This is a genomic window from Candidatus Babeliales bacterium (assembly GCA_036260945.1).
Taxonomy (GTDB): Bacteria; Babelota; Babeliae; order Babelales; family JACPOV01; genus JACPOV01.
This window is the reverse complement of the sequence record DATALT010000002.1, coordinates 1-115,343: the sequence shown is the minus strand read 5'-3', so window position 1 is coordinate 115,343 and position 115,343 is coordinate 1. Positions and strand designations below refer to the sequence as shown.

Here is a 115,343-nt window from a genome sequence, read left to right as displayed (position 1 = left end):
CTGAATCGCAAGATTGGGCGAACATGCTTTTGCGCATGTATTTAAGATTTTGCGAGCGAGAAGGTTTCGATGCCGAAGTTCTGGATATGCAACCGGGAGAAGCTGCAGGAATAAAATCCGCGACCTTGTTTATTAAAGGGAAGCATGCATATGGACTCTTTAAAGCAGAGCAAGGAATCCATCGCCTCGTGCGCATATCTCCTTATGATGCAAATAAACGTCGCCACACTTCGTTTGCTGGCGTAAGCGCGACACCTGAAGTTCCTGAAGTTGCTATTGAAATCGATCCAGGCGATTTGCGAATCGATACATTTCGCGCAGGGGGTGCGGGTGGCCAACACGTCAACAAAACTGAGTCGGCAGTGCGCATCACCCACATTCCGACTAATACGGTCGTCGCTTGCCAAACTCAGCGGTCTCAAGGCCAGAATAAAGAAACTGCGATGAAGATGCTGAAAGCAAAATTAGCGCAAAAACAAAAAGAAGAACAAGAAGCAAAAGCTGCATCGGTAGAAAAAAAGAAAATTGAATGGGGCTCACAAATCAGATCGTATGTATTACATCCCTATAAGATGGTTAAAGATCATCGCACCGATCTTGAATCACCCCAACCAGATTTAGTACTGGATGGCGATATCATGGAATTTATTGAAAAATATTTGCTGTTTGCAGCTACATAACTAAAAAGGGGAGTTTTTTTCTCCCCTTCTTTCCACTCTTTAACAATAACTACGTTATTTTTGATACCCCTGAATAACTTGTTTCATCAGATCGATCGTTTGTTTTTGATTTTTTTCTGCATATTCAAGCACTTTTTCGATACTTTTTGTCATAGAAACAATTAAATCGGTACCTTGAGCGCTCGTATTAGAATGATCATACGATCTTTGTTCTATAACCGATGCAGGTACAACGCGCTCATTAACTTCTCTTGCAGGGATGTAGAGCGGTTCTTGGGTTGCTTGCATTACAGGATTTTCCATAGTCCGCTTTTCCGCTTGCACTGCTAAGCGCTCTTTAGCAGACGCGGGCAATGTTGGCATCTTTGCAGCTATTGGTTTTTCCATGCGATGTTCTATGCGTGCCGGTTGAATATCATAAGAATCGTTTTGTGAAAGATTTTTTTCAGATGGACAGCCTGCAACATTCTTAATTTGCATTTGCGCATCATCGATAAGTTGACCATAAAAAGCTTTTTTGCTCGCCGTCATTGCCATTTTTTGCTGCTGATATTCCTGATAAGCTGCTCGCTGCGCTTCTTTTTTTGCTTGAGCCATTTGGTTTCTCTGTTCTGCAACCATGCGCTCTTGCTCTCTTCGCGCTGCGAGTCTTTGCTCTCTTGCCATTCTTAATTCTTGCTCTGCTTTAATCCGCTCAGCTCGTTGCATGTCTTTTTGCATTTGCCTCTCTGCTGCAACCTTTACTTTTTCTTGATCGCGCGCCAAGCGTGCCATTAAGTAAGGATTTTCAGAAACATTATTTTTCATTTTTCTTGCTTGAACAATTTGCATCGCACGTTCTCGCGAACTTCCAATCATTGCGTTATGTGTTAGTGAAGCCAAGCCTTCTTCTTGCCATATATTTTCATTGTCTTGTTTTTTGTTTTTCAATTCTAATTGCGTTAGCTCTTCTTTTCGTGCTCGCTCTACTTCTTTTTGCATAAAGGCAAATTGGCGCTCACGCTCTTTATCAAGCTGTGCTAAATGCTTCGTTTGTCTGTCAGCTTCCATTTTCTCTTGTTTACACAATGCTGCAATTCTATTTTCCTCTTGCATCTTTTTTTGCTCAGCAGCTTTTTGAGCAAATTTTATTTGATTTTGATGCTCTTTTTCGATCTGCGCCAATCGCTGTGTTTCAGCCCGCGCTTCCATCTCTTCTTTCTTGCGCATAGCAATCATGCGATTTTCCTCTCGCAGTCTTTCGCGTTCGGCAGCTTTTTGGGCAAGTTTCATTTGATTTTGATGCTCTTTTTCCATCTGCGCTAATCGTTTTGTTTCAGTCCGCGCTTCCATCTCTTGTTGCTTGCGCATCATAATCATGCGATTCTCTTCTTGCATTCTTTCGCGCTCAGCAGTTTTTTGAGCAAGTTTCATTTGATTTTGATGCTCTTTTTCCATCTGCGCTAACCGCTGTGTTTCAGCCCTGGCTTCCATCTCTTGTTGCTTGCCCATAGAGATTATGCGCTTTTCTTCTTGCTTTTTTGTTTGATCAATTTCTTCCGAATGAACTGATAGGTTTCTTTCGTGCATTCTGCGAGAATTTGCTGCAAGCGCTCGTTTTTCTTTGCGCTTTCGAATCATTGCTTGCGCGCGTTCGCGACTTGTAGATTTATTAGTATGAATTGCTAAATCAGTTTTAGCCTCAAACGGTTCCGGCGCCAACTGTACATTATTCATTTCTACTTGCGCGCAATTATCAGTCTGGTACGCCCGACTTTGAACAACTATTTGCTCATTTGCTATATCATCTTGCAATAACGCCAAACGTTGTTGCTCTTTTTTGAGCGATTCAAGTTCATATGCAGATTTTTCAGCAAGCTCTATTTTTTCTTGTTCATGACGCATTGCGGCAATTCGTTGCTCATCTTGGATGCGCCTTTTTTCCACCTCGAACTCGGCCATCATTTTGGCTTGCTCTTTCTCATATTCCAACTTTGCAAGCCTTTTCTCTTCATTGAGCTTTGCCTGCATCTCCTCTTTTTGTGCTAACAATAATTCATTGTGCTTTTTTTGGGCAAGTACTGCTAAGCGTTTATCTTCCCTTGCACGATCTTGATCTGCTTGCTTTTGCGCAAGCATAATTGCACGCGCCCGTTCTTGTTCTAATTTTGTTAAGCGAGCCGTCTCTTTTTCTCGCTCTCGCATTTCTTGCTTCTGCATGACAAGCATTTTCTGTTCGTGATCCTTACGGAGTACCTGTAAGCGCTTTTCTTCTTCAATTTTTTCACGCTCAATTTCTTTTTGTGCCATCATCATCTGGCGCTGATGTTCTTTTTGCGCTTGCGCCACTCGTTGTTGTTCAATCCGCGCTTGTTTTTGGGCTTCTTTTTCTAAAAGAGCCAATCTTCTTTCTTCCTGTTGCCGCTCTCGCTCTGCTATTTTTCGTGCTGCAAATTCGACTTTTTCTTGCTCACGGCGCAATGCAGCAAGTTTTTGCTCTTCATTGATACGATTTTTTTCATTTTCAAGTTGCGCAAGCATCTTCTGCTTTTCTTTTTCTCGCGCGAGCATCGCTAATTGCTTTTCTTGCTCAACTTTTCTTTTCAGTTCTTCTTTTTGTGCTAATAACAATTCTTTTTGTTTTCTGCGTTCATTATCAGCAAGGCGTTTTTCTTCTACTCTTCTCTCGCGCTCCGCTTGCTTTTGACTTAAAGCATTGACGCGCTGCTGTTCTTTTTCTAACTGTGCTAAACGCACCGCTTCATTCTGACGATCACGCATTGCCTGAAACTGCACCTCGATCATCTTTTTCTCATGCTCTTTGCGTAGAGCAATCACACGATTTTCTTCTTCAATTCTTATTCTCTCTGCTTCTTTTTGTGCCAAGAAGGCAGCCTTTTGTTTTTCAATTTCCAGCTGCGCCAATCGTTTCTCTTCTTGGAGTTTGGCACGCATCTCTTCTTTTTGTGCTAACAAAATCTCATTGTGTTTTTTTTGTGCGAGCTCGGCTAAACGTTTTTCTTCAATTCTCCGCTGCTGATCTGCTTGCTTTTGCGCAAGCAGCATTGCATGCTCACGCTCTTTTTCTAATTTTGCTAAAAGAGCAGTTTCTCTTTCTCTTTCGCGCATCTCTTTTTGCTGCATTGCTATCAATTGCTTTTCATGTTCTTTGCGCAATGCAAGCGCACGACTCTCTTCCTCAATTCTTATTCGTTCCGCTTCTTTCTCAGCTAAAAGCGCCGCGCGCTCTCTTTCTACTTCTAACTGCGCTAGACGTTTTTCTTCTTCAAGTTTTGCACGCATCTCTTCTTTTTGCGCTAATAAAATCTCCTGCTGCTTTTTTTTGGCCAACTGCGCTAAGCGCTTTTCTTCGATTCTGCGCTGTTGATCTGCCTGTCTTTGCGCAAGCATCATTGCCTGCTCACGCTCTTCCTCTAATTTTGCCAAGCGTGCCGTTTCTTTTTCCCGCTCTCGCATTTCCTGTTGCTGCATTGCTATCAAATGTTTTTCATGCTCTTTGCGCAACGCAAGCACACGATTCTCTTCCTCAATTCTTATTCGTTCCGCTTCTTTTTGGGCTAAAAGCGCTGCTCGCTCTCTTTCTACTTGAAGCTTAGCCAATCGTTTCTCTTCTTGAATTTTTGCACGCATTTCTTCTTTTTGTGCTAACAAAATCTCCTGTTGCTTTTTTTGGGCCAACTGCGCTAAGCGCTTTTCTTCAATTCTACGTTCTTGCTCCGCTTGCTTTTGTGCAAGCATCATTGCCTGCAAACGCTCTTCTTCTAATTTTGCTAAGCGAGCTGTCTCTTTTTCACGCTCACGCATTTCTTGCTGCTGCATTGCTATCAATTGTTTTTCGTGCTCTTTTCGCAATAAAATCACACGATTCTCTTCTTCAATTCTTATTCGTTCCGCTTCTTTTTCAGCTAAGAGCTCTGCTCGCTCTCGCTCTACTTCCAACTGCGCTAAACGTTTTTCTTCTTCAAGCTTTGCGCGCATCTCTTCTTTTTGCGCTAATAAAATTTCCTGCTGCTTTTTTTTGGCGAGATCGGCTAAGCGTTTCTCTTCGATTTTTCGTTTTTGCTCAGCCTGCTTTTTTGCAATCATCACCGCATGTGCGCGCTCTTGTTCTAATTTTGCTAAGCGTGCCATTTCTTTTTCGCGCTCCCGCAGTTCTTTTTGCTGCATTGCTATCAAATGCTTCTCATGCTCTTTGCGCAGTGCAATCACACGATTTTCTTCCTCAATTCTTATTCGCTCGGCTTCTTTTTGTGCCAAGAGAACAGCTTTTTCTTTCTCTACTTGAAGCTGTGCCAATCGTTTCTCTTCTTGCAGTCTTACGCGCATCTCTTCTTTTTGCGCTAACAATATCTCCTGTTGCTTTTTTTGGGCGAGATCAGCTAAGCGTTTCTCTTCGTTTTTTCGTTCTTGAGCCGCTTGCTTTTGCGCAAGAAGTGTCGCTTGTACGCGTTCTCGCTCTATTTGTGCACAACGCGCTTCTTCTTTTTGGCGTTCACGCAATTCTTGTTCTTGCAAGGCTAGCATTTTTTTCTCGTGGTCTTTGCGCATCGCAAGGACTCGCTGTTGTTCTTCTAAGCGAATCCGCTCAGCTTCTTTTTGAGCAACAACAAGTTCTTTTTCTCTTTCGTATTTCAGTTGCGCTAACCTTTTTTCTTCAGCCTTTTTTTCTTGCATCTGTTGCTGCTGCGCCATAACCATTTCTCGTTGACGATCTTTTTCCAGTTGAGCAATTTTTGCCGCTTCCTTCTGTTTTTCTCGCGCTTCTTGCTGCTGCATCGCAAGAATTTTCTTCTCATGTTCTTTGCGTAGAGCAAGAATCCGATTTTCCTCTTGGATTCGTAAACGCTCCGCCTCTTTCTGAGCTAAAAGCATCGCTTTTTCTTTGTCTTGCTTGAGTTGCGCTAATCGCTTATCTTCTTGCGCTCTTTTGCGGATTGCTTCGTTTCGCGCAAGCAGCACTTTGTTTGCAATTTGCGCTTCTCGTTGAGCTTGCAGTTTTTCTTCTCTCTCTTTTTGCTCTCGGGCTGCAATAAGTTTTCTTTCCTGCTCCATCTTAAGAGCCATAATTCGTTTTTCTTCTTCTTGCTTTTCACGAACCATTTCTCTCTGAGTCATTAAAATAATTTGTTCATCACGCTTTTTTCGTTCAGCTATTTTTATCTCTTGCTGTTTTCGCGAAGCTTCCAATTGCTTTTGTATCTTCTCCGCTTCCTGCTTTGCCAAAAGCTCTTTTTGTTCTTTCTCTTTTTTAGCAGCTAATGCCTGTTTTTGTTCGAAAGATTTGTTATGTTCCAATGTTTTTTTTGCAAGTAGGCGAATTCGTTCTTGTTCACGTTCAAAGCGCGCTAATCGTTGTTCTTCTTCCTGCTTGCGGCGCATTTCTTCTTTTTGTTGAGCGAGTATGGCTTCCTTTTTTTGTTGCTCGATTCGAGCGCACGCTCGTTGCTCTGCTTCTCGCGCTTGCTGTTGCTTTTTAATAGCAAGGGCTACCGCCTGCTCACGCTCTTTATTAAGTTGAGCGGCCATACGTGCATCTTCTTGTTTTCGACGCTCTTGCTGTTGTTTTTCCGCCAGCATTCGCTTTTCATCTTCTTTTTGTTTTGCTAAAAGCTGGCGTTTTTCTTCTAAGATCTTTTGCTGTGCTAATTTATTAATTTTTTCTTTTCGACGTTCTAGCTCCGCCAGTTCTCGTTTTTGCTGATCTCTTTTTTTTGCTTCTTCTTGTTGTTGCATCATCAATTGTTGTTGACGCTCCTGCTTAGCAAGCGCCAACCGTTTTTTCTCAGCTTCCTTTTCAGAGGCCTCACGCTTGAGAGCAATTGCCAACGCATCATCACTTTTGGCTGCCACTTGAGCATAGATCGGCGCCTGCAACAATATTGCCAGCAATAGAGCTCCATAACTCATCAACAATAGTTTTTTCATAAACAAATCCCCTTTTTATCGCACATCGTACCATTGAATTATCTTCAATGTTTCACAATGCAAGGGATTTATTCAATAGTTTTAAATTTAAATGCTATTGTAAGTATATTATGGAATTTAATGCTCCATACCATCAATCAGATTGATAAAGAAGAAAGGCACACGGGTTTACACATGCTAAGTTTTAAATCACCTACATTAATGTTTTTGCAAGTTCTGTAATAGAATTCGCTGCAAAAACACCAGACCAGAACGGTTCCCACTCTTCTCGATCCTTTACCATGAATGAAAGGCATCCGCCAATAATCAATCCAATGGAATAGGTAAATGGCATTAATAAACCACCCAAAACGAGCATAGGATTCAATTTACATTTTTTAAGAATCAATCCAAAAATTCCACCGATAATCAAAACAAACCAATTAAAATGTGAAACATTAATTAATAGTGCGCGCGCTTGAGCTCGCTGTGCCACTAAAGGTTCTCCACCTAAACCAAATTTATGCACGAGAAGCCACATAATTACACCAGCAGCTATTGAGCTTACGATAAGGCCAAGAATTTGAAACCAACGCAAAGTCGAACGATTTATGCCGGCCATTTGCCCCATTTTTCTGCCAAAAAGAACATCGGTTGCAACACCGCCACAAAGTTCTACGAACGTTGCTATTACCGTTACACGTAATGGATCAACACCAAAGAGGAATAATGCTGGCACCATAACGAATGTCGCAAAACGGCCCAACTGCGCCAAACCAATTTTTCCTGCAATGACGACGATTTGATACGCGCAAACAAATGATAGAATAATTAAATAAAATTGTGAGAGCACTGAAAAATGCATGGCGCTCAAATAACCGATCACTAATATTAAGGTGAGCATCGCTTGAATCATATGCGCTCGTTCTTGCAACGGTGCAAAAAGCTCCATGTCCATCGATTTACGCGGGCCGCCATCTTTCAATTTTCTAAACCATCCGCGCAACATTTTTGGCAAATCAAAAAAACTTTGCACAGCACCCACCGCCACCAATCCACTGCCAAACGCGAGTAAGAAATCCGGCCCGGAAATAGTTGGGAAAAATAAATTGTTAATGGGTTCCATCAAACCAATACGAGCTATTGCCCCCACGATTAATGGTATTGCAATAACATGCCCTGTAATAAAACCGATAGCTAATAGCATCGGCAGTACATCAAACCGTAACTGAATAAGTGGAATCGTCACGGGCCCTAATGCATACTGCTTTGTTAACGTGATGCCAGAAGCCAAAACGGCTTTGAAAAGCCACGTACCGCCATGAAGCGCGGTAAATATAAAAGTGGCGCATGCACCAATTGCAAGCTCCAATGCTTTTCGCGCCTGATTTTGCGCAGCAATCATTTTGTATACCAACTGGCCAATTGGAAAAGGCAACTCATCTTTCACAATTAAGTTATGTTCAAGCAAATCGGCAATTAATAAGCCAAAGCTTCCGCCCGCCAATGAAAGCCCTGCCACAAGCGCGACAAAATAAATCGGGCTTTCCATCCAACCACCAAAAAAAGATTGATCAAGAAAATAAAGGGTTGGAAATGAAAACGAAAGAGCCGTTGCTAAAATACCGCCAATTGATCCGCCGGCGGTTACCAATGCCAATCCATCCGAATACCGCTTGCCGCGCAAACCGATCAGATGAACTAAAAATGTTCCAATCAGCACCAAGGTTGGCGCAATCCAGGGGCCAATTGGAGTGGCAAGCGCAATATAGCTCATCACACCCGTTGAAAATATAGATAGACAAATAGTAATTATAACAAGGCCAATATTCATAGGTGCCCTCTTTTTGATATAGAAAGTACCCCTGAAATCTAACATATATGGGTAAAAGCGCTACTCTCGATTTTTGGCAAAATCCACTAAATTTGATAGTATAGTAGAATCTTTATTACTTAATGGGTTATGGGGGATTTATGAAATCACTACTATTTTTTTTCGTATGGTCGATGAGCGGCGTCATGGTGAATTTTAATGCTACAGCCGAACAATCAACGCGTGACCTTATGGTTTATGCTAAAATGATGTGCATGGAACTTAAGCATGAAGAAATCAATGAAGCATTCATGGTCAATCAACCAAAACCTGATAAAGCTGAGCTGTTTATTTTCTTTCAAAAAATAGGCCTAGTAAATCCAGATGGCACGTTTAACGATTGCGCTTGCTCTTCAATAATAAATTTTGATCGAAATAAAATTAATTAGGGAAAAATATGAATAACAGATTTTTATTGGTTGCATTATTAGCATTATCTGTTTTGCCCCACTCTGGCTCCGCGCAAGAGAATCCAGATGATGACATTACAATGTCGGCAGATCAGCAAAAAATATTCAACGTACTGATTGGTATAAATCAAACATGTATTGGAAGAATTTCTGATGTACCACAAATCACCCTCAATCGCGTTATGGACGCAGTTAAAGAAGCAACCCAGCAAGATTTATTATTACCTCTTCTTCATATTTACCGTTTATGCGTTGATTCACTTGTGAAAGATCAACAAGATGTTACAATCTCGCCAGATCCAATCTTCCTTCCGAACGATCTTTGGGCTACAATGATAGAAGAAGGTTTTCATCGCGGTTTATGGACGCGTGATGGCATAGCCACTGCGCAGGTACGCGATATCTTCTTGGCTTGCTACATTCCTTGTGGATTACAACATTATGCAATTGTCGACCTTTCCCAAAAAAATGGCCAACTCTCACTGATTGAAAACAACTAAAGGATGATCATGAAAAAACTTTTAATTCTTTCCCTTATTTTTGCAACACAGCAAATCTATGGCGCAGCAACAAAGCTTCAAAATGGAAAGCGAATCGATCTTGCGCGTTTTGATGTGGTATGCTCAATCTTGGAAAAACTACAAGCTGAACATCCTGAAATCTTGCAAGAGCTTTATTCACTTGTTAAAGAAACACGCAGCAAAACAAAATGTTTTATTACTCCGGAACTTGCTGAAAAATTGATGCTCGTTTTGAGTGAAGTTGCAGATAATGAATTTGTTCTTTGGAGTAATAAGGGAGTTATTTACCCTGATGTGCGACATCTTATTAAAGCTGCCTGCAAAGCAAATGGTGGCTCAATCGAAGTACGAACACCGATTACTAAATCTTAATCCTAACAGTTAGATAAACCATGCTCTTAATTGTTCTCATGTACGCCCTTTTTGCAGGAACCTTCTCGTTAGGAAAAATACTTGCTTGCTATTCGCAACCAATTTTCTTGGTTGGCATTCGCATGTTTTTAGCAGGAAGTTTTCTGATGGCTTACGAGTTCATGCAGCATGGATCAAATTGGCGCTTTGATAGAAAACATATTTGGTATTATGTTCAAATTATTTTATTCACGACTTATATCCCGTATAGTCTTCGCTTTTGGGCGCTGCGAAGTGAAATGACCGCTTCCAAAGCATGCCTTCTTTATAACTTATCACCATTTATGACCTATATTTTTTCATACTTTTTGTATTCAGAAAAAGTAACGATCAAAAAAGTCATCGGGCTCATAATAGGATTTATTGGTTTCTTACCCACCGTATTACCAGCAATAAAATCTGAACATGGCCAAGCTGCATTTCTCTCGATGCCTGAAATTGCGATACTATGTTCTGTTGCCTGTTTGAGCTACGGATGGATCATGATTCATCGCCTCGTTAAGTTTCATAACTATGAGGCGACAACAATTAATAGCATGAGCATGTTCTGCGGTGGATTACTTGCACTCATTACTTCATGGCTTTTTGAATCGAGCGAAGCGGCAATCGAAGTGGGCCACGTCGGTACATTTCTTCTGATTCTAGCGGTAGTTATTATCGTCAGCAATTTGCTTTGCCATAATTTGTATGTAACGCTCCTAAAAACCTATAGCCCGACATTTTTATCGTTCGCAAGCTTTCTTTCCCCGCTCTTTGCAGCACTTTATGGTTGGCTTTTTTTGAGCGAGCCAACGCCTTGGACATTCTGGGCGACAGCAATTTGTGTGCTAACCGGGCTTGCAATATTCTATCACGATGAACTCTATGGCAGTGCATCAATAAGCAAACCTGCGCTTACGCAAGAATCGGTAATCTAGTATTCTTATAATGAATTGAGAAACCCGTTTATTCTCTGTTCATATTCATGCGGTTTATCAGTAAAGATTCTTGCATGCCCTGATCCAGAAACAACCCACAAATCTTTTGGTGCGGTGATTTCTTGATAAATTCTATGAGCATTCTCAATCGGCACCGTTTCATCGTTTACTGAATGAATCATGAGCACCGGAATTTTAAGTTGACGCGCAGAAACAACTGAATCGACTTCGGTTAAACTGAAGTTGCGCAATCGTTCTAAAAATTTTCTGCCGACGATACTAAAAGGAAAATGAGGCAATTTATAGCGATGCGTTAGCATGCGATGTACTTGCTCATCCAATCTCGCAAAAGGTGCATCAAGAATAATTGCATCGCACATATTCGATTCAACTGCGGCGCAGAGCAACGTTACCGCTCCCATCGAAACGCCAATACCTATGATAGGAAGCTTTTGCGTGTTTTCACTATTGTTTAGAAATTGCAGTGCTGCAATAACATCATTTTTTTCATAATAACCAATGCTCGAATGATCGCCTTTACTTTCTCCGTGAGCACGATAATCAAAAAGAAGAATGTTATCGTTTGGAAACATCAGGGCAAAACGATGCATTCTTTCTTTGGCCATGCGATATCCGTGGCAAACAAGAATGTTTCTCTTTGCGTGCGGCCGATTAATCATCAATCCTGAAATTTTAATTGCATCGTCTGTATAAAATGAAACCGGCTCTGCTTGAAAAACATTGAGAAGCACATCTTTAAAAAGAGCGTGCTCTTCTTTTCTGCGCTCAGGATACCCTGGGCGACTTGTGTGCCGATACATCATGAGGCAAAGGAAGCCACAAAGCAATAAAGTTACGCCAAGTAAAAAAATAGGAAAGTATCGGAGAAATTTAAAAACCTTATTTCGATTCATAGCACCCTCTCAGGCACTATTATACTAATTCAATACTATCGCCCGCTAGAAAATGCATATGCAGATGGGGAACATGCTGAAATTTTCCACTATTAATCGCCAATTTAAACGAAGAATTGCCGATCTTTTCAGAGAGCGTACGCACCATATCAAACATTTTACCAGCAAGGTCTTTATCATTGAGCGAGAGAACATTTGGGATGTGTTTTTTTGGAATAATCAAATAATGAGTTGGTGCTTTAGGATAAAGATCTTTTAAAACAACCAAATCCTCAGTTTCTGCAATAAAGCTTGATGGGATTTCTTTTGAAATAATTTTACAAAAAATGCACGAACCTAATGCCATAAAAAAACCTTGAGAATTAATGTTTAATGCCGTAATACTCTTCAATTTTGGCGCGCAATAATGCTTGTCGATTTTTTCTGCCTTTTTTAACTGACTCTAGCATTAGCATACTTTTTTGAACGTCATTTTGAGGGCCCGTTAAAGTATTTATTACTTTGGCCCCAATCGCTACTTTATCAAAAAGAGGAAGCGCATCAACCAGTTCTTTTGATTCGTAAAGAAGCTGTACCGCAGTGTCTCCACCAAACAGCGCTGATGCTTTACTAGCAACTCCTGCGCCCGCCGTTTTAATTCCTGTGGTTATCGCAGTTGCTTTTGCAGCGACGACAGTTCCAGGAAATAAAACTGGTGCACATACTAAAAAAACACCCGCTGCCCCAATGACAATAACTACACCGATCGCTACTTTAGTTTCCGTATTCATCCTTTCTGTTTGATTTTGAGGGGGATGAGAACGCGATGCCGGAAGTTCGTCCATTATAGAATTGAATTCAGCCTTAAAATTGTTTAGCGGGCCAAAGCCAGCAACCGATGCATAAAAATCTGAAACTTTTTCGCAATTATATGGCAGCTGATTTTTTTCGCGAAAATTATAAGCATTTTGAGAAACACATTTAATGAGCCCTTCTTCCGCTTTTTTAATTTCGCTGCATCGATCATTAAAACGTTCTACTAATTGCTGCGATTCGGTTGGGTGCACGAAGCCAAGTGCAATATATCCTATATTGCATCCAGCTCTAGCGATTTCGATCCCATAGCGACTATTATCGATTGTCTCGATGGCTTGATCTATGCTAATTTCTACGCTAGAAAATAATTGAAAGCTTGCTGAGCACAATAACCAAAATGTGCGTAATTTATACTTATCTATTATTTTTGCTGAATGCATGCGTAACCTTGTCTAATGCCTCTTGCCCCGCGACCGCTGCATAAAAATCACTTAACACCTCACATGCTCGAGGCAAGCCATTGTGCTCTTTTTCACCTTTTTTATTTTTCACCAAACAACAATTTAATTCATCTTCAGCACCTAAGAGTTCTAAATTCTTTGCAACTAATCGCTGGGAAAGTTTGGTTTCAGGACTTGGCGAAACAGATTCTTGAACGAAACTGAAAAATTGATAACCAGCTCTTATTATCGTAACGGTTCCAACCACCGCTCCTATAAATTTCGCTGCGGTTTCTGCATCTTGTTTTATATCCCGCAATATTTTATTTCGTTCTTTTTGAGTTTCTACTACCTCTTTCATTTCTGCCGAGCATTGCTCATTATTTTGTGCAAAACTTTTATTAGCTTCTGTTAAGTTTTTTGAGATCTCCATTTGCTCTTGCAGCATTTTATTTTGACAGTCGAGTTGAATTTTTGCCTGCTGACCTTTACCATGCTCTTCCACATAATTCAACCCTTTCTTTACTAATCGCACTGGAGCCTCAGCTACGTGAGAAGCTAGCTCGCCAACCTTCTGTGAAAAGCTTTTCTCATCTTCAACTGAACATATTGAAGAATTTCCAATCGTTATCAATATAGCAAGCAAAATTAATTTCATAAGTAGCTCCTAGTTATTAATAATAGGATGAATAGATTCAACCTGATTATAAAGCTCCCTAGTCTCCTTGGCTAAGCTCTCCCAATACACTAATAATATTTTTAACGTAATAACTTCGAACTCAGCTCTAATTAAGTAAAATTTAAACAATGAATATTCTTTATCAAATTGATTTCCCAAAAAATTGTTTTTAATGATATTTAACTGATATTTATTGCTCAGATCGAAAAAGCTATCTTTAAACTGATTAATTTCTATGCGAAAATTCTCGAGAATGTCATTTCCTATGAGGTCTTTTGCCGAGTTTGATATTAATTGATTTTTCTTTTTTTCAGCGATTACTAACCCTAGCTGTTTGATTTTGTTAAGTATTACATCAATTAATAACTCTTGATCTTCAATTCGTTTGCTAAGGTCACTCAATTCTTTATTTTTCTTTTTAAGTTCTATTAGTGTTTTATCTTCTTCGGCATAAATTGAAACAATGAATAATCCCATAAACATCGCTGTCATACATTTTTTCATCTAAACCTCTTTGTTACTTATTAGGTGACTATTTTCGAAACATAATAGAGCTATCTCTTTGATTAAGATTTCCCATTTCTCAAGAACGTCTTTTAGCGAGTCTCTTTCTAAATAAAAAAGGACCATATAGAATCTTAACATCGCGGTATCTTTATCGAATTTATTGCAGCAAATCAAACTCTCTCTATCTATTTGAATGTTACTACCTTTAAAACCAATTAGATTAAACATGAATTGAGCTATTTTTTTATCTAATAAAGCCGCAATTTCCATATCTGAAAAAGCTTTTTCTGGTTTTTGCAGTTTTAATTCTTCTTTTTTTTCTACGTACACGGTACTATCAATTCACTTATTTTTTTTCTATCGAGCAAATCAATGCCTCTTTTTCAACAATTCGTTTATTTAGCTCCTCAAACTCCTGCTCTTTTTTCTTTTCCAAACTGTGTTTATTATCTTTTCCATCAATGGCGAGAGCCAACATTCCCACACGCATCGCCATTATATATTTTTTGATCATAAAAAACTCCCAGTTGGCTTTTTCTCGAATGAGGAACAACAATTAAATCAGATCGATCAATATAATATAAAAAAAGCTAAGGAATTACTACCGCTGGATCGCGATATTCGAACAGAGAAAATATATTGAAACTGGATTATTTTGAAGACTGCGCCTTTTAGGGCTAAAAAGACTGGTGCCGGAAGTCGGACTCGAACCGACATGGTGTTACCACCGCGGGATTTTGAGTCCCGTGCGTCTACCAATTCCGCCATCCCGGCACACGCAATAAGAGTACCTAAAAAAACCCAGCTGGTCAACGCGAAAACGCGCTAATAACAAGGGTACTTCAGGAAATAATCATAGAAAGATCGAATAGTGGAATATAAATTGCCACAATAAGCGCTAGAACCAGAAATGCCAAAACCATCATGAGGACTGGCTGAAAAAGAGCCGTGATCAGCGATAATTGTCGATTCACCTTCTCTTGATAAAGCTCTGCGCCTTTTATTAATAATAGACCGAGATTACTTGATTGTTCCCCAACGGAAACCAAACCACAAATTTCGGGCGAAAACAGTCCGCAATCTTCTAGGGCCTGACTGAGCGATTTCCCATGATTTACGTTTTTCTCAACACTCATGAGCTCGTGCGCAATCCATCGGTTTTTTACTGCACTGCGCGCAATTTCAAGCGCATAAGCAATCCGCACTTTTCCGGAAACCAAGAGACCCACCGCATAAAGATAGGAAGCTGCATTATTTTGGCGCACCAATGGACCGATAAATGGTATATAAAATATAATTTTACTGCTTTGGGGAATGCGACGTATTAAATAACGAAGAATTAATACAAAAAATATAAAAGAGCAAAAAATGAGCGCACCACCAAAACTCGTGAGCATAGAACTGATCGCGATCATAATGCGCGTTATTTGTGGCAGTTCATGCCCGGCACTCATAAATAATGAACTGATAGTTGGCACGATACCAATCATGATAAAAATAACGATGAGAATAAACGTCCCGAAGGTAATCAAGGGCACCAAAGCCGCGCTGCGCAATTTTTTATAAAAGGCATCGCGAGATTCTGCATAAGCGGCAATCATCTCAAGCGCTTGCCCCAACTTGCCCGATTCGTGGCCAGCTTTAATCATTTGGATTGAAACGTAATCAAAAATCCCAGCAGATTCAAGAGCACTGGCAATTGGGGTGCCGTGCTGCACCTCTATGCTGATATCTTCAAGCAATTCACGAAACGAGCTATGCGCCGTTTGTAATGCAAGCAAACCGATTGCGCGGTCGATGTAAACGCCAGAGCCGACAAGAATCGCTAACTGTCTAAAAAAGTTAATTTTTATCGCTATGGTAATGCGCTGAGTAAACGATTGCTTCTTAAATCGCGCGTTCATTAAACCAATATCTTTATGCAATAGCTGTGTATCAAGATCTCGCAAACTTCGCGCTCTTAAAACACCCCGCAAAACACGGCCATCAAGCGCTACGCCAGTCCATTTAAAATACGGCATGTTGCTCTCCTTGCTCCAACCCTAATTTTTTATACACTTCTTGCAGCGTCCATGTTCCTTCAAGTGAAAGCTTTTTTTTCCTGCTGGTAAAACCGGAAACGAGACTCACTTGATTCTTGGCCAAACCCAGTTGTGCTGCTACCAATCGGATAAGTTCTTCATTGGCTTTTCCTTTTTCAGGCGGGTTTTTTAGATAGCATTTGAGCGCGCCAGATTTATCCCTTATTAAACGCTGAGTTCCTGATGCGGGTATCACTTTGATCTCAATAATAAATGCCATAAAACTCCATCTTGAAAGAACCCCATAATATGGGTAAAATCATATAAGACTCTTGCATTAAATAGCAAATCATTTATCCTTGTTGCATGTTGAAATATGGCTCGCATGCACGATGGAGAGATGGCTGAGTGGTCTAAAGCGCTTGCCTGCTAAGCAAGAGCTCCAGAAATGGGGCGCGAGGGTTCGAATCCCTCTCTCTCCGCCAGTCTTCGCTTATCCATGGCTTCGGCCCTTGGCAAGCTTCGCCTGGTACAGCTAGCTTCATCTACAAGCAGACATGTTTCTTGAAATTAACGAAAAAATTAGGCGCCTATAGCTCAACTGGACAGAGCGTCAGACTACGGATCTGAAGGTTAGAGGTTCGACTCCTCTTAGGCGCACCAGTCTTCGCTTATCAAAGGCTTTCGCCTTTGCAAGCTACGACTGGCGCGGCCATTCTAGTGGCTGATAAAATTTGAAATTATTGTGGGGAGAGATGGCAGAGCGGTCTAATGCGGCGGTCTTGAAAACCGTTATCCTGAGAGATCGGGATCGAGGGTTCGAATCCCTCTCTCTCCTCCATTCTACGTTTATCCTGGCCCTCAGGCTCAGCAAACTACGAATGACAGACCAGTTTTCGCCAAGTAGGCGCAGCGACTTGTTCATCCAAGTTTTATCTGATGTTCTCTACGTTAATCAAAAATAAAAACATCATCACATCTTTTCTTCAATAAAATAATTTATCTAATGGCTCCCCAGAATATTATCGTTGAACTTCATACCAATCTTTCTAAACACATCGACCCAGAATATCGCGAGCAGGCAAGGCGCTTTTCTAAAGAAGAAATTCGACTTCTTGGCGTGCGAGTTCCTGTTGTCCGCAGAATTTCTGCAGCTCATTTTTCAGAAATTAAAAACCTTGATAAGAAAGAAGTTTTTCAAATCTGCGAACAGCTACTAAAAAAAGAACAAGAATTTCAAACGATCGCTTTTGATTGGCTCAACAAAATAAGAAAAAAATTTGAGCCATCAGATTTTGAATTTTTCCAACACTGCCTTGAAAACTATGTATCAAACTGGGCAGCGTGCGACGATTTTTGCACGCACGCCCTGGGTTTCTTTCTTTATAAATTCCCGCAATTTTTACCACAATTAAAATCATGGGCAAATTCTGAAAATAGATGGATGCGCCGCGCAAGCGCCGTTTCTCTCATTTATTCATTACGTAAGGATTTTTATTTAGAAGATGCTTTTGGTTTGGCACAAATTTTACTCGAAGATAAAGATGATTTGGTGCAAAAAGGATATGGCTGGATGCTGAAAGAAGCAACTAAAACGCAACAAACAGATATCTTTAACTTTGTTATGAACCACAAAGCCAAAATGCCGCGAACAGCGCTCCGCTATGCTATTGAAAAACTCCCCGCCTCAATGAAGCAAGAAGCGATGAAATAAATCGCTCATCTCGATTAACCTTACCCAAAACTATTTAATTCTTCTTAATTCTTTCTCTATAGTGATCCCAAAAAAGGAAACTCTATGAAGCGATTTATTTTACTATTAGTTACCACTTTTTTTGCGGCCAACGCGTCGGCATATTTAAAATTTTCAGTTTTAGATTCACAACAACAATCAACTGAAATAACTCTTTCTGAGCAGGATTCGAAGTTATTAATTAAATTTTCGCAAGTTATAGAAAATTTAGTAGGCGACATTGATTCCAAAATGCAATCATATTCAATCCCGTTACCTTTTTCTAAGCGACAACTTGACCTTATTTTAAGTTTCCTCAAATTTGAAAATGAAAAAGATGAAAAGCTTGTACATCGTGCTTCCCAATTGCCTCTTGAAACTATTGAATCTCTTTTGATCAATTCTGATTACTTGGACATTGACTCCCTTCAAACCATTTTCGAAAAAGCTTTAGCAAGAAAGATTACAAGCCCGGCAGAATTAGATAAATTCTTGCAAGACGCTGCATATTTAAAAAAATTACGACTCCCGGACACACTAAGAAGCAGCATTGCACAAGCAGTCACGCAAAACGCATGGGAAAACATGTTTCCCATGTTATCGTTTCTGAAAATAGAAAATAAGATTATTAGCAATGCAGGCAGTGAAATCTTAAACCTTGCACCAATGGGTAATAAACTTTGCGCAATGTTAGCGGATGCGGAAATTAGAATTTTGAATTTACTTACAGGAAAATCATCTTCACTCACCACCAATCAATCAGATCTATCGGCCCTCGTGTGCAAAAATCCTTTTGCTTATTCAAGCGACGAATCAGGAACAATAACCATTTGGGATTTAGAAAAATTAATAAAACTCGGGGAGTTGAAAAAACATTCCTGGGCCGTTTTAGCTTTAGCGCTGAATGATGACGGCACATTTCTCTTTTCTTCAGGTAAAGATCACGCTATTAATAAATGGGATACTCAAACGGGAAAATTAATCGCCACTATTCTTGAGACCCCGCAAGAAGAAGCTTGGGCATTAGCCGCAAACGATCCAATTTTATTTATAGGATTATCCAATGGGACGATCAAAGCTTATGATTTTATTAATGACGCACTCGCTTATGAATTAAAAGAGCATACTAAAAGAATTTCCAAACTCGTCCTTGATCAAAGCAAAAAAATTCTTTTTTCTGCTGATGCAGGTGGCACAATTTGCGCATCGGATCTTGAAAAAAAAGAATTGCTTTTTAGATCTGCTAGTGATAAAGAAATTAATACGATGGCGCATGGAGCTGATGGCTATCTTTTTTCTGGCGGGCAAGATGGAGCAATTCGACTTTGGGACGATAAAACAGGCCAATTGCTCTTCACCATCGCAGGCGCGACGCCGCGAACAATTTCAGGATTAGTACTTCAAGATAATAACGGATTAATTTCAGGTTCCTTTGATAAAACAATCCGGCGCTGGAATCTTGAGCCTCTAAAAAAAATCATACATTCCCTACGTACTAATTTGACTTTAGAGCAAGCACTCTTGCTTGCCGCCCCTGGGCCAATCGATTTTAAAAAGTACCCGCACCTCTTAAAATCATTTAAGGATTTGGACGAAGAAATTCAATATCTGGCGATTGAATCAAAACATGTGTTGCCCCCAAATCTTTCGTGGAGTGCGCCGGTTTTGACCGGTTATCAATTTTTAAAATCATTATTTGGCAATAAATAGCCAATTTGAATCCCATACAGCTATGCGAAGAGCTTTTTTACAAGAACCACAAAACGTGTTAGCATTTTATCAAGTTTAATATATAGATCCTAGGGACTTTTTTATGATTAACTATCTTTCACATCTTACGATTTTAGTAAAAAATCAAGATGAAGCGCTTAAATTTTACACCGAAAAAATTGGTTTTGAAAAACATACCGATGCGCAATTTGGGCAAATGCGCTGGTTAACGTTGAATCCAAAGGGAAGCCAGAATTTAGAGTTTGCTTTAATGCTTCCTGAATCACAAGAAGATTTAGCACTTGTTGGCAAACAAGGTGGTTCATTCCCACTCGCTTGCATGATTACCGATAATTGCAAAAAAGACTACGAAGAAATGAAATCTCGCGGCGTCGAATTCATTATGGAACCAACGACCGAAGAGTGGGGAACGCAAGCGGTTTTTAAAGATCTTTATGGAAATATGTTTAATATGGTCGAATTACCAAAATAATGGATTTATCTTTTTTCATTAAAGGAATTATTATTGGAGCAGCAATCGCATTCCCGGTAGGCCCTATTGGGATTTTGTGCTTGCGAAGATTGTTGATTCAAGGCCCACTTATGGGAATAGCTTCAGGATTTGGCGCAGCCACTGCAGATGTTGTTTTTGCAGTTGCTGCACTTTTGAGTCTTGGCTTTTTATCAGCTCATCTAACTCAATTTGCATTCGCAATACGACTTGTCAGCAGCATACTTTTATCAATTCTAGGAATTGTTATCCTATCATCTAAACCGCCGCAAGCAATGCAATCGAAAAGCCCACTCAATATTTTAGAATCCTATATAACGACATTTTTCCTCACACTCGCGAATCCCATTATTATTCTTACGCTCATTTTTCTCTTTGCAGCAGTTGGCATTGATCATGAACTCGATCGCACGAGCGAACTTATTTTGACTGCAAGTGGCGTATTTATTGGATCCACTCTTTGGTGGATTGTACTCGGCATCCTTGCTGCTTACTTTCAGCCCAAAATTAAGGCATCTACCTTCAGGCGGATTAATCAGTTTTCAGGAATTGGTATTATGAGCTTTGGGATTCTTTCACTCATAAAACTTATTTTGAAGTAAGATCTTGTGAAAATAAATTACTCATATCGACAAGTTGATATTTGGTATTTTTACCAAATGTCTTTTTTACCGCCACTATATTGGCGTCTTTTAATGCCCACCATTCAATTCTTGTATTTTTCGTATTCAAAAGTTTTGTTCCAATTAAATTTTCAATATCTGCCATTTTGAATTTATTTGCAGACCCATCACTCAATATATTTTTGCCTACATCAAAAAGAAAATATCTCTTTTGAAACGAACTATCCACAATTGCTGCAATAAAATAACAATCATCATTTTTTTCAATATCTGGCAATTCTTTATAATCTTGTTTGGTCTCATCGAGGCTTTTAAGTTTCGCAGCAATAGATAAACTAATATCAACTTCATTAATAACAGCTTTACTTGTAGCAGTAATGATAAGCATAATGATAATACTATGAATTTTACTCATATCTTTTCCCTTTCTATTATCAGTTAAGTATGCATGGAATAAAAGCGCATCTCTATTCTTTTAAGAATTTTTATTCTCACGCAAATCATTTTCTGTTTGAAATAACAACTTGCTCAATTTATTGGTATTGTTTATACTACAACTATTATGCAATTATTTTCTGCGGGGGAACGGTATGTTAAAGAAAATCGCTATTTTCGCGGCTCTATTATTTTTGATCGCGCTCGGAGCGATTCTATGGCATCGAAGAACTATTCAACAACTTCAGAATCATCTTCAGGTTACAACTGAATCTCCTCTACAGATAAGAACTGAATCAATAGGCGATGGACAATTCGAATCAGAAATTATTCGCGGCGATGCTTCTATTGGATTTTGTTCTGTAGCATGCGAAAATCCCCCCATTTGCCTCCCCACAAAAGGAACCATACCAGTATGGCTTCACGGTTTTCTTTTACGCACCGGCCCTGGCCTTTTTGAAGTAGGAAGCGATACTTTCAAATATTGGTTTGATGGCTTTGCGCTTTTGCAGTCGTTCAAATTTGATAAAGGAACAGTTCAATATGCCAGCAAATTCTTAAAAAGCGATTTTTATAAAGGCGCAATGAAAAGTGGTAAGCTTCCGATCCAAGAAGAAAAGAAATCCTCTTTCTTTTCCAAAATGGGAGCATTGCTTGCAAAGCGAGAGCCGTATGATAACGGCAACATTAATATTATGAAAATCGGCAACCAGTTTGTTGCACTCACCGAATCAACATTTCCTGTAGCATTTAATCCATCAACACTGGAAACATATCAATTCGCTGACTTTGATGACGATTTAGATGGCCATGTAGTAACGCCGCATCCGATTATCGATCCGCAAACTGGCAATTCATTTAATGTGATGACCCAATTTGGCACAACGAGTTATTATCACGTCTATTATATTCAACCAAACAGCACGAAGCGCACAATAATCGCTTCAGTGGAAGCCAAACAACCTTCGTATATACATGGGCTTTCGGTCACACAAAATTACATCGTGCTCACGCTTACGCCATTTGTGGTTAACCCACCCGATTTACTTTTTTCGATTAAACCGTTTCTTGATTATTTCTCCTGGAAACCAGAACTTGGCACAACATTTATTGTTATAGATCGAGCAACAGGGCGCACTCTCGATTCAATAAAAACAGAACCTTTCTTTGTTCTGAATCAGATAAATGCTTTTGAAAAAAATAATGAGCTCAATCTTGATATGATTATTTATCCTGATGCGCAAATCATGAAAGCGACAACGATTGAGAACTTAAGAAATCGCCCCGAATCGTTTGGCGAACGATCGCAACTTATTCGTTTTAGTATCAACTTAAAAAACAAGAATGTCGCAAAAAATATTCTTTCGCAAAATTCAGTTGAATTGCCGCGCATAAACCCACTCTTTAAAACGAAACATTATCGTTATATCTATGCCATGGGAGCTGGATTTTCAAGTATTCAGAAAGTAGATACCGAGAGTGAACGCATCATTGAATGGAAAGCGAACGGCTGCTGCCCAACCGAACCGGTATTCATTCCCCGCCCTCACGAAAAGAAAGAAGATGACGGTGTGCTTATAACGCAAGTGCTTGATACGATCAATTGCAAATCATTTATATTGATACTCGATGCGCATAATTTGCATGAAATAGGGCGCGCTGTACTGCCGAGTATAGTACCGTTTAGTTTACACGGCCTCTATACCGAGGCTTAATATTTTGAAAGGATTTTATGATCTTTAATAAAGCATTTATATTTTTTGCATGCGTTTTGCCTTTTTCAATTCAAGCATCTATCGATTGGCGTCCTATTGTAGACCATATCGCGCATACGCACGTAAGCGATTCGAGTTTTAATAAACAGCACGATATATGGATAGATTCGCATCTTTATACTATTCGCGTCAAACAAGAACCGCTCGTGCAATGCTCAATTAATGATACCTACGTTAATGTTCTTGAAAAGACGGTTGAAATTTTAGAAGGCGGGATTGTAATCGAACGAATGACCATACAAAATAATGTGGTAAAAAATTATTCGCGCCATTCAGTATTCAGTAAATTCGCTTACGGAATTGTTTGGGGTCTCTGCGCTCGCTTTGCATTGCAATTCTTTTTTAACGATAACACCATTAGCCCAGAAGCAAAGGGCTGGATTGCTGGCGCCTACGGCTTTGGAGCTGCATTATCACTTGATTAATATAATCTTTTTGAATTTATAAAAGAGAGGGGAATTTAAAACCCTCTCTTTTTTTATTGCTTTTTTTTAAACGATTGCACTAACGTATTAAAGATTTAACAAAAAAAGGAGTTACTATGCTATTGGATTGGGTTGTAATTTTTCTGATTCTTGCGATTCTTGCGGCTGTCTTTGGATTTGGTGGTTTTGCAGCCGATTTTGCCGGCATTGCAAAAATCCTCTTTGGTCTTTTCATCATCCTCTTTGTATTCTCGCTTCTCTATCGAATGATGTACGGCCGCCCACCTCAAGGAATGTAATTAACGATTGATTGTGATCGTTACGAGAATCACTTAAAAGATTCTTGGCTTGAAAGTCTTAGATGAGAATAAAAAAAGAAGCAGAACAATTATGCATCGTTCTGCTTCTTTTAGTTTTTTTACGCAGAATGTATAATCCTGCATTCATAAACAATGTTAAAAATTAACGGGCAATTACTTATTATTTTGCCAGTCGTTTTTGTTACCTTTATCCCATTGCTTATTTTGGTCGTGGCCTTGTTTCTTTTGTTGATCTTGGTTAGAAACATTACCTTGGTGACCTTGAGAAGATCCGTGTTTCTCTTTTTGACCTTGGTGTTTTGGATCTTGTACGTTACCTTTTTTGTCATTCCAATTATTATTGTTACTCATTGTATTTCCTTTTTTAGTGAAAACGTAATCATTTTTTTAAGCTAATTTTTTAGCGGTACGGATTTCTGCCGTATGCGCCTTTACCTTTAGCTTTAACCGCTTTTTTGGTGCCTTTACGTGCTGAGGCTTTTTTAGCAGTTTTCTTTTTACCGTGGTGAGCCTTTTTTCGTTTGTCAGTATGTCCCAACAACAAATCTAAAAGACTGAACTCGTGTTTTTTATGAGTCGATTTTTTTTTGTGTGCCATAAGAATATCTCCTTTGTTAAACTATAGTTCTCAAGAGTTCTTTGTTATAAATTACCGTTTCAATCATTTTTTATATTTCTAATAATCTTAATAAGAACTATTTTAAGCTTAACAATTATATACTTTTTCAATCAACACTATTACTAAATGAAATGTATAAAAATTGGCAAAGTGGCAAAAAGAGGCTATTTAAGAGGCAAATGTGCACTAAAAAAATGGCCCACCGATAAAAGTGGGCCATAGATAATCGACAAATGTTATACTAAATTACTCGTCGCGCTTGCTGCCAAGTATTCTCAGTAAGAAAAGGAAGAGATTCAGAAAATCAAGGTACATAGTTAATGCACCAATTAAAGCAGCTTTATGTTCAACGTCCCCTTGGCCAACCAAAGCATATCCCATTTGCTTGATCTTTTGACTATCGTACGCTGCAAGCAACGTAAAGAGGCCAACGCCAATGAGCGAGATAATGTAATCCAATTGAGCGCTTTTTAGAAAAAAGTTAATCACCATGGCAATAATCATACCAAAAAGTGCCATGCGGCCAACCGAGCCGATAGAGGTCAAATCACTTTGAGTAAAGTAACCGTAGAGCGCCATCACGGCGAATGTCGCAGCTGCTACGCCAAATGCTAAGTAGATTGAAGTTGCTGTATAGATATAGAAAATGGAAGCAAGCGTAGCGCCGGTCAGAACCGAATAACCAATAAATGCAGCGATCGCCATTGGCAAGCTCATGCGCATAACCCAGCCACTCAATGCAATTACGAGTGCAAATTGAGCTATAATCAGTCCAAAGAAAAGAATCTGATTGCCAAATATAGCTCTAAATAATGTTGGCGATTGGAATATCGCATAAGAAGTGCCCGCAGTCAGTGCAAGCCCTGCTGCCATCCAACCATATACTTTGTACATGAAATCGGTTATCGAACCGCTCATAGAATAATTACGTTGAAACATAGTTTCCTCCTTATCAAAAATTTCCATGTAACGATTTCATTCTACGAAAAAAAGGCATTCTAAGCAACAGCCCTACCTGGAAGATGCGAGAAATACGGCCAAAAATCTACTGTTTAAGCAAAGTGGACATAAGACGCCAGGATCTTGTTTGCCAAGTAGGCGAATGATATAATCAAAAAACATTCTAAAAAATCATTTTTACTAAGGGATAATCATATGCCAGTTTTGATAACAAAAGATAATTTTGAACAAGAAATAACCCAAGCTAAATTGCCTATTATTATTGATGTTTTTGCAACATGGTGCGGGCCTTGCCAATATATGGCCCCAATCTTTGAGCAGCTAGAGAAGGAGCTTGGCGCTTCCTATAAATTCACAAAGCTGAATGTCGACGAATCACGAGAGCTTGCTATACAATATGGCGTCACCTCAATTCCAACCTTTGTTTTTATAAAAGATGGCCAAATTAAAGGCAAAGAAACGGGCAGCATGAGCAAAGACGATTTGATAAAGAAAATAAATACCTATTTCAAATAGTCGCAAAAAATAAGAGTAATACAGGGTATGCACGGAAAAGCATACCCTATTTACCATATTAAATAATTTCTAATTGAAAAAATATTGATATTGGATCCTTAATTCCCACGCACGCCGTTTCAAATATTGATCGTTATGCTATACTTTCAACTATGGGTAGAAATTCATTTACCCGATAATGGAGGTTATCATGAACTATAGACGAAATTTGTTAATTTTACCGTTGGTTGCTTTATCAATTAAAAGTATTGCATCCGGAGATCCTTTTATATTCACCTTGCAGGAAGAAGCTAGCTCGCTCACTAATACGCTTGATAAAGGGCCGTTATCCGAGGGCGAGAAGATAATTGATGCAATTAGCAATAAAACGTTTACTCTTTTTGCTAAGTCGCCTCAAAACTTTTCAACAGAATCTAACGATGATATTGAGATACTTTATTTATCCGAGGATGTTGAAAAGAATCCACAATATTTGGAAGTTAAACAGTACACAGTATCTAAAGTTATTAAATCGATAACACCAATAAATGGAATAGCCGCATTTGAAGCGCGCAAAACTTCACTAGAAGCAAAGGAAAATTCTGACAAGAATATTTGTGTAACATTATACGGATTGCCTTATCGGATAGATAAAATAAATACTCAGGGCGACCATATTTATGGCAAATACAAACGAAATCATTCTTGGTTCAAAGATCACGTTATCACGCAGAATGCACTAAAAAAAGCTACTCCTGGTCAACGTGCAGTATTTGATAATGTGGACGATTATGAATGGCGTCCTGATAATCTCAAATACGCTGCAAAAATCGGCATAAGCGGATTGGCGACAGTGATGCTCGGTTATTTCTTAATTAAGACAATTTTCTAAGATATCGATTAGATTTAACTACTCCGGGGAAGATCACTCTTGATCTTCCCTTTTCTTTTGCAAAAACCACTTTATCTGTAAAACTTCGCGCGTAAAAAACTATTGCATTCCGCCTCAATCAGAAAGTATCGTCAGAATAATCCAAACTCATTAAAGGAGAATCTTCATGGCCGCTACTTTTCATAAAAAAGGATATGATAACGCAGTCCGTCTGATTAAAGCCGGAGAAATTTCTACATTTGATGCTGATTGGAACGAAGAAAAACCAACGCAAGATGAAGTTGTTCGCTTTATCAATACACATTTTATGAGCGAATATGGATTATGGTTTTTAGGAACCGATAGCAAATTCCCTGCAGACGCCAAAGAACATTATGTTTATCCCTATGGCGATTTAAAAACAGTTCAGCGCTGCGCATTAGTGGATACGATGGAAAAAGCAAAAAAGAGTAACGACGCTCAAATCGCAAACGCTGCAAAAGAGTTACTTGCAATAGTTGATAAGAATAAATAACGCTCAGCACACAGAGCCGATATTCTGGACTTCCGTACAATCATTTTGTCATCTTATTAATGGGATAACAAAAATCTTGTAATGGGGCCGCTCTATGCTCAAACGACTTTTATTGTTTCTAGGAGCGTTAATAGTATTCTCATATTGGGGTAGAATAAAAACGAACGATCCAATTTCTCATGGTTATCTTCCGCGTATTAGCGAGGGACAAATTGTCTCGTTAGTAAACAAATCAGAGTGTGAAAAATATACGATCGTTTTAATCGAGCGAACACCGGGTGGAACTGAATTATTGCAACCTCAAAATGATGTCATTCATATCTATTTAAGACCGCTGCACCAGAACGCTCAATACACAATAGGCCTGCTCAATTATGTTGAAAAAATTCCAACGATTACTTCCACTGGTGAAATGACATCATCCGATCTGGTCAATAAAAGAAAAGATCAGTTCAATTGCCGGCAAAAAGCTTTTCAAGAAAATATTAAAATCCCGTATTGGATTAAAGGCGAACCTTATTTCTTGCATTCCGCTCAAATTCCCGAGAAAGGAATAGCAGCCGCTACTTATAAAAAAGAAAATTGGTTTTCCACTCAATGGGTTAAGCAATGCGCTACTAATCAACCACCCGCGAATTACGAACCTGTATTTGAAATTGAATGGAAAACGTTTCAAAGAAGAAGAATTCTTATGGCGTTCTCATTTTCTGCTGCTGTTGGTGCTTATTTGTTTTATAAAAAAACAATTGATTCTCTTTTTTCTTAATGAGGTTCGTAAATGGAGATTAAATACATATTTTCAATCATTATCATTACTTCATGCTGCCATGTTATATTCTCGGCTCCGTATCAAATTTCTCTCCAAGCCGGAAAACCCGCGCTAACGTTGAGCGAAGGCGATGTATTTGTTGATTCTCATGAAAAAAAACGTTACGAAATAGTTTCAATCGAAGATTGCCAAAGCCAAGAGGGAACCCGATTTTTAGTGTGTCGATTAATAGATTCCAATCTTTCTCTCCATAAGAAATATACACAAATAGAACAAGGCCCCAATACCATTACTTCAATTAAACCTGTAGATTCCATTGAAGCGTTCATGAGCAGATATATAGAACTCAATCTCCGAAAAAATTACACGGCGGAAAAATTTATCATAAAGGGGGTTCCTTATACATTGACTGAAGTTAAATTAGACGAAAAAACTCTGGATCGAACGAGGCCCGGAGATGAGGATAAGAAAAAAGAAGAAATAAAGGAAATACAAAGCAAAAGACTATTTCCAAAAGATAAGTTCATTCGCGCAGATTACTTGCGTACTAGATTCTTCTATGATGATCGCGTCATACAGTTCGCTTCTAATAATCCACCATCCAATTATGAAACGGTAAGTGAACGATACGATCGCAATTATCGTTGGAAGCGCATAATTCCGACAGTACTTGCAGTAACGGTTATTGCTACTGCTGCATATTCTTTTTTTAGAAAAATAAAACGAACAATAGATTAAAATTACTTTTGTCGTGGACGCCAGGGAAACATGGCATTTGTTCTTTTTGCATAAGCGAGAAACTCGGGATTATGAGCAAACGATTTTTCTGCGAGCGGCACTCCTGAAATAAAACGTAAAAGAAAGGTGATAGTTAATGGGCTGATAATTGCGCTCCATCCTAAGTAAACAGGAAGGGTAATAAAGAAAATTGCCCACCACATCACGCTTTCGCCAAAATAGTTCGGATGCCGGGTATAACGCCAAAGCCCTTCTTGCATAATAGATCCCTTATTTTTCGGGCTGCGCAAAAATTCTGCCAATTGATAATCACCAATCGCCTCCCAAAACATACCGAACGCCCAAATGCCTACCGAAATGCAATCGAACCACTGTAGCGAAACAAGTGGAGCGCTATTTAGCAGCATGATCGGATACCCTATCACAAGCATCAAAAATCCTTGAAGCATAAAGACATATAAAAAAGCAAAAAACATTTGATGCGTGCCCCAATTTTTTCGCCATTGGGCGTAGCGTTCATCTTCACCTTTATTACGCGAACGTTTGAAAATATAATAGGTAATGCGAGTAGCCCAAAAAAATACGAGCATTGAAATAAGAAATGCGCGCCCGGAGCGAGCATGCGTAGAAAGAATAACAAGTGAGCACATCGCAAGTGTAATCATCGCACATGAACTTATTTTGTACAAGTGCGCATATTTTTTAGATAATAAGAAAAATAGACACAAAAAAAGAGCCGCTAAAAAAAGAAAGGCACCTTGCAAAGAAAGCTTTGTAGAAGTAACGGCTATTATGAGAAATCCAATGCCCCAACCATTATCTGCAATGCTATTATTGTTTTCTTGTTGAGCAATTAACCACAGAAAACTCATGTAGAGAAATACAAAAATACATTGAATCTGAAAGATCCACATAGTGCAAACCTCGGCAACTCGTGAAAACTTATTGATTTAGATTCTTCACCGAACGCCAATTGAGCAAACGTCCTTCAACCAGTGTTTGATCTTGCTCACCAGTATAAACGACAATCCCATTCGATTGCATTGCATGGCTAACCTTGTACCAATGCGTCAATTTTTTAAACGCCTGAGGCGAATAACTTTCGTTCGCGACAATTTCCATAGGCAAAACGCCGGTTGATTTATTTACAAGGCATTCCACTTCGTGGCCTGCCTTATCTTTCCAGAATGATATATTTCCTTTTTTACCAGCACTAAATGCTTGCTTATATAAATCAGAAATAACGAACGATTCGATAATTGCTTCGCGTAATGGATGTTGTTTTAATTGTTCAGGTGTCGAAATACGTAAAAGAGAACAGGTAATCGCCGGTTCAATAAAATAAAGTTTTGGGCTTTTAATAATTCGTTTTCCGTATGCTTGCTCGTGAGGCGGCAGTAAGAAAATAAGTTGCGTAAGTTCAAGTAATTCAATCCATGCTTTTGCGGTATGAATAGTAATTTCGCACGCGCGGCGAAGTGATGAATAATTTACTGGTTGTCCGAGTGATTGTTCAGCGCAAAGTTCCATAAAACGATAAAAAATCGTATCGTTATGCAAACTTTTTGCCACACGAACATCTTGCTCAGTATAATTTCGAACGTACGTTGTATACCATTCAGGAATATCCCCTTCACGCTGCGCAGCAGGAAATCCCCCGCGGAGAATCGCGTCATCTACAGATTGTGGAAGCACTTGAGAGATTTCACGTTCAGTAATTGAAAGTGGCCAAAGTGTATATGTTTTTGATCGAGAACCAAAAAGCTCCTCGACCAAAGTCGAATGATGGCGCAGCAAACTGGTTGTTACTATAATTTTTTTGCCTTCAGGAAGCTCGTAACTTCTTATTGCATCGATAATCGCAGGTGCGTACTCGCAATCATCAACAATCATTCCCTCACCCTTTGCAAGCGCATCACGAATAAAAAAATCAGGATTTTTGACCGCTTGTTGGCGCGACTGCAATTCTCGTAACGAAAAATATGCAAAATGAGGTGCTACCGTTTTGACCAAGGTTGTTTTTCCAACAAAACGCGGCCCTTTAATACAAAATACTGAATAGTTCGGCAAATCAATTTTTAACGTAGATTCTATGGTTCTTTTAAACACGGCATTCTCCTTTGGCATTTTGTATAGCCTAGTAATCTTTATGCCGAATATTCAATAATTTGTTTATGGCAGTCTGTAACAAGTTACAAGATGAACGACCGAATCAAAAAAGAGCAAAAAAAATTAGTTTACGCTTAAAAAACGTTTGATCAGTTGGTCTAAAACTCGTGGTACGCACTAAAGTGAACACGCGTAGCCTCTTCTCCTTTACGACGATCAAGCTTAAAGCCCCAATCAACTTTAATTGGCGTTGGGCGCAAGACGCGCAAACCTAAACCAACAGCGTGTCTGTAACTAAAATGATTGTTTCTCAAATTAGCAGGGGAAATTTGCGCTGCATCAAGCGTATCCCAGCCAGCACCACCATCATAGAAAATGCCGCCTTTCATAGAAAAATCTGCAGAAATTGGGAAAATCAATTCCGCATTAATCCAGAACGCTTTTGTCGCACCTAACGGATTAGATTTTCCGGCCAGTCCCGGAACAACCCATTGCGGCCCAATCTCGCCAAATTCAAACCCACGCACCGATGCCGGACCACCAATATTATACAACTCTCGATACGGAACGGTTCTGTGTTTAAATGGCGCAATAAGCCCGAGGTGTCCATGCAAACAGAATACCAAACTGCGTTCGTCAATAAGCGGCGTGTACCAACTCACATCAAAGTCCGCTTTAAAGAATCCAAATCCGTGAAGTGGTGTATCAGGTGCGTGTGTCGTACGACTCGGAAAGACCGTTTTTGTTAACACTTGCCATTGATATCCGTTACTTGGATGAACCGGATGATTACGAATATCTTTGGTTATATTTAATGCATAACCAATGAAGGTACCACTTTGAAAACGACGATTAATTATCCCTTGCAGCTCATCTTTCTGTGCTTGGTTGATAAAGTTACTACGTTGATCAACCGCAGTATTGGTATAACGCACATCCTCAACGATAAGTCTATTTATCCAAAGTGAATCAAACGCACGATGAGAAACAAATCCAAGATTAAATGCACCACCAACAATATTTTCATGAATAGATGATTTTTCCAAAAAGAAGAAATCGCTGTATGAAGTTCGTTTTGTAAAAATATCAATACCGGCATGAATTGGTCGATCGAAAAGCCACGGTTGAGTTAAATTAAAATTGAAGTTAACTTCTCGTTTTGCATATTCTCCGCTGAGCGCAAACTGAATACCTTTACCAAATAAGTTCGTATCTGAAAGCGCAGCGCGTAACGATAACGATTCGATAGGTGATGAAACGTCGCGCGGTGAACCACCAAAACCTAAGTTCATTTCGGCGCGGCCCGTTTTAACTTCTTTTACCATTAAATCAAGCGATGCTCTATCGTTCCCTAAACGATTAATTTTCCAGTTCACACCATTTCGTTGATCAAAATAACCGAGCAGTTCAACGCGTTGTTTGGAATCGTCCATCCCTTTGGTTGTGAGAATTCCGCCTTCTTGAAGTACTAATTGTCGACGAATAATTTTATCTTCAGTTTTTTCATTACCACGAATATTGATACTATCGAGCGTAACTTGAGAACCAAGTTCCGTATAAAATGCAATGCTGACCGTTTTTGTTTCTTCATTCGGCTTGACTGATGGCTCAATATCAGCATAAATATAGCCAAAATCACCCCAAAGCAATCGAAGCCCTTCAATCGTCTCCCGAATTTTTTCTTTCGAATAAAGATCGCATTCTTTAATTGGCAAACGTGATTTTAAAAATTCTTCAGAAATGAGATCGTTTCCGGGAACGGAGATATCGGATATGGTATATTGATCGCCTTCTTGAATGCAATAGGTAACCATAACCTCTTCTTGCGCGGCATCCGCTTGCACCTGCGCGCTAATAACGCGGGCATTCAAAAATCCGTTACTTTGATAATAGTTTTCGATAACTTGCTTATCCGCTTCGATCATATCGGGCTGATAACTTCCCGCGCGATCCATAAATCCAAGAATCCAATCTTCGCGTGTATAAATTAAACTGCGTAGTTTTTTATCAGTAACCGATTCGTTACCTGAAAAGAAAATTCGTTTAACAAGCGTTTTATTATTTTCTTGTATGGTAAAAATAACACGCGCAGCTCCATCCACCGGTTGCAATTGCGCAGTTACTTGAGCATTATGATAATCTTTATCTCGATATAATTTTTTAATAATCGCAATGTACCGAGGCAGATCCATTTCATCAACGCTCGTTATTTTAGAAAAATTAATTTTCTTTTCTATTTCTTTGAGCGTTAAGTGCTTATTACCTTGATATTCAACCCCTGCTAGCTTCATTTTTTCTTGTACAACGATAAAAAGATCTACTTCATGGCTACCAACCGGCTCACCATAAAGTTGCACGTTCTTAAAATAATTAAGATCGTTAACATTTTTAATAAGGGTGTTGGTTTTTCGAGGATCGAATCGCTGCCCTTCATGATAAGGAATGCGGCTGAGGATCGCTTGTGAGGGAACAGAGGAATTTCCTTCAACCGTAATCGATCTAATGATACGATCGGCCAGCGGTACTTGCACCGGTGCAGCCACTGCATCAGTTATTTCATCTTCATCTTCGTAGTCATCTGCAGATTCATTTTCCGCATTCTGATTATCGGATAATTCATCTTGATTTGCTGGCGCAGATTGCATCGCAGCCAAGGAAAATGGAAGGTTTCCACCACCGATAAATAAAATAATGAAGAGCCACAAAACACTCGCTCGTCGTGCAGACATCATGTATACGCTCCTGATTTGATTGAAGGCGGACCTTTAAAAAGATCGTTTTTATAGAATACCTTTTTTTCTTAAATTGACCAGAGGAGCTGTTTTTTTCTACACTAAATTTCGTTAAGTGCCGATGGACCTTTCAAACGAATGAAAAATAGTATGATACAGCTTTATTCAACTCTTTCGACTCGAAAAGAAACTATAAGCCCGCTGCTACAAGGCAAAATTAAACTTTATGTGTGCGGCATCACGCCGTACGACAATCCGCATATCGGTCACGGAAGAGTTTTTGTCACGTTTGATCTTATGTATCGCCTTTTAAAAATAATCGGCCTGGATGTTACGTATTGCAGAAATTTTACCGACATCGATGATAAACTCCTCAAAAAAGCTGAAGCTGAGTTTGGCGATCAATTGCGCTATGAGGAAATTGCTCAACGTTATATTGCTTCATTTAATCGTGATATGAAAGCGCTCAATTTAGATACACCGTCGCACGAACCACTCGTTACCAAAACAATTCCTGAAATTATCGATTTCGTAGCGCAATTAGTTGAGCAAAAAAAAGCGTATGCGGTTGATGGTGATGTATATTTTCGCATCAATAGCTTTCCCTCCTATGGCAAACTTTCCAAACAAAAACTGGATGAACTGCGCGCAGGAGCCCGCGTTGAAATAAACGATAAAAAAGAAGATCCGCTCGATTTTGCGTTATGGAAAGGTGAGCAAGAAGGAACTTTTTGGAAAAGCCCCTGGGGTTACGGTCGGCCAGGCTGGCATATTGAATGTTCGGCAATGGCGCTTAAATATTTGGGAGAGCAAATAGATATTCACGGAGGCGGTGCTGATTTAATTTTTCCTCACCATGAAAATGAAATAGCTCAAACCGAAAGCTTAACCAGAAAACCATTTTCAACTATTTGGAGCCATTGCGCATTTGTTCGAGTAAATAATGAAAAAATGTCTAAATCGCTGGGCAATTTTTTCACGCTCAATGATATATTTCAGCAATTCGATCCGATGGTAATTAGATATTATTATGCGATTCATCACTATCGAACCCCCCTTGATTTTTCGTTTGATGATATTCAAGCAGCGCAAAAAGCGTATCAAAAAATATGCCTTTTCTTTGCGCAAGCAGAGGTGAAAAAAAATAGTCCCCTCGATCTTGAAAATCAAACGCTTAAAAAAATGCTTACGTTTCTCTACGATGATTTAAACACTCCCGGGATGTTTGGCGTTCTTTTCACTTTTATGCAATCCAAACCGACTGCGGATGAAAAAGCGATCATAAAACAATTTTTAGTGAATGGATTGGGTTTAACGCTGGAACCAATTCCAGAAAAAACAATCGAAATAACGCCAGAAATTCAAAAGCTGCTTGATGAACGAGAAAAAGCACGACAAGAAAAAAACTGGAAGCGCGCCGATGAACTGAGAGCTACATTAACCGCTATGGGCGTAGAACTTCAAGATAAAAAAAGTTAAGGAAACAGATGACATCAACTCAAATGCCCCGAGCACCGCAACAAAATTTTTCGCCCATTGTTCGCGTTGGCGTTGGGGTACTTATTTTCCATAATGGAAAACTTCTTTTAGGTAAAAGAAAAAATGCGCACGGAAGCGGCACCTGGAGCCCGCCAGGAGGCCATCTAGAATTTGGCGAAACGCCTTTTGAATGTGCGCAACGAGAAGTACTTGAAGAAACAGGCCTCGTTATTAAAGAGATTACGGCCGGCCCCTATACCAACGATTTTTTTGAACTCGAACAAAAGCATTATATTACGCTTTTTATGATCGGCAACTATGAAGGCGGTGAGCCAAAAGTGTTAGAGCCGCATAAATGTGAAATGTGGGATTGGTTTGATATAAACGAACTACCAAAGCCATTATTTTTACCGATGGTTAATCTTAATTTTTCTCTTATAAAAGCCTATTAGTTAGCGGTTAAAGCGTTCTACGTAGCTACTACAGTATCGCTAAAATATGCTCAAAATGCATTTATTTTTAAACCGCCTTTAATTTATTGCAATTTTGCATTATTAATTGATAAACTATTAACAGGATACCTATTTAATAGGAATATATTATGCAAAAAAAATTCACCTGTTTATTCTTCATTTTTTGTTTATTGTTATCGAATTCTCTCTTCTCAATGGAATTGAGCTCAGACGAAGAAGAAACTGGCAGTGATATTGAACAAATGGCGATAAATTTAACATACGGTGGCTTATCTGATGAAGAACAGATGCTTATGGATGCGGTTGTTGCTGGAGAACCTTCTGAAATTCGAGCAGCAATACAAGCGGGAGCAAATTCTAATTCGTTTTATCATAATCCTTTAGCATTTGCCTTCAAAACAGCAAATGCAGACCTAGCTACCTTTCTAAAACAAAATGGCGCCTCGGCTGATGTACCAATCGCAGGGGATCTTACGCTTCGTCAACTTATGAAAAACACACCGAGCCAAAATGCACTGAAACGATTCAATGAATTATTTAATAACCACTAACTATTTTTCCCAAAGAATAATTAAAGATTTCATCCATTGGTATAATTTTTTCTAATAATAAAAAATGGAGATGAGTATGAGAAAATTTATTCTTATCAGTTCAGTAGTTATTTTTGGTTTCTATTGCTTATATCAAAAATCAATTCACTCCATGGAATATAGCTCCGACGAATACAGCTCAGACCAAGACGCACCAAGTGATATGGAAAATTTTGTATGGTATCAAACGTACACTGAGTTCACAGACGAAGAAACCGCTCTTTCTGATTCAGTAAGAAATAGCCGCCGTGATGGTATTATAAAAGCAATTCAAGATGGCGCAGATCCAAATCAGTTTTATGATAATCCACTTTCCTGGGCGATAAAGAAAAATGATTTAGAGCTCGCAAAATTTCTTGCAGATAAAGGTGCTACGATCCAGCAACCAATCTACGGTAATTCAACGCTCATTGAACTTATTAAAAATATTAGTAGTGATGAACGAAGAAAAGAGTTCGAAAAGCTATTTGACTTGCAAAACAGAAACGCTGAACTCAAATAATTTGTGCATTTAATTATACATCTTTTTTTCTAGCGATAACTGCGTAAATTGCACTTAAAAAAAACAGTTTATTAAAATAGAAACAAATAGGCGTGGCACCCGCTGCGCCTATTATTTTTTTGAGCGAATGCGCAGCGATCATCTGTGCATTTTTCTCTTCTGGATTTCTCCAAAAATGCCAACGCGTCGGGATATGCCACGGATTGAATTCTAAAATAATTAATAAACCGTTGGGCGTAAGAACACGGATCATTTCATGCAAAAGTTTTTTTTGGTCATCAGTTTTTAAATGATGAAAAACATATGAAGCATACACGCAATCAAAGCTGGCATCTTCAAATGGCAATTGACCATCACTGGTAAAAAAACGAATTTCAGGAAACGCTTCCTGCGCATTTTTAATCACGGGTTGATCCCGATCAACGCCAACCACCTTTGATTCCCATAAAATATCTTGCACGTAATGCGTGATTAAACCGCTGCCGCATCCGACATCCAAGATTTTTTGTGCATCACGATGGTGCGCAACGATTATTTCTTTGATCCGCTGCGCAGTCCACTGTGCTAATTGAATCTGATGATCACTCGAATGCATTAAGAATGCTTTTTCTTGAGTGTTGGAAATAAAATAACATCCTTGATCGAAGTCGTATTAGTAAGAAGCATTACAAGCCGATCGATACCGATGCCGACGCCGACAGTTGGGGGCAACGCATATTCTAAAGCTTGAATATAATCAGCATCATATTGATGCGCTTCTTCATCGCCCGCTTTATGCGCCTCAAGCTGCTGCTTGAATCTATCTGCTTGATCAAACGGATCGTTTAACTCATTAAATCCGTTACTGATTTCCATACCACCGATGAAAAGTTCATAACGGGCCGCAACGGCAGGATTTTCTGAATCACGCTTTGCAAGAGGAGAAATTTCGATCGGATATTCAGTGATAAAGGTTGGCTGAATCAACGTTGGTTCAACAATTTTTTCAAATAATGCATAGAATTTAACCGCATTTGATGCGTTTTGAGCCAATTTGATGCGATGCGTTTTTAATAATTCATTAAGCACTGCATCGGAACATTGAGCATCGGTTAGATGTGCAGCATCAAGCACCGATTGTTTAACAGAGATTCTTTTAAACGGCTTTCCAAAATCGATGACGTGATCGCCGAAACGAACTTCCAGCGTACCGCATGCAAATTCAACTGCTGAACGTAAGAGTTGTTCTACAAATTCCATAATGAAAAGATAATTATGATGCGCCATATAAAATTCAAGCATCGTAAATTCAGGATTATGACGCGTTGATACGCCCTCATTTCTGAAATTGCGATTTATTTCGTATACGCGCTCAAATCCACCAACGACCAATCTTTTTAAATACAGTTCCGGCGCAATACGCAAATAAAAATCATCGCCTAGCGCATTATGATGCGTAACGAAAGGACGTGCAGCTGCTCCGCCCGCAATCGGATGAAGCATTGGCGTTTCAACTTCCATGAATCCGTGCGCATCAAGAAAGTTACGTACCGATTTTAAAATACCGGTTCTTCGAATAAATTTTTCGCGACTTTCCGGGTTACTAATTAAATCTAAATAGCGCTGACGATAACGGACCTCAACGTCGGTAAGCCCATGAAATTTTTCTGGCAAGGGATGCAAACATTTACTCAATAACTTAAACGATTTTACTTCTAAGGTAACCTCGCCCATCTTTGTGCGAAAGGCAGGCCCCATAGCCCATAAAATATCGCCAATATCGATCATATGCTTAAAAAATTCAAATTGCTCAGCGCCGACATGTTCATCTTTTATATAGATTTGAATTTTAGCGGTACGATCTTGAAGATGTGCAAAAATAGTTTTTCCGTGCGATCGAATAGAAACGAGTCGCCCCGCAATGGTGTAGGTTGGTTTTTGATCGTGATGCCCGAAATGCTTAAGTATTAATTCGCAGGTATCGGTAACATTTTGTGCAGCAGGCCAGGGCTCAACCCCCTGTTTTCTTAATGTATCTACCTTTTGCGCACGAATCTTCGATTCACCACTCAGCTCAAGCTCTTGGCTCATGATCATTTCCTTTACCTATTAAATAGCTTTATAGTGATTAAAATAGCATAAATTTGTCATTAATACCATGCACGCTGATGCGTAAAAACCCGATCTCTTTAAAAACCAGCGTCGGCCCGATAAGCTTATATCAAAATAGAAAGGTCTGCGCAGTGAGAAAAAGAACTTTTATCGCTTTTTTTGTAGGTATTCATCTTACCTTTATTGTGCTTGTCATTCATAAGCAGAGTCTTTTCATCAGCCTTTCTTTTGAAAAGCAGCGTCTTGAAAAACAAAAACTGGAATTGCTTCAAGAAAAAGATACCCTTTCTCAAGAGCTTTTTGCTCTCAACAATAAATCGGATATCAAAAAATTTGCTACAGAGCAGCTCAATATGAAACAACTTGCGCTGGGCAGCCTCATAACGGGCACGCAGCATGAATAAACGGTACACCTTCAGAGCGGGCCTTGTTTTTCTTTTTTTTTGTTTTTTGTACCTCGCGATTGCCTGCAACTTATATTTAATACAAATCAAACAACGTGATTTTTTTAATAATCTCGCGCAACAACAATACACCCTTTCAATCACAACGCACCCGCCACGCGCACTGATTTTAGATCGGGTTGGCGTTCCGCTTACCATAAATAAAGAAAGTATTTCTGCCTTTATTGAACCATCAAAAATAACAAACATTGCACCCCTAGAGCGCTTTCTAAAAAAGGAGTTTCCGCAAAGCTTGGAACGTCTGAAAGCGCATCGCGATGCGCAATTTTTATTCATTAAAAGAAAACTGAGCCCTGAACAACGTACGGCGATTGAACAAAACGAACAGGCCGACATTCAATTTATGAAGGAACCGCATCGCTGGTATCCTATGGAATCGATGGGGCATATTATTGGCATTACCGATATTGATAATCACGGTCTTTTTGGCATCGAATCGATGTTTAATAATCGTTTGGCAGGATTACCATCAACTTTTGCGCTACAAAAAGATGCGCGCTCTGGTACCTATTACTTTGCAAAGAAAACAACTAAGGAGGGGCACGAAGGCGAGCCGGTGAAGTTGACCATAGATTCGACATTACAATTTTTGGCATACGAAGATTTGAAAGATACGGTGAATGCCTATAATGCTCGTGAAGGAGCGGTTTTAGTTCTCAATCCTAAAACGGGCGAAATAATTGTGATGGCGCAATATCCAAATTTTGATCCAAATAACACCCAGGAAGTTGCGATGGAACTCACAAAGAATCGCGCAGTTACCGAAAGCTATGAATTGGGTTCCGTGATGAAAGCATTCACTGCACTCGCCGCACTTGAAGAACAAGTAGTAACGGCAGACGAAATGATCGATTGTCGCAATATGAAAGTTGGTTATTTTGATGGATTTAAAATAAGCACCTGGAAAGCGCACGATATGCTCAGTTTTTCCGAAGTAATTGAACTTTCAAATAATTTTGGCGTCGCCGATATTGGCAAACGACTCGGCCCGAAACTGTACGAACATTATAAGCGATTAGGATTTGGGCAAAAAACAGCATTAAATTGGCCGGGAGAACAAGCTGGCTTTGTCAATCCACCATCTTCGTGGTCTCGCCAATCGATTATTTCTCTTTCATTTGGATATGAACTAAGTGCAACGCTGCTACAATTAGCGCTCTCATTTTGCATGATTGCAAATAATGGAATCCCGGTTATTCCATCGATTATTGCATATCCGCAGCAACACATTGCACAGCCAACAGATCCTATTTATCGGCCTGATACGATCGCAACAATTCGCGGCATCTTAGAACGAACCGTAAGTCAAGGAACGGCGCACCGCGGAAAGATTAAAGGCTATAAAGTAATGGGAAAAACCGGCACTGCAAATATGGTCGTTGATGGAAAATATGATACAAAACGAAATACGTATACGTTTGCCGGAATTTTGGAAAAAGGTGATTACCAACGTGTGATAGTCACTTTCATACGAGAAGTGCCAAATCCGCACAGCATGCTTTATGCCTCTTCAGTGGCAGTACCGCTTTTTGAAAAAGTTGCAGAACATGTAATTTTGCACGATCGTGTATTATAAAAAGGGAAATCATGATGAATAAAGAATTATTTTTTTCCATATTCATTTTCAATATACATTGTGCGTTATTTGCTATGGAAATTAGATTGCCAAGCGAAACCGATACACCAGGTAATGAGAAAAAATTTGTGCAATTGATCGAAAAGCTCGAACCAGGGCAGTTAGTTACTATGAGAACGAAGGAGGATGGAAAAAAGGAATTTTGGCGCTTTATTGAAGGTAAGGCTTTGCAGCACAATTTAAGCCATTTAAAAACCCCAGAATATTATCTACTCATGAAATCTGTAAAAGATAAAAACTACCTGATCATCATTAAAGAGCTTTCCGCCATTGGTCTTTATCATGAAGCCCATGAAGGAGTAAAACTCGATGTTCCGGAGCGTATAAGAAATCTTAACGTAACCTACAAACAATTGCGCAATGTTCAAGAAAAAGGACTTAATAAAATCGAATGTACCGATGCTGCATCAGCCTGTGAAAAAAACCTCTACGATATTAAAACAAAACGACTTGCTCTGCTGACCACGGGGATCGAATATTTTACCTATGAAGACCCTACAACTCGCCAAAAACAAACACTTGAGTTTAAAATTATAAAAAATACATTGGATAAAGAAGGCAATGGCGTCGTAACGTACGCTCTCCCAAAAAAAGGTTTATTTTCATTCTATCAAATTGAACGAATCGATACTTTTGTTAATCCGGACTATAAAAAAGCCGACAATCCAAATAACTGTGCTTATTCGTTTGACTGGAATCACAATGCGCTCAATTGGCGAAAAATTATTGCCGTATCAGCCGCAGGAGCAACAACTGCTGGAATTTTGGGCGCTACGTATCTGAAATGGTTTAAGAAAAAATAATATTATTTAAACCAACCTAATCGGCGAGCTACTAAACCGGTAATCCCCCCAAAAAATCCGACGAAAGCTGCGCCTTTTAATCGTTCTTTCCAAACATTTATCGTCATTCTTTTTTCGACGAAGTTTTTTACATTTGTATCCAATGCCACCGCACAAACAGTTTGATTTTGGGAATCATAAGAGTTGTGAGCTTCACGACCAGCGTTTATTAAATTATTCAGATCTACGTTTGTTAAATAATAGCAATGCGATTCATCTTTTGGCAATACAAATAATTTAATAGGCAATTCAGCTTGTTTATCTTCAACAATTTTACGCGCAAAAGCATTAGGAGCAGATAAATCTAAATGGTATGAATCCTCTGGCTCATTATATGAAAGAGAATCGTAGACTTTTTCAGATGCAGTTACATAGTCCATTAATTGTTCAAGAGTGCCATTTTTCACTTCAATTCTAGGAACATCTACCACATTCTTTTTTTTTGGACCAAAAAGTTTTGGAGCTGTTTCATAACTCATGTGCGAGTTATCCAAAATAGAAGAAAGCTCACCGAATTCTACTGATTCTGAAACCGCAATTTCGATTTTTTGTTTGGTAAGCACCCCTGATTTAAGAACTTCAGGATTACTATTTTTGAGAATAATGCCGATTGCACCAATAACGTGCGATTTATCTTCGTGGCTATTTTTCATCTGTTGGCCTTTTTTAATACTTTCGATCATTTTTTGAAAGTTTATTTTTTCGCCAAAACACACAGATGAAAACAAAACGAAAATGAGCTGAGATAAAATAATTTTTTGCATGGTTCCCCCTAGAAAGTACATTTCTTATGTTATTCTAAAGAAAAAACATTGTAAAGCAGCACTGAGTCGCCAGATTACTCAAGACTGCTATGAATTTTTATTCCCAGGAGCGACCTGTATACAAATGGTTAGAATTAAAGGTTGCAAGCAAAATAACTTTAACGTCAATCATCGCCGTTCTCAGCGTCATCGTTTTTTTCATCAGGTGATGAATTAAACTTCCAACCAATGTTCACCGAAAATTGAAAGTCAATTTTATTTTGATCTCCAAAAAGAACCTGTGCTAAAGGAAAAGAAAAACCGGCTTGTATAATCAATCGCTGCGTTGAAAACCAAATAGACGGTCCTATAAAAAGCGTATGCCCTCCCGAGTTCTTAGCAGTTGCCCCATTTACACCCAGTTGATGATCGGTATAAATACCATCAATTTCAAGCAGCGCATTTAATATCCATTGATTTGTTTTATAATAAATATTGCGCGAAACTCCGAGTTGATAAAAATATATATTTTTAAAAGGGCTAGGAGATGTCGGCAACGTAGCCCCCAACGAAGCAAAATAATACCAATCGAAATCCATATATGATGCAGTAGCACCGAGAAAGAAACTAGTCGCGCCCAACCCTGTAGGAGGTTGCTTCTTTATGGATCCTGTCGGAAATGTCAAACTAGCTACAATCGTTGATTGCGAGCCATCATAAAGCGAGTCACGTTTATAATACGCATATTCAATTTGAGCAAAAAAATCCCCAGCGCCCGTTGCCTGCTGCAGCCCATTTTTTAATTTCGAAAATGCAGGTAACGCTAGTAAAATTGTGCTATTATCCGATATACCATAAAAGATACTCGGAGTATACTGATCTATACAAATATTCTTGCCTCTAAAGTAATCGACAAAAAGATAGGCTTGCACATCTTTTTTATCCACAATGTTTTGCCCAAAACTAAACAGTGGGCCAGGTTGTTGTGAAGTTGGTAACGCATAATTTCCATGAGGTAGCTGATGAACCTCTTCTATTTTTCCGTAACTCGATATTGAATAAATAATCACCCAAACAAAAACTATTTTTTTCAAAGGCACACCTATCTATTTAGCCCCAGAAAACTTCTGCCTTGAAGCCGTAGATGAATTCGGAAATGTTTTCCGGGGTCCCCGCGAACAACGGCCCAAAAGTGCCATGTGTGGGAGTTGCTTACTCTCTTTTAAACTTAATATAAAGATTAATACGTTGACATTCATACTCGCAAGTTTAAATTTAAATGCAAACAAATAGAGGAGATTCTGTGAAAACAATAAAATACTTTGTATGTGCTCTTTCAATGGTTACGCGACACACCTACACAATGGACATTGAAACGCAACGCCAAGCTATTCTTCAATCGATTAAATCAAATCCAACGTTTAAACGAGAAGTTTGCTCCTATCTAGCTAAAGGATTTACAAATCAGTTCAACAACAGAATAGAACTAACAAATGACGGAGAGCTCGTATTGCATGGAAAACAAAAAAGAATACTATGCGATTTGAAAAATGAAGATGAATATTTGCACGAAATCTCTTCATTAAAGAGTAAGCCAGCGCGCGAGTACGACGAAGTAAAATTTCTTTACTGAACCGAAAGCGATTCATTTCTATAAAACGTCAGTTTTTAATGGATCGCTCGTTACGAAAACAAATTCGGATATATAACAACAATTATTTGAAGCGAAATTTACTATGAAAAAAATAATATTTTTGAGCGTATTGTCTTGCGCAATCAATTCTGCATTCACAATGGATGATTCTTTGCAACGCACTGGTCTGCATATCGGCCAAACGATACAGATCATAACACAAATTCATTCCATCGAAGGAACAATCGTTCATATCGAGGATTTAAAACTGTTTATTAAAGATACAAATTTTCTTAATAATCCCGATATTCCATGCCATGTGATTGATCTGACAAATACCAAAGTAAAAAAAACAGGTGATAATTCTTTTCGCTTTGAACCTAATCAAAATTAAGGTTTTGCAAAAGAAATAACCGAATAGTTAACTGCAGCCAGTGAACATCTTGCAATTCTCCAATTAATTCTGCTTATAATGAAAAGAAAAAAAATGGAGAACAATGAAGCACATCGACATTCCTGCAGATGTTCCCCAGTCTGCAGCAGATGAATATATAAAGAACTATCGGGCAATAACGCGAGATACCAACAGATTATTTCTCTTTTCTGGCGACCAAAAGATAGAACATTTAAACGAATATTTTTATGGGCCAGAAATTTCAGAGGAAGATAATGATCCGCTGCATCTTTTGAAAATAGCGGATGCAGGATTTGTGGGTGCATTTGCGACGCATCTTGGATTAATAGCGCGGTACGGAAAAAAATTTCCTCACATCAATTACATTGCAAAATTGAATGCAAAAACAAATTTAGTTTCGCCAAAAGATCATGATCCTTTTAGTGAACAACTTTTTTCAGTTACGGACGTTCTTAAAATAAAACAATCCACCAATTTACCAATTCGCGGCATCGGCTACACGATTTATCCTGGCAGTGAATTTGAAGGCCGCATGCTGCAATCGGCAGCTCAAGTAATACTGCAAGCGCATGAATACGGACTCATTGCGATTCTATGGGTTTATCCTCGCGGATCAACCATAAAAAATGAACATGATGGCAACCTGATTATAGGCGCAAGCGGGCTCGGATTAAGTTTGGGAGCCGATTTCGCAAAAATTTTGATACCCGAAAAAACTGATGAAAAAAGTTCACTCGATTGGCTGAAATTGGCGGTGCAAGCGGCCGGAAATACTAAGATCATTCTTGCTGGTGGTGATTCAATTACTGAAAAAAAGTTTATAGAGCAAACGTATGAGCAAATTCATCAAGCAGGAACCGCAGGATGTGCAATCGGTAGAAATATTCACCAAAAACCACTGCATGAAGCGATCGCATTCACAAAGGCACTCGCAGCGATTATTTATGAAAACAAGCCAGTAGATCAAGCAGTGAAGATGTTAGTCTAACGATCTATCTTGATCCGATGTAGATCTAAATGTTGTGGGTCGAGAAAAAAAGCTTTGTGCATGATCTCGCATCGGCTGAAATTCATAGCGTGCAATAGTGCGCGAAGAACAATGCAAATAGTAAACACACAATGCTCCAGTAACACCGCCTAAGAAACACAAAAGAAACGCGTAGCGATACGGAAGCACTTCAACGGTTTGCGTTTTACTGAGCATATTCTGGCCATATCCAAGCATCTTAGCCACCCACTCGCGCGCATTTTCTGCACCCGTATAAACCGTTGCGCCCCAGCTATCACTTTGATCGGTAGGAGTAGCATTCGATTGAAATAGGCTCAACATACAAAAAGACAGGCTCACTATAACGAATAATTTTTTCATACTTTTTTCCTACCTTCGTGGCGCGACCTGCATCGCTTGCAGATCGATCTTAAACTCCTGATTTACTATAGCGCGCATCGTACTATCAGTTCAAGAAAAAACTGTTTCCATAACTTGCTATAAAATGCAATCACCGTCCGAAAACTTTATTCCCGGAATGTTGGTACTTGCAGTAAAGTAACTTAACGCGGCATAGGCACTTTCAGCTTTATCAACCCGAGCACCCTGCACAACATTTTTATGGACCTTTTCTATTAATTGCAAAAATGTTTTGTCATCGTTTCTTTCGATCATTTCAAACTTGCGCTTTTCTTTTTTGCCGTTCGTTGTCATCTGAAATAATGGTGGATCATCTGCCCAAGATGCAACATCTCTCTGCACTGAAGTGATCAAACTAAACGAAATCTTTTCATGCTTCATGAGGTGAGATACTCTTTCTGGCGACGCATAACAAGATTCTATACCAACGGTCGATCGGGGAAATTGATTGTTTAAATAGCAGAGTAAAGAGGTCATTCGTTCCTGCACAAGCCCACAAAGAATTGGAAATTCCGATTTCTCAGAATTTCCGTGCCCATTTAAATGGAATATGAAATGGGAAGTTTCATCCAGTTTTTGCGAAAAAAGTAGACAGTGCATTTCACGTGCCCAATTCATGGAGTTGCTCGGAACTGATAAGAGCGCTTCAGGCCTATCAATAAGGGCAAATTTTTCTCTTTTCACAATACGATTTTTCTCAAGATGTGCAGGCTCTAAATAATAAAGACCGAGTTTGGTATCATAAAAACGCCATTTATTCTTATCAAAAGCGATTAATGAACCATAATCATCTTTTATTTTCTCTTCACACTCAAGCCAGTATTTTGCCGCCTCCTTATTATTTTCTTCAAACCAATACTTAGCCCCTAATTTTTGAGCACTTTTTTTTTGCAAACCCAAAAAAACTTTCCACAACATATAGGAAATAAAAATATGGGATTCTGCTTTTCGCTTGAGCAAACGTTGAAAATCGGTCTGCAGCGGATCGATACTTGTGCACCCAGTCGTATCCCGCATGTTATTAAGAAAATTAATGCGAATTATCGAATCGGAATCGTGCGTGGATAAATCATGAACCGCGCCTGGGTTTTCCATCGCATAATGGTCGAAAGAAAAGAAAATAAGTATTGCGCAAAAAATCCCTATCATGGCGATCAAATGCTCCTATTTTTTTCATACTGAAAACATTGCAGATTAAGTTTTACTGCAATTTAAAAAAAAAGAAAGAAGAGAATCGAGCCTTGACGCGCCATTAACAATCGTGGAATCTTGATAATCAGCGCTGGCATGTTATAGCATGGTATTAAGATCGAAAAAAGGGGGAAATCATGCGTTTGACCAAGAATTGTATTTTTTTATGCTGCAGTATTTTATTTCATTCGATTATGAATGCAGGACCCTACCAATTTCGCAGAATAATATTGCTCAACGACAAAAATAAAATTATTAAAAGCATTGATTTGATTTCTGATATTCATGCACCAAGCACGCTTCAAGAAATCGTAAAAAGACCTTCTCGCAGAGGCGCTACCTTACTTAAGCTTGCTGAAACAACCGCTTTCACAACTTCAGAGCGAGGATTGTTAATTACTTTGAGAAAACTTGCGCAAAAAAATAGCAAAATCGATTTACTATGGGAGTTGCTGGACTCACCAACAGAAAAATCGCCGAGCGAATTACAATGGATGTATTACGGCGGCTTACAGTTAAGTGAAGAATTTTCGCCAAGAAAAAATCGTTCCATTATTTTTCAAAATGCGGATTCATATCGAAAACCTCTTGCAATCGCTAATGATCTTACCTTACTAAACCCGGGACACTACTCCACCAATTATTTAAATGATAACCCTTCTTTAGGAAAAATCCCGTTATTCCAACTTTCGAAATATCTTAAGAAACTCATAGATCCTGAAATGTCACCCGTTGTTCAAGATTTGAAAAAAATAAAAGAGTCACCCTTTAGTAATATGTACGATGTATTAATCCAACTATGGGAACGAGCAGTTAAAAATGTGCTCACACCTCTAAATATTTTTTTGCAGTATCTTCTTTCTCAAAATCCATCTATAACCATCAACGAGGCCAGATCAAAAATTACAAACAATAAAGATCTTTTTACAAAATTCATGAGATTAATAGCTAATTATGATCGTATTACAGATATTGAAATACTCATTAAGCTTTTCGCTTCAGCTAACGACCACACAATTATATACGCAGGGGGCTGGCATATTGATACTGTTGCCTCTCAATTATTGAACATTAAATCAGGAATCGTTCCTCTTGAGCTCATTAATATCGGGACATCATGGGAAGATCGTAAAGGAACAGGATACCCAGTGCTTGATGCTGCAGGCTGGTCCTATTTAGAAGAATCGCCTCAGACATCATACAATAGATATAAGCAGCGCGGTCATTCTTTAATAAATCTTGCAGATAAAAAAATTTGGGATCAATTTTCTTCTTTAAATCATGAAATAAGTAAAGCACAAGAAAAGAACGATCAGGAAATATACAAACAATTAGATGATTTCTATAAAGTAGCAAAAAAAAGCTATATCGATTTTATTAACACACGCGATACTAAAATGAATACGCTGCTTGTGGCTGCTGTCGAAAAAAATTTATTTAAATCAGCAAGCTTTCTCATCAGGCATGGTGCGCGAGTTAATATTCAGAATGATGAGGGAAATACCCCATTGCATTATGCGCGATCTGCAGAAATTGCGCAGATGCTTCTCGAGCATGGAGCAAAAACTGATACCAAAAATGCAGAAGGCCTAACACCGCTTTTGCGCGCCGAGAAACAGTCCAATAATGGTGTCATTGAAATAATAAAAAAATTTGCAGAAGAAAAATTAAAAAAGAAAAGAACCAGCAGAATTAAATCTGAGAACGAACCGTTTAAAGAATCGAAACAAGAGATTCCGGAAGCTTCCGGATGTGAAATTCCTGAATCTAAAGTCTAAATTTAGCAAATGCCGGCAATTGGAAGCGTGGCCGATTTTTTAAAAAACCATATTTCAAAATTGATCGAGGAATTTGTATGCCTGAGTTACCAGAGCTTGAAGCGTTTAAATGGTATGTAAAAGAGCATTGTCTCAATAAAGTTATCTCACAAGTAACGAGCACCGATGCGAGAGTTATCAAGGCGATATCTCTTACGACGTTTAAAAAAGATATCGTACATAATAAATTTAGTAATGCAGATAGGCGCGGAAAATATCTTATTATCTCTCTGAGCCCCTCTGAAAAAAAATTGGTTATTCATTTTGCATTAACCGGCTCTTTAGAGTTCATCAAAAAAAAAGATCTAAAAACACGCTTTTCGGCAGTTTCATTTATTTTTAAGGATCATTCCGTTTTGCATTTCAAGAGTGTGCGAAAATTTGAAAAAATCTGGCTTGTAGATAACACTGATCAGATTAAAGGAATAACACAACTGGGCCCTGATGCCTTAAATTTATCAAATAAAGACTTTACTCAGATTGCGCTCGCTAAAAAAAAGAAAAATGTAAAAAGTTTTTTAATGGACCAAAAATTGATCGCTGGCATCGGGAATGAATATACGGATGAAATATTATTTCAATCAAATATTGATCCGCATCACAGAGTGGGAGATTTATCAGAGGCTCAGCTAAAAACAATATATAAAGAAATGCGTAAGATTCTATTGTACGCGATTAAGCTGCGCATCAAAAACATAAAAAAATCTGTGCACGATCTCTTTTCTGACGAAAGCAGCAAAAGATTTAAGTCATCGTATTTACAATCGCATCGCCATATCGATATGATTTGCCCTAAAAATAGAAATCATAAACTTAAGAAAACATCGATTGCGGGAAGATCAACCTATTATTGTCCAAAGGATCAAGTCTGACCCTCATTATGCAAATTTCATAAACCCATCTCTTGCATCGCGCGATCATTCCTCAAGCATGCTCCCTTTTTTTAAATAAAATACAGTACGCGTATCAAGATGAGCTCTAGGACGCTGAACCCTAAGTGCGATCCAAAAGATTAAAAATTTACGCTCCAAGCAAACCAAAATGTAACGATATACTCCATACCAAAAACTTTTGGGCTGTGATCAAAGCCATAGGAAATATAAAAAAGAATCCTATTTGATATATCATCGATCAAAAATTTATATTTATAAACGGCATACCAACTACTTCTTAAGTAATTTTCTTTTTTTACGACTTCATCAAAACGAGGTGTAGAAAAACCTCCAAAATGTGATACGAGAGCATAACCCATCATAAGAGCATGCTTTTTTTTCAATTTTCCTTCGTATGCAAGAAGAATATCCCCAACATTGCCAAGGCTGAACGTGTAAGTATTTCCTAAAATATCTTTACCTTTCGCAGGCACGAAATAGATGTAACGGGCCCCAAATAGCAAAGAATTCTGTTTATGGAACTTATATGACCCGTCAAGCGTCGTCCCTAGGCCAAACTGTGCATAGCCAAATGAGGGGTGCAGATATCGTAAAAGTTTGTGGGTTGGGACTCCCAATAAGCCTGATGCTGTTATGACAGTTTTTTTATTAGGAAAAAAATTTCTGCCAAAAGTAAAAAGAATGTCATCAGTTTGAATATCATTAAACGTTTTCCTGTTTAGTGCTTTTTCATGTACATAGGAAACTGCAAAATCGGTACGGAATGAATAGGGAGAAAAATTATAGTTAAATGAACCGAGCCCACCAATAAAATTGCGCATAATGCCATTATATCTTTTGTCATATTCATCAAAAGGGAGCGCTAAAAGGTTGTATTTTTTTCCCATGGTTTCTTCATCAATTTCTGTGATAAGTTGTGCAATCCGAAAGTTATATACCATAGAAATTGATGATAAATCGGTGAATTTTAGGAGACACAGAAGGAATAGAATGCGATCAAAATGCGGTGCGTAACTCACTTTTTTTCTAGCCTCATTAATATTTAGTTATTTTATCCCCATAAAACTTCGGCTTTGAATGCCAAGATGAATGAAGAAAATGTTTGCTGGATTGATATCAGGAACCACTATACTTTCCTTGAATGCAAAAATGAAGTCTCCGGGCAGAATTCCTAGTTACTGCACTGACTACGAAAAACGAAATTATACTTTGGCAATCCGAATTGAGCAAAATTAAAATCACTTTCATTAAGCAACTAGTTATTTTCTTAATTGTAAAGCAATTGTCCAGCAATCAACTAAACCAAGATCTAAAAACGGAATTTGATCAGATTTTTGACAATGTTAGAAATCTGATAGAAAAAAAATAATTTTTTTGCGTATTAAAAAAAGAGCCGGCTTTTACACCGGCTCTTAAAATTATCTAAGAAAAAAGTCTTAGTACATGCCTCCCATGCCGCCCATTCCTGGAGCGCCATGGCCATGGCCGCCTGCAGCCTCTTTTTTCTCTTCTGGGATTTCTGAAATAATCGCTTCGGTTGTTAAAAGCAAACCAGAAATAGATGCTGCATTTTGCAATGCAGTACGAGTTACTTTTGCTGGATCGATAATACCAGTTGTGATCATATCAACGAACTCACCAGATTTTGCATCAAATCCAATAGTGCCTGATTCAGCCTTAACGCGATTAACAATCACTGATGCTTCGTGCCCTGCATTTGAAGAAATAATTCTCAACGGTTCTTCAAGCGAACGGAACACTATTTGAGCACCAAGTCTTTCATCGCCTTCAAGCTTGAGCGCAGATACAACGCCTTGTGCACGAAGTAATGCAACGCCGCCACCCGCAACGATTCCCTCTTCAACTGCCGCACGAGTTGCGCTCAATGCGTCTTCGATGCGATCTTTTTTCTCTTTCATTTCAGTTTCGGTTGCTGCACCAACTTTGATAATTGCAACACCGCCAGCAAGTTTTGCTAGGCGTTCTTGCAATTTTTCGCGATCGTAATCTGAAGTCGTTGCTTCAGCTTGCGCACGAATTTGAGCAACGCGTCCCTTAATCGCTTGCGCATCACCTTTACCTTCAACAATTGTGCAATTGTCTTTGGTAATGATCACTTTTTTTGCGCGACCAAGATCGGCTACCGTTACCGATTCAAGTTTCAAACCTATATCTTCTGAAATCAATTTGCCGCCAGTTAATATTGCGATATCTTCAAGCATCGCTTTGCGACGATCACCAAATCCTGGCGCTTTAACCGCTGAAACAGTTAACGTACCACGCAATTTGTTTACTACTAACGTAGCAAGCGCTTCGCCTTCAACATCTTCTGCAATAATTAAGAGCGAACGACCAGATTTTGCAACTTGCTCAAGCATTGGGAGCATGCTCTTCATGCTTGAAATTTTCTTTTCGTAGAGCAAAATCATTGGATCGTTCAGAACCGCTTCCATTTTTTCTGCATCGGTAATCAAATAAGGCGAAATATAGCCGCGGTCGAATTGCATACCTTCAACCACTTCAAGTTCGCTTTCCATACCTTTTGCCTCTTCAACGGTAATTACACCATCGCGGCCAACTTTTTCCATTGCTTGCGCAATTTGTTGACCAATTTCAGCATCAGCTGCAGAAACGGTTGCTACTTGCTCGATCTCTTTTTTTGAATTTACTTTTTTAGATTGCGATTTGATGAACTCGACAGCTGCAGTTACCGCTTTATCGATACCACGCTTAAGCTCCATCGGATTCGCACCGGCAGTAACAAATTTGTTACCTTCGCGGAATATCGCTTGCGCTAAAACAGTTGCCGTAGTGGTACCATCACCCGCAACGTCCGCTGTTTTGCTTGCAACTTCACGCACCATCTGTGCGCCCATATTTTCTATTTTATCTTGCAATTCGATCTCTTTAGCGACCGTTACACCGTCTTTGGTGATTGAAGGAGCACCGAACGATTTTTCAAACGCAACGTTACGTCCACGGGGCCCGAGGGTCACTTTTACTGCATCGGCAAGCGTATCAACACCTTTGCGAATTTTTTCGCGTGCTTCAACGCCAAATACGATTATTTTTGCCATTCTAATTACTCCTAGAACAAACCGGCATGATCTTATAAGTTAGATCCAACCACGCCTAAAATTTCATCTTCTTTAACAATGAGATATTCGTTACCAGCTTCTGTGCCTGCGTATTTTGGAACAAAAACAATGTCGTTCGCTTTAACAGTCATCGGAAGATTTTTGCCTTCACTGGTTGTTTTTCCTGGCCCTACTTTTACCACTTTGTAGGTTTGTGCTTTTTCCTTAGCAACTTCCGGGATATAAAGCCCACCAGCTGTTTTTTCTTCTACTTCTAGCCTTTTAAGCAGAACTCGATCTGCCAAAGGAGTCAGTTTATCGTACATAAGGCCTCCTTAAAGAATGTATGCCATTTTTTAGAGAAATTCTTTCAAAAACAGGGAGAACTTTCTATCTAAAAAAACTCCCTGTTTCCAGTATACTTAAAAGCCTTTGCTTTGCAATATTTACATCAAAGCACTCAACTTTTATACCACAAACGGTGTATATCTTGGATAAAATCTATGGGCAAACAGCTCTAGAATCCGGTACCGCTTAGAAGCCCTAAATACCTGCTTTTGCCTGATCCATTGCCGCACGCACCCGCTCAGGGGTTGGCTGCACTAAACCGATAATATTATTGCCCGGGTCTTTTATACGAGCAATATATGCATACTCAAGATCGGTAGGCGGAGTTACGAACGTAATTTTTTCTTTAAATTCTTCATAAAATTTGGCGACATCGTCAACGTGAAGAACCAACCCACTATAATGATCAGGAAGCTCCTCATCAACTTGATAGAGAAATAACTTTACGCCCTGCAAATCAAATTCCGCCCATTTTGCCGGAACTTGAAAGGTTAAAGGAATTCCCAACATCGAATAAAAAGCGATTCCTGCATCAAGTTTATTGTGCATCAAACTTACCATAGATACACGGAGATTAAAATTCATAATAACTTCCTGCATAGTACTGTACAGCACAAAAAAAGTGAGCCACACAGACCTCATGTGCATAGACGTATCAACGACTTGAAATATCTAGCTTTCTGAGGATAGAATAACATGTATCGTCATAGTATAAGCACGATCAAAAAAGGAGTCACGTTTTGCCAGGAGCCACGATGAATCGATCAAAAATAAAAATATTTCCTTCGCTCATAAGCGCAGATCTTCTTAATCTGAGGCATGAAATTGATCAAGTCGCCCCGCACTGCGATGGCTTCCATATCGATGTGATGGATGGTGTTTTTGTACCAAATCTTACTTGGGGATTTCCTTTTATTGCAGCAATTCTGGGCTCTACCAGCAAACCACTTTTCATCCATCTAATGGTAATAGAGCCTGAATCATTTGCTCGCCGCCTTGACCTTTCTGCAAATTGCACCGTTTCTTTTCACATCGAAGCGGTTAGCGCTCCCGAAATTTTGATCAATTATTTAAGAACTAAGCATTGGCGAGTAAGCATCGCTCTCAAACCATCGACAGATGTGCAAAAATTGGCTCCCTACATAGCGCTCGTCGATGAAGTGCTCTTGATGTCGGTAGAGCCCGGTTTTTCTGGGCAACAATTTTTACAAAGCTCCATTTCACGATTGAAAGAACTCGTTACTTTACGTACACAACAAAAACTTAGTTTTAGCATCGGCATGGATGGCGGCTTAAATGCAAATAATCTCCCAGAGCTTTTTAAAAATGGATTAGATAGCGCAGCAATCGCCTCTGCCATTTTTTCTCACCGCGACAGAATCGATGCACTCAAAAAATTATACGAGTGCGTGAAATAAAAATTATCGCGCGCCGTTCTTTTTTAGATAATCTCTGATGCGCGGCGAAAGAGCATATGCAACTGATGATTGCCTATCTAAATCTCTCGCATTAATAAAACGTTCATAATCGATTGAATCTCGCCCCATTCCAGCCAAAGTCCGCTCAACAAGTATTTTTATCATATTAAGAGAAAGTTCATCGTCTGCACTACGAAATGCTGCAAGTAATAATGGCGTAAAGCCATTGAGTTCGGTGCGATGATTTATGAATCGATTGAAGGTGCGACGATCGTTTCCTAAAAACTCTTTTTCCATAGAAAGAAGCGTTTTAAACGTCTCTAAATGGCGCCGGGCGATTGCCAAATGCAAAGACGTGCGACCATGCACATCAGCGTTATTTAAAACGAGACTAAACCATAGCGGATCTTCTTGGCGCTCGCCTTCTCTTCCTGGTGTTGCTACACGCGCCGTATCAGTTTTAAAAAGCTTGTGCGCATTGCTTAAAATAATCCGAACATACTCGGCATTACCATCAGCCGAAGCGTTCATAAGCGCTGTCCAGCCGCCTTCATCACGCGCCGTCAATACAAACAGAAATGCTTGATAATTCTCTGGATACCTTTCAGCAAGCATTTGGAAAAACTCTTCCATATCTTGCTCGTGCCCATCATGAGACGCATAATGCAAAAACTTTAATCCCAAGGTTTTTAAATCTTTAGTCAATGGGTCTTGAGGCTCGACATCGTCTCGAGCTCCGTATTGCAATAAAAGCCAGCGATCGCGGGGCGCGATGCTCAAGAGAATAGCGCTTCTGCCAAACGAACCTCGAGCATTAAGAACATCGTTATAATATTCAGTACCTACACCCAGCACTTGTGCAGCAGCTTTCAAAATCGCCTCAATTATTTCAGATGCACTATCATAAGTGGCAGCCATCAATGGAGTCCAACCCAAATGGCGATCACGATTATTAAGTATTTCAAAAAACGATTTCTTATCGTTTTTAAAAAGTTCCACGAATCGCTTAAGCAGCAATCGCGCTTCATCAATTTGACGGCGCTCTGCAGCAAGGTGCAGCGCAGTTCGTCCATGAACATCCTGATAATTTACAATCTTGAGAAGCGAAGCGGTGTCATTTCCTAATACTTTTTGAAACGCATCCATAAAAATATTAAGACGCGAAGGATCGCCGATTTCTACCGCATGCATAAATGGGGTCCATCCACTTGCATCTGGAAGGGTCATTAATTTGACAAATTCTGCAGGATTTCTCCTGCCACGCGCGACCGCTTCGTCAATAAGTTTTTGCAAGATGGCGGGATCCTTCTTGTGCACAGCTTCTACAAATTGCTGATTGATTCTTATCTGTTCTTGGGGAGTCAGTGTAGGCGCCATTGCCCCGAAATTCGGTTGAGGCACCTGAGAGCTCTCGTAATAATTACTATAGGCCGGTACATCTTGCACATAGGGCCTCTGCACCAACTGCCACCCGGTACCTTCAGGGCCCTGCTCCATTTCAACAACGCCATCTACCGAACCGCCCAGCAAAAAAATTACCATGAGAAATTTATTTAAACTCTTTTTCATCGCTCCCCCCTGAAAACTGCTCCATTGCCTCTAGCATACAGAAAGGATAATCGAGTAAACAAGCATCCTCAATAATAATTGAGCGATCGCTTACTATCTGCTATAATTTTATTTTATCATTCATTTGCAAATACAAACAAAAATGTGATCATTTTTAGTGGAGTTTTTTCTTTTATGCGCGTTCTCTCTGTAGTTTTTATCTGCCTATTCAGTACCATAAAAGCAGGCTCTTGCGCTGAACTGACTGTATTACCAAAAACGTTTCTCAAAGGCATTGCCCTTTCTGCCTACCAAAACGGGGGCGATATTTATGGCAAAAGCAATTGGTCACATTTTGAACAGCAAAAAAGTTTATTAGGAAAATCTACCATAAACCGAAATCAGCGATGTGGATCTGCTGCCGATTTTTGGAATCGCGCTTTGGACGATATTCAGCTCATTAAAAACCTGGGATGCAATGCCGTTCGTTTTTCTATAGAGTGGGCTGTCATTGAGCCGGAACAGGGAGTTTTTAATGAAGAAATGCTCAACTGGTATGAACAATATATCGATGCACTTATTGCTGCAGACATCGTGCCGACTATCACGCTGCATCATTTTGTTCACCCACAGTGGTTTGATGAAATTGGCGGGTTTCAAAAAGAGCAAAACTTAGAATATTTCCTCAGATTTTCAAAATTAGTGTTCAAGAGATTAAGCGCCAAAGTGCCAATTTGGTATACGATTAACGAACCGACGGTTTACAGTTTTATGGGCTTTATTCTTGGTATGCACTCACCCGGAAAAGTAATGAATTTTAACGCAGCGGGAACCGTACTCAAAAATCTTTTAACGGCACACTGCCGCGTCTACAAAGCGCTGAAGAAAATGCCAAACGGAGCTTCAACGCAAATTGGGATTGTGCATCAAATATTGCATGCTCATGCCTATTCAAATTGGTCGCCATTTGGCCGATTTACCGCTTGGTTTTTAAATTTCTGCGCGGCTCACAAACAAACTAAAAAGTTTCTTCAAACAGGTATCTTTGAATACAAAATTCCTGGAATTGTCGATATCTATGCAGAACTTCCAGGAGCACCGCGATGTTATGATTTTATTGGTATCAATTATTATTCACGCCTAATTGTTGGAAATAAGGGGCCAACCTGTATGCCCGGCGAAATAATGACCGATATGGAATATGCTTTGTATCCCGATGGCATCTATGACGCGATTACCGATATGGCATCGTTGGGAGTACCAATTTATATAACCGAAAATGGCATTCCTGATGCAAAAGACCAGCATCGCGCACTATTTATAGAATTGTATACCCAAAAAATCTACGAAGCTATGAAAGATGGCTTTGATGTCCGAGGATATTTTTATTGGACCCTTATGGATAACTATGAATGGGATCGCGGTTTTGATCAAAAGTTTGGCCTTTATAAGGTTGATTTTGCGACCAAGGAACGATCATTGCGAAATGGCAGCTTGAGCTTTATTAATTCATTTCTTCCGTCTTGATTCAGCCCTTATTTTTACCCTGCTATAAAAATTGACACAATTGTCAAATAGAAAATATATTGCTATAATTATTATAGTAATTAATCTTATTTGAGGCAAAAAACAGTATGAAGTTATATTCTATTATTCTATCGTTATCGGCTTTTTTTCTTTTTTGTTTTCAAGCAAAGATTGAGGCAGCACTAGGGCCAGATTCCAAACAAGAAAAGTCCCCAAAGAAAGTTAAGCTGTATGGGTATGAAGACCAGTACGGATTTGAAGAAATGATAGCAGATCTCAAGAATGCACAACCAAACGATATTATTTTCATTAATCAGTTTATCCTCTCAAATACGGATTATCTTAAAGCTTTAGAACAAGCTGTTTTGAATGGCGCTACTGTTCAGGCAATTATTAATTCCACAACGCAATCGATAGAACTTGGTCGTGATTTACAAAAAAAAGGGATACAAGTTTTTGTTTTAAATCCGAAGCTGGGCCAATCACTGCATACCAAATCTACTGGATCTGTTGGTAAGTTCCTTTATGACGGGTCAGCAAACGCAACCCATCAGGCTTATTCAGGAAATAAAGAAACTGTTATGCGAATCATTAGTCAAGAGATTATCGAATCAGCGTTTAACTCGCATAAGGCGTTAATAAAAAAATCTATTCCGCTCGAAAAATTTGACCAAGCGGTACTTTCCCCAACTAAACTGCCGCGCTCGCCAATCAAGCCTCCGCTTGTTGAGACCCCAAAAAAACCAACACGAATCACCAGTTTAGACACAAACATTCGGCGCACACTCAAAAGACGGATAGAAAATACACAAGATGAAGATTTATGGATCAATCTTTATGGCATCGATCAAAAAGATATGGAAGCAGTGATCGAGCAAAAACATCAAAATATTAAAGTATTATGTGTTAATTTTCACAATCTTGCTAATCCAGAAACAAAAAAATTTCTGATAAAGCTTAGACGAAACGATGTTCCTGTTTATATATATAACGTTGATGGGAAAGAGAAATTTGCCAATAAATATCCGCTCATTAATCACCAGAAAATAATAATTCGTGGCAATTTAGTAATGACTGGATCAGAAAATCCAACCGAAAAAAATAGCCGCGATATTAACCAGTTTACATTTTTCCCAGATGCAGAACTTGCCAAAGAGCTGAGAAATCAAATAGAAGCAATTGCTGCTGAATCTACAGCAATTGAAGATATAAAAACCCTTGAAGCAGAGTTTAGAGATTGGTACATAAAAAAGAGCCTGGATCGTTTTGAGCACCGAACCAATTTTGATAATATTTCCCCCAAATATGAGTACTTACATTATAAAGTACTCAACACCATAGCACAAAACATTGAAGCGCTGGGCTCGAATCACCCAGCTTATGAATATCTGAAAGCGCGTATCGCTACCCTAAAACAAAAAATCAAAGATGCTGCACTCAAATCTGCACAACCGGATTTTCAGGATCCTTTCCCTACCTTGCCTTCATAAGTTATTGACTTGACGTTGCCCCCAAGACTAGATTCATTTTTGTCTAAAATGTTTTTCTAAAAAACAAGGAGTCGGCGTGAGAAGATTTATTATGGAATTTCTCGGTACGTTTTTCTTTATTCTTACTATTGCGTTAACGAACAATCCTTTTGCTATTGCATCAATGCTAATGGCTTGGGTGTATATTGGCGCATTTGTTTCTGGAGCGCATTACAACCCGATGGTTTCTCTTGCTATCGCGATGAGAAGACGCCTTTCTTGGGACGATTTACCAACATATATGGTAGCGCAAATAGCCGGCGGCTTTGCTGCATTTGCTGCTGCTGCTTTTCTACATGGACACATCACCATCCCAGCTCCTGGCGCTGAGGTAACTATGATGCAAGCATTTGTAGTGGAAATACTTTTAGCATTTGCGCTCGCATTAGTTATCCTCTTTGTTGCAACTTCTGAAAAGTATAGCGGAAACGATATTTTTGGACTGGCAATCGGATTCACTATTCCAGCACTTGCTTATTTGGGCGGGCCGATTTCTGGTGGTCTTTTCAATCCAGCCATTGCACTTGGTGCAGCTCTTTATGGTCTCGTTTCAGGAGTACACGTTTCATATCATCATCTTGCCATGTATCTTGGCGGCGCATTCATTGGCGGCGCATTGGCTGCACATGCTTTCGATTACTTTACTGAAGAATAATTTTTTCACTATAAAAAATAATTAAGTGAGTACGGTGCTCGTACTCACTTAATTATTTGTATGAGCTGATTTACATTTCTAATTTTTTAAATTCTGCTGTCAGCTCTTCTGCTGTTCTGAAACCAACAATGCGCCCAATCTCTTGGCCGTTTTTGTACATCAAAATTGTGGGCACTCCAGGAACGGTGAGGAGCGATTTATCATCAAATAAATCAATATCCACTTCACCAAAAGTTATTTTTTCATGAAGCTCTTGGGCCACCACTTCATAAACCGGTTTCAATTTTTTGCATGGACCGCACCATTTTGCTGATAATTTTATTGCGGCTGGTTTGCGAGCACTGCTTGCCACCATTTGCTCAAACGCAGCTTTACCAGATAAATAAGAAATGAATTCGCTCCCATGCTCCGCAAATTCTTCCGGATTCGAAGGCGCTTTTGCATGTACTTGAGCCGTTGCAAGCGTTGCATAATAATAAATAAGTGGAAGATACGTAGGCAGCGAAACGATCGCAAAAAAAAGACTCATTAATAGCAAAAGAAAAGACTCAAATCTATGCGAGCGCCACATTGATCGAGCAGAATAAATAACAAGCGCTAAAACAACAGCAACAAGAATCAGAAATTGCAGAGCTGCAACTATATAACGTAAGCCCAGTGGAATTATTGGAAGTTGCATCGCATAACCGACAGCAAAAAAAGTTACAATGCCACCAAGCACGTAACCAATTTTTTTTAATAACGTCATCGCCATCTCCATTCATAAAATATATTAGAAAAATATCCATCAAAGGGCGCAATGTGCATAATAGTTTACTCAAAACCGCACACGCTTAACAATAAATGGAAAGCCTTTCAAAAAAATACAAACTTTTTTTCGATTAATTGATAAATAAGTTTCTTCGATTACTCTTATCAACGATAGTTAAAACGACTTTTAAGGAGTTTCTATGTTACAATTTTCATTACGCTTATCAATATTTGCACTAATTGCAGCAGTAAGTTTTAATTCGCAAATCAAAGCAGAAGCATCTGGAATTGACATGGCCAAAGCAGCTGGTGGTTTACTTTTATCCGGCGCAGCTAAATATGCAACCGATGAACTGAGTAAAAAAGAAGCAGTGAAAAAATTCTCTGAAAAAACTGGAATTGATGCGCAAGATGCGGGAAATGTTATCTCAATTTCTGGCGGCATGCTTTCTTTGAGCCTCATAGCAAATGATAAAACTTCAGATGGCTTACAGAATCTTTCATGGAGAGCGCCCATAGCTGCTGCGGTTGCTGGCATTACATGCACACGCACATTTCAAAACATAGCGCGCCATGTCCCGGTTATTGGTTCATGCATTACGTGCAACAATGAAGAATGCAAAGGCATTTGCGATAAATGCAAGCTCACCAAAATTACAATTGCTATTGGGGTTTACCGAGCAGTAGACGTTGGTTTGAATATCTTGCTTCCAATTTCGAATAACCCTTAAAAATAAATAATCTAATTAAAAAAGGGCCTGGAATATAACCGGGCCCTTTTAAATTTTCATAGTTTATCCAAAATAAAATCTAAATCCGATATTGACGGGGAACGAAAGAAGTGTTCCGTTAGCTTCGCGAAGCAAATTGGTAAAGTTAGGAAAAATTGTTGGATCGGCTTTTACAAAATTAAAAAATGGCTTTAATGAACCGGAAGCGACGATTTCGGCATTAAAAAATAGTGAGATCCAATCACAGATTAAATAATCGAATCCAACTTGCAATCCACCGCTGACGGCAGTATGGGCGTCGAACCAAACAGTATCTTGTATCAATGAAATGCCAGTTGCATTGATAATAGTAAGTGGCCTCGTTCGAATTTTAGGGTAATTGACTAAACCAAATTTCGAACCCAGAAAAAATGCCATTCGTTCACAAATTACGCGATTGAAAAAATAGCGAAAGCCGCAATATCCTGCATATTCTTGAAAGTCGTCAAGATCGAAGAAAAAGTTGCCGAATGCGCCAGTTGGGGCAACACCGAGAAAAGATTTGTTAGTTGCCTTGGCTCTGCGATAATTAAATTCTCCAAAAAGTTCTACATTATTGCAAAGAGCATAGCCAAAATCTACGCCCACGTTTGCGGCATAATTATGCCAAATGTCTCCAAATTTCTGACCTTTTGCTACTTCAAAGAATGGGGGTGAAAAAGGGCATACCACAACATTAACCGAACCACGATCAGTAAAAAGCGAAGGCGCAACACCGGCTCTTACTGTTACAGAAAATGGTTTGATAAGTGGACCATTATCGCAGCGTCCTTGATGACTTGCCCCAATCCAGACGCTGGAAGATATTAAAAATAATAAAATAATCAATTTAGAAGTGCGCATATAAATCCTCTTTTGAGTTTACAGAGACCATCGAAAACAATCCAAGGAGTGCTAAAACAATAAAATATTAGTATTTAAAAAATCAACATACTTAGAGGACCGATTTTTTAATTTCATTGACTCAAACAATAAGCTTTTGCCTATCTTCAAACACGGAATAGAAATCTCAAAAAAAAGGAAAGATATGCGCAAAAATCCAACTGGAAATAGGTTTTTATTAATGTTTGCAGCATGTTTGCAAACAGTTTCAATGTTTGCAGACTTGCCCATTTCCAGCTCATTTACTATAGATGCAAGTTGGGTAAATGGCTATAATGCTCACTTAACGCTTACGAATAATTTAAATACTCCACTAACTGCGTGGTCAGCAGATTTTGATATTCCAGCCGGGCAAAAATTAGGATGCGCATGGAACGCTAACAGCCAATTAACTGGCCAACATGTTAAGCTTACTAATCTTACCGATAATGGTTCACTTGATCCTCAACAAAGCGTGATAGTGGCGCTTGCTATGAGTAATCCGTCTCAAACAACGCCAACTATTTTGGCACTCTCCGCCCAAGGAATTCCAAAAGTAACTACGCCGCCGACTCCGCCTACAAATCCTTGTTCGTTCAACTTAGGAGCGCAATATGTCGTCGATTCTTCATGGCAAGGTGGTTATCAGATTACGATCACTTTAAGTAATACAACTTCGCAACCGTCAGTTTCTTGGTCGCTGACCTTCCAGCTTCCTTCGGGTCATACATTTAGCAGTGCGTGGAATGGCGTTTCTACCGTTTCTGGCAATACGGTAACCATAAAAAATCCTGCATGGTCTGGTGGCGGTGTAATAGCGCCGGGTGCTTCAGCAACAGTCGGCATGGTTATCAATAAAAGCGGCACTATCGCTCCAGGAATTTCTAATCTCATAGCAACTGCCGCATTAGATCCAGCGCAATGCACAACCTCTCTACCAATCCCTCAAGCGCCTGTTTTAGATCCGATAAACGGCTCTGGTGCAAATTATTCTGTAAGTTGGCATAGCGTCGCTAACGCAACTCAATATATTTTAGAGCAAGCGCTTTCAGCATCGTTTGCAAATTCAACGATTGCATATCAAGGATCTGCACTTTCAAAAACGTTCCAAAATCAACCTAATGGCAATTATTATTACCGCGTTTTCGCATCTAATGCTTCTGGAAAAAGTAGCGCAAGTAATAACGTAAGTATCACAATAAATGTTCAAGCACCACAAATACTTGACGCCCCAGTGCTAAGCGGAATACAGAACGCAACCGGCAATAACAGCTATTCAATTACTTGGAATAATGTTCCCGGTGCACAAACATATCAATTAGAAGAGGCAACAACTACTGCTTTTAATCCAAGCACTGTTATTTTTAATGGCTCTGCAACTTCATATACGGTTTCAGGAAAAGCAAACGGCACTTATTATTATCGTGTAAAAGCTGCAGCTTCAGGAGTGGTAAGTCAACCAAGTAATATAGCAACCACACAAGTTAACCAACCCACAACTTCGCAGCCTAAGAAAATAGTTGGTTATTATGCCAATTGGTCGATCTACCGAACTCCAGCATTTAAGCCACAAAATATAAATGCTTCGTTAATTACGCATCTTAACTATGCATTCCTGAAACATGACATTGCAGGAAACGTCGCTCTTTTTGATCCATGGGCCGATGTTGAATACCGCGATAACTGGAATCTTGAAAAACCGTATTGGGGTAATTTCAGACAGATTTACGATCTCAAACAAAAATACCCACATTTAAAAACATTAATTTCAGTTGGTGGATGGACGCTTTCAGATAATTTCTCTAAAATGGCTGCAAATCCGCAAGCACGCGCTAATTTTGTAAGCCAATGCATTGCAATGTGCGATCAATATAGTTTTGACGGTGTAGATATTGATTGGGAATATCCGAACTTTGCGGAACACAGTGGCCGGCAAGAAGACACACAAAACTTCACACAGCTTTTGAAAGAATTATACCAAGCTGCTAAAGCTCATTCACCGCAACTGCTCGTAACTATTGCAGCCCCAGCTGGCCCAAATCATTATCAAGATATTGAAGTTAACAAAATCCATAATTATTTAGATTGGATTAATGTGATGTGCTACGATTTTGCAGGATCGTGGGATACAAAAACTGGCCATCATGCACCTCTTTATCAACCATTACAAGGTGAACCAAAGTTCAATGCAAGTGATGCCGTGCAATACTATGTATCTCAAGGAGTGCCATCTGAAAAAGTGGTTTTAGGAATACCACTTTACGGCCGTTCATATGCAAACGTTAACTCTACAACCGACGGTCTATATTGCACATTTAATGGAGTTGGAAGCGGAACAACCGAAGAAGCTGGTTATCGATTCTTCTCAGATATTAAGAAAAATCTTTTAAATACCTATACAAGATTCTGGGAAGATCAAGCAAAGGCACCTTATCTATTTAACACATCGAATAAAGAATTTATAACCTACGAAGACGAACAATCTATTGCATTAAAAGCTAATTATATTAAGCAAAATAATTTAGGTGGTGCGATGATTTGGGAATTGGGACTCGATACACCAACTTGGGATGGTATTAATACAATCGTTAATGGTTTAAAATAAACTAAGTAACAGATAATAAAAAGAGAAAGCGAGCTAACTCCCGCTTTCTCTTTTTTAATTTTTATCCAACGCTGATAAGTTCAACATCAAAAATTAAATCAGCATGCGGCGGAATGGATCGTCCAGCACCGCGAGCTCCGTAACCCAATTTCGATGGAATAAATAGGCGGCGCTTTTCGCCAACTTTCATCGACTCTACGCCCTCATCCCATCCCGCGATAACGTAGCCAACACCAATTACGAAGCCAAACGGCTCGCCACGATCCACGCTACTATCAAACTTTGTGCCGGGCTTACCATTGTCATCAAGCCAACCGGTGTAATGAACAGTCACCTTTTTGCCAACTACCGGCGACGCGCCGGTTCCCTCTTTTATAATTTCGTACTCTAATCCCGATGGTGTTTTTGTTCGACTCATCTGTATTTTCCCTTCATGTTGATTACTAGTAGTTTGTTCAGTTTTCATTGGCTGCCCGCAACCAATAAGCAAAATTGGCGCAATCATAATAACCATGATTAAGCAAAGTCTTTTCATTATAGATTCCTTTTTAAGATTTTGAATTTATTAGATAATTATTGTTGCCCGAATATTCGACACGGTTTTTATCATAGACGTAGATCTTAAGAAACGTCGTAAGATCAACAACGCCATTCAGCAATGTGATAGAATTCTTTTCAAGATGCGAGCATTTTTCAAAGCATTTAATGAGTTCTGGATTATCTTTTTTTTCGTCTAGGCCACTTACCGTTATTGCATCCATCTTTACAACTCCAACTGTATGAGCAATAATTCTTTTCAATTCTTCAAAGGTTACACCCGATGGGACCTGTATAAATCGAGCGGTAGGTGTTTTCCTATACTCTTCTTTTTTTTGATTTGCCCAAAATAATAACTCAACATCTATTTTCTTTTTTTCCACGTCATCTAACTGCATGGAATAAACAATGCTAGGAAATAAAAAACTAAAAACGATGGCCCGCAAAATTATTGTTCTTTTCATCTAATTCCTCTTGAAATATACAGTTCTCGAAAGCAATTACTGCAATTCTTCGGGCTTAAAATATTCTTCTTTCGCATTTTCTGGCTCATTAAAATCATTATAGTTAATGAGAATTTCTTCACCTTTTTCAATATCTCTTAAACTATAACAGCTTCCCGGCTCAGTTCGTTTGATATTAGGATCTACAGAATGGTTTAAATACCAAGCAATTTCCATATGATCAAATCTATGTGGAGCTATCCATATTTCTTCCGTTTTGGCAACGCAATATTTCAAAAACTCCTCAGGGATATCTTTTTTGGAGATCATTCGATGCTGATAATCTGCAGGAAAGAAATTTATTTTTGTTCCTTTTATAATATCATGAGCTGCAAAGATGCCAACTCCCGCAATCGACGAAGGTTTTAAAATAAATGAGAATTCATTTATTTTGGTAGGAGATTCCTCACAAAAAACGTTTACATTCAAGATTAAAGAAAGCAATCCAAATAATCTCAATTTCATGTGCAACTCCTCACTTTTGGAATCATTTTCGAATCATCTATTTTTAAACAATGAAAGATAGGCACCATATCCTTCTTTTTCTAGATCTTTTACCGGAATGAAACGAAGTGCTGCAGAATTCATACAATAACGCAAACCTGTTGGCTGCGGGCCGTCAGGAAAAACGTGGCCAAGGTGCGACCCACCTTTGGCGCTCACAACTTCTGTACGCGGCATGAAGAGCGAATTATCATCTCGCTCACGAATGTTATTCGATTCGAGTGGTTTGGTAAAACTCGGCCATCCAGTTCCAGAATCATATTTATCAAGAGAGCTAAAAAGTGGTTCTCCAGAAATGCGATCCACATAAATGCCTGCCTCTTTATTATTCCAATATTCGTTATTAAATGCGGGCTCAGTGCCGCCACACTTAATGACATCATATTGTAAAGGCGTTAATTTTTTTGATAACTCAGTATCCTGATTCCACATTTTTTTTAAAAATGGTTCACGACCAGAATTTTGTGCGTACGATTTATAGTGCTCCGGATTTTTTTTATAAAATTGCTGATGATATTGTTCAGCTAAATAAAAATTGGTAAAGGGAATAATTTCTGTAACAATTTTTTCTTGAAACTTACCTGAAGCGCCGAGCCGTTCTTTTGACAATTCAGCCTCTTTTTTTTGTTCTGATGTGTGATAAAAAATCGCCGTTCTATAATGCTGCCCACGATCTGCAAATTGCCCGCCAGAATCGGTTGGATCGATTTGCCGCCAAAACAAATCGAGCACTTGGGAATAGCTTACTTTGTTTGGATCAAACTGAATTTGGACTGCTTCCACATATCCTTTCTTTGCATAATCTTGATACGTAGGATTTTCACCTATCCCTCCCGCGTATCCTGCAACAACCGAAACAACTCCCTGCAACTTTTCAAATGGTGCGACCATGCACCAAAAACAGCCACCCGCAAAAGTAGCTTTTTCTGTCTTTTGATCCAGTGCCATTATTTCTCCTTTTTAAAAATGGATGATTTTTTTCACTCAATTATTTTATCTTTATGATGAGCGTCACAGAATCTGAGATCATCGCTCGATAAAAATCATTTAACAAAGATAGTTACCATGAATACTATTTCTAGAACATCATTTTTCTTATCTTTCTGCAGCTGGGCAACATTCTGCTCTCCGCTTGAAGATAAGTTAACATCCGATCTGCTGCAAAATAAAATTAAACGTTTTATTAAATGCGAAACTATTATTGATAAAAACACTCAAGAGCGATTAACAAAAAGCGTACGTTATATGTGCGGCGAGATTGCAATGTATAATGCAAGTCGCTTCCTAGAACTCAATATCGTTCCTCCTGCCGTACTATTAAAATCTAAAAATGCTGACGGGAAAGAATCTGTCTCTTTTTGTTCGCAATGGATTGATCAAGGCATTCAGATTTCCGACTCCATGCATTTAAAGAAAACTATTTCAATTGAAGAATGGGAAAGCATGAATATTGCTCAGTTTCTTTTTGGGCAATACGATCGTCATTTTGGTAATCTCATCATTCAAAAAGATACGAATAAACTCCATTTAATTGATAATGAAGCAATTGCAAACGTGGATCAATTTGTGTTTGCATACAGCCCCGATAAAAAAAAATCGTGCCCTTGGGTGGGCAATGTTGGTGATTTTGTAGCATGTGTAAAAATTGATCCAGATAAAGAACCAAAAGATTTTGAAAGTGTCCTAAACATAGCGCAAGATCCTGCAATAATGCATGCCGCATTCCCGCATGTAGATATCTGGACCAAAATTGATATCGATAATGGATATTGCAGAATTTGGCACAATCGCCTGTGGCGGCAATTTTATGCTTCAAGCAAAGAGCCCGGCGCACCATTTTCAGAAACAATATCTTCCGATCTTTTGCGCAAAATAAAAAAGCTCACGCCTGAACAACTTGCATCATTCTGGCCAGCAATTCCTTTTGAAATGGAGAAGGAAGGTTTGAATCAGTATAAAGAACTGATCGACGCCTTTGTCAAAAAAACTATGCAACGCAAGCAAATGATTTTAGATTATTTTGACAAACATCCAGAAGCGATTCGCCTTCCTTAATAAACGAAATTATCGCTTTAATTCGTAAACTTTAAAAGCATGCGCATAACGGTGCTTGATACCGCGTTCTTAATTCTTGTTATAAAATTACCGCTATGCGAAGATTTGATAAGCGTATCAAAAAGTTCTCTCAGCTCTCTTTCTTGCTGTGCATTCATTAAACTGTGGTGCGTTACATTCGGTAAATACAATGCAGGCTTTACTTGCTCAGTTTTAGTAATGGTTAAAACATCCCCGAACGAATGTACAAGATTTTCCCCTTCTTCTCCGGAAAGAGAATAACCGATAAGCGCAACTGGTTTGGTGTGCCACGGCTCCCAAATCAAATCGATACTATTTTTGAAAATAGCTGGATATCCTTGGTTATAGTTTGGTACTACGAAAATAATGCCATCGGCAGAATTTATCATTTGGCCCCATTGTTTAACCGACTTATCTTCGATTGGCGCTTGCGCAGGAGAAACCGCTGCATTCATTGTTGGCAAATTAAGGGTCGACAAATCTACGACGGTAACTTTAACATCCCGCTTTTTCACGTTGTTTTCAGAGGCTTGATCACGCAACTGCTTGGAAATTTCTTTGATTAGAGAATTAACAACTGAGCGAGGTTCTATGTGATCGGAAATAATAATATATTCTTTTTTCTGGCCAGCTTTCATCGCCGGGATAATGACCGAATCAATTAATACAATCGCCAGAATGCCCAGCGCGCTCGTTATAATAGTATATAAAGTTTTGCTCATGCGACTCCTAATTTTTTATACATATTCAATAACATTTTTTTTATTTCATCGCTTACTTCATTTTTTTTAAATGTATTATCGCCTGTAAGAACACTCGAAATAAATGGTATGACCACGTACGAATCGGCAAGTGGTTCAATACCGATTGATTTAAGGCACGGCGATAAACTTGTGATCGGATTTGTGCTACCGTAGCCACCAGCATAACTAATTAAGCCAGCGATTTTATTCTTTCCCTCATCAACAAGTACGTCGATCGCATTTTTAATGGTAGCCGAATAGCCATCATTATAATTTGGAATTAACAGAATAAGCGCATCCGCATCCTGCACTTCACGCGCCCATCGCTTCATATTTTCATCTCTTTGCGGATTTTGAAGATCAATAAAAGGAAGAGCGTATTCTTGTAAATCGACAATACGCAGATTCACTTTTGATTTATCGACGAGCGCTGCAATCGCTTTTGAAAGCGGCTCAGCCATTCTTTTTTTGCGCTCACTGCCAAGAACAAGGAGCACGATTGGCATTTCCTTACCCAACGAATAAGGCTGATAGAACGACAAGAAGATAAAAATAGTAAAAATTAATTTATTATTCCGCATCATAATCTAACTCCATGATTGAATTAACGACATCCGAGATGTCGTTTTATTAAAGTTTTGCGCAAAGATCTTTGTCATACTCCACTCTATTTTTATCGTAGACAAATAATTGAAGAAAAGTTATTGCTTTCAAATTACCCATAACCATTTTCTTGCACGCTCTTTTATGAGCAAGAAATTTCTCAAAAGAATCAATCATCTCGGGATTATCAAGTTTTACGTTATTATTATGAACTGTGATCTGATCTATATCTTCGCTACAAATAACTTTCTGAGCTATTTCTTTTTTTAATTCAGCAAAAGTTTTTGGGATGCTTAACTTAGTAAATTTAACCATTGGCGTTTTAGAGAAATGTAATTCATCCTGTGCTGGCCAAAACAAAATTTGAGCACAAAGCTGCGTTTCGGGCAATTGTGCCTCTTTTTTTTCCATTGTTTGCGCGAAGTTGGAAACAAAAAAAACAAAAATAGCTATTGGCATGAATGTATAATTCATTTAATTCCTTAAAGTAGAATGCATTTTTTCTTGAGATATCTGTGTTATAGTTTATCATAATTTATTTTTTCCCAAAAACCATGCATTTATCGTTTGAATACTATAAAAACCGTTTATCTGACTCCTCCAAAAATTTCGGCCGAATATATTAAAGAAAGAATTGTATGCATTCGTGCGCACCGCGAACGTATTTTTGAAACTTCTGTTCAGTTACTTAATAACAAACTTGTTTGTCATAATTACGGCCAAGGAGGAGCAGGATGGACATTTCTTTTTGGGTGCGTAAACGAATCGATTCGTCAATTTAAAAATGAATTGAATCTGCATTCTTTTTTTAAAAACAAATCAATTGCTATTGTAGGCGCTGGGTGTTATGGATTATTGACCGCAATAAAATTAACCTTACTTGGATTTAAGGTGCGCATTATTGCCGATCAAGTGCACAGTATTGCATCGTATAAAGCAGCGGGATTTTTCTTTCCTCGACCACGCAAATCTTCTACAGCGCATGAACGATCGATTTTTTTGCAGCGCGGCATCGAATCATATAAAGAATATTTAGATATCGCTCGCGGTATGCACCCATTTATTAAGGCTGGCCCAAAATTACTGCCCGCTTATTACGGGCTTGATATAGATCCTGGGTTTGCACCCTACATTGAGCAAGGACTGATTGAATTACCGCAACACGTTATCGTGGATTTTAATAATGGTAAGAAATTTCAAGCAATCGAATATAAAACGATTTTTATTAATTCCTCGATCATCATGGGTGAATTTGAGCGCATGATAAAAGAGCTAAATATCAAAATCGAAAATGTGCATGTTGATCGTTTAGATGATCTTCCTGAGGAAATTATCTTCAATTGTGCGGGTCTGGGTGCACGAAAACTTACTGATGACAAAAGAATTGTTCCGGTCCAAGGCCATTTAATCACGTTAAAAAATCAAACAAATTTGAGTGATCTTCAATATATGATCAATGTAAAAGTAGTTCAAATGAGCCTTAAAGGACTCCCGCGCGATGAATTGATTTATTTTGCACCGAAAGAAGATGGCATTTTAGGTATTACATTTATTCGCGGTCAGGATTCACTCACTGAGAACCATCATGAATTTGAGCGCCTTCTGGAACGATGCAAAGATTTTTTTGGCTAATGGCAAAACTGTTTTAATCTGCTAATAAAAACATAATCTCATTACGTCGCCAAAATGGGAGCGTCCATGGTGGATTATAAAAAGCAAAAATTGGCTCACCCACAATCTTAACACGATTTTTTTCTATATATGATCTTAACTCTTTCAAATGATTTTCAATGTTAGTTTCTGAGCCGCGCCCCGAAAAAGTAATCACGATAACTTTTTTTTCTTTTCCCTTCTCAATCCTCACTTGGTTATTATTTGGCTTCGGGAGCGTCTCAAGCGTAAAATGTGCAGGCATAACGAACGTAATTCGCCAGTTTCCATCGCCCTTTTGCTGCATAACCGGTGCCGTCATTGCTATTTTCTCAGATTTTTGTTGAATCACAGGAGCTGTCATTGCAATCTGCTTGCGACTCGTATTATTACCAAAAATAAAATCTGCCAAAAGACGAAAACCTTCATTGATTGCTTCTTTTCTCTCCCCAGAAACTTCCACATACGCGGTAATAAGTGGTTCGTACCTTCGTATCTCTACGCTCTCATCTTTTGAAATAACGGTATATGGAGCTTCTTGTGTTTTTGCCATTATGATTCCTGTTGCTAAAACTATCAATCCACCTACTAGGGTTATTTTTCGATTTTCCATGATTATTATTTTCAACTATTTGGTTTATTTTATGACTCACTGTTTTATACATTAAAAAAAAAGATAGATTATAGATAGAGTTAATTTTTCTGGAAATCCTCTGAACAATTATGAAAAACGATGTGCTGATCAAAAACGGAATTATTATCCCCGAGCATGAACTAGAAATTACTACCAGCAGATCCGGAGGCGCTGGCGGGCAACATGTTAATAAAACAGAAACTCGTATTACTGTTCGCTGGAATGTAAAAAATTCCACCGCATTTTCTGATGAATTAAAAACGCTGATCGTTGAAAATTTACAATCACGCCTCACAGCGGAAGGCGATTTAATAATTCATAGCAGCGCGACGCGTAGCCAACAACAAAATAAAGAACTCGCGCTTTCGCAACTTGCTAACATTATCCAAAAAGCGCTTCATGTTCCTAAAAAGAGAAGAGCAACCCGCGCTTCCAAAACAGCTAAAGAGGCTCGCGTGCAAGTAAAAAGAAAGCGGAGCGAGGTGAAAAAAATGCGCAAAAAAAATTTTTTTGATGAATAAAGTAAGAGTTAGCTGTCTAATAAAAGCACCATGTAAACATGACGCTTTTATTGAAGATATAATTTTTAAATATTAATTTTACTCATCACAATCTTGGCAATCAGAACACGTTGAGCAACTTTCGCAATCTGAATCGCACGGCTTGCATCCGCCCTTTCCAGCTTTTTCGCATGTTCCTTTTTTATTTTTGCAGCTGGCGCATTTCTGCATACATGATTTGCATGTTTTTGATCCGTTTTCCATAACTACTCCTTTATGATTAAAGATCACTATCACTTATCACATTTACCAAATAATTCATTCGGATTCACGTCCACTTATCCTACTAAGCGAGCGATAATGAAAGCCGCTGTTGCTGCTAATGCTCCAATAAGTGTGGTTTGAATTGCGCCACGAACAGGACGAAGGCTTGTAAAACGCCCTTTAACGTAACCAAAAATAAACAACGCTATAAGTGTACAAATAGCAGAAACAGGCAACGCTTTTTTCGCGCTACTCATCAATATGTAAGGCAATAGCGGAACCAGACCGCCGGCGATATATGCCAATGCAATCGTAATCGCACTCTTGAATGCGCGCGTTGGGTTCGGTTTTTCAAGGCCGAGCTCGAACCGCATCATAAAATCGACGTAATCTTTGGGCCGCTTGCTGAGAGCCTCTACAATAGCCAATCCTTGATCCGATGTAAGGCCGTAATCCATAAGTATTTTTGTTACTTCGAGCTTCTCCACCTCTGCCATCTTCTCAATTTCACTGTACTCACGAATTTCTTCGGTCGCATAATGTTCAGCATCACTTTTGGCTGCTAAGTAGCCTCCTAATCCCATCGCTATCGAGCCGGCTGCCATTTCTGCAAGCCCTGCAGTTATTACAATGCCTGTCGAATCAACTGCTCCAGAAAGGCCGGCTGCCAAAGCGAATGGAACCGTCAATCCATCAGACATTCCTATAACAATATCTCGTACCGTATCGCTTGCAGTAAAATGTTTTTCAATATGCGGCGTTTGTGGCATTTTTTTCCTCATGTTTCGAGATATTTTTAAAAATTAATACCCCATGAAGCCCAGGTGGTGATGACTCGCTTATTGCCAACAGTTTTTGGCGTTGGTTCAAACCCGTATGATAATGCGCACGCAATATAACTAGCAACATTCCCAATAAAAAAACGGTATTTATAAATTCCGTAAAAACTGTTGCGAATATAGTTAGCCCTTTTTATTGCATCTTCAAAGTGGGGGAAGATTTTTGCATTAAAAAAGAATGATGCATCGTAGCCAGCTTCCATACTATGAAGTTTTCTGATCATATGCAGCGCCAAAAAAATATCTGCTAAGTTGCCGATGCCATAATTAAAACGTTCCCGCTGGTCACCCATCCGTGCCTCAACGTTTCGAGGAAAAAAATGTATCAAACGTGTAGCCCAACGAAACGTATGGTTTCTATTAGTTGAAAAAAAATAGGTGCCATCTACTTGAGCCCCCAACCCAAAATGTCCATACCCAAATTGAACAAATTCCAAACTTGTATCTTTATGAGTTGGAATGCCAAAAAGGCCTGAAATGGTGAGCTTTGATTTTTTTGAAGTTCTGGGGCTGTATCCACCAGAAAAAAGCACATCATCTCCTTGCGTGCGAGCAAAATGAATGCTGCGATCGTGAGATGAGACGCGAGCAAATGCGGCATCGACTCGTAAATAATATCTTTCGGGAGAATAGAGGAGCGTAAAAAGACCGCCCCCTGCGCTATGATGCACACCATTATATTTCTCTCGAAACGTGCCAAACGGTGTGAATATACCAAATGAAGGTTTTTTAAAAAAACTTTCCAAACCGCGATGCTTCGAGGTCTCAGCTACGCGCAAGTTATAGACAATAGAAATACTCCCATAAGCAGGAACTACGAAACAGAACGCAAAATACTTTTTGATATTCATCTTCACTTATCGCTAGGTAAAGTAACCCATATGAGCAATGCTGACATAAGATCTAAGTTGAGTACAATAATTATGGTTCGACTAAGTGTAAGAATAGCTCTTAGAAAATTTAAGCTCTGCAAGTATATATAGCCGCCGTGAAAATTAATCTTATCCATTAATAGTAATATAAACTGGCACGCTATTACATTGAACGCCGCATGCATCATCAATAGCAAAAATGCGTAAGTTGAAATCACCAGGGCTATTTGCCAAACTTCCTCCAATTCCAAGATACGGCGCGCCTGCAATTTGGGTCCATTGCAAAGCAAAAACGTCCCCACGGGCTTGGCTAAGTGCTAGGCAATACTGCCCGACGCCAGCAGGCTGTGTATAATTGTAAACAAACAAACTGCTATTACCGGCTGTTGCGCTTTGACCTAAGGTAATATAATTATTTCCTGAAAAACTAAAAATATCGATTGCACTCGGCCCCCCCGCTGCGCTCGTTGGATTAACTGAGCATATTGGATTGTTTTGAAAGGTTACCGGTGGAGTAAACTCTGAAACTTTCAGCCGATTGGTTCCCCCAAAAATATAGCTTGATGCCAGCAACGGTAAACTGCCAATCGAAAACCATTTAACTCGAGCCAAACTAGTTGGTGATACCTCAACAGGAACGTTTGTTGGCGGCAGTGTGAGCGTTATTGCTGGCAAATTAAATTGATAGCGACCTATTCGCGACGGCGGTTGCCCCCCACCCCCACCCGATAGGCCTGAGGCAATATAACGGTTTCCACCGGTATTAAGCCAGGATACAGTGTATGCATCTCCCCCTGCAGTATCATTTGCGCCAGTCAGGCTAACAGTAGCTGTCGTTATATTAAAGGAAACAACGTTTAAGCGAGGAGAACCCCCAGCTACTCGTCGTCCAATCGCAATAAAATAGGCTGTTTGCCCAAGGTTTACAAAAGGTACCTTATTCCAGTTTATCTCATGGATCCCACCGTTTCCTGCCAACTGCACCGATGAAACTAAAGACGGCGCTGAGGGCGTCGTAAGATCATAAACGAAAACCGTTGATCGCGTAGTTGGTAAATTGGGCGCTGTGCCGAATGCTAAATAGAAATTGTTGCTATCTTGTAGCCAACGAACACTTTCAACTGTCGATCCAATAGGATTTACGATGGTAGATTGCAACGTAAGCGTCTTGCCATCAAATGTATATACGTTTACTTGACCACCAACAGCTGCAGCCAACAACGCTCCGCCCGAATTTGTCTGCCAATCGAGTGAACGAACTATGCCAAAACCTGCATTAATATCCGCGGCCACTTGGCAAATCTGAAGCTGCGGGGTACAGGTCGGTACGACACACGCACTCACCAAAGAAGACTTTATAATAGATAATAATAATAAGAATAGTATATTCTTTTTAGTGCCAGAAGATCGCACCATTTTTTTGCATCCTCTCTTTATGCGCTAATCGTGAAAAAACCTGCAAAGCTAGGAGCGCTATATTCTTCATTAATATTAAACGCGTATGCTATCACATTATAATTCCCATCAGGCCCACCAACAGGGCCTGACCAATCACCTAACGAATCTGCGTAAGTTCCCATCATAATTTCGTTCGTTGCCATATCTACAACAATTATTCCCGTATCTGGATCGCTTTGACCATCTATGATTGCTGTGTGATCAGAACCCAGAGGAGTGATAGCGGTAATTATTGGTGCAAAAGGAGGTGTGCGAAACATCGGTGCAGAAGCTTGCTCAGTTTTCTCGTCATTAAACTCAGTATCAAAAATATCCTGCTCGCTTTCCTGGCCAAAAATACCTGAGTGCGAGCACAGAAATAAAAAAACAAAGATTCTTTTCATCATAGCTACCGTTCCTTCTATTAGATACAGTTATGGGGCAACTATTATTCCCAGTAAAAGATTCGACTGCTCAGCTTGGATTGATCGTCAAATAGACAGTAAGGGCATTGCAACTTTGCGTGCTAACTTCAAAAACCGAAGCATCATCACTCCCAAAATTTCCGGTAATAGCAAAAAATTTTGAGCCCACCTTCGGTGAATAATTTATCCCATCGGGTTGAGCACCGGTTGCATACGGAGAATCGCCAAGGGGTGTAAAGAAGCCAGTCGTCCGATCAACTTGATATACCGATACGTTAGAGCTATTGAAGTTAACCACAGCAGCGAATAGCTCACCCGCTATCAGCGGAGAAAAAGCTACGTTATTGGCGCCCGATCCCGCTGCTACCGGTGATCCTATTGGCGTAAACACACCGGTTGCTTGATTAACCGAATAAACACTTACCGTACCATCACCATTATTGGTGACTGCGGCCAAGAAATCGCCGCCCGTAAGAGGTACAGGCGCAAAAGCTACTCCAATAGGTGATGGTCCAGTTGCAAAAGTGCCAACCAGAAAAGCAATATTGAACACCGGATTAATGTTGAAAACTGATACGGTATTATCCCCTTGATTTACAACAGCTACAAGTAAATTCCCCGTGGCAATTATGGGCGAACAAGCCACTAACTTCGCTGTATTTCCGATACTAAATGCGGAAATCAGCGCCAACGCACCGGTTGTTTGATTAACCGAATAAATTGATAAATTGGAAACTAAACCAGTATTAGGAACCGCGAGGTATAAGTTTCCTGATGCGATCGGAGAAAATGCTACTCCTGAGGGTTGTGTCCCTGTGAAAACTGTGGCAATTGGGGTAAACGCGCCCGTATTCTGATCAACCAAGTAAGTCGAAATATCGCCATCGGCAAAATTGGTAACTGCTGCGAATAAATTCCCTGCGGTGGTAATTGGCGAAAATGCAAGATAAGTTGGTTGATTTCCGCATGCAACAGGCGAACCAGGAGCTGGTGTTAGAAACCCGGTTGTTTGATCAACAGTATAAGTCGATATGTTAGCGCTGCCAAAATTTGGAACCGCAGCAAATAACTTGCCGAATGTTGTTATGGGAGAAAATGCTGATGAAGCTGGATTTGTTCCAGCCGAAAATGGCGAACTCGCAATCTCCTGAAAGCTTCCCACAAAGGATGTATGGATTATTAACGACTGCTGCGCAACAATAAAAAAAATAAAATATAATTGTGCAATTCTCATAATCCATCCTCTGATTAGTTATTTTTCGCATAATGATAAGAACATAGTATTGGTTATTTTAATGTGTCAATAAAATAGCCAATACTATGTTCTAGCAATAGAACTTTGCAGAAAATTAGCATGCTAACTGATCGGCGTTAACCGTAACGAACCGCTCATGATGGGTCGTAAAGCTTGCCATTGTACGCATAAGAATAGCCTTGGTGAATCATTTAACAGTTATTTGGCCATTAATATCCTAGCAGGACTACGCATACAAAATCGAAACCGAACCTCCCTCATCCATTGATAGTAAGAAATAGAGGAATCGTTGAGCAGGTCGGGCTAGCCTGTGTTAAAACCTCAAATAGCGAAGTATTATTTGATCCAAAATTTGCTACCACAGCAAATATTTTTCCGTTAGGTAGAATAGAACTATAAGCGATACCATCAGGCTGCGTTCCGGTTCCAAAAGGTGAATCGCCAAGCGGCGTAAATGCTCCTGTCAACTGATCTACCTGATACACAGACACGCCATTATTTCCTGATCTGCTAAAAAGAACGTTAAAATTTACAACAGCAGCGTATAAGTTGCCTTGAATTAACGGTGAAAATGCGATCGCATTAGGGTCTGAACCTGCAGGAAAAGGTGACCCAGGAACTTGTGAAAATACACCGGTTGTCTGATCAACCGAATAGACACTTACCGTGTTATCATTTGCGTTTGTTACTGCCGCAAAGAGATTGCCTGACACTACCGGTGTAAACTCTATGCCGATAGGACGATTGCCGGTCGCAAAAGGAGATCCTGTAACTGGAGTTAACAGACCCGATAACTGATCAACTTCAAATACCGAAACGGTATTATCGTCTTCGTTGGTAACAGCAGCAAAAAGTTTATTTGCTAAAGTTACGGGAGAAAAGGCAACTAAATAAGTACCAGCTCCCGTTGCTGCAGTATCAACAGCGAAAAATTCACCTGTTGATTGGTTGACCGTATAGGTAACGAGAGTGCTATCTCCTGCGTTGCAAATCGCACAAAGCAACGTTCCGGAAGCTAAAGAAAAATCTATACCATACGGCCCAGCACCTGTCGGAAATGGCGAACCCGTAACGGGGGCCAACGCGCCCGTTGACTGATTTAGTAAATATACAGAGACGTTGTCATCATTATGATTTACAACGCCTGCAAACACGTTGCCTGAAACTAGAGGAGAAAATCGAAGAAAAGCCGGTTGATTGCCCGTGGCAAATGGCGAACCAGTTACTTGGGTAAGAAAACCAGTCGTTTGGTTCAAGCTATACATGGTTACCGAAGCATCATTATAGTTCGGAACACCGACAAACATATTTCCTGAGACTAAAGGTGTAAATTCAGACCACGCTGGACTATTACCCGCAGCAAATGGCGATCCTGCTACTTGCTGGAAACTTCCGACGAATGAAGCTTTGATATGAATAGTTTGTGTTGCCAAAAGAAACGTTAGAAAAAATATCTTTCTGATTTGCACGAAACTCTCCTTGTGATTTGATGCTATGGTACGAACATAATCAAATGACAATTTGAGTGTCAATATCGTTTCTGTCTTTAAGAAGGTTTGCGTTGATTTTACGAGGCAGTTTTTTTAAGCAAACGAGACGCGCCGTAAAAAGCAAGCGCTGCAATGAGCATCATAGTTGCAAACCCTAATGCCACCGTTTCATTTAAATAATCGCCAACAAAAAGTGATCGCGCAGCAGAAACTGCATGAGCGAACGGATTAAAAAATGCAACGCGTTGAAGCCAGAGAGGTGCTAAGGTTAGTGGAAGTGTAATACCCGCAAGCAATTGTATCGGCAACAAAAAAAAGTTAATCGCTGGCGCAAGCGCATCTTCACTTTGCAGCATAAGAGCTGCGCAGTAGGATGCTGTAGACATCGTAAATCCAACAAGCAAAACCAACCCATACGAAATCAATACACCAAAAAGTGACGCAGACAAACCAAGAAGCCACGCTAAAACAAGCAAGAATGTCGCTTGAACCGCAAGAACGCATAGATCTCGCAAAACGCGTCCCAAAATAAGTGCTTTTCTATTTATGGGCGTTACACGAAAACGCTCAATAACTCCGGATCTGATATCATCAATAAGCGCAAAGCCGACAAACGAAGTGCCATAAAGCGCTATCATAATCAAAAGACCCGGCGTAAAAACTGTTAGTGAATTAGAGCTGCCAAACGCCGGATTGCTTGTAAGTTTCTCAAGCAATGGCGCAAATAAGAGCAAAAAACAAAGCGGCTGAAAAAGTCCAAAAATAATCCAAACCGGATTACGCAAAGTGGTTTGTACGCTGCGAAAAAAAATAAGAGACGTATCGTTAAATAATTTCATCATGGTTCTATTTTCTTAATTATCTTGTTTAAAACTATGGCCTGTTTTTTCGAGGAAAACTTCGTCCAAGGTAGCTTTTTTGCCAGGAGCAATTTCATGCTTGAGCGATTCAGGCGTACCAAGTGCTACGATTTTACCATTATCAACAATTGCGATGCGATCGCAGTATATATCGGCCTCATCAAGATAATGCGTGGTGAAAAATATCGTCGTACCATGCGTTTTGAGTTTTTTAATCTCTTCCCAAATTTGTGCACGACTTTGAGGATCGAGTGCAATGGTAGGTTCATCTAAAAAAAGAAGTTTGGGTTTATGAACCATGCCGAGCGCAATATCGGCTCTGCGTCGTTGACCACCAGAATAGGTTTCTACAAGTCGATCTGCAAAAGCTGCAATGCCTAAAGAATTAATAAGTTCAGCAGCGCGCTCTTGCGCATCAGTTTTACTCATACCATAAAGACGTGCTTGCAAAACTAAGTTTTCCCGCGCCGTTGCACTGCGTTCCAATCCGCCTGTTTGACTCACATAACCAATACTTTTGCGCACCATATCAGGCTCAGCGCCAAGATCAAAACCTGCAACGTGTACGGTGCCAGACGTTGGTTTTAATAATGTGGTGAGTATGCGCATGGTGGTAGTTTTGCCAGCACCATTTGGCCCTAGAAACCCGAAAATTTCGCCCTTGTGAACAGAAAGATCTATTCCATCAACAGCTTTTACTTCGGCTGCTCCGGAAAGGTAAATTTTTCTTAAATTTTTTATTTCTATCATTGAATGCATATAAAAACTCTTTTAAATATTTTTTGTATTATGATTAACAATATAAAACGAGGAAAAAAAGTCAAGAAAAAACCGAACTGGTAAGGCTTTTCACGCAAAAAGCAGTTACGCTTTTTTTAGCATTGAAATAATTTCAAACTCAAATTTGACAAGGCGCACAAATACCTACAAAATCATCCTGTTATGAAAGAAATGAGCTTAAGACAAAAACAATTTTTCTCTGCCCTGCCCCCATCGTGGCAAAAACCGTTAGAAGATGTTTGCCGCAAACCGGAAATCGATGCTTTGATAAATTTTTTGCAAGAACGTGAAAAAGCGGGCGCGACGATTTATCCTGCTAAACAAAATATCTTTGCAGCATTAAAAGCAACCCCTTTTGATAAGGTAAGCGTAGTTATTATCGGGCAGGATCCCTATCACGGCCCCGGCCAAGCACACGGATTAAGTTTCAGCGTGCCGCCAGGAGTCGCAATTCCACCATCGTTGCGAAACATTTTTAAAGAGCTCGTCAGTGATCTTGGCATCGCTGTGCCACAAAATGGCACGTTAACCGGCTGGGCAAAACAAGGTGTCTTGCTTCTTAACGCTATTTTAACCGTTGAAGAAGGAAAGCCCGCAGCTCACGCAAATAAAGGTTGGGAGATTTTCACAGATGCGGTTATGGAACAACTTCTGAAACGAAAACATCCGACGGTTTTTATGCTCTGGGGCGCATACGCACAAAAGAAAATGCAGCATCTGCATATACACGAAGATTCGTGCCTCCATCTTATTTTAAAATCTGCACACCCGTCTCCTTTGTCGGTCACCAAATTTTTAGGATGCAAGCACTTTTCAAAAGCGAACGCTTTTCTAAAAGGACACCATTTGCCCGAGATTGATTGGATACATTCTTTTGAGTAGAAGATTCTAATCAATTTAATTCGAAAATAAATAAAAGCCTTTATATTTTATCAAGACTCATCATAGTATGTGGATTATCTCTATCGACAAGCACAAAAAATTGATATTAAAAAAATGAGTTATCATAATTTCGATTGTTTAAAATTTTACTGTGAATTTAATAACCGAAATCGCTTGATCAAGGGTTCTTATATGCTCAGAATAGTACTTGTTGTTTTGATGCTCATACTTAGATTTGATAATTCTATTGCGGCGCCATCCATTCAATCTATCTCTCCGACCAATGGTTCAATCAACGGGGGCAATGTTATTACTATTGAGGGTAGTGGATTTACCGGCGCTTCCGCAGTTATCTTAGGCAATCGACCCGCATCCAGTTTTACTATTATTTCTGATACGGAAATTCAAGCTGTTGTTCCTCTTGGTACGGCTGGAACGGTAGATGTGCGCGTGACTGTTGGAAGCCAAACATCGCCATTAACTCGTAATGATTTTTATACCTACACGCAAGATTCATGGAATGGAATTATTTCTGCAATAAATCAAGATGCCATTACTCTTTTTGATACCGCAAACAATACAATCAATGGAACAATCCCGCTTCCTTCAGACTCGCTTGCTTCGGTAATCACTCCTGACGGCACAAAGATTTACGCTGCTTATTCCGATCAAGGCCTGGTCAGCGTTATAGATGCTGCTACTAATACTATTATTATGAATATACCAACGCCGATCGCCGGCCCCGGCGCATTTGATATTATTGTCAGCCCCGATGGCACACGCGTCTATGTTTCAAATTTTACCTCAGGATTTGTTACGGTAATTGACACTATTAATAATACAGTCATCACCGACATACTTCTGAGCCCAGGATTAGGTTCTCTTTCTGTAACTCCTGATGGATCGACCGTATTTGTTGATAATTTTTCTTCTGGTAATGTAACGCCAATTGATACCGCTTCCTTTACGCCGGGTACAAGTATCACGACTGGTTTTACACCCGGGGCAATAGCTATCACACCCGATGGAACTATTGCGTACGCAACAAGTGCGTTTGCGGTCAATAATAATATAACCATTATTGATGTAGCTACTCAAACATCAATTGGCACAATACCCTTTCCTCTTGGGGCGGGGCCTTACGGAGCATTTATTCTTCCTACAGGAACAACTATGTATGTGGCAAATATAGAAAATGATACGGTAAGCGTGGTTGATCTTACTACTAATACCATCGTTAATACCATTAACCTTGTTCCTGGCTCTCGCCCTTTTTGGGTAGTTGGAACTCCAGACAGCAAGACGATTTATGTACTCAATGAATCAACTGACCATGTCACTCCCATAGATGTTGCAACAAATACCGCTGGACCAAGTTTTGCCAATAGCCCCGGTGACGTTCAAGATCTTGTGATGTCTCCTGACCCTGCTCCAGTTGCATCATTTATCGGTTCGATTCAGCCACCAGGAATACCAAGCGTTTTCGATGCATCAGCATCTCTCTCCCCGATTGGAACAATTGTTAGTTACGAATGGGATTTTGGAGATGGAACCCCCCTCGTAGTAACTGCATCCCCAATAGTTAATCATATATATGCTACGACAGGTTCATTTAACGTTACATTACGAGTGACCAACTCTGCGGGAACCTCCACTGCCAAGGTTTTTTCTAGTCGTTTTATGAGTAATAACGGGGGGCCCACGGCAATAACTTCTCAGTTTTTTCCAGCTCCGCCATCCAGCGCAAAAGGATCACAAATTTGCTGTCGATACCCAACGCAAACCGATATTATCAACTTAATTACTTGGAATCTACCCCTAGTAGGAACCGCGCCACTGGAATATCAAATCTATCGCGATGCTCTGCTGACAGATCTTATTGCCACCATTCCAGCATCGAGTCCGTTACAATTTAGCGACCATAATCGCTTACCAAAAACAACCTATACCTATTACCTTGTTTCAGTAAGCTCTGATGGATTGCTTTCATCCCCTATAACCATAATTGTAGAACCGCTATGCTAAATAACAACTGTACGAAAATAATAAGATATATGTGGATATGCTTCATGATTTTCAATGCATGTTATGTAAAAGCATATGTTAACAACGAACAAGATTATTCTGTTGAAGGGAAAATTTCAGCATTTATTCCTTCATCTAAAACATCAAGAGCATTATTCTCTACAGTCCTGCCCCTTTACGAAATCCAAATTGCAAAAATATTCTGGCATTGGCAAACATGGCTTAATATTGGTTATCTTCATGCAAAAGGGCGTGCTCTTGGATGCAATAGTAAAACTAAAATTCGAGTTGTACCTGTAACCTTCGGACTAAGCTATCTCTATATCATAGATGATGCATGGACCATGCATACTGGGATAGGGGTATGTTGGAGCTTTTTAAAAAATAAAGATTATTCACCTTTTGTTTTGAACAATAATTCTGGACAAACAGCTGGGGGTCTCTTTCGACTCGGTTTTACTCGCCAACTAACGAATCATACTTTCGTAGATCTTTTCACTCAATATCTTTATCAAAAATTTTCTTTTAACCGAAGCGATCCATCCAAATATACGGTACGGAATAATTTTGATATTAGTGGATTTTGCCTGGGTATAGGTTTCGGTGGTAATTTTTAGAGGATACACGAAAATTCATCCCATCTAAAAAAGCTGAATTAAAGACACACAAAAAAACTGGCGTGCCAATCCCAGCTCTGAGCATCATCACTTATCCGTGCTTCCATCTTCGCAAAAAACTTAGATGGACAAGTCCTCGGCAAGTTACGACGGACAAATTTTGTTTCACGAAATTTGGTGTGCCCGGCAGGATTCGAACCTGCGACCTACGGATTAGAAATCCGTTGCTCTATCCAGCTGAGCTACGGGCACCTAAAAAAAGATATGTGGCTATAGTATACGCAAGAAAGAGAACTTTTTAAAGTGCACAATTGCCTCATTTGCGCAATTATCGTTCGCTTATGCTTTTGGTACGAAAATCTTGGTAAATTCTCGAGCAATTTCAATAAGCTTATTTTGCGTTTGTTCTGAAACATCTTGAGTTGTAAAAATTGTTTCATACGTTTCTTGATAGATCGATTTAACATAGCTCACAAATTGCTGTGCATAAGTTTGTACATCTCGAATCGGTAACGCATCTAAGAAGTTTTCCTTCAATAAGAAAAGCATCAGCGACTGATCGACGAAACTATAACCCGCAAATTGCGGTTGCTTGAGAAGTTCAACTGCCAACGCACCGCGGTTTAATCGTTTTTGTGCAACAGGATCGAGCTCAGTTCCAAACTGTGCAAAATCAAGAAGCTCATGATATTGTGCCAATTCAAGGCGCAATGCGCGCGTCATTTTCTTGATCGCTTTTGTTTGCGCGGCACCGCCAACACGAGAAACTGATAGTTCAACGTTAACAGCCGGGCGAACACCTTGATTGAAAAGGTGCGTATCTAAGAAAATTTGCCCATCCGTAATCGAAATTAAGTTAGTCGGAATATAGGCAGTAATATCATCGCTTTGAATTTGTACTACGGGAAACGCCGTGATGGATCCGCCTTTTGCCAATTTTCCCGCGCGCTCCAGTAGACGAGAGTGTAAATAAAAAACGTCGCCAGGATACGCTTCGCGCCCCGGAGATCTACGCAAAAGAAGCGACATTTCGCGATACGCAATCGCGTGATTACTCAAATCATCGTACACGATCAGAACATCTCTGCCCTGATCGCGGAAATATTCTGCAATTGAACATCCTACATACGGAGCAACATATTGACGAAGCACCGTATCGCTTGAATCAGCGCTGACAACAACCGTATATTCAAGCGCGCCATGCTCTTCGAGTGTTTTTATAAAACGCGCTAGGTTTGCTTGTCGTTGACCGATAGAAACATATACACACAAAACATTTTTATCTTTTTGATGCACGATAGTATCAAGAACCACCGCTGTTTTTCCGGTATTGCGATTACCAATAATGAGCTCACGCTGGCCTTTGCCGACCGGAATTAATGCATCGATTGACATGATGCCAGTTTCCAAAGATTCATTAATAGGGCTGCGTTCAATAATACCTGGAGCTTCCGCTTCGATTGATCTGGTTTGTTCGACATTTATTGCGCCAAGACCATCGATTGGTTTTCCTACCGCGTCGATAACACGCCCGAGCAAATTATCTCCGACAGGGATTTTGAAAACACTGCCAGTCCGCTTCACAACTTCTAGTTCATCGACCGCAATCGCGGCATCAAAAAGAAAAATCGAAACGTAATCTTCATCTAAATTAAATATAATGCCGCGATTGCCACCTTCAAAGGTGACGAGCTCACCCAAAACTGCGTTACGTAATCCATGCACTTTGCACATTGAGTCGCCAACTTGGATAACAACCCCAATCTCTTCAAGTTGCGCTTGATCAATATTGTTTAACGCTTTTTCAAATAAGGAAATAAGATCAGAGCTTTTAATCTCCATTGCTTAATAGCCTTTCTGCATTACGCAACTGCTTTGCAACCGAATATTCCCAAAGAACCGTATCGGCTTGAAGTCGAACTCCCGCAATAAGCGAAGGTTTTACTACAGGTTGGGTTTCGATTTTTGTTCCTGTTAATTGTTCAAAATAATTTTTAAGAATAATGATTTGTTTTTCATCAAGTGGATGCGAACTTTCAAGACGCGCATTAATAATCTGATTTCTTTCATCAAAAACTTCTTTTATGCTCGCACAAACAGTTGGCAGCATAAAAAGTCGCTGTTGCGAAAGCAGAAGATCGATAAGTTTTGTAAGTTGTTCGCTCATCGGCAATTGTTCACGCAACCGTTTAATAATATGCACCTTAACGCGATTAAACTTTGCTGGCAATTTCAAAAAAAAGAGAACTGAACGATTATGCTCAAAAAAATCGCCAATCAATCCAATCTCATTCACCGCTTTTTCATTAAGAGTATTTCCAAAAGCGTTCAGGTACGCGATCGCATATTTCCGTGCTAATGGAACATAATCTTTATTCATAATTTCTTCTTTTCTAAAGCTGCCACAAGTTGATTAAGATACTGGTCGCCCATTTGCTTATGAGAAAAATGTTCTTTAAGTTCTGTGCGTGCTTGTTCAATTGCCGGATTAATAATCTCTTTTTTGATAAGCAAATCTTGAGCGTGCTGTAAACGTACGAATGCTCGTTCTTGGTTTTGTGCAACAATAGTATCTTGTATTTGGCGCGCAGCAGTTTTATTTTTTTCTACTATTTGGACCCATTTGCCAATAGCGAGTGATAATCTATCGCCCAACTTCTCTTGCGCTGCAAGTGTATGCTCCATTTCTTTTTCTAATTCATTGAGCATCTCTTTTTTCATCTGTCTATTTTTTTCCGCGGCATCTTCTTGCGAAAGAACTTTATAAATCGAAGGCAAAACATACTTGAAAAAAGCATAACCCAACAATGTAAACACAACAGCCGCATTGAGTAATCTAAAAAAAATGGTACTAAGGCCGATCATGGAATGCTCCAACACGTTTGACAATAATGCCAGCAATTTCGTTGCGCATTCGACCAACTTTTGATTTATCCGGTTCTTCCGGTTTGAGAATTAGTTCTTCGTTAATTACTGCACTCTGTTGATTCAATTGTGGCAATTTAAGCTTAAAAATATTTTGCCATTCTCGCCACTGAGTTACTTCTTGTTTCTTAAGTTCTTCTATTCGCTTTTGGGTTTTTTCAAGTTGCGCAGTAAGAGCGCGATCTTGTTGCGATTGCGTTTGAATATCTTTAACAACCGCACGCAAAAGAATCCGATCGAGCGCAATATAAGCGATCGCAAAGTTAATCATTTGCACAAAAAAAGTTGCGTTAATTATCATAGAACAATCTCTTTATTCTTGCCGGAATAGCCAATACGTTTGGATTTTTCCAAGCAAGCCACACGGAACATTCCTGTAGCGTTTAAAGACTGTACCCCACAAAAATTAAACCACCAGCTACCAATAACGCATACACCGCTGATGATTCAATAATGCCGAGTGCCATAACGAGTGCACCCCGAATATCTTTTGCACTTTCTGGAAATTTCCCAATATTTTCGCATGCTTTTGCACCAACAAGTCCCTGGCCATACGCCGGAGCTATTGTGCCAATACCCATTGCAAGCGCCGCACCAATAAATGCTGCAGCTTTTGCTATATAGATTCCCTCGATACCGACGTTCATAAAAACCCCTTCCACCACTTTAGGATCTTTAAAAAATATATTTTTTTCAGTCTACCGCATTTTCAATTTCATTTACAATGACGCTGTTTCTTGCGCAAAATCCGCACGATCGATATTCCTAAAATCGATACCAAAAAATTCTGCAATTGATTTCATCAATCTTAGTTGCTCTTGCTCATCATGCTCAAAATCTTTATCCACAGAAAGAACAAGCAATGGTACATTTTGCTCGATTGCAGAAATATCAAGGCGCTCGATCAACCATTGTTCATGTTTTTCGTGGATTGTACTTAAATAATCGAGAGAAACATTTCGTTCTTCTGAACGATTTCGTTTCTTGAGTCGCTCGTAACAAACTTCGGGAGTAGTACGCAAGTAGATAAATCCGGCAGGTTGTGCAACATAGCCATCAACCAACCAAGAAAACCATTCTTGATACAATTTCCACTCAAGTGCATTCATAAGCCCTTGCTCAAAAGCGTTTTTTGCAAAACAATACCGATCGGAAAACACAGAACGCTCGAGCACCTGTACCGGATACCTGCTTTTACGTGCATGAGCTTCTTGCTCCATAACGCGCGTTACAAAAGCGTATGTTTGAAACGTATACGCCCAACGCTGACCATCTGCATAAAAACGCTCTAATAAATTTTCAGTTCCACCGACCTGTTGCCATTTAGCATGCGGCTCAAAGATGGCCTGAACCGACAATGCACGCTCAACAAGTTTTAAAAAAGTTGATTTACCTGCGCCTATATTGCCTTCAAGGGAAACAACGCGAGGATTTTTATGTAATTCGCTCATGAACAATACCAAAGTGTTAAATATGTAAAACAGAGGTCTTTTTTAGGTTACCTCTTTAAGCACAAAAAGCCAGTTAATTTGACCTCTTTTGCTACTCAAAAAAAAATATGGTACGATACCCTGTACTCAAATAAATAAACTAGCTGTAAAAAAAATATCAGTTTTATGCTCGTTCATGAGCTTAGTGAGTAGGTAAAACTATGGAGCAGTTCAGCTTGTTAGTTGTACACTCAACTACTGCGTTATTGTATCATTTGAAAATAAATCACCCCATTTTAACACTAAATGGTATTCTATGAATTATGTGTTCAGACATTGGATAAAAACCCTCTCGATGCTTTGTTTGTTTCCACTGTGGACAAACCCAATGGATCTTCTTTTGCAATATGACGATTATCCGGATCAAGAATTGCCAGCCCAAGATATACCTGCAGGTCACAATGCGACGGCCGCAGCGTTTGCTCTTTTAACAAGAGACTGCCCATCTGATGCAGAGCCGGGCGATATTATCGAAGCAGGTACTATTTTGCGCAATGACGTTTATTTGCGCACTAATCCGTTAGTAAAACGCTCGATTCTTGATTATCCGGCATTCTATTATCCATTCTGCCGTCCTGAAACCTGGTCTCTTATCGGACAACTATGGTTTAACCAAACGCCACGAATGGCTTTCTTTAATGATGCATTTGCATTGCGTGATTACCTGGCATTTGAAAATAAAAACCTCATAGCGCAAATTGATACCCTTGCTTCATTAGTTGTGAATCTCAATATCCCAAAAATTTTATCACTTCTTGGCGACATTGAGATTGAAGATCGACGCGCCGCTTTAATGTGTTGGTTTCAGTGGCAAAAAGAGAAATGGCTTATTCAGTGGAAAACTCCTTTTGCATATATTGAAAGAAACTTTCAACTCGACCAACAGGAAAAGGCCCAATTAGAGCAAGAGGTGAGTCTTTTTCAGGCAGACAATGATATTCCTGCAGAAATGGCCTCTCTTAATAGTACACAAGAGGCAGAATTTGATTCTTTCTCAAGAAAGCATCTGATAAGCGACAAATTTGGGTTGGGCGACAGTCGTTTCACCGCGGGTTACACATTTGTAGATAATGATAGCTTATGGGTAAACGCAGGCTTTCTTGCAACGATCCCCACCGCTTTTGCTTTCAGCAAAGGAGTATGGAAAGGATCTCATTTTCCTAAAAACAGCGATAATCCTCCTTTTGATTTAGCAGAAATTCTCCTTCTGGCACTCGGCGATGAAATACAACGAGCGCAAGCACAACAATTAACAATTGATTTTTTACTTGGTGCGCTCGATAAACTGTCTGCCAATTTACTTGATGATAATATTGGCAATGGCGGACACGTCGGATTGGGTTTTGTATACGATAGCAAATTGCAAGTCACACCCCGTTTTAGCTTTGATACGCATGCAGAATTTGAATATCTTTTACCCGTAATGGAAAAGCGGTTTTATATAAACGCAAAGAATCAAAACGATTGCGCAAATGATCTGAATTTTATTCAAGAACAACTTATTCAGACACTTTATCCTCGCGTTTACAATACCATGGTTTTTCCTGGTGTACTTATTAAATTTTCAACAGCGGCAGACATTTGGATCGCAGAGCAATCAACGCTCAACCTTGGCTACGATCTTTGGTGGCAACAGAAAGAAAAACTCGGCAGAATAGTTGCTTCAACGCAAAATCAAATTCTTGCGCGAAAAGATATCGCTACAAAACCCTCCGCTTTCCAAAGTAAATTATTTGGAGCGTATACGTACAATCATCCTGGAAAATGCGGCGATTGGTGTATTTCACTTACCGCAGATTATACATTCCTGAGCGCTGGTATCGGTAAAGATTACTCAGCTTCATTCAGACTTGAATACCTGTTTTAATTAAGAAGGAAAATTTTGAAGAAAAATCTATCTAAAAAAAAATTAGCCCTCTCATTATTGATTATTGTTTTAAATGGCCCATTAGTTGCAAACAGTAAGCCGCTTCAACATCGCGCTTTGGCTATGGTTGATGGCCTTCCTCATCCGATTGGTGTCGATTGGAAAACGGTTGATGAGATGGTTCATACCATAAAAGAAGTCCTTAAGGGGCAATTTGGCGTTAGGCAGCGCAATTCTAAAGACCGTATGGGCATTTTCACTTTTCGTAACTCGTTATATTCCATTCAAGGTTTAGCAACGCTGGAACGCTCCGCTCTTGAAACGAATGATAGAGAACTTTTGAACGATCTAGAGAATCATTTGGTCATTTTCAGAACTAGTTTTATTGAAATTATGCGTCCAATGCTTACTAGATTGCAAGGATTGCCACAGCGTACCGCTCATGAATTGATGAAAGAATGGGCAGATTTGCACAATCGACATGATAGTATTATCTTTGAGTGGTGCAAGCACAGAGCTGGAAGCGAAGAAGAACTTTTTCATAATCTCATAGCATCTTTTAAAAATTTTGATCAATTTTGCAGCGATGTTGTCAGCTTCCTTGATGATTTAATAAAAAGCTGCCCAATCGGTTACCAACAATATCTTGATGCGATTCACCAAAAAACATAGCTCATTATGAACGAACAACAGGAACTGGAAGAATTATTAGGAACGGTCGAGCGGTTTGTTTATCAACATCCACAGACTGGGTTTTCTGTTGCAGTGGTTCAAACAAAGCAGCGATCAACCCTCGTAACCGGTTATTTATCTTCGACTCACGTCGGTCAACAACTCATTATGCAGGGAAAATGGGTTACACATCCAAAGTTTGGTCGCCAATTTGAGGTCAGTTCTCATGTTGCTCAAATCCCAACATCACTTCTTGGCATAACCAAGTATTTAAGCTCAGGGCTGATCAAGGGTATCGGACCAGTTTATGCAAGCAAATTGGTTGAGAAATTTGGCGATAAAGTTCTTGAAGTTATCGAGCACGATCCAAAGCAGCTTGAAAAAGTTGAAGGAATTGGCCCGAAGCGTGCCGAAATTATTGCAAACGCATGGCAAGGCCAAAAAGAAATATCTGCGCTTATGATTTTTCTTCAAGAGAAAGATGTTTCTCCTGCTTATGCTGCAAAAATTTATAAAAAGTACGGCCAAACAGCGATGGCAGTTCTTAAAGAAAACCCTTATCGCCTTGCTGAAGATATTTGGGGAATCGGTTTTAAAACCGCAGATAAAATCGCTCAGCAACTTGGTTGCGCTCCTGATTCACTTTCGCGTATTAAAGCGGGCATTGCGCATCTTCTTTCCACTGCAACTTCAAGTGGCCATATTTATTGCGAGTTGAACGCGCTTAAAGAACAAGCATATGAATTGCTGGAACTCAAAAAAGAAGACCATGAACATCTTATTAAATCTGCACTGCATGATCTTTATGAATCGCAAAAAATAAAACTCATTTCTCATGAAGAAAAACATTTTATCACGCTGAGTTCTTACTATTTTACCGAATTTGGAATCGCAACGAGTATCAAAACATTGCTCGAACATCCTTCACCTCATCAGTTTGATCTGCAAGCGATTTATCAATCGCTCTTAACACCAGATAAACGCGGTATCATGCTCAATGAGGATCAACAAAAAGCTATCATGGCGGTGCTTCAATCCAAAGTGACGATCATCACCGGCGGACCGGGAACTGGTAAAACTACGCTCATAAAAAAACTTCTTGAAATTCTTGATAACCAACGGATCATTTATCGCCTTGCTGCGCCAACTGGACGTGCTGCAAAGCGTATGATGGAAGGAACAGGGCGCCATGCAATGACGCTTCATCGTATGCTTGAATTTGATGCAAGCACTATGAAATTTGTTCATAATGAAACAAACGCTATAAAAACCGATTTCATTATTGTTGATGAAGCTTCGATGCTCGATATCTTCTTGGCTTCTGCAGTGCTTAAGGCACTTTCGCATACGGCCCACTTAATATTAATTGGCGATATCGATCAATTGCCATCGGTCGGCGCTGGAAATGTTCTTAATGATCTCATTAGCAGCCAAAAAATTGCCACTATTCGATTGACTCATATTTTCAGGCAAGCACAAGATAGCCTTATTATCACTAACGCTCACCGCGTTAATAATGGTGAATTTCCTGTTTCAAATCTGCCCGATAGTAAGAAGGATTTCATATTTATTAAAGAAGATAAAGCCGAAAACCTTTTTGCTCATCTTAAAGCGATCTATGAAAAAACATTGCCGCGGTATGGATTCAGGGCTGAAAATTCAATGGTACTAGTTCCCATGAACAGAGGGATAGCGGGCACATTCACCATCAACTCTCAGTTACAAACACTTTTTAATCCCGAGATTAAAGATCAAGCACAAAGCAATGGCACTACCTTTAAAGTTGATGATCGCGTCATGCAAATTCGCAATAACTACGATAAAAACATCTTTAATGGAGATATCGGCACTATTACCGAAATAAATAGTACTGATCAGCAGCTTACGGTCCTTTTTGGGGATCGAAGCGTTATTTATGAATTAAACGAACTTGATGAACTGGTACTTGCCTACGCAATTTCGATTCACAAAAGCCAGGGATCAGAATACGATGTAGCGATTATTCCAATTTTCATGCATCATTTTGTCTTGCTACAACGAAATTTAATTTATACTGCCATTACACGCGCGAAAAAATTATGCATCATGGTTGGCCAACCAAAAGCGATCGCCATGGGAATAAAAAATAGTAAAGGCGTAAACCGAATAACTTTTTTACAGCATTATTTAACCAGCACATTAACATGCCGTTCATAATATTTTTCCGTCTTTTTACTCTGGGCACGCTTCTTGCGTCCCATCTTTATGCGTCTTCTTTCTTTGCACCGATGCCAAAAAAATTTATTATCATGCTTGATCCCGCTGGCGATGGAAAAAATCCGGGCAGATCGATTAAAAATAGTTTTGAACGAGGTACAACGCTCCTACTTGCCGACGCATTAGAGCAAGAGCTTTCATTCCAGTATCCGCATTTGCGTATTTTTTTCTCGCACAAACCTGGCCAATTGAGCGAACAAATGCAGATCGCGCAATCTTCTAATAGAATTGGGGCGCATCTTTTTATAAGTATTCATTGTTTTAAAGAGATACATTCATTGCCGTCGATCACTCTTTACCAAACTATTTGGAATCGTACAACCGATTGGTGGCAAGTTGCACCGCTCCAGCCAACGTTGATACCAGCAGCATTTGCCTATCGAGGATCGCTGAAAACAACGCATTCATTCCTGACGTTGCTTTCCACTTCACTCGCCAAACAAGCCGAGCAAAACACATTTAATTTCATTGGTGGATTTGCAATTCCATTTCGGCCTTTTTTTGGCATACTAGCCCCCGCAATTGCAATCGAATGCGGATTGCGTGATGAAAAAGACATTCGCTTACTCATTGATCCGATAAAAAATGCGCTCGCGGCACTTATACGCAAAGAAACGCTCTCATGAATAAATATCATTATTTTATTATTTCGCTTACGGCTTTTTTCCTTGGCTTAATTACCATAGCATTCCAACAACAATGGATCATTCTCAGATTACCTACGAAAATCACCCCCTCAAACAGGCCGTTAGTAGAAAATATGACAAAAAAGAAAGCGGTAACTATTATTGGCTGGCAAATGGATAAATGGACGCGAGAACCAAAAGAGCTTTTATGGCTCAGCGATAAATCTGAGCAAATAAAACAGCTTGTATATGCATGGCTCGAATTCGCTCATAACGAACAAGTCGGCGGAAAACAAATAAGTTTACAATCAATTATACTCGGCCAAAATGGATTAGATGCTTACATTTCGTTCGACCAAGCACCTCTGGAAAAAGAATGGTCGATCTATCGTAAATGGCATCATTTAGAATCATTAATAAAAACATTAAAAGAAAATGGCATTGCGCTTCGCTCAATAACCTGGCTTGTTAATCATCAGCCGTTGATCGATCCACATTTAGATTTTTCTCAAGCGTGGCCGTTTGAAGGGTTTTTAGATTCTGATGTGCGCTAAAAGAACTATTGGAAGTTTTAATAATAAATTCTTGAACTGCCAATAAATGCTTGTTTAATTGGTCGGCATTATTCTCAAATTCACTATCACATTCAAGTATGAGAACTGGGACATGCACAAGGTCTTGCAAAACATCATTTTTTTCAAGTAAAAAACGCTCATGCTGATCGTGAATCTGTTTAAGATACGCAAACGTTATATTTTTTTCAGCAAGTCTGTTTCTCTTTTTAATACGTTTATATGCAACTTCAGGCGTAGTTCTAAGATAAATAAAACCCTGCGGCGCTTTGCAGCGCTGTGGAATTAAATAGTTAAACCATTCCTGGTACATAGACCATTCTAAATCGGTCATAAACCCATTTTGATAACCGGTCAATACAAAGCAATAGTGGCCAGAATAAATGGAACGTTCAACAATACGAGCTTTGTTACTATGCTCTTGTTCACGAATGTGCTCGCGCACGCGACAAATCATTGCAAACGTTTCCAAGCTATAGGACCAGCGCCGCGGTTCTTGATAAAAATTAGCAAGCAGCGATTGTCCATAAACTTTTTTTTGCCAATTATGAAGCGGCTCAAGCGCGATACCAACTTGTGGCATATGTTTTTCTATCAGCTTTAAAAAAGTCGATTTTCCGGCACCAATATTGCCTTCTACAATATACATTTTCGCTTTCTGGTTGAAAAAAATGGATTTTGCTGTCCCTAGTTCTATTTTATCATAATTATTGAAGGTGCAACAGCCAAAAAACTATTCAGTTACTGATCTGATTGCTAGCGGATTAATACGCGTAACCACTTCATAATTTATTGTGCCGATATGCCGAGCCATCGCGTCGGCGCTCACTGCCTCATGCTCCCCTATAAGTATCACTTCATCGCCAACCGAAACTCCCGGCACGTGAGAGACATCAATCATGCACAAATTCATAGCGATTCTGCCGATGATGGGAGCAACGATATCGCGAATCATGACCGATCCTTTATTGGAAAGCCCTCTATCCAATCCATCCCAAAAACCAACCGGCAATACTGCAATCTTAGTTTCTTGCTGAACTTGATGCGTCAAATCGTACCCGACAAAGCTCCCAGCGGGCAAGTTTTTAAGCTGAATAATGCGTGTTTTCCACTTCAAAACAGGAAGGAGCGAGAAATTTGGTACCTTTTTCGTGACTGCATCTTTATTTTCCTGTGAAGGCCATAAGCCATAAAGCCCCATGCCAAATCGCACCAACGAACCGTGCGCCTTTTCATATGCTCCCAGGGCCGCCGTACAGGTTGTATGCTGCAGAGGGATGTTTATTTTTTCAATGCGCAACTTATTAATTAATTCATTGAATCGCGAAAGCTGCAGATTAACAAACCAATCTTCTTTGCTTTCTGAATTTGCAAAGTGAGTCGATATGCCAATGATTTCTACATGAGGCAACAGTACGGCAGCTTTAATAGTTTCAAACGCTTGATCGGGAAAAAAACCGAGCCGCGAAAGACCGGTATCAATTTTAATATGAATGCGCACTTTCAATTCTAGATTTTTTGCAATTTCGTTCAATTGGTTGATAACGTCTCGATCGTATACCACCAACTCAAGATCATGGCGAACGACCTCATGCAAATCGGCATCGATAATTCCAAGAACGATAATTTTTTTGCTAAAACCGTTTTCACGCAGGGCGATCCCCTCGGTTATTGCAACTACTGCGGCGCCATCAACTCCTGTATGATCTTGCAAAACTGAGCCAACAGCCAACATGCCGTGCCCATACGCATTGCTTTTTATCACCGGCACAAACAGCACACCCGGCTTGATAAGAGATCGATAATTTGAAATATTATGATCCAATGCACGCTTGCTTATCTCGATCCAGGTTAATGGCGCGCTTGCTTTCTGCCGATCGACTATCAACTTAGGATCTAAGACATTCCCGCTTTTCTTTTGGAGCTCTTTATGAATCATAGTGATTGTCTCCCCGTGACTTGGGATTGTGATAAAACAATTCAAGAATAGCATGCTCGGTTACGAAACTATAACGTTACGTAAAAAAAAGCCCAGCAAACTGCCGGGCTTTTTAGATTTCTTAAAAAAACAAAATTAGAGTTCTATTTCTTTTGAATAACGCTGGGCAGAAGCCGCTTTTCCAACACTAATTTGAATTTTAGAAGTTTCAGGAATACGCTTAATTTCGATTTTTTCTAGATTAAGAGCAGGCAAGGAATTGCATTGCTTGCGCTGGATTTCCTCGTTTTTTGTCTTATTTTTTGCGTGCATTTGCAAAAGAGCATAAGGCATCTCTGAGTTCGTTCCAATATTTTGTAAATGCAACTTTATAAATCCTTCTTTGAGAGGAACTTCAATATCCGCCTCAGAAAAAGTCTCTGTTCCTGATTGCTTAATCTTACCCTCAGGAGCTTCCGGCAACTCTACGATAATAGTTACTCGATCAGGCTCGTCCGCTTCGATTTTATAATTTATCGGGAAAGATTGAAATTGAGCTTGGGCTCGCTGACGCCATTTTTCCATTTTTTCAACATTTCTATTAAATCTTTCATGCATTTGAGAAAAGAATGGTGCAAAGTCATCAAATAAATCTAGAAATAATTTCGGCACCTCATAAGTCGTTTCACAATCAGCCTCAGGCTTTATTTCCGTAGCCTTTGGTTTTTCTTCATCGCACCGAATTTGTAGCGCGAAGGAATTCACAGCCACAAATGCACCAAAGAGAGCTATCTTTTTCATAAATGTTCCTCCTAACAACGTGGTTTTAATCGAAATCATAATAGCCCAAATTACTAACAGAGACAATATCCTGGCCACCAGGGCGGCATACTATTTTGGAAACTCCCTTTTATCGAGCAAAAAAATGAATAATTGCCCCGTTTTGGCAAACAGGATCGCTATTTTAGCTACTCTTTAACGCTTTTTTGTGATACAATGATTCAAATTAAACCTTTTATTTGATAATCATGGTCAAAAAAACAGAAACCTCACCCACCGATCTTATTTATGGTATTCATCCTATCGTTGAGCTTTTAAAAGCAAAAAAACGAAAACTGAGGATTATTTATACCACTAAACCTACTCCAAAGGCTTGGAACCAAATTGAATCTTTGCTGCCTAAAGGTATGCAAATTCAGTATGTAGAACGGGATGTTTTAAATAAAATCGCTGGTTCAATCGATCATCAAGGGGTTGTTGGGTATGCATCTCCAATGCATATTAGATCAAAATTTTTCGATCCTCAAAAAGAACGCTTCCTTCTGTTACTTGATGGAATTCAGGATCCCCGCAATCTAGGAGCTATTTTGCGCTCAGCCTATTGCACGAGTTGCGACGGGGTTATTCTCATAAAACGTGGCGGTGTTTCTCTTACACCTGCTGCGTTAAAAGCTGCTGCCGGGCTTGCAGAATATTTGGATATTTACGTTGCTCCTTCTATTATGGCGGTCACACCGCTTTTAAAAAAAGCTGGTTACCATATGTACTTGGCGGTACTGCAAAATGGGCAAAATGCTCATGAAATTTCGTACAATTCACCGATGTGCTTGGTGATTGGCAGCGAAGGTACTGGTATTTCTCAAGAAATGAGAAAAGATGGAACGTTAATCACATTGCCTCAACGCCGCGGCGATATTTCTTATAACGCATCGGTTGCTGCCGGTATTTTACTTTTCAGCGCTGCTAGCCAGTTGAAAAAAATTTAGTAAATAGACGAGAAATCGATTCGTACGTTAACCACGGCAGAAACGTGATTATGCTCCGTTCGCTATATTCTTTAGCAATCCAAGCAAAAGTACCCGGCACCGATTTTTCTCGATTCATAAATAGATCAATCAACACTCCCAAAAAAATCGTATTGAACCAATAATTTTTTGTTAAATTTTCGGAATCAGAATCCTCAGGATCTTGAGCGATATAGTTGAGCACAACCCAAACTCCCGTAATAACAGCGGCGGTTGCATAGGGATGATTTTTGCATGCATTAGATGCTATTTGGGGAATCTCAGTCAGAGTCGGCGCAATGGCTGCTTGCATTTGACAAAAATAACAGAACAAAACTAGAAATCCAATTTTCTTCATTTCCTCTCCCCTACGCTTTCTAATCTATGAAACGAATTCTAGATTTGGCAAGAAAGAGAACGATCTTCAGCAAAAAAAGAGCGTGTTTAAAAAAAAATGATCCATGATGCGCGCGAACTATTTTCACCAATGAGAAATTAATTTATTAGACAAATTTATTGATTAATGCAATGGGAAAATAGTAAAAAGGTAAGGAGAGTGTGCCGTGCGATTGGGGTTCGCGCGCGCACAAAAAAAGGGGGGATAATGAATCGCCAAAAGGTTATTTTATACCTTGGTATCGGTGGCTGCGCAGCTCTTATTTGCGCAAGCCTAACCTTTTGCGTTATTTCAGCACTCACTCCAAATTCATTCACTTTCTGCGTTGATCCGCTTATTACTCACGAAACCGAACAAGCAATAATCAAAACTGCGCATTATTTGTATAACACCAAAAGTGAAAAACCGTGGCACGTTCAGCTAAAAGAAACGTACCCTATTATAAAATCGATCAGTTGGAAAAAAACTAAATCACACTCATTGCTCGTCAATATAAAAATCGATGCGCCGTGGTTACTCGCAAATGATAATTTAGTGCTTACCGAACGCGGAGCACTCGTTTCTCGCTCTCTCTATGCTGCACATTATACGCAGCTTTCACGAGTTACTATAAAATCGTCTGCAAACTATTTAGAACCATATTGCATGAGTTGGTTAGAGCAATTTCCCCCATCATTTTTTGCAACACATGCTATCACTATAGAAAATGCAGGCTCAATTATTGTGCAAGATCTTGCAAAAAAACTATTCCCGATTCGCTTAAGAGCGGAACAAAAAATTGACGAATCAGTTATTGATCAGTGTTGTGATGCGCAAAAAAAGTTGGTGGAGCAAAAGAAACTAAAAAAAATAATACCAACCGCCTGGCTGGCCGATATTAGATTTAACAAGCAGATAATTGTGTACCAGGCCAAAGGTAGGGAGGAAAGAGGATGAAAGGAAATATTTTTTCTGAACTTATTGTTGCAATAGATATTGGGACAACCAAGATCTGTGTTCTGGTAGCACAACAGCAATCGGATGGCACGCTTGAAATTGTTGGTATTGGAAATTCTCCATCACATGGACTAAAAAAAGGTGTCGTGGTAGACATTGCAAAAACAGTTCAATCAATAAAATTGGCAGTTTCAGAAGCTCAACTTATGGCGGGATGCACGATTGACCGTGCATGCATTGGCATTTCGGGAAGCCACATTAAATCTTTGAGCTCTCAAGGCGTTGTTCCTATTAAGCGTGGACAAATTTCTCGCCAAGATATTGCCAATGTTCTGGCTGCCGCACAAGCAATAGCGCTCCCCGAAGGGCAACAAATTCTTCATGTTCTTCCGCATTATTTTGTTATCGATGGAAACGAACGAATAAATGATCCTTTTGGTATGTACGGCGTTCGGCTTGAAGCAAATGTTCACATTATCACAGGCGGCACAGCCTCTGCGCAAAATCTGATCAATTGCTGCGAATCTGCTGGGATTAAAGTTACCGATATTGTACTAGAGCAATTAGCATCTGCTGCTGCAGTCCTTTCTCCTGACGAGCGAGAACTTGGCGTAGGCATGCTTGATATTGGCGGTGGCACCTCCGATTTAGCACTCTATGCGCATGGCGCAATTCGCTATACGCATGTTATTCCTGTCGCTGGAAATCAATTTACCAACGACCTTGCCGTCGGTTTGCAGACAACGCTCCTTGAAGCCGAACGCATAAAAAAAGAGTTTGGCAGCGTGCAAGAAATTGATAATGACGCAATTATAAACGTCGCTTCGTTGCAAGATGGGCAAACGCATGATGTTTGGCTTCCTGAGCTGAGCGGCATTTTGCGTCCACGCGCAACAGAACTGCTCATGATGGTAAAACAAATTATCGATAGCAAACAACTCAATCAAACAATAACCGCTGGATTTGTTCTGACTGGTGGCGGTTCACTGCTCGATGGCTTAGTTCCACTTGCGCATGAAATTTTGAAAGTTCCCGTTCGCATCGGTAGACCACGATTGGATCATACAAACTTTATCACTCTCACGACGCCGCTCTATGCTACAGGTTACGGACTCTTGCTTCATGCACTCCAAAAAAGCAATACTTCTACTGATGGGATATCGGGCCCCCTCGTATCGCGTATGGTGGCTCGAATGAAATCATGGGTGTCCGACTTTTTTTAGGAGAGGGTATGTTAATCTTTGAATCTGAGAATAAAACAAATGCTCCAATAGCGCGCATCAAAGTCATCGGCGTGGGCGGAGCCGGCGGCAATACGGTAGACAGCATGATCGATACCGGCTTTGAAGGTATTGAATTTATTGTTGCAAACACTGACGCACAAGCACTTGAAAAATCCAAAGCCGAACATAAAGTGCAAATCGGCTTAAAATCTACCAAAGGGCTTGGCGCTGGGGCAAATCCCGAATTAGGTAAACGTTCTGCAGAAGAAGATCTCGACAAAATTCTTGAGCTCGTTGCAGATGCGGATATCGTCTTTCTAACGGGTGGACTTGGCGGCGGAACCGGATCTGGCGCACTACCGGTCATTGCAAAAGCGTTACGAGAAAAAAATATTTTATGCATCGCGGTAGTAACAAAACCGTTCCAATTTGAAGGAAAACGGCGCGCATCGGTCGCAGACGCAGCATTAGAAAATTTGAAAAAAGAAGTTGACACACTTATTGTGGTGCCAAATCAAAAACTGCTTGATGTAGTAGACGAAAATATTTCGATGATTGATGCTTTTTCAATGATCAACGGCATATTACATCGCTCAGTCAAATCTATTTCCGATATTATTTCAAAACCGGGGCACATTAACGTTGACTTTGCTGATGTGCGCACCATTATTAAAGATCGCGGCCTTGCGGTGATGGGAACTGGCATCGCTTCTGGAACTAATCGTGCACAAAAAGCGGCACTTGATGCGATAAACTCTCCTCTTCTTGAAAATATGAGCATCGCGGGAGCAAAAGGTGTTTTATTAAATATTACTGGCGGTACTAATTTAGGCCTCCATGAAATCCGGATTGCTGCATCAATCGTGCATGAACAAGCAGATATAGATGCTAATATCATTTTAGGTTCAGTCATCGATCCGTTGCTCATAGATGAAATTCGCGTAACTATTATCGCAACCGGATTTAGCTCAGCTCAGGCCGAAATCGCGAAAGTAACGCCTAAAGAAATTACTCCTGCGCAATTTCAACGTGCTGAGGTAAAAGTGCAACAAACGCTACAGGCTGAACCAACTCAATCATCCGTTCCGTTTGACGATCTTGATGTCCCTACCTTTATGAGACAAAAAAAACAATCTGAACAAGACCTAGTTTAAAAAAAAAAAGAGGGGCCAATAAAACGGCCCCTCACCCAAAAAAAACTACTATTTTAAATGTGCGTTATTTATAAACTTACGCTCACGTTATCAAGCGTACCGCACACAAGGCTTGGAAGGCCTGGATCTCTATTAGAAAGGCTTCCATTAATAATTGGCAGCTCAAAACCTGGGTACGTAACTGAGTAATTGATGCTGTTGTTGAAACACTGATTTCTGATAAAAAGAGACGTTGACGGGTTTGCATTATCAATAATCCCAAAAGAGCGTTCGCCACTATTATTGCTTACTAGATTCTCCTCAATTTGGCACCGCGTACAATTGTCCGCTAATTGAATTCCGTAAGCATTCCCTTTTGTTGATACAACACTGCGAATTGTTGAGTTATTAATATACGAGCCGTCTTCATTGCTCAAATAAATTCCTGAAGAACCTTGATCCGCCTGCTGGCTTTGCACAGAAATCTTTTCAAGAATAGTGCCAACGCCTTTTTGCGAATAAAACCCAAAACATTGGCCGCGCGCTTTACCAGAAACACTTTGGGACGAATTGATCCAGATATCTTTGCAGGTATCCATATAGAAACCGGACACTACATCTGAACCATCACCACTTGCCGTATTTGTTGCGTAGGCCAAACAATCCCGAATGATTCCTTCTGTGCAGTTTTCAAACATATAACCGGCAGCAAATTGTTTGCCAACTTGGCCGATGGTACGATTGTTGGAAAATTCAAAAACAGAGGAGTTTTCAAAGTGTACCCCAGCACTGCGATCAGGAGATACCAACTCGTTACCTTCAAAATAACAGGTTGTTATAAGTGTACGCGTGGTGTTGAACGCATGAACGCCTGCAGTCACTCTTGAACTACCTGGGATAGTATCTGAAACACTCGTGTTTCTTATTGCTACATCCATAATGCCGGATCTATCTCCTATGAAGTTAATGCCGGCATCGGTGCAGCCCTTAATGCTAAGACCATCCAAAACAATATCAAAGCACCCGTCGTTAACAACAATCCCATTTCCGGTGAAACCAGCAATAATCCCATTGCGAATGGTAACATTAGAAAGATTCGGCGCTATTGAAACGCATTTAAATCCTGGAACGGTGTTTTCAGGATCTTGCCTAAAAATATTTCCGCCCATGTCGATCACAACATTACTCGTATTAATAATAATCATGCTATCATCAGGATCGGTTGGGGAAGCGGTCATTCCTCCTCCGTAAAGATAATAACCCGGGTTATCGTACACGATAGCTACGGAATCTGCACCAGCTTGTTCAATAGCAAAAAGGCACACGAAAACAATTGCAACAAAATAGTTTATGTTCATTATTTATCCACTCCAACAAATCATTCTATGATCCCCTAGAATATTAAGCCTAAACCGTTGGGATCATAAAATTATTTACGGATTTACGCCCACGTTATCCAGCAAGCCACCAGTATTTGTAGGCAAACCTGGCGTACTCGATGATAAACTTCCTTCAATAACCGGCAGCGTTACACCTCCAGCATAATTTATCGCAAAATTGACAACATTATTAAACGAAACATTATGAGTGAATAGTGAACTGCTATTTACTGCGCTATCAGCTATACCAAACGAATAGACACCTTCAGTATCCAAGACAGTATTTCCATGAATATAGCAATTAGCTGAACCATCGCCTAATTTTATTCCATTTGCAGTACCGGTGGTTGAAATCGTTTCGCGAATCACTGTATTTTGAATCGTCGTTTTCAATTCATTAACAAGATGAATCCCGCAAGCACCCGCAAAGCCAATATTACTTTGTCCTAAGCAGCCATTAAAACTGTTTTTCTGCCCATTTTGAGAGAAAAACGCATGACATGTTCCTGTAGACGCAAGACTAAACGCACTTTGACATCCTGAAAGAATCGTACGCGTACATCCGTCTAAAAAGTATCCAGCTGCAACATCAGAACCATCTCCACTAATAGTAGAGCTTGAATAGACGATACATTCATTCATAATCCCTACATTACAATTCTTGCAAAGAATGCCGGCAGATAGCTGCGATGCGGTTTGCTGAACCGATTGACATCTCTCAAGCTGGAACCCTCCCACATTTTCCAAATAGATTCCTGCCCCAGTTGCCGATGGTACCAATGAACTGATCTCAAAAATGCAATCCTGAATTGCTATTCGTTCAGCATTTATGCAAGAAATTCCATGAGCTGCTGCGCCATCGCTCGATAATACATCGTTAACAAAACAGTTCTGAATTTTGACGTTCGTTATGCCAGAGGTGGTGCCTACCATAGCGATTCCCGCATCGGTGCAAAAAGCGCTCGTCACATTATTAAAGAAAATTTGATCGCATCCATCGCTCACGAAGATTCCCGTTCCCGTAAATCCAGCGATTATACCGTTTTGGATCGTCACATTTTGCACACCGGGGGCTATAACAAACCCTTTAAATCCCGGCACCCCTAGGGATGAGGGATCCTGGCTAAAAACATTGCCGCCAAGATCGATAACGAGGTTGCTTGCGGCTAAAACAAACATCGCATCGTTTGGATCTGTTGGGACTGCGGTATAGCCACCCCCGTAGAGAAAATGCCCTGGAGTATCGTAGACAATAGAAACAGACGCTGCGTTCAAATATGCGCAGGCGATTATCGACACTAAAAAAAACTTTATTAAGCGATTCATAGGGTTCATGTTTTCAAAAATTGTGTAAATATTCATACATCAACTAATCGGTTACGGTGCAAACGCGATATTTATATATTTGCTAATGCTCGAGATGGTAGTAAAATCTGCTACTGAAGCGTTTGCAACAGGAAAAACTCGCGGCAGTATTTGGGTAACATCATATGCGGCCGTTGTATTCTGAAACGCAAGATTGCCTACGATCAAATTATTTGAATTCGAGGTTGTATCGGTCAAACCAAATCCAGTGCTTCCGCTATTTGCTATAACTTGGTTATACCAAATATCGCAATTTTGTGGCCCATCAATTAAAATTCCGTACCCAACACCCGCTACGCCACCATCATTTAAACGACTCTTACACTTCAAAAGAGAAGATTTGGTTTCTGTACCATTCAGATAGAAGCCTGAAGCAATTGTGGCGCTTGCATTATTTAACGATTGGCAAAGTATGCACAAATTATCAGAACCATCTATCAATTGATAGCCATATGCCTCGCCCAATGAGTTGTTCGTATGTTTCACGGCGCAGTTTGAAATCGTTGTATGCGATGATTGATTTATTAATAATCCTGTTGCTCTGCTTGAAACTGCACGCGCGATCGTATTGAAGACTGAGCAATTATTAACGGTCGTCCACTGACATTGAAAAAGACTTACCCCAACACCAAGCGCGTTTCCGCCATTATTATGCGCTACAGTATCTTCAATCCTGCTGGAATCGCACGCTTCAAGGCTAATTCCAAACCCTGAACTAACCGTTCCACCATCGTTGCCTTTAATGGTGCAATTTTTGATCGTTATATTTTCGCCATTTGATACACGTATACCATACGTCGTACTTGCTTCGCTTCCTGTGCACGATGAAACCAAACAATTATCTACCACAATATCTTTTACCGGATTAATTGAAACGCCATTTATAATAATCCCGCCATCATAGCAGGTAGATACATCTATATTTTCGATTCGTATGTCGGTGCAACCTTCGCCAACAATAATCGCTTTGCCTGTTAAACTTCTAATAGAGCCATTTCGAATGGTAACGTTAGTCAGATTTGGCGAAATCACGACACCTGAAAATCCACCAACAAAATTATTCGGATCCTGTGTAAACGCGTGCCCACCTAGATCTACAACCACATCGCCAACTTCTATGCAAACCAATGAGTCATTCGGATCTGTAGGGTTTCCTGTATTATCGGCTCCATAAATATAATTTCCTGGACTAGAAACAACAGAACAGACCGAATCGGGCCGCACAACTGACGACGCCAGCATCAATGACGCTAGTATTAATTTTTTTCTCATCTTCTATCTCCTTATTTGTAATCAACACAATTTTAAACTAAAATATCACCTACTTTTTTTGTTTCTATTTAATTTGATGGGGAAAACCTTATATTTCACCACCCTTCATCCAGCACAAATTGGTTTTATGAATTTCTCATATGATCGTCCAACCAGATTTTGCACTGCGCTAATTTTGAATCGCAAGATTTTCCCAAGCGCCAATTATGCCATTCATGTTGCTCGTTGGTGGTGCGGCAGGGTTAGTTATGGATCCACTATAAGCAGCCGGAGCACTTATCTGATTAGCCGCAGTTGTATTATTATTGAACCCGATGGTTCTATAAAAAAATGCTCCTGGCGTTAGAGCTGAGACAAAAAGTCCAAATGAGTTGGCAGCACTGTTACCAAGATTTCGCTCCGCCAGAGGTGATCTCAGAGTCCACGTAGCACCAGGAGTAAGACCTCCAAATGCGATTCCTTGGCTTATTAAAGCGGAAGTATTATAAGCAGAAACACAATCCAATAATAAGCCGTTTGAAGCGGTCAGAATTTGAAAACCCACTGCGCTACTTGCAGCGTCGGAATTAGCATTACCATTGGCGGTGCAACCGATAACTGCTACGTTATTTGAGCCGCCATCAAAAACAAATCCGCGGGCACCAACTCCGGTATTACCATTAGCACTACAATTATTAAAATACGTCGTTGGAGCATTGTTTAAGCTAAATCCTATACAGAGTCCAGCGCTAGATGTGTTTCCAGCAACCGTAGAATCAATAAGACTATTGGCGGTCGTGGCAGTCGTCAGGCTTACCCCGGTCAACGCAGTCGAGCCGCTATTATTTTGAATAAGACAATTAGTGAAACTGTTTGAAGACCCACCAATAACGCTTATTCCTGTCAAAGCATTAGTTGTTGTATTCGATTTGATTGTTAAAGAATTAAATGAGCATTGCGAAGAGGTGTTTAGGAGCGCACCTGTCCATGCAATAGTCGCACTTGCATTCGCAATAGTACAATTATTTACTGAAAAGTTTGCGCATGAAAGCATGTTAATTGGGGCGCCCCCTGCGGTAGTTGCACAATTATAAAACTGACAGTTTGTTACCGCCCCGTCAACGACCCGACTCCCTGCAGTTCCCTGAAAATCAACACCGCTCACTCTGCAGTTGAGGAACTCTACATTTTGTATCGTAATCTGTGAGCACGAACTGCCGATCCTGATGCCCGACCTCGTTACATTAGAGATTGTTCCATTTCTTATCACAATGTCGCTTAGTCCATTATTTATAAGAATGCCATCAACGGATGCGGTAGCATTTCCTTGTGAAATAGTGTAACCGCCCAAATCGAGCACGACATCGCTGACGGTAATATTTATTATGCTATCGGCAGCTGCGGGAAAGCTCGAAATAGTATCACCTAATCTATAAAATCCCCGCTGATTTATGAGCAATTCTACCGCGCGCACTGGCGGTGTAAAAACTACAAAAAAAAGCAAGACTAATTGAATTGTAAAATCACGATACCACATCTCTTTCCTTATTTTTAAATTCATGCAGGCACCGCCAAATTAGTCCACGGTTGAGTGATCGCATTAAGAAACTGAGTTGCTGGCGAAGCTGGGACTGTTTGAGGAAAACCAGTGCCACTAAATTGCGCTGTACTATTATTAAACGCTACGTTTCTATAGTATAAATCTCCAGTTGCATTAACAGCATCACTAACTCCATTGCCAGTTGATCCCGTATTTCGTGAAAATAGAGAATCGAATATAATAGATCTTGTCAAGTTGGGAGATGCAACAAGACCGGAACCAGTTCCAGAAGAATTAGCGTTTGATGCTATACAGCGCCCCAAAATCGTTGATGTAAGAAATAGATATCCATTTACAGATGCTGCTGTAGTCGCCCGTATATTATTTGCTATACAATCAAGCAGAATATTGTTTGATCCTGCGATAAAAAACCCAGAAATACTGTTGTTACTTGTGAGTATATTGCTAATCGCTCGACACTGTGTCAGCACACAATTATTTCCGCCTAAAGAAAAGCAACTTGCACTGCCAAAGCTTGTATTTCCGATCACAGAACAATTGCTGAATATGCTGTTAGAATCATTGCTATCAAAACCATTAAAAAACGTTAGCGACCCAGAGCCCCCAGAACAATTAGTAAAAATGACGTTTGAATAGTTATTATTGACTGAGGCAGCATCTACTGAAACTCCATTAAGATTGCCAGTGCTCGAAATGTTTTGAATTGTGATAGAATTAAACCGACATTGCGAACACGTCAGTTTGATACAATTAAGGGACGTTGTATTAGCCGTTCCAGCAATTATAGAATTGCCAATTGAAGAGCGACTAACATTACTCCACAAGATCACGTTGTTCCCCGTTGACGAACAACCGTAAAAGCGGCAGTCGGTTAATTCAATATCGGTTATGCTTCCTGCCGATCCATCGGCAGTCATTCCTGCGCTAGCACAGTTTTCAAAAAGAATATTAGAAATGCGAATACGCGCATCGGTCGAAGTCAGAACGAGTCCAGTTCCCGTGACACTTCTGATCGTACCATTGCGAATAACAATATCGCTTAAATTCGGATTTATCACTATTCCAGCTACATTGGCAGTCCCATTCGCCTGAGAGATAACGTAACCCCCCAAATCAAGAACCACATCGCTTGAGGTTATATTAATAATATTATCTGCGGCAGCTGGACTACTTGTAATCGCATCACCAAGCAGATACATTCCCGGCTGGGAAATTGTTAATTCAGTTGCGTTGCTCAGCAAAAAAATATGAACAATATAAACTACCAATATATTTTTTAATCTAAGCATTATGTCTCCGCATGTAGAAATATATCAGCATCGCATGCTCCACGTGTAAAAACTTTTATTCGTTTTCATATCATAAATTTTCTTTTTTAAATTCACGTCGCCACCGCCAAATTAGTCCACGGTTGAGTGATCGCATTAAGAAACTGAGTTGCTGGCGAAGCTGGGACTGTTTGAGGAAAACCAGTGCCACTAAATTGCGCTGTACTATTATTAAACGCTACGTTTCTATAGTATAAGCTGCCAGTGGTATTAACGACATCGTTAACCCCAATCCCAGATACTCCGATATTTCTTGAAAATAAGCAATCGAATACGGTGCATCTGGTTGCAATGTTATCGGCGGATAAGCCAATCGCCAGAGATGTGCCTGCGGAATTCGATCCTACGCAACGTCCGATAATGGTTTGAGGAGCACCCGCAGTACTATAATTAACTACCACGGAGGAGGCCAAACCGGAAGAAACACAATCAAGGAAGATATTGTTTTGATTAGTAGTTGCAAATCCGGCGAAATTACCTGTTGAAGATGAATTGCCGATAGCTCGACACTGCGTTACTAAGCAATTAGTGCCTGTTAGAAAAAAACAAGGTTGAAGTCCAGATATAACCACGCATCTATTTCCGACAACAGAGCAATTGTTAAAAATACTAACAGCATCGGCACTATTGAAACCATTAAATGGCACACCAGAACAATTGGTAATCATGGAATTTGAATAACTATTATAGAGAGAGCCAGCAGTTACAAAAACTCCATTTAGAGCGCCTGTACTTGATACGTTTTGAATTGTGATAGCATTCAATCGACATGACGAACATGCCAAAAGCTGTATGCAATTAAGGGAAGTTATATTAACCGTTCCATCAATTACGCAATCTGTTATAGATGAACGATTTACTGACCTGAAGGAAATGATTGCCGTTCCTGTCGTTGAACAACCATAGAATCTACATTGACTCAGCTCGATATCACTGAGCGCACCAAGCGACCCATCTCCAGCTAACCCTGATGTTGCGCAATTTTCAAAAATCACATTTGCTATTCTAATGCGAGAATCGGTCGCGACGAGAGAAATCCCTGTTCCTGTAACATTCCGAATGGTGCCATTGCGAATCACAATATCGCTTAAATTCGGATTGACGACAATACCAGCAACGTTGGCAGTCCCATTCGCCTGGGAAATAACATACCCCCCCAAATCGAGAACCACGTCGCTTGAAGTTATATTAATTATATTATCTGCTCCGGCAGGACTACTTGTAATCGCATCACCAAGCAGATACATTCCCGGCTGGGAAATTGTTAATTCAGTTGCTTTGCTCAGGAAAAAAATATGAACAATATAAATTAGCAATATATTTTTTAATCTAAGCATTATGTCTCCGCATGTAGAAATACATCAGCATCGCATGCTCCACGTGTAAAAACTTTTATTCGTTTTCATATCATAAATTTTCTTTTTTAAATTTCACGTCGCTACCGCCAAATTAGTCCACGGTTGAGTGATCCCATTAAGAAACTGAGTTGCAGGAGAAGCGGGGATAGTTTGAGGAAATCCTAAAGCCGGCGTAAATTGCGCTACATTATTATTAAAGGCTACGTTTCTATAATATAAGTCACCTGTCGTTGGAACTGAATCCGTTACCCCAAAGCCAGTGGTGCCACCCGAACCAATATTTCTTGATAAGATAGAGTCAAATATGATGCACCTTCTAGCGTTAAGGCCCGTAGCTCCACTTGCTGATACGCCTGAATTATTTGAAGCCACGCATCTGCCTACTATGCAACCGGTTCCATTTAGTTGAAAGCCTTCTACGCTATTCGGACTAGTAAGGGTATTCACAAGAGAATCCAGATATATATTGCTTTGGACTGAGATGAGCCCGTCCTCTCTAAAACCAGTCACATTAGACGCACCGCCACTATTGACCGCTTGGCATTGCCTAAATATGGTGCTTAAAGAGCCACTAATATTAAAAGACCTAAGAATGTTGGTCGCACTGTTTTGTATCACCAAGCAGTTATTATAAATTGATGCGGTACTCCGCGTAGAAAACCCAAAATTGTTACCGGTATTCCTATTATTCCTGTTGATCACGTTTGAAAAATAATTAGATGCGCAAATGTTCTCATCAACACCTATGAAATCTCCCGATGAACTATTATTTTGAATAGTAATATCGATAAAACTAGAAGCGGTACAATTGCGAACATTAAGGCACGTAAGAAGAGATGTGTTACTCGTCCCATCGATGATACAATTCGCTATCGAAGAGCGATTAACATTATTCCATAAGATCACGTTGGTACCAGTTGAACTGCACCCGTAAAAACGGCATTGTGTTAATTCAATATCGTTTATGCTTCCTGCCGATCCATCGGCCGTCATTCCTGCACTTGCGCAGTTTTCAAAAAGAATATTTGAAATGCGAATGCGCGCATCGGTTGAAGTCAAAACGATTCCAGTTCCTGTAACATTCCGAATGGTGCCATTGCGAATCACAATATCGTTCAAACTTGGATTGACTACAATGCCAGCAACGTTGGCGGTCGCATTCGCCTGGGAAATAACATACCCACCCAAATCGAGAACCACGTCGCTTGACGTTATATTAATTATATTATCTGCTCCGGCAGGACTACTTGTAATCGCATCACCAAGCAGATACATTCCCGGCTGGGAAATTGTTAATTCAGTTGCGCCTGCGGGCCAACAAAAATTCAGTATCGATATCGCTAGAAGTGCTACAAATCTCATCATCTACCAGCCCTTTTTTATGCCAGATTGTTTTATGTCGCGACACTGAGATTCGTCCAATAAAGACACGATGTACCGGGCGGAACCGTGCCGACACCATTAATATTTTGGGTAGAAGGAGCAGTCGGCGTGGTAACTGATCCGGCCGGGACGCCAACCAATTGAGCAGAGCCTGCAGCTGCCACATTATTATTGAATCCAACGTTTCTTGTAAATAAATTATTGGCACCAACGGTAATATTTGCGCCAAAAGAATTAGCGTTACTGGACCCTTTATTGTTACTAAAGAGGCAGTCGGTAACAGCGCAGTTATTGCTGGCCGCGGTTACAAAAGCGATCCCAGCGCAAATGCCACCAGTTGAAACATTATTAGAGCTAATACAACGGCGCACGGTATTGGTTGATCCGTTATTGAAAGAGATGCCGATAGTGAGCCCGGTTCCTTGATTTGCAGAAACGACCGCATCTGTCAAAATATTAGAAGCTGAACCTCCCGTAAAAAAAACACCTTGAACTGTTGCTCCGGTGTTTCTCATTATTATTGGTTGACTCATCGTTGTTCTTGTTGCATTAGATAATGAAAGGCAGTTAGTGGTGGCGCCAGTATTAGTGTTTCCTATGATCTGACAGCGATCAACGGTCGCGAGATTTCCACCGAGAGAAAACACAGTAAGTATCCCATTGATTAAGTTATTACTTCGAGCAATACAATTAATAAAACTGTTGTTTGTTCCCGCATTATCTTGAAACATAACATAATTGACAGAAACTGCAGGCGCAAACGAATTGCCTTGAACCACCGTATCTCTTACTGTACATTGAGTGCAGTTGATAAGCTGTACAAAAAACACCGCTGCAGACCCCCCAGAAATAGTGCTTCCCGCAACAACACAATCGCTCACTTCAAATCGCAAACAACTCGTCAATGAAAGAGCGGTGCTTCCTGCGGCAGTAGGACAATTATAAAACCTGCATCCGGTAATAAAACAATCATTAATCGTATTTCCCACAGCTCCGATAAATGTTGCACCAGACTGCGCACATGATCGAAACACTATTCCATTAACCTGAATACGTGAACAGTTCTGATTTACAACTATGCCACGACCGGTAACATTTCGAATAGTTCCGTTTTGCACCGTAACGTCGGTTAACGAACTATTTATAACGATCCCATCAACACTGGCGGTTGCATTTCCCTGAGAAATCACGTAGCCACCAAGATCGAGTATCACGTTACTAGAAGTGATGTTAATGATGCTATCTGCACCAGTTGGATTACTGACAATAAAATCGCCAAGTTTGTAAATACCTGGCTGAGAAACCGTTAGCTCAACTGCTTGAACCGACACAATGAAAAAAATAGACAAGACAAAGAGTGCTAAACTTTTATAATTCATGCTTCCTCAACTATTTTTCCAATTTTTTTCGATAAAAAGTGTGCTTGTGAAATTTCAAATCACTTTAATGCGATTTCCTGCGTATTGTCAATCACCTTGTGCGCAAGAGAAGCTCGGCATTTGGTGCCGAGCTTCTCTTGGATTTACTTGCTTATTAACCTATTCCCGCATTTGTCCATGGATTGGTTAACATACCATTGATACCCGCCATAGATGGTGCTAGTTGGTAGGATGTCATACCAAATCCTGAAAACTGCGTGACATTTTTGACAGCAAGATTTCGTGTAAATGCATTTGCAGTACTATTAATAGGATCAATTCGATAACCAAAATTGTGACCAGCTGAGTATCCTTCCTTAATTACTGTTCGTGTTCCGTTAATTACCCTAAACCCGCAGCTGTTAGAATTTGTTCCGGTCGCGTTATCTGTTGCAATACACGAAATAGCATCGCAGCTTTGTGTTGTGTTGAAATCAAAACCGATAGCACCGAAGTTTGGGAAAGGAACGGTACTTGCTGGAGCAAGGTTTGTCTGCGCTAAACAATTGATAAACGTGTTACCATTGTTATTGATACAATTAAATCCTGTAACAAGGGCACTTGTTGAAGCACCTGTAGACGTATGCGCATTCGATTGACAATTATTAAATATATTGTTGTTGCAATTGGTCGCTGTTAAGAATCCATCGACGAGCGCAGATGCAGTTAACGATGTAGAGCTACAATTGTTGAACGTATTAGACGAAGATGAGCCAACAGCGTCAAGCATAAATCCTCGAGCGTTGCCGATCGCTTGATTATTTGCAGTTGTACAATCATTGAATGTGCACCGAGTTGAATTATTAGTTAGCAAGAATCCACGGAAATCGTTAAGCGCAAGGCCATCATCAACATCTATATCATTACATTCTATTTCAAGACAGTTTTCCAATGTTACCGCCGAAAATGCATTTACATTCAATGCGCCACAATCATTAATATTGATATTCGTTAATTCAGTATTTGCTGTTGATTGAAGATACAGCGCTCTGTCGGCAGCTAAGGAATCGGTGCAACATTTTATTATGTTAACATTCTTAATGTATGCAGCATGAATGCTGTCTTTTGGACCCGCAGCTCCGCCAAGAAGCTCGATACCGCGTATGCCGCATCGAGTAATAGAAATATCTGATATTGAGATTCGTTCCGTATTGCTTTGTACCGTGATACCGCAGCGCGTGAACGCATCAATCTTTCCGTTCTTAATGGTAACATCTGCAAATCCACTATTAACCCTGATAGCATCAGTCGCTACAACGCCACCCCCAGATTGCGAGAATGTATAGCATGAAAGATCGAGGGTAACATCCGAAGCGTTGATTACTATACCTTGCGTTCCTGCACCTGAAGGATTGTAAATAACGTTACTCGCAAATCTATAGATGCCAGGCAGATTTATTACTAGCGGTGTTTGCACGCCGCCGATAGGGCCAAACGTAGCCTGCGTAATATAAACTGGCGAACAGTTATACTGGTCGAGACGATTGAGTACTGAGAAGGTACCATTGCAGCATGCAGCTAACGCACTGAATGTTCCGTTGAAGCCAGCGGCAACTTGTGTAAATACTGGTTGTAAATTAAGGGTCGCCATCACACTAAATGTACCATTAAATCCTGCACCAAGTACGCTAAATGTACCATTGCAACAAGCAGCTAATGCACTGAAAGTCCCCGCTTGATTGGTTATAATTGTTTGCTGATTTGCGATTACTGTATTCAATACTGAGAATGTACCGTTGCAGCATGCGGCAAGCGCACTGAAGGTGCCGTTAAATCCTGCGGCAACTTGTGTAAAGCTTCCTTGGCCATCAGTTAGTATTCTATTGAGCGTTGAGAAGGTGCCGTTGCAACAGGCAGCAAGCGAACTAAATGTGCCATTAAATCCTCCAGCAATTGCAGTAAATACCGGTTGTAAATTCAACGTGCTCAATGAGCTAAATGTACCATTGAACCCAGCGGCAATCGCACTGAACGTACCTTGCTGATTTGTTGTTACCGTGTTTAGTACTGAGAACGTACCGTTGCAACACGCAGCGAGCGCACTGAAGGTACCCGCTTGGTTTGTCAGAACTGTATTGAGTACCGAGAAGGTTCCCGCATTGCTTAATGTATTTAATACACTGAACGTTCCCTGCTGATTTGTAGTGATGGTATTTAATACTGAGAACGTACCATTGCAGCATGCAGCAAGCGCACTGAACGTACCATTAAATCCTGCCCCAACTTGGGTGAACGTACCTTGTTGGTTTACAACTATCTGATTGAGAACACTAAATACTGGATTCAGATTCACCACCGCAGTTAACGAT

117 protein-coding genes and 5 tRNA genes (1 of these 122 running past the window's edge) are annotated in these 115,343 nt (G+C 39.8%); 53 read left to right on the top strand and 69 right to left on the bottom strand.

Going from position 1 to position 115,343, the window contains the following annotated elements; genetic code table 11:
* Positions 1–680 carry the 3' portion of a peptide chain release factor 2 gene (gene prfB, locus VHO47_01065; GenBank protein HEX2977698.1) on the top strand. The gene continues 403 nt to the left of window position 1, outside the view, so only the last 680 of its 1,083 coding nucleotides appear in the window; its start codon lies off the left edge, out of view; the stop codon is at positions 678–680.
* A 54-nt stretch (positions 681–734) separates the two neighbouring features.
* On the opposite strand, the gene VHO47_01060 is transcribed toward prfB, so the two are convergent.
* Both VHO47_01060 and VHO47_01055 read right to left on the bottom strand, forming a co-directional pair.
* A complete protein-coding gene (locus tag VHO47_01060; GenBank protein HEX2977697.1) occupies positions 735–6,605 on the bottom strand; it encodes a hypothetical protein in 5,871 nt (1,956 codons plus the stop codon).
* 193 nt (positions 6,606–6,798) lie between these two features.
* Entirely contained in the window at positions 6,799–8,418 is a 1,620-nt protein-coding gene (locus tag VHO47_01055; protein HEX2977696.1) for an OPT/YSL family transporter, read from the bottom strand.
* Positions 8,419–8,558: 140 nt separating this feature from the next.
* Here VHO47_01055 and VHO47_01050 point away from each other — a divergent pair, with 140 nt between their 5' ends.
* From VHO47_01050 to VHO47_01035, 4 genes are read left to right on the top strand one after another with little or no spacing between them, the layout of a single operon-like run.
* A complete protein-coding gene (locus tag VHO47_01050) occupies positions 8,559–8,846 on the top strand; it encodes a hypothetical protein (protein HEX2977695.1) in 288 nt (95 codons plus the stop codon).
* An 8-nt stretch (positions 8,847–8,854) separates the two neighbouring features.
* Complete coding sequence (locus VHO47_01045) at positions 8,855–9,367, top strand: hypothetical protein (protein HEX2977694.1); 513 nt, start codon at positions 8,855–8,857, stop codon at positions 9,365–9,367.
* Between the two features lie 9 nt (positions 9,368–9,376).
* Positions 9,377–9,760 carry a hypothetical protein gene (locus VHO47_01040; GenBank protein ID HEX2977693.1) on the top strand — a complete coding sequence of 128 codons (384 nt, stop codon included), beginning with the start codon at positions 9,377–9,379 and terminating at the stop codon, positions 9,758–9,760.
* Positions 9,761–9,780: 20 nt separating this feature from the next.
* Positions 9,781–10,716, top strand: coding sequence for a DMT family transporter (locus VHO47_01035; GenBank protein ID HEX2977692.1), 936 nt, complete (start codon positions 9,781–9,783; stop codon positions 10,714–10,716).
* Positions 10,717–10,721: 5 nt separating this feature from the next.
* On the opposite strand, the gene VHO47_01030 is transcribed toward VHO47_01035, so the two are convergent.
* From VHO47_01030 to VHO47_00985, 10 genes are all read right to left on the bottom strand, one after another.
* Positions 10,722–11,540 carry an alpha/beta hydrolase gene (locus VHO47_01030; protein ID HEX2977691.1) on the bottom strand — a complete coding sequence of 273 codons (819 nt, stop codon included), beginning with the start codon at positions 11,538–11,540 and terminating at the stop codon, positions 10,722–10,724.
* A 109-nt stretch (positions 11,541–11,649) separates the two neighbouring features.
* Positions 11,650–11,976, bottom strand: a complete 327-nt coding sequence (locus VHO47_01025) for an HIT domain-containing protein (GenBank protein ID HEX2977690.1) — start codon at positions 11,974–11,976, stop codon at positions 11,650–11,652.
* A 16-nt stretch (positions 11,977–11,992) separates the two neighbouring features.
* On the bottom strand, positions 11,993–12,865 hold the full coding sequence (locus tag VHO47_01020) for a hypothetical protein (protein HEX2977689.1): 873 nt from the start codon (positions 12,863–12,865) through the stop codon (positions 11,993–11,995).
* Positions 12,840–13,523: a hypothetical protein gene (locus VHO47_01015; protein HEX2977688.1), complete on the bottom strand. Its 684-nt coding sequence runs from the start codon at positions 13,521–13,523 to the stop codon at positions 12,840–12,842. The genes VHO47_01020 and VHO47_01015 overlap by 26 nt, the downstream gene beginning before the upstream one ends.
* Before the next feature lie 9 nt (positions 13,524–13,532).
* Positions 13,533–14,048, bottom strand: coding sequence for a hypothetical protein (locus VHO47_01010; GenBank protein ID HEX2977687.1), 516 nt, complete (start codon positions 14,046–14,048; stop codon positions 13,533–13,535).
* Positions 14,049–14,381 (bottom strand): hypothetical protein, encoded by a 333-nt coding sequence (locus VHO47_01005; GenBank protein HEX2977686.1) that lies wholly within the window; start codon positions 14,379–14,381, stop codon positions 14,049–14,051.
* 16 nt (positions 14,382–14,397) lie between these two features.
* Positions 14,398–14,565: a hypothetical protein gene (locus VHO47_01000; protein ID HEX2977685.1), complete on the bottom strand. Its 168-nt coding sequence runs from the start codon at positions 14,563–14,565 to the stop codon at positions 14,398–14,400.
* Between the two features lie 173 nt (positions 14,566–14,738).
* A tRNA-Leu gene (locus VHO47_00995) sits at positions 14,739–14,825 on the bottom strand.
* A 68-nt stretch (positions 14,826–14,893) separates the two neighbouring features.
* Positions 14,894–16,072 (bottom strand): type II secretion system F family protein, encoded by a 1,179-nt coding sequence (locus tag VHO47_00990; protein HEX2977684.1) that lies wholly within the window; start codon positions 16,070–16,072, stop codon positions 14,894–14,896.
* Entirely contained in the window at positions 16,059–16,352 is a 294-nt protein-coding gene (locus VHO47_00985) for a DUF167 domain-containing protein (GenBank protein ID HEX2977683.1), read from the bottom strand. The genes VHO47_00990 and VHO47_00985 overlap by 14 nt, the downstream gene beginning before the upstream one ends.
* Positions 16,353–16,466: 114 nt before the next feature.
* Here VHO47_00985 and VHO47_00980 point away from each other — a divergent pair.
* The 7 genes from VHO47_00980 to VHO47_00950 all read left to right on the top strand — a co-directional run bounded on the left by VHO47_00980 (position 16,467) and on the right by VHO47_00950 (position 20,627).
* Positions 16,467–16,557 (top strand) — tRNA-Ser (locus tag VHO47_00980).
* A gap of 101 nt (positions 16,558–16,658) precedes the next feature.
* Positions 16,659–16,735: transfer RNA gene (locus VHO47_00975), tRNA-Arg, on the top strand.
* Between the two features lie 86 nt (positions 16,736–16,821).
* A tRNA-Ser gene (locus tag VHO47_00970) sits at positions 16,822–16,913 on the top strand.
* Between the two features lie 165 nt (positions 16,914–17,078).
* Positions 17,079–17,786, top strand: coding sequence for a DNA alkylation repair protein (locus VHO47_00965; protein HEX2977682.1), 708 nt, complete (start codon positions 17,079–17,081; stop codon positions 17,784–17,786).
* Positions 17,787–17,870: 84 nt separating this feature from the next.
* Complete coding sequence (locus VHO47_00960) at positions 17,871–19,514, top strand: hypothetical protein (GenBank protein ID HEX2977681.1); 1,644 nt, start codon at positions 17,871–17,873, stop codon at positions 19,512–19,514.
* 103 nt (positions 19,515–19,617) lie between these two features.
* Entirely contained in the window at positions 19,618–20,007 is a 390-nt protein-coding gene (locus VHO47_00955; GenBank protein HEX2977680.1) for a VOC family protein, read from the top strand.
* Positions 20,007–20,627 (top strand): LysE family transporter, encoded by a 621-nt coding sequence (locus VHO47_00950; protein ID HEX2977679.1) that lies wholly within the window; start codon positions 20,007–20,009, stop codon positions 20,625–20,627. Before VHO47_00955 ends, VHO47_00950 begins: the two co-directional genes overlap by 1 nt.
* On the opposite strand, the gene VHO47_00945 is transcribed toward VHO47_00950, so the two are convergent.
* Positions 20,614–21,063: a hypothetical protein gene (locus VHO47_00945; GenBank protein HEX2977678.1), complete on the bottom strand. Its 450-nt coding sequence runs from the start codon at positions 21,061–21,063 to the stop codon at positions 20,614–20,616. The genes VHO47_00950 and VHO47_00945 overlap by 14 nt on opposite strands.
* A gap of 175 nt (positions 21,064–21,238) precedes the next feature.
* Between VHO47_00945 and VHO47_00940 the strand changes: the two genes are divergently transcribed.
* The 3 genes from VHO47_00940 (at position 21,239) to VHO47_00930 (ending at position 23,582) form a co-directional block, all read left to right on the top strand.
* Positions 21,239–22,798 carry a carotenoid oxygenase family protein gene (locus VHO47_00940; GenBank protein ID HEX2977677.1) on the top strand — a complete coding sequence of 520 codons (1,560 nt, stop codon included), beginning with the start codon at positions 21,239–21,241 and terminating at the stop codon, positions 22,796–22,798.
* A gap of 17 nt (positions 22,799–22,815) precedes the next feature.
* Positions 22,816–23,283 carry a hypothetical protein gene (locus VHO47_00935; protein ID HEX2977676.1) on the top strand — a complete coding sequence of 156 codons (468 nt, stop codon included), beginning with the start codon at positions 22,816–22,818 and terminating at the stop codon, positions 23,281–23,283.
* Positions 23,284–23,399: 116 nt separating this feature from the next.
* Positions 23,400–23,582, top strand: coding sequence for a DUF1328 domain-containing protein (locus VHO47_00930; GenBank protein ID HEX2977675.1), 183 nt, complete (start codon positions 23,400–23,402; stop codon positions 23,580–23,582).
* 174 nt (positions 23,583–23,756) lie between these two features.
* Here VHO47_00930 and VHO47_00925 read toward each other — a convergent pair whose 3' ends face one another.
* The 3 genes from VHO47_00925 to VHO47_00915 all read right to left on the bottom strand — a co-directional run bounded on the left by VHO47_00925 (position 23,757) and on the right by VHO47_00915 (position 25,161).
* On the bottom strand, positions 23,757–23,954 hold the full coding sequence (locus VHO47_00925) for a hypothetical protein (protein ID HEX2977674.1): 198 nt from the start codon (positions 23,952–23,954) through the stop codon (positions 23,757–23,759).
* 49 nt (positions 23,955–24,003) lie between these two features.
* Positions 24,004–24,201 (bottom strand): hypothetical protein, encoded by a 198-nt coding sequence (locus tag VHO47_00920; protein HEX2977673.1) that lies wholly within the window; start codon positions 24,199–24,201, stop codon positions 24,004–24,006.
* Positions 24,202–24,468: 267 nt separating this feature from the next.
* Positions 24,469–25,161 (bottom strand): Bax inhibitor-1/YccA family protein, encoded by a 693-nt coding sequence (locus VHO47_00915; GenBank protein HEX2977672.1) that lies wholly within the window; start codon positions 25,159–25,161, stop codon positions 24,469–24,471.
* Between the two features lie 216 nt (positions 25,162–25,377).
* Between VHO47_00915 and trxA the strand changes: the two genes are divergently transcribed.
* The 5 genes from trxA (at position 25,378) to VHO47_00890 (ending at position 28,590) form a co-directional block, all read left to right on the top strand.
* The gene (trxA, locus tag VHO47_00910; protein ID HEX2977671.1) at positions 25,378–25,698 is read left to right on the top strand and encodes a thioredoxin; all 321 of its coding nucleotides are present in this window, start codon (positions 25,378–25,380) and stop codon (positions 25,696–25,698) included.
* Between the two features lie 190 nt (positions 25,699–25,888).
* The gene (locus VHO47_00905) at positions 25,889–26,569 is read left to right on the top strand and encodes a hypothetical protein (protein HEX2977670.1); all 681 of its coding nucleotides are present in this window, start codon (positions 25,889–25,891) and stop codon (positions 26,567–26,569) included.
* A 166-nt stretch (positions 26,570–26,735) separates the two neighbouring features.
* Positions 26,736–27,083, top strand: a complete 348-nt coding sequence (locus VHO47_00900) for a hypothetical protein (GenBank protein ID HEX2977669.1) — start codon at positions 26,736–26,738, stop codon at positions 27,081–27,083.
* Between the two features lie 94 nt (positions 27,084–27,177).
* The gene (locus tag VHO47_00895; protein HEX2977668.1) at positions 27,178–27,849 is read left to right on the top strand and encodes a hypothetical protein; all 672 of its coding nucleotides are present in this window, start codon (positions 27,178–27,180) and stop codon (positions 27,847–27,849) included.
* Positions 27,850–27,861: 12 nt separating this feature from the next.
* On the top strand, positions 27,862–28,590 hold the full coding sequence (locus VHO47_00890; protein HEX2977667.1) for a hypothetical protein: 729 nt from the start codon (positions 27,862–27,864) through the stop codon (positions 28,588–28,590).
* A 2-nt stretch (positions 28,591–28,592) separates the two neighbouring features.
* Here VHO47_00890 and VHO47_00885 read toward each other — a convergent pair whose 3' ends face one another.
* The 3 genes from VHO47_00885 to bamA form a co-directional block, all read right to left on the bottom strand.
* Positions 28,593–29,504 carry a DUF1295 domain-containing protein gene (locus tag VHO47_00885; GenBank protein ID HEX2977666.1) on the bottom strand — a complete coding sequence of 304 codons (912 nt, stop codon included), beginning with the start codon at positions 29,502–29,504 and terminating at the stop codon, positions 28,593–28,595.
* Positions 29,505–29,532: 28 nt separating this feature from the next.
* Positions 29,533–30,699, bottom strand: coding sequence for a DUF4143 domain-containing protein (locus VHO47_00880; protein ID HEX2977665.1), 1,167 nt, complete (start codon positions 30,697–30,699; stop codon positions 29,533–29,535).
* Between the two features lie 158 nt (positions 30,700–30,857).
* Positions 30,858–33,431, bottom strand: coding sequence for an outer membrane protein assembly factor BamA (bamA, locus tag VHO47_00875; GenBank protein ID HEX2977664.1), 2,574 nt, complete (start codon positions 33,429–33,431; stop codon positions 30,858–30,860).
* Positions 33,432–33,569: 138 nt separating this feature from the next.
* On the opposite strand from bamA, the gene cysS reads away from it, so the two are divergent.
* From cysS to VHO47_00855, 4 genes are all read left to right on the top strand, one after another.
* Positions 33,570–34,910, top strand: coding sequence for a cysteine--tRNA ligase (cysS, locus tag VHO47_00870; GenBank protein ID HEX2977663.1), 1,341 nt, complete (start codon positions 33,570–33,572; stop codon positions 34,908–34,910).
* 8 nt (positions 34,911–34,918) lie between these two features.
* On the top strand, positions 34,919–35,362 hold the full coding sequence (locus tag VHO47_00865) for an NUDIX hydrolase (protein HEX2977662.1): 444 nt from the start codon (positions 34,919–34,921) through the stop codon (positions 35,360–35,362).
* 149 nt (positions 35,363–35,511) lie between these two features.
* Complete coding sequence (locus VHO47_00860) at positions 35,512–35,934, top strand: hypothetical protein (protein HEX2977661.1); 423 nt, start codon at positions 35,512–35,514, stop codon at positions 35,932–35,934.
* A gap of 76 nt (positions 35,935–36,010) precedes the next feature.
* The gene (locus VHO47_00855) at positions 36,011–36,475 is read left to right on the top strand and encodes a hypothetical protein (GenBank protein HEX2977660.1); all 465 of its coding nucleotides are present in this window, start codon (positions 36,011–36,013) and stop codon (positions 36,473–36,475) included.
* Between the two features lie 13 nt (positions 36,476–36,488).
* Here VHO47_00855 and VHO47_00850 read toward each other — a convergent pair whose 3' ends face one another.
* On the bottom strand, positions 36,489–37,070 hold the full coding sequence (locus VHO47_00850; protein HEX2977659.1) for a class I SAM-dependent methyltransferase: 582 nt from the start codon (positions 37,068–37,070) through the stop codon (positions 36,489–36,491).
* Entirely contained in the window at positions 37,070–38,545 is a 1,476-nt protein-coding gene (gene lysS / locus VHO47_00845; GenBank protein HEX2977658.1) for a lysine--tRNA ligase, read from the bottom strand. Before lysS ends, VHO47_00850 begins: the two co-directional genes overlap by 1 nt.
* 152 nt (positions 38,546–38,697) lie before the next feature.
* Between lysS and VHO47_00840 the strand changes: the two genes are divergently transcribed.
* The 3 genes from VHO47_00840 to VHO47_00830 are packed head-to-tail and all read left to right on the top strand — an operon-like array spanning position 38,698 to position 41,469.
* Positions 38,698–38,970, top strand: a complete 273-nt coding sequence (locus VHO47_00840) for a hypothetical protein (protein HEX2977657.1) — start codon at positions 38,698–38,700, stop codon at positions 38,968–38,970.
* Positions 38,963–40,606, top strand: a complete 1,644-nt coding sequence (locus VHO47_00835; GenBank protein ID HEX2977656.1) for a penicillin-binding protein 2 — start codon at positions 38,963–38,965, stop codon at positions 40,604–40,606. The genes VHO47_00840 and VHO47_00835 overlap by 8 nt, the downstream gene beginning before the upstream one ends.
* A gap of 11 nt (positions 40,607–40,617) precedes the next feature.
* Positions 40,618–41,469 carry a hypothetical protein gene (locus VHO47_00830; GenBank protein ID HEX2977655.1) on the top strand — a complete coding sequence of 284 codons (852 nt, stop codon included), beginning with the start codon at positions 40,618–40,620 and terminating at the stop codon, positions 41,467–41,469.
* A gap of 2 nt (positions 41,470–41,471) precedes the next feature.
* On the opposite strand, the gene VHO47_00825 is transcribed toward VHO47_00830, so the two are convergent.
* Together VHO47_00825 and VHO47_00820 are read right to left on the bottom strand one after the other, a co-directional pair.
* The gene (locus VHO47_00825) at positions 41,472–42,272 is read right to left on the bottom strand and encodes a hypothetical protein (protein ID HEX2977654.1); all 801 of its coding nucleotides are present in this window, start codon (positions 42,270–42,272) and stop codon (positions 41,472–41,474) included.
* 164 nt (positions 42,273–42,436) lie between these two features.
* The gene (locus VHO47_00820; protein HEX2977653.1) at positions 42,437–43,345 is read right to left on the bottom strand and encodes a hypothetical protein; all 909 of its coding nucleotides are present in this window, start codon (positions 43,343–43,345) and stop codon (positions 42,437–42,439) included.
* 209 nt (positions 43,346–43,554) lie between these two features.
* On the opposite strand from VHO47_00820, the gene VHO47_00815 reads away from it, so the two are divergent.
* From VHO47_00815 to VHO47_00805, 3 genes are all read left to right on the top strand, one after another.
* Positions 43,555–43,884, top strand: a complete 330-nt coding sequence (locus VHO47_00815; protein HEX2977652.1) for a hypothetical protein — start codon at positions 43,555–43,557, stop codon at positions 43,882–43,884.
* 103 nt (positions 43,885–43,987) lie between these two features.
* On the top strand, positions 43,988–44,278 hold the full coding sequence (locus VHO47_00810) for a hypothetical protein (GenBank protein HEX2977651.1): 291 nt from the start codon (positions 43,988–43,990) through the stop codon (positions 44,276–44,278).
* A 103-nt stretch (positions 44,279–44,381) separates the two neighbouring features.
* Entirely contained in the window at positions 44,382–45,287 is a 906-nt protein-coding gene (locus VHO47_00805) for a hypothetical protein (GenBank protein HEX2977650.1), read from the top strand.
* On the opposite strand, the gene VHO47_00800 is transcribed toward VHO47_00805, so the two are convergent.
* Together VHO47_00800 and VHO47_00795 are read right to left on the bottom strand one after the other, a co-directional pair.
* A complete protein-coding gene (locus VHO47_00800) occupies positions 45,279–45,668 on the bottom strand; it encodes a hypothetical protein (protein HEX2977649.1) in 390 nt (129 codons plus the stop codon). The two genes, VHO47_00805 and VHO47_00800, sit on opposite strands and share 9 nt — an antisense overlap.
* Before the next feature lie 117 nt (positions 45,669–45,785).
* On the bottom strand, positions 45,786–46,865 hold the full coding sequence (locus tag VHO47_00795) for a hypothetical protein (GenBank protein ID HEX2977648.1): 1,080 nt from the start codon (positions 46,863–46,865) through the stop codon (positions 45,786–45,788).
* Positions 46,866–47,035: 170 nt separating this feature from the next.
* On the opposite strand from VHO47_00795, the gene VHO47_00790 reads away from it, so the two are divergent.
* Both VHO47_00790 and VHO47_00785 read left to right on the top strand, forming a co-directional pair.
* Positions 47,036–48,676, top strand: a complete 1,641-nt coding sequence (locus tag VHO47_00790; protein ID HEX2977647.1) for an ankyrin repeat domain-containing protein — start codon at positions 47,036–47,038, stop codon at positions 48,674–48,676.
* Between the two features lie 77 nt (positions 48,677–48,753).
* Complete coding sequence (locus VHO47_00785) at positions 48,754–49,587, top strand: DNA-formamidopyrimidine glycosylase family protein (protein HEX2977646.1); 834 nt, start codon at positions 48,754–48,756, stop codon at positions 49,585–49,587.
* Between the two features lie 140 nt (positions 49,588–49,727).
* On the opposite strand, the gene VHO47_00780 is transcribed toward VHO47_00785, so the two are convergent.
* The 4 genes from VHO47_00780 to VHO47_00765 all read right to left on the bottom strand — a co-directional run bounded on the left by VHO47_00780 (position 49,728) and on the right by VHO47_00765 (position 53,618).
* The gene (locus VHO47_00780) at positions 49,728–50,549 is read right to left on the bottom strand and encodes a hypothetical protein (protein ID HEX2977645.1); all 822 of its coding nucleotides are present in this window, start codon (positions 50,547–50,549) and stop codon (positions 49,728–49,730) included.
* Positions 50,550–51,044: 495 nt separating this feature from the next.
* On the bottom strand, positions 51,045–52,685 hold the full coding sequence (gene groL / locus VHO47_00775) for a chaperonin GroEL (GenBank protein ID HEX2977644.1): 1,641 nt from the start codon (positions 52,683–52,685) through the stop codon (positions 51,045–51,047).
* A 32-nt stretch (positions 52,686–52,717) separates the two neighbouring features.
* A complete protein-coding gene (locus VHO47_00770) occupies positions 52,718–53,011 on the bottom strand; it encodes a co-chaperone GroES (GenBank protein HEX2977643.1) in 294 nt (97 codons plus the stop codon).
* 217 nt (positions 53,012–53,228) lie between these two features.
* Positions 53,229–53,618: a VOC family protein gene (locus VHO47_00765; GenBank protein HEX2977642.1), complete on the bottom strand. Its 390-nt coding sequence runs from the start codon at positions 53,616–53,618 to the stop codon at positions 53,229–53,231.
* 170 nt (positions 53,619–53,788) lie between these two features.
* Between VHO47_00765 and VHO47_00760 the strand changes: the two genes are divergently transcribed.
* Complete coding sequence (locus tag VHO47_00760) at positions 53,789–54,451, top strand: ribulose-phosphate 3-epimerase (GenBank protein ID HEX2977641.1); 663 nt, start codon at positions 53,789–53,791, stop codon at positions 54,449–54,451.
* Between the two features lie 3 nt (positions 54,452–54,454).
* Here the strand turns inward: VHO47_00760 and VHO47_00755 are convergent, their stop codons facing one another.
* A complete protein-coding gene (locus VHO47_00755) occupies positions 54,455–56,020 on the bottom strand; it encodes an ankyrin repeat domain-containing protein (protein HEX2977640.1) in 1,566 nt (521 codons plus the stop codon).
* Positions 56,021–56,194: 174 nt separating this feature from the next.
* Between VHO47_00755 and VHO47_00750 the strand changes: the two genes are divergently transcribed.
* The 3 genes from VHO47_00750 to VHO47_00740 all read left to right on the top strand — a co-directional run bounded on the left by VHO47_00750 (position 56,195) and on the right by VHO47_00740 (position 59,710).
* Positions 56,195–57,526 carry a family 1 glycosylhydrolase gene (locus tag VHO47_00750; protein HEX2977639.1) on the top strand — a complete coding sequence of 444 codons (1,332 nt, stop codon included), beginning with the start codon at positions 56,195–56,197 and terminating at the stop codon, positions 57,524–57,526.
* 107 nt (positions 57,527–57,633) lie between these two features.
* Positions 57,634–59,016, top strand: coding sequence for a phospholipase D-like domain-containing protein (locus VHO47_00745; GenBank protein HEX2977638.1), 1,383 nt, complete (start codon positions 57,634–57,636; stop codon positions 59,014–59,016).
* A 76-nt stretch (positions 59,017–59,092) separates the two neighbouring features.
* Positions 59,093–59,710 (top strand): aquaporin, encoded by a 618-nt coding sequence (locus VHO47_00740; protein ID HEX2977637.1) that lies wholly within the window; start codon positions 59,093–59,095, stop codon positions 59,708–59,710.
* Between the two features lie 70 nt (positions 59,711–59,780).
* Here VHO47_00740 and VHO47_00735 read toward each other — a convergent pair whose 3' ends face one another.
* Positions 59,781–60,458: a thioredoxin domain-containing protein gene (locus VHO47_00735; protein HEX2977636.1), complete on the bottom strand. Its 678-nt coding sequence runs from the start codon at positions 60,456–60,458 to the stop codon at positions 59,781–59,783.
* Between the two features lie 202 nt (positions 60,459–60,660).
* On the opposite strand from VHO47_00735, the gene VHO47_00730 reads away from it, so the two are divergent.
* Positions 60,661–61,191, top strand: a complete 531-nt coding sequence (locus tag VHO47_00730) for a hypothetical protein (protein ID HEX2977635.1) — start codon at positions 60,661–60,663, stop codon at positions 61,189–61,191.
* A gap of 63 nt (positions 61,192–61,254) precedes the next feature.
* On the opposite strand, the gene VHO47_00725 is transcribed toward VHO47_00730, so the two are convergent.
* Entirely contained in the window at positions 61,255–62,073 is an 819-nt protein-coding gene (locus tag VHO47_00725; GenBank protein ID HEX2977634.1) for a hypothetical protein, read from the bottom strand.
* A gap of 184 nt (positions 62,074–62,257) precedes the next feature.
* Between VHO47_00725 and VHO47_00720 the strand changes: the two genes are divergently transcribed.
* Complete coding sequence (locus VHO47_00720; GenBank protein ID HEX2977633.1) at positions 62,258–64,696, top strand: glycosyl hydrolase family 18 protein; 2,439 nt, start codon at positions 62,258–62,260, stop codon at positions 64,694–64,696.
* 61 nt (positions 64,697–64,757) lie between these two features.
* Here VHO47_00720 and VHO47_00715 read toward each other — a convergent pair whose 3' ends face one another.
* The 4 genes from VHO47_00715 to msrB are packed head-to-tail and all read right to left on the bottom strand — an operon-like array spanning position 64,758 to position 67,188.
* Positions 64,758–65,231: an FKBP-type peptidyl-prolyl cis-trans isomerase gene (locus tag VHO47_00715; protein HEX2977632.1), complete on the bottom strand. Its 474-nt coding sequence runs from the start codon at positions 65,229–65,231 to the stop codon at positions 64,758–64,760.
* Positions 65,232–65,244: 13 nt separating this feature from the next.
* Positions 65,245–65,697 (bottom strand): hypothetical protein, encoded by a 453-nt coding sequence (locus tag VHO47_00710; GenBank protein ID HEX2977631.1) that lies wholly within the window; start codon positions 65,695–65,697, stop codon positions 65,245–65,247.
* 36 nt (positions 65,698–65,733) lie between these two features.
* Positions 65,734–66,201: an SET domain-containing protein gene (locus tag VHO47_00705; GenBank protein HEX2977630.1), complete on the bottom strand. Its 468-nt coding sequence runs from the start codon at positions 66,199–66,201 to the stop codon at positions 65,734–65,736.
* A gap of 33 nt (positions 66,202–66,234) precedes the next feature.
* Positions 66,235–67,188 carry a peptide-methionine (R)-S-oxide reductase MsrB gene (msrB, locus tag VHO47_00700; GenBank protein HEX2977629.1) on the bottom strand — a complete coding sequence of 318 codons (954 nt, stop codon included), beginning with the start codon at positions 67,186–67,188 and terminating at the stop codon, positions 66,235–66,237.
* Positions 67,189–67,305: 117 nt separating this feature from the next.
* Between msrB and VHO47_00695 the strand changes: the two genes are divergently transcribed.
* The gene (locus tag VHO47_00695) at positions 67,306–68,295 is read left to right on the top strand and encodes a hypothetical protein (GenBank protein HEX2977628.1); all 990 of its coding nucleotides are present in this window, start codon (positions 67,306–67,308) and stop codon (positions 68,293–68,295) included.
* A 17-nt stretch (positions 68,296–68,312) separates the two neighbouring features.
* Here the strand turns inward: VHO47_00695 and VHO47_00690 are convergent, their stop codons facing one another.
* The 3 genes from VHO47_00690 to VHO47_00680 are packed head-to-tail and all read right to left on the bottom strand — an operon-like array spanning position 68,313 to position 70,136.
* Complete coding sequence (locus VHO47_00690) at positions 68,313–69,038, bottom strand: NADPH-dependent FMN reductase (protein HEX2977627.1); 726 nt, start codon at positions 69,036–69,038, stop codon at positions 68,313–68,315.
* The gene (locus VHO47_00685) at positions 69,035–69,643 is read right to left on the bottom strand and encodes an NAD(P)H-dependent oxidoreductase (GenBank protein HEX2977626.1); all 609 of its coding nucleotides are present in this window, start codon (positions 69,641–69,643) and stop codon (positions 69,035–69,037) included. Before VHO47_00685 ends, VHO47_00690 begins: the two co-directional genes overlap by 4 nt.
* Before the next feature lie 46 nt (positions 69,644–69,689).
* Positions 69,690–70,136 (bottom strand): hypothetical protein, encoded by a 447-nt coding sequence (locus VHO47_00680; GenBank protein HEX2977625.1) that lies wholly within the window; start codon positions 70,134–70,136, stop codon positions 69,690–69,692.
* Between the two features lie 93 nt (positions 70,137–70,229).
* On the opposite strand from VHO47_00680, the gene VHO47_00675 reads away from it, so the two are divergent.
* A complete protein-coding gene (locus tag VHO47_00675; GenBank protein ID HEX2977624.1) occupies positions 70,230–71,294 on the top strand; it encodes an FAD-dependent oxidoreductase in 1,065 nt (354 codons plus the stop codon).
* 13 nt (positions 71,295–71,307) lie between these two features.
* Here VHO47_00675 and VHO47_00670 read toward each other — a convergent pair whose 3' ends face one another.
* Entirely contained in the window at positions 71,308–71,865 is a 558-nt protein-coding gene (locus VHO47_00670) for a heme-binding protein (protein ID HEX2977623.1), read from the bottom strand.
* A gap of 170 nt (positions 71,866–72,035) precedes the next feature.
* On the opposite strand from VHO47_00670, the gene arfB reads away from it, so the two are divergent.
* Positions 72,036–72,467: an alternative ribosome rescue aminoacyl-tRNA hydrolase ArfB gene (gene arfB / locus VHO47_00665; GenBank protein ID HEX2977622.1), complete on the top strand. Its 432-nt coding sequence runs from the start codon at positions 72,036–72,038 to the stop codon at positions 72,465–72,467.
* Positions 72,468–72,545: 78 nt separating this feature from the next.
* Here the strand turns inward: arfB and VHO47_00660 are convergent, their stop codons facing one another.
* From VHO47_00660 to VHO47_00620, 9 genes are all read right to left on the bottom strand, one after another.
* A complete protein-coding gene (locus VHO47_00660) occupies positions 72,546–72,710 on the bottom strand; it encodes a hypothetical protein (GenBank protein ID HEX2977621.1) in 165 nt (54 codons plus the stop codon).
* Between the two features lie 74 nt (positions 72,711–72,784).
* Complete coding sequence (locus tag VHO47_00655) at positions 72,785–73,480, bottom strand: VIT1/CCC1 transporter family protein (GenBank protein ID HEX2977620.1); 696 nt, start codon at positions 73,478–73,480, stop codon at positions 72,785–72,787.
* 26 nt (positions 73,481–73,506) lie between these two features.
* Positions 73,507–74,400: a hypothetical protein gene (locus VHO47_00650; GenBank protein HEX2977619.1), complete on the bottom strand. Its 894-nt coding sequence runs from the start codon at positions 74,398–74,400 to the stop codon at positions 73,507–73,509.
* A 150-nt stretch (positions 74,401–74,550) separates the two neighbouring features.
* Positions 74,551–75,837 carry a hypothetical protein gene (locus VHO47_00645; protein ID HEX2977618.1) on the bottom strand — a complete coding sequence of 429 codons (1,287 nt, stop codon included), beginning with the start codon at positions 75,835–75,837 and terminating at the stop codon, positions 74,551–74,553.
* 17 nt (positions 75,838–75,854) lie between these two features.
* Positions 75,855–76,265 carry a hypothetical protein gene (locus tag VHO47_00640; protein HEX2977617.1) on the bottom strand — a complete coding sequence of 137 codons (411 nt, stop codon included), beginning with the start codon at positions 76,263–76,265 and terminating at the stop codon, positions 75,855–75,857.
* Between the two features lie 67 nt (positions 76,266–76,332).
* Positions 76,333–77,517 (bottom strand): beta-propeller fold lactonase family protein, encoded by a 1,185-nt coding sequence (locus tag VHO47_00635; GenBank protein HEX2977616.1) that lies wholly within the window; start codon positions 77,515–77,517, stop codon positions 76,333–76,335.
* 278 nt (positions 77,518–77,795) lie between these two features.
* Positions 77,796–79,007, bottom strand: coding sequence for a beta-propeller fold lactonase family protein (locus VHO47_00630; protein HEX2977615.1), 1,212 nt, complete (start codon positions 79,005–79,007; stop codon positions 77,796–77,798).
* A 98-nt stretch (positions 79,008–79,105) separates the two neighbouring features.
* Positions 79,106–79,870 (bottom strand): ABC transporter permease, encoded by a 765-nt coding sequence (locus tag VHO47_00625; protein ID HEX2977614.1) that lies wholly within the window; start codon positions 79,868–79,870, stop codon positions 79,106–79,108.
* A gap of 12 nt (positions 79,871–79,882) precedes the next feature.
* Positions 79,883–80,647, bottom strand: coding sequence for an ATP-binding cassette domain-containing protein (locus VHO47_00620; GenBank protein HEX2977613.1), 765 nt, complete (start codon positions 80,645–80,647; stop codon positions 79,883–79,885).
* Positions 80,648–80,830: 183 nt separating this feature from the next.
* On the opposite strand from VHO47_00620, the gene ung reads away from it, so the two are divergent.
* The 3 genes from ung (at position 80,831) to VHO47_00605 (ending at position 84,192) form a co-directional block, all read left to right on the top strand.
* Positions 80,831–81,550: a uracil-DNA glycosylase gene (ung, locus tag VHO47_00615; GenBank protein ID HEX2977612.1), complete on the top strand. Its 720-nt coding sequence runs from the start codon at positions 80,831–80,833 to the stop codon at positions 81,548–81,550.
* Between the two features lie 192 nt (positions 81,551–81,742).
* The gene (locus VHO47_00610; protein ID HEX2977611.1) at positions 81,743–83,575 is read left to right on the top strand and encodes a PKD domain-containing protein; all 1,833 of its coding nucleotides are present in this window, start codon (positions 81,743–81,745) and stop codon (positions 83,573–83,575) included.
* Between the two features lie 44 nt (positions 83,576–83,619).
* Positions 83,620–84,192 (top strand): hypothetical protein, encoded by a 573-nt coding sequence (locus VHO47_00605; GenBank protein ID HEX2977610.1) that lies wholly within the window; start codon positions 83,620–83,622, stop codon positions 84,190–84,192.
* 175 nt (positions 84,193–84,367) lie between these two features.
* On the opposite strand, the gene VHO47_00600 is transcribed toward VHO47_00605, so the two are convergent.
* The 7 genes from VHO47_00600 to VHO47_00570 form a co-directional block, all read right to left on the bottom strand.
* Positions 84,368–84,444 (bottom strand) — tRNA-Arg (locus VHO47_00600).
* A gap of 87 nt (positions 84,445–84,531) precedes the next feature.
* Positions 84,532–86,034: a F0F1 ATP synthase subunit alpha gene (gene atpA / locus VHO47_00595; protein ID HEX2977609.1), complete on the bottom strand. Its 1,503-nt coding sequence runs from the start codon at positions 86,032–86,034 to the stop codon at positions 84,532–84,534.
* Positions 86,024–86,572, bottom strand: a complete 549-nt coding sequence (gene atpH, locus VHO47_00590) for an ATP synthase F1 subunit delta (GenBank protein HEX2977608.1) — start codon at positions 86,570–86,572, stop codon at positions 86,024–86,026. Before atpH ends, atpA begins: the two co-directional genes overlap by 11 nt.
* Complete coding sequence (locus VHO47_00585; protein HEX2977607.1) at positions 86,569–87,057, bottom strand: hypothetical protein; 489 nt, start codon at positions 87,055–87,057, stop codon at positions 86,569–86,571. The genes atpH and VHO47_00585 overlap by 4 nt, the downstream gene beginning before the upstream one ends.
* Positions 87,044–87,418, bottom strand: coding sequence for a hypothetical protein (locus tag VHO47_00580; GenBank protein HEX2977606.1), 375 nt, complete (start codon positions 87,416–87,418; stop codon positions 87,044–87,046). The genes VHO47_00585 and VHO47_00580 overlap by 14 nt, the downstream gene beginning before the upstream one ends.
* 82 nt (positions 87,419–87,500) lie before the next feature.
* A complete protein-coding gene (locus tag VHO47_00575; GenBank protein ID HEX2977605.1) occupies positions 87,501–87,764 on the bottom strand; it encodes an ATP synthase F0 subunit C in 264 nt (87 codons plus the stop codon).
* Between the two features lie 72 nt (positions 87,765–87,836).
* Positions 87,837–88,568, bottom strand: a complete 732-nt coding sequence (locus tag VHO47_00570) for a deoxynucleoside kinase (GenBank protein ID HEX2977604.1) — start codon at positions 88,566–88,568, stop codon at positions 87,837–87,839.
* 367 nt (positions 88,569–88,935) lie between these two features.
* Here VHO47_00570 and VHO47_00565 point away from each other — a divergent pair, with 367 nt between their 5' ends.
* From VHO47_00565 to VHO47_00545, 5 genes are read left to right on the top strand one after another with little or no spacing between them, the layout of a single operon-like run.
* Positions 88,936–90,474: a hypothetical protein gene (locus tag VHO47_00565; protein HEX2977603.1), complete on the top strand. Its 1,539-nt coding sequence runs from the start codon at positions 88,936–88,938 to the stop codon at positions 90,472–90,474.
* Positions 90,475–90,489: 15 nt separating this feature from the next.
* Complete coding sequence (locus VHO47_00560) at positions 90,490–91,146, top strand: hypothetical protein (GenBank protein HEX2977602.1); 657 nt, start codon at positions 90,490–90,492, stop codon at positions 91,144–91,146.
* A gap of 6 nt (positions 91,147–91,152) precedes the next feature.
* Positions 91,153–93,342 (top strand): ATP-dependent RecD-like DNA helicase, encoded by a 2,190-nt coding sequence (locus VHO47_00555; protein HEX2977601.1) that lies wholly within the window; start codon positions 91,153–91,155, stop codon positions 93,340–93,342.
* Positions 93,330–94,028, top strand: a complete 699-nt coding sequence (locus tag VHO47_00550) for a hypothetical protein (protein ID HEX2977600.1) — start codon at positions 93,330–93,332, stop codon at positions 94,026–94,028. Before VHO47_00555 ends, VHO47_00550 begins: the two co-directional genes overlap by 13 nt.
* Positions 94,025–94,582 carry a hypothetical protein gene (locus tag VHO47_00545; GenBank protein HEX2977599.1) on the top strand — a complete coding sequence of 186 codons (558 nt, stop codon included), beginning with the start codon at positions 94,025–94,027 and terminating at the stop codon, positions 94,580–94,582. Before VHO47_00550 ends, VHO47_00545 begins: the two co-directional genes overlap by 4 nt.
* Here the strand turns inward: VHO47_00545 and VHO47_00540 are convergent.
* The 3 genes from VHO47_00540 to VHO47_00530 form a co-directional block, all read right to left on the bottom strand.
* A complete protein-coding gene (locus VHO47_00540; protein HEX2977598.1) occupies positions 94,497–95,249 on the bottom strand; it encodes a deoxynucleoside kinase in 753 nt (250 codons plus the stop codon). The genes VHO47_00545 and VHO47_00540 overlap by 86 nt on opposite strands.
* Before the next feature lie 84 nt (positions 95,250–95,333).
* Complete coding sequence (alr, locus tag VHO47_00535; protein ID HEX2977597.1) at positions 95,334–96,539, bottom strand: alanine racemase; 1,206 nt, start codon at positions 96,537–96,539, stop codon at positions 95,334–95,336.
* Between the two features lie 135 nt (positions 96,540–96,674).
* The gene (locus VHO47_00530) at positions 96,675–97,319 is read right to left on the bottom strand and encodes a hypothetical protein (GenBank protein ID HEX2977596.1); all 645 of its coding nucleotides are present in this window, start codon (positions 97,317–97,319) and stop codon (positions 96,675–96,677) included.
* Positions 97,320–97,546: 227 nt separating this feature from the next.
* On the opposite strand from VHO47_00530, the gene VHO47_00525 reads away from it, so the two are divergent.
* The gene (locus VHO47_00525; GenBank protein ID HEX2977595.1) at positions 97,547–98,284 is read left to right on the top strand and encodes an RNA methyltransferase; all 738 of its coding nucleotides are present in this window, start codon (positions 97,547–97,549) and stop codon (positions 98,282–98,284) included.
* Here the strand turns inward: VHO47_00525 and VHO47_00520 are convergent.
* The gene (locus tag VHO47_00520) at positions 98,262–98,660 is read right to left on the bottom strand and encodes a hypothetical protein (protein ID HEX2977594.1); all 399 of its coding nucleotides are present in this window, start codon (positions 98,658–98,660) and stop codon (positions 98,262–98,264) included. The two genes, VHO47_00525 and VHO47_00520, sit on opposite strands and share 23 nt — an antisense overlap.
* Positions 98,661–98,906: 246 nt before the next feature.
* Between VHO47_00520 and VHO47_00515 the strand changes: the two genes are divergently transcribed.
* Genes VHO47_00515 through ftsZ form a run of 3 tightly spaced genes read left to right on the top strand, consistent with a single transcriptional unit; the run spans position 98,907 to position 102,012 of the window.
* Positions 98,907–99,635 (top strand): hypothetical protein, encoded by a 729-nt coding sequence (locus VHO47_00515; GenBank protein ID HEX2977593.1) that lies wholly within the window; start codon positions 98,907–98,909, stop codon positions 99,633–99,635.
* The gene (gene ftsA, locus VHO47_00510) at positions 99,632–100,858 is read left to right on the top strand and encodes a cell division protein FtsA (GenBank protein ID HEX2977592.1); all 1,227 of its coding nucleotides are present in this window, start codon (positions 99,632–99,634) and stop codon (positions 100,856–100,858) included. The genes VHO47_00515 and ftsA overlap by 4 nt, the downstream gene beginning before the upstream one ends.
* An 8-nt stretch (positions 100,859–100,866) precedes the next feature.
* Entirely contained in the window at positions 100,867–102,012 is a 1,146-nt protein-coding gene (ftsZ, locus tag VHO47_00505; GenBank protein HEX2977591.1) for a cell division protein FtsZ, read from the top strand.
* A gap of 68 nt (positions 102,013–102,080) precedes the next feature.
* Here the strand turns inward: ftsZ and VHO47_00500 are convergent, their stop codons facing one another.
* The 9 genes from VHO47_00500 to VHO47_00460 form a co-directional block, all read right to left on the bottom strand.
* Positions 102,081–103,349, bottom strand: a complete 1,269-nt coding sequence (locus VHO47_00500; protein ID HEX2977590.1) for a right-handed parallel beta-helix repeat-containing protein — start codon at positions 103,347–103,349, stop codon at positions 102,081–102,083.
* Between the two features lie 75 nt (positions 103,350–103,424).
* On the bottom strand, positions 103,425–104,696 hold the full coding sequence (locus VHO47_00495) for a right-handed parallel beta-helix repeat-containing protein (protein HEX2977589.1): 1,272 nt from the start codon (positions 104,694–104,696) through the stop codon (positions 103,425–103,427).
* A 51-nt stretch (positions 104,697–104,747) separates the two neighbouring features.
* The gene (locus VHO47_00490; GenBank protein HEX2977588.1) at positions 104,748–106,007 is read right to left on the bottom strand and encodes a right-handed parallel beta-helix repeat-containing protein; all 1,260 of its coding nucleotides are present in this window, start codon (positions 106,005–106,007) and stop codon (positions 104,748–104,750) included.
* 169 nt (positions 106,008–106,176) lie between these two features.
* Entirely contained in the window at positions 106,177–107,547 is a 1,371-nt protein-coding gene (locus VHO47_00485) for a right-handed parallel beta-helix repeat-containing protein (protein HEX2977587.1), read from the bottom strand.
* Positions 107,544–108,836 carry a hypothetical protein gene (locus tag VHO47_00480; protein HEX2977586.1) on the bottom strand — a complete coding sequence of 431 codons (1,293 nt, stop codon included), beginning with the start codon at positions 108,834–108,836 and terminating at the stop codon, positions 107,544–107,546. The genes VHO47_00485 and VHO47_00480 overlap by 4 nt, the downstream gene beginning before the upstream one ends.
* A 92-nt stretch (positions 108,837–108,928) precedes the next feature.
* Positions 108,929–110,212 (bottom strand): right-handed parallel beta-helix repeat-containing protein, encoded by a 1,284-nt coding sequence (locus VHO47_00475; protein HEX2977585.1) that lies wholly within the window; start codon positions 110,210–110,212, stop codon positions 108,929–108,931.
* A 93-nt stretch (positions 110,213–110,305) separates the two neighbouring features.
* Positions 110,306–111,598 carry a hypothetical protein gene (locus tag VHO47_00470; GenBank protein HEX2977584.1) on the bottom strand — a complete coding sequence of 431 codons (1,293 nt, stop codon included), beginning with the start codon at positions 111,596–111,598 and terminating at the stop codon, positions 110,306–110,308.
* Positions 111,599–111,627: 29 nt separating this feature from the next.
* Positions 111,628–112,995, bottom strand: coding sequence for a right-handed parallel beta-helix repeat-containing protein (locus VHO47_00465; protein ID HEX2977583.1), 1,368 nt, complete (start codon positions 112,993–112,995; stop codon positions 111,628–111,630).
* Between the two features lie 154 nt (positions 112,996–113,149).
* A partial coding sequence (locus VHO47_00460) for a hypothetical protein (protein HEX2977582.1) occupies positions 113,150–115,343 on the bottom strand: 2,194 nt, incomplete at its 5' end.

Bases quoted from the DNA above. Each gene is read 5' to 3' on its own strand.
- VHO47_01010 (HEX2977687.1), bottom strand. From the start codon at position 14,048: ATGAAAAAATGTATGACAGCGATGTTTATGGGATTATTCATTGTTTCA.
- VHO47_01025 (HEX2977690.1), bottom strand. From the start codon at position 11,976: ATGGCATTAGGTTCGTGCATTTTTTGTAAAATTATTTCAAAAGAAATC.
- trxA (HEX2977671.1), top strand. From the start codon at position 25,378: ATGCCAGTTTTGATAACAAAAGATAATTTTGAACAAGAAATAACCCAA.
- VHO47_00960 (HEX2977681.1), top strand. From the start codon at position 17,871: ATGAAGCGATTTATTTTACTATTAGTTACCACTTTTTTTGCGGCCAAC.
- VHO47_01015 (HEX2977688.1), bottom strand. From the start codon at position 13,523: ATGAAATTAATTTTGCTTGCTATATTGATAACGATTGGAAATTCTTCA.
- lysS (HEX2977658.1), bottom strand. From the start codon at position 38,545: ATGAGCCAAGAGCTTGAGCTGAGTGGTGAATCGAAGATTCGTGCGCAA.
- VHO47_00620 (HEX2977613.1), bottom strand. From the start codon at position 80,647: ATGCATTCAATGATAGAAATAAAAAATTTAAGAAAAATTTACCTTTCC.
- VHO47_00750 (HEX2977639.1), top strand. From the start codon at position 56,195: ATGCGCGTTCTCTCTGTAGTTTTTATCTGCCTATTCAGTACCATAAAA.
- VHO47_00990 (HEX2977684.1), bottom strand. From the start codon at position 16,072: ATGCCGTATTTTAAATGGACTGGCGTAGCGCTTGATGGCCGTGTTTTG.
- VHO47_00780 (HEX2977645.1), bottom strand. From the start codon at position 50,549: ATGGTATATAACTTTCGGATTGCACAACTTATCACAGAAATTGATGAA.
- VHO47_01050 (HEX2977695.1), top strand. From the start codon at position 8,559: ATGAAATCACTACTATTTTTTTTCGTATGGTCGATGAGCGGCGTCATG.
- VHO47_00985 (HEX2977683.1), bottom strand. From the start codon at position 16,352: ATGGCATTTATTATTGAGATCAAAGTGATACCCGCATCAGGAACTCAG.
- VHO47_00725 (HEX2977634.1), bottom strand. From the start codon at position 62,073: ATGCGCACTTCTAAATTGATTATTTTATTATTTTTAATATCTTCCAGC.
- VHO47_00625 (HEX2977614.1), bottom strand. From the start codon at position 79,870: ATGATGAAATTATTTAACGATACGTCTCTTATTTTTTTTCGCAGCGTA.
- VHO47_00825 (HEX2977654.1), bottom strand. From the start codon at position 42,272: ATGCAAAAAATTATTTTATCTCAGCTCATTTTCGTTTTGTTTTCATCT.
- VHO47_00805 (HEX2977650.1), top strand. From the start codon at position 44,382: ATGAAGCACATCGACATTCCTGCAGATGTTCCCCAGTCTGCAGCAGAT.
- VHO47_00610 (HEX2977611.1), top strand. From the start codon at position 81,743: ATGCTCAGAATAGTACTTGTTGTTTTGATGCTCATACTTAGATTTGAT.
- VHO47_00545 (HEX2977599.1), top strand. From the start codon at position 94,025: ATGAATAAATATCATTATTTTATTATTTCGCTTACGGCTTTTTTCCTT.
- VHO47_00855 (HEX2977660.1), top strand. From the start codon at position 36,011: ATGAGAAAATTTATTCTTATCAGTTCAGTAGTTATTTTTGGTTTCTAT.
- VHO47_00525 (HEX2977595.1), top strand. From the start codon at position 97,547: ATGGTCAAAAAAACAGAAACCTCACCCACCGATCTTATTTATGGTATT.
- VHO47_00720 (HEX2977633.1), top strand. From the start codon at position 62,258: ATGCGCAAAAATCCAACTGGAAATAGGTTTTTATTAATGTTTGCAGCA.
- VHO47_01060 (HEX2977697.1), bottom strand. From the start codon at position 6,605: ATGAAAAAACTATTGTTGATGAGTTATGGAGCTCTATTGCTGGCAATA.
- VHO47_01045 (HEX2977694.1), top strand. From the start codon at position 8,855: ATGAATAACAGATTTTTATTGGTTGCATTATTAGCATTATCTGTTTTG.
- VHO47_00710 (HEX2977631.1), bottom strand. From the start codon at position 65,697: ATGAAAAGAACAATAATTTTGCGGGCCATCGTTTTTAGTTTTTTATTT.
- VHO47_00705 (HEX2977630.1), bottom strand. From the start codon at position 66,201: ATGAAATTGAGATTATTTGGATTGCTTTCTTTAATCTTGAATGTAAAC.
- VHO47_00745 (HEX2977638.1), top strand. From the start codon at position 57,634: ATGAAGTTATATTCTATTATTCTATCGTTATCGGCTTTTTTTCTTTTT.
- VHO47_00965 (HEX2977682.1), top strand. From the start codon at position 17,079: ATGGCTCCCCAGAATATTATCGTTGAACTTCATACCAATCTTTCTAAA.
- VHO47_00575 (HEX2977605.1), bottom strand. From the start codon at position 87,764: ATGAACGTCGGTATCGAGGGAATCTATATAGCAAAAGCTGCAGCATTT.
- VHO47_00850 (HEX2977659.1), bottom strand. From the start codon at position 37,070: ATGCATTCGAGTGATCATCAGATTCAATTAGCACAGTGGACTGCGCAG.
- VHO47_00915 (HEX2977672.1), bottom strand. From the start codon at position 25,161: ATGTTTCAACGTAATTATTCTATGAGCGGTTCGATAACCGATTTCATG.
- VHO47_00895 (HEX2977668.1), top strand. From the start codon at position 27,178: ATGCTCAAACGACTTTTATTGTTTCTAGGAGCGTTAATAGTATTCTCA.
- VHO47_00515 (HEX2977593.1), top strand. From the start codon at position 98,907: ATGAATCGCCAAAAGGTTATTTTATACCTTGGTATCGGTGGCTGCGCA.
- VHO47_00650 (HEX2977619.1), bottom strand. From the start codon at position 74,400: ATGAATATCAAAAAGTATTTTGCGTTCTGTTTCGTAGTTCCTGCTTAT.
- atpA (HEX2977609.1), bottom strand. From the start codon at position 86,034: ATGGAGATTAAAAGCTCTGATCTTATTTCCTTATTTGAAAAAGCGTTA.
- VHO47_00540 (HEX2977598.1), bottom strand. From the start codon at position 95,249: ATGTATATTGTAGAAGGCAATATTGGTGCCGGAAAATCGACTTTTTTA.
- VHO47_00730 (HEX2977635.1), top strand. From the start codon at position 60,661: ATGTTACAATTTTCATTACGCTTATCAATATTTGCACTAATTGCAGCA.
- VHO47_00640 (HEX2977617.1), bottom strand. From the start codon at position 76,265: ATGATGAAAAGAATCTTTGTTTTTTTATTTCTGTGCTCGCACTCAGGT.
- VHO47_00565 (HEX2977603.1), top strand. From the start codon at position 88,936: ATGGATCTTCTTTTGCAATATGACGATTATCCGGATCAAGAATTGCCA.
- VHO47_00905 (HEX2977670.1), top strand. From the start codon at position 25,889: ATGAACTATAGACGAAATTTGTTAATTTTACCGTTGGTTGCTTTATCA.
- VHO47_00900 (HEX2977669.1), top strand. From the start codon at position 26,736: ATGGCCGCTACTTTTCATAAAAAAGGATATGATAACGCAGTCCGTCTG.
- cysS (HEX2977663.1), top strand. From the start codon at position 33,570: ATGAAAAATAGTATGATACAGCTTTATTCAACTCTTTCGACTCGAAAA.
- VHO47_00580 (HEX2977606.1), bottom strand. From the start codon at position 87,418: ATGATAATTAACGCAACTTTTTTTGTGCAAATGATTAACTTTGCGATC.
- VHO47_01035 (HEX2977692.1), top strand. From the start codon at position 9,781: ATGCTCTTAATTGTTCTCATGTACGCCCTTTTTGCAGGAACCTTCTCG.
- VHO47_00495 (HEX2977589.1), bottom strand. From the start codon at position 104,696: ATGAATCGCTTAATAAAGTTTTTTTTAGTGTCGATAATCGCCTGCGCA.
- VHO47_00490 (HEX2977588.1), bottom strand. From the start codon at position 106,007: ATGAGAAAAAAATTAATACTAGCGTCATTGATGCTGGCGTCGTCAGTT.
- VHO47_01000 (HEX2977685.1), bottom strand. From the start codon at position 14,565: ATGATCAAAAAATATATAATGGCGATGCGTGTGGGAATGTTGGCTCTC.
- VHO47_00530 (HEX2977596.1), bottom strand. From the start codon at position 97,319: ATGAAAAAGATAGCTCTCTTTGGTGCATTTGTGGCTGTGAATTCCTTC.
- VHO47_00735 (HEX2977636.1), bottom strand. From the start codon at position 60,458: ATGACGTTATTAAAAAAAATTGGTTACGTGCTTGGTGGCATTGTAACT.
- VHO47_00480 (HEX2977586.1), bottom strand. From the start codon at position 108,836: ATGCTTAGATTAAAAAATATATTGGTAGTTTATATTGTTCATATTTTT.
- VHO47_00790 (HEX2977647.1), top strand. From the start codon at position 47,036: ATGCGTTTGACCAAGAATTGTATTTTTTTATGCTGCAGTATTTTATTT.
- VHO47_00660 (HEX2977621.1), bottom strand. From the start codon at position 72,710: ATGGAAAACGGATCAAAAACATGCAAATCATGTATGCAGAAATGCGCC.
- VHO47_00500 (HEX2977590.1), bottom strand. From the start codon at position 103,349: ATGAACATAAACTATTTTGTTGCAATTGTTTTCGTGTGCCTTTTTGCT.
- msrB (HEX2977629.1), bottom strand. From the start codon at position 67,188: ATGGCACTGGATCAAAAGACAGAAAAAGCTACTTTTGCGGGTGGCTGT.
- VHO47_00680 (HEX2977625.1), bottom strand. From the start codon at position 70,136: ATGAATTATACATTCATGCCAATAGCTATTTTTGTTTTTTTTGTTTCC.
- VHO47_01040 (HEX2977693.1), top strand. From the start codon at position 9,377: ATGAAAAAACTTTTAATTCTTTCCCTTATTTTTGCAACACAGCAAATC.
- VHO47_00865 (HEX2977662.1), top strand. From the start codon at position 34,919: ATGACATCAACTCAAATGCCCCGAGCACCGCAACAAAATTTTTCGCCC.
- atpH (HEX2977608.1), bottom strand. From the start codon at position 86,572: ATGAATAAAGATTATGTTCCATTAGCACGGAAATATGCGATCGCGTAC.
- VHO47_00635 (HEX2977616.1), bottom strand. From the start codon at position 77,517: ATGAGAATTGCACAATTATATTTTATTTTTTTTATTGTTGCGCAGCAG.
- VHO47_00955 (HEX2977680.1), top strand. From the start codon at position 19,618: ATGATTAACTATCTTTCACATCTTACGATTTTAGTAAAAAATCAAGAT.
- VHO47_00885 (HEX2977666.1), bottom strand. From the start codon at position 29,504: ATGTGGATCTTTCAGATTCAATGTATTTTTGTATTTCTCTACATGAGT.
- VHO47_00945 (HEX2977678.1), bottom strand. From the start codon at position 21,063: ATGAGTAAAATTCATAGTATTATCATTATGCTTATCATTACTGCTACA.
- VHO47_00835 (HEX2977656.1), top strand. From the start codon at position 38,963: ATGAATAAACGGTACACCTTCAGAGCGGGCCTTGTTTTTCTTTTTTTT.
- VHO47_00485 (HEX2977587.1), bottom strand. From the start codon at position 107,547: ATGAATTTAAAAATAAGGAAAGAGATGTGGTATCGTGATTTTACAATT.
- VHO47_00605 (HEX2977610.1), top strand. From the start codon at position 83,620: ATGATTTTCAATGCATGTTATGTAAAAGCATATGTTAACAACGAACAA.
- VHO47_01030 (HEX2977691.1), bottom strand. From the start codon at position 11,540: ATGATGTATCGGCACACAAGTCGCCCAGGGTATCCTGAGCGCAGAAAA.
- VHO47_01055 (HEX2977696.1), bottom strand. From the start codon at position 8,418: ATGAATATTGGCCTTGTTATAATTACTATTTGTCTATCTATATTTTCA.
- VHO47_00570 (HEX2977604.1), bottom strand. From the start codon at position 88,568: ATGAGCGAATTACATAAAAATCCTCGCGTTGTTTCCCTTGAAGGCAAT.
- VHO47_01020 (HEX2977689.1), bottom strand. From the start codon at position 12,865: ATGCATTCAGCAAAAATAATAGATAAGTATAAATTACGCACATTTTGG.
- VHO47_00785 (HEX2977646.1), top strand. From the start codon at position 48,754: ATGCCTGAGTTACCAGAGCTTGAAGCGTTTAAATGGTATGTAAAAGAG.
- VHO47_00950 (HEX2977679.1), top strand. From the start codon at position 20,007: ATGGATTTATCTTTTTTCATTAAAGGAATTATTATTGGAGCAGCAATC.
- VHO47_00695 (HEX2977628.1), top strand. From the start codon at position 67,306: ATGAATACTATTTCTAGAACATCATTTTTCTTATCTTTCTGCAGCTGG.
- bamA (HEX2977664.1), bottom strand. From the start codon at position 33,431: ATGATGTCTGCACGACGAGCGAGTGTTTTGTGGCTCTTCATTATTTTA.
- ftsZ (HEX2977591.1), top strand. From the start codon at position 100,867: ATGTTAATCTTTGAATCTGAGAATAAAACAAATGCTCCAATAGCGCGC.
- VHO47_00585 (HEX2977607.1), bottom strand. From the start codon at position 87,057: ATGATCGGCCTTAGTACCATTTTTTTTAGATTACTCAATGCGGCTGTT.
- VHO47_00830 (HEX2977655.1), top strand. From the start codon at position 40,618: ATGATGAATAAAGAATTATTTTTTTCCATATTCATTTTCAATATACAT.
- VHO47_00760 (HEX2977641.1), top strand. From the start codon at position 53,789: ATGAATCGATCAAAAATAAAAATATTTCCTTCGCTCATAAGCGCAGAT.
- VHO47_00935 (HEX2977676.1), top strand. From the start codon at position 22,816: ATGATCTTTAATAAAGCATTTATATTTTTTGCATGCGTTTTGCCTTTT.
- VHO47_00655 (HEX2977620.1), bottom strand. From the start codon at position 73,480: ATGCCACAAACGCCGCATATTGAAAAACATTTTACTGCAAGCGATACG.
- VHO47_00860 (HEX2977661.1), top strand. From the start codon at position 35,512: ATGCAAAAAAAATTCACCTGTTTATTCTTCATTTTTTGTTTATTGTTA.
- VHO47_00765 (HEX2977642.1), bottom strand. From the start codon at position 53,618: ATGAATTTTAATCTCCGTGTATCTATGGTAAGTTTGATGCACAATAAA.
- VHO47_00690 (HEX2977627.1), bottom strand. From the start codon at position 69,038: ATGAGCAAAACTTTATATACTATTATAACGAGCGCGCTGGGCATTCTG.
- VHO47_00475 (HEX2977585.1), bottom strand. From the start codon at position 110,212: ATGCTTAGATTAAAAAATATATTGCTAATTTATATTGTTCATATTTTT.
- VHO47_00800 (HEX2977649.1), bottom strand. From the start codon at position 45,668: ATGAAAAAATTATTCGTTATAGTGAGCCTGTCTTTTTGTATGTTGAGC.
- VHO47_00715 (HEX2977632.1), bottom strand. From the start codon at position 65,231: ATGAAAAGACTTTGCTTAATCATGGTTATTATGATTGCGCCAATTTTG.
- ftsA (HEX2977592.1), top strand. From the start codon at position 99,632: ATGAAAGGAAATATTTTTTCTGAACTTATTGTTGCAATAGATATTGGG.
- VHO47_00555 (HEX2977601.1), top strand. From the start codon at position 91,153: ATGAACGAACAACAGGAACTGGAAGAATTATTAGGAACGGTCGAGCGG.
- ung (HEX2977612.1), top strand. From the start codon at position 80,831: ATGAAAGAAATGAGCTTAAGACAAAAACAATTTTTCTCTGCCCTGCCC.
- VHO47_00940 (HEX2977677.1), top strand. From the start codon at position 21,239: ATGTTAAAGAAAATCGCTATTTTCGCGGCTCTATTATTTTTGATCGCG.
- arfB (HEX2977622.1), top strand. From the start codon at position 72,036: ATGAAAAACGATGTGCTGATCAAAAACGGAATTATTATCCCCGAGCAT.
- groL (HEX2977644.1), bottom strand. From the start codon at position 52,685: ATGGCAAAAATAATCGTATTTGGCGTTGAAGCACGCGAAAAAATTCGC.
- VHO47_00465 (HEX2977583.1), bottom strand. From the start codon at position 112,995: ATGAATTATAAAAGTTTAGCACTCTTTGTCTTGTCTATTTTTTTCATT.
- VHO47_00755 (HEX2977640.1), bottom strand. From the start codon at position 56,020: ATGAAAAAGAGTTTAAATAAATTTCTCATGGTAATTTTTTTGCTGGGC.
- VHO47_00770 (HEX2977643.1), bottom strand. From the start codon at position 53,011: ATGTACGATAAACTGACTCCTTTGGCAGATCGAGTTCTGCTTAAAAGG.
- VHO47_00920 (HEX2977673.1), bottom strand. From the start codon at position 24,201: ATGGCACACAAAAAAAAATCGACTCATAAAAAACACGAGTTCAGTCTT.
- alr (HEX2977597.1), bottom strand. From the start codon at position 96,539: ATGATTCATAAAGAGCTCCAAAAGAAAAGCGGGAATGTCTTAGATCCT.
- VHO47_00685 (HEX2977626.1), bottom strand. From the start codon at position 69,643: ATGATGCGGAATAATAAATTAATTTTTACTATTTTTATCTTCTTGTCG.
- VHO47_00645 (HEX2977618.1), bottom strand. From the start codon at position 75,837: ATGGTGCGATCTTCTGGCACTAAAAAGAATATACTATTCTTATTATTA.
- VHO47_00470 (HEX2977584.1), bottom strand. From the start codon at position 111,598: ATGATGAGATTTGTAGCACTTCTAGCGATATCGATACTGAATTTTTGT.
- VHO47_00890 (HEX2977667.1), top strand. From the start codon at position 27,862: ATGGAGATTAAATACATATTTTCAATCATTATCATTACTTCATGCTGC.
- VHO47_00670 (HEX2977623.1), bottom strand. From the start codon at position 71,865: ATGGCAAAAACACAAGAAGCTCCATATACCGTTATTTCAAAAGATGAG.
- VHO47_00930 (HEX2977675.1), top strand. From the start codon at position 23,400: ATGCTATTGGATTGGGTTGTAATTTTTCTGATTCTTGCGATTCTTGCG.
- VHO47_00810 (HEX2977651.1), top strand. From the start codon at position 43,988: ATGAAAAAAATAATATTTTTGAGCGTATTGTCTTGCGCAATCAATTCT.
- VHO47_00520 (HEX2977594.1), bottom strand. From the start codon at position 98,660: ATGAAGAAAATTGGATTTCTAGTTTTGTTCTGTTATTTTTGTCAAATG.
- VHO47_00550 (HEX2977600.1), top strand. From the start codon at position 93,330: ATGCCGTTCATAATATTTTTCCGTCTTTTTACTCTGGGCACGCTTCTT.
- VHO47_00925 (HEX2977674.1), bottom strand. From the start codon at position 23,954: ATGAGTAACAATAATAATTGGAATGACAAAAAAGGTAACGTACAAGAT.